The organism is Luteimonas terrae, from assembly GCF_031457535.1.
GTDB classification, from domain to species: Bacteria; Pseudomonadota; Gammaproteobacteria; order Xanthomonadales; family Xanthomonadaceae; genus Luteimonas; species Luteimonas terrae_A.
In genome coordinates this window covers 113,540-226,177 of sequence record NZ_JAVDWO010000007.1, presented here as the reverse complement: position 1 = coordinate 226,177, position 112,638 = coordinate 113,540, and the positions used below count along the sequence as shown (strand labels likewise).

The 112,638-nt window shown below is 65.4% G+C and carries 110 protein-coding genes, 3 tRNA genes and 1 pseudogene (1 of these 114 running past the window's edge); 41 read left to right on the top strand and 73 right to left on the bottom strand.

Going from position 1 to position 112,638, the window contains the following annotated elements; all coding sequences use genetic code 11:
* The 16 genes from J2W68_RS10380 to J2W68_RS10305 form a co-directional block, all read right to left on the bottom strand.
* Positions 1 to 949 carry the 5' end (the start) of a host specificity factor TipJ family phage tail protein gene (locus tag J2W68_RS10380; protein WP_310235468.1) on the bottom strand. It extends 5,132 nt beyond the left edge of the window, so 949 of the gene's 6,081 nt are visible here — the first part of the coding sequence; the start codon lies at positions 947 to 949; the stop codon falls past the left edge of the window.
* Entirely contained in the window at positions 940 to 1,326 is a 387-nt protein-coding gene (locus J2W68_RS10375; protein ID WP_310235465.1) for an NlpC/P60 family protein, read from the bottom strand. The genes J2W68_RS10380 and J2W68_RS10375 overlap by 10 nt, the downstream gene beginning before the upstream one ends.
* Positions 1,326 to 1,793 carry a DUF1833 family protein gene (locus tag J2W68_RS10370; RefSeq protein WP_310235462.1) on the bottom strand — a complete coding sequence of 156 codons (468 nt, stop codon included), beginning with the start codon at positions 1,791 to 1,793 and terminating at the stop codon, positions 1,326 to 1,328. The genes J2W68_RS10375 and J2W68_RS10370 overlap by 1 nt, the downstream gene beginning before the upstream one ends.
* Entirely contained in the window at positions 1,790 to 2,146 is a 357-nt protein-coding gene (locus J2W68_RS10365) for a hypothetical protein (RefSeq protein ID WP_310235459.1), read from the bottom strand. The genes J2W68_RS10370 and J2W68_RS10365 overlap by 4 nt, the downstream gene beginning before the upstream one ends.
* Positions 2,146 to 4,776 carry a phage tail length tape measure family protein gene (locus J2W68_RS10360; RefSeq protein ID WP_310235456.1) on the bottom strand — a complete coding sequence of 877 codons (2,631 nt, stop codon included), beginning with the start codon at positions 4,774 to 4,776 and terminating at the stop codon, positions 2,146 to 2,148. The genes J2W68_RS10365 and J2W68_RS10360 overlap by 1 nt, the downstream gene beginning before the upstream one ends.
* Positions 4,769 to 4,972 (bottom strand): hypothetical protein, encoded by a 204-nt coding sequence (locus tag J2W68_RS10355; RefSeq protein WP_430539708.1) that lies wholly within the window; start codon positions 4,970 to 4,972, stop codon positions 4,769 to 4,771. Before J2W68_RS10355 ends, J2W68_RS10360 begins: the two co-directional genes overlap by 8 nt.
* 152 nt (positions 4,973 to 5,124) lie before the next feature.
* Positions 5,125 to 5,640 carry a hypothetical protein gene (locus tag J2W68_RS10350; RefSeq protein ID WP_310235454.1) on the bottom strand — a complete coding sequence of 172 codons (516 nt, stop codon included), beginning with the start codon at positions 5,638 to 5,640 and terminating at the stop codon, positions 5,125 to 5,127.
* Positions 5,641 to 5,650: 10 nt separating this feature from the next.
* Entirely contained in the window at positions 5,651 to 6,649 is a 999-nt protein-coding gene (locus J2W68_RS10345; protein WP_310235451.1) for a phage tail tube protein, read from the bottom strand.
* 3 nt (positions 6,650 to 6,652) lie between these two features.
* Positions 6,653 to 6,964, bottom strand: coding sequence for a hypothetical protein (locus tag J2W68_RS10340; RefSeq protein ID WP_310235448.1), 312 nt, complete (start codon positions 6,962 to 6,964; stop codon positions 6,653 to 6,655).
* Complete coding sequence (locus J2W68_RS10335; protein WP_310235445.1) at positions 6,964 to 7,461, bottom strand: hypothetical protein; 498 nt, start codon at positions 7,459 to 7,461, stop codon at positions 6,964 to 6,966. Before J2W68_RS10335 ends, J2W68_RS10340 begins: the two co-directional genes overlap by 1 nt.
* On the bottom strand, positions 7,458 to 7,883 hold the full coding sequence (locus J2W68_RS10330) for a hypothetical protein (protein ID WP_310235442.1): 426 nt from the start codon (positions 7,881 to 7,883) through the stop codon (positions 7,458 to 7,460). The genes J2W68_RS10335 and J2W68_RS10330 overlap by 4 nt, the downstream gene beginning before the upstream one ends.
* Positions 7,874 to 8,344, bottom strand: a complete 471-nt coding sequence (locus J2W68_RS10325; RefSeq protein ID WP_310235439.1) for a hypothetical protein — start codon at positions 8,342 to 8,344, stop codon at positions 7,874 to 7,876. Before J2W68_RS10325 ends, J2W68_RS10330 begins: the two co-directional genes overlap by 10 nt.
* Before the next feature lie 35 nt (positions 8,345 to 8,379).
* Entirely contained in the window at positions 8,380 to 9,459 is a 1,080-nt protein-coding gene (locus J2W68_RS10320) for a hypothetical protein (protein ID WP_310235437.1), read from the bottom strand.
* Positions 9,460 to 9,496: 37 nt separating this feature from the next.
* Positions 9,497 to 9,856, bottom strand: coding sequence for a capsid cement protein (locus J2W68_RS10315; protein ID WP_310235434.1), 360 nt, complete (start codon positions 9,854 to 9,856; stop codon positions 9,497 to 9,499).
* Between the two features lie 36 nt (positions 9,857 to 9,892).
* Positions 9,893 to 10,915 (bottom strand): hypothetical protein, encoded by a 1,023-nt coding sequence (locus J2W68_RS10310; protein ID WP_310235430.1) that lies wholly within the window; start codon positions 10,913 to 10,915, stop codon positions 9,893 to 9,895.
* Positions 10,916 to 10,983: 68 nt separating this feature from the next.
* Complete coding sequence (locus J2W68_RS10305; RefSeq protein ID WP_310235428.1) at positions 10,984 to 11,442, bottom strand: hypothetical protein; 459 nt, start codon at positions 11,440 to 11,442, stop codon at positions 10,984 to 10,986.
* A 287-nt stretch (positions 11,443 to 11,729) separates the two neighbouring features.
* Between J2W68_RS10305 and J2W68_RS10300 the strand changes: the two genes are divergently transcribed.
* Both J2W68_RS10300 and J2W68_RS10295 read left to right on the top strand, forming a co-directional pair.
* Positions 11,730 to 12,044, top strand: coding sequence for a hypothetical protein (locus tag J2W68_RS10300; protein ID WP_310235426.1), 315 nt, complete (start codon positions 11,730 to 11,732; stop codon positions 12,042 to 12,044).
* The gene (locus tag J2W68_RS10295; RefSeq protein ID WP_310235423.1) at positions 12,041 to 12,247 is read left to right on the top strand and encodes a helix-turn-helix transcriptional regulator; all 207 of its coding nucleotides are present in this window, start codon (positions 12,041 to 12,043) and stop codon (positions 12,245 to 12,247) included. The genes J2W68_RS10300 and J2W68_RS10295 overlap by 4 nt, the downstream gene beginning before the upstream one ends.
* 41 nt (positions 12,248 to 12,288) lie before the next feature.
* Here the strand turns inward: J2W68_RS10295 and J2W68_RS10290 are convergent, their stop codons facing one another.
* From J2W68_RS10290 to ppsR, 18 genes are all read right to left on the bottom strand, one after another.
* Complete coding sequence (locus J2W68_RS10290) at positions 12,289 to 14,439, bottom strand: minor capsid protein (RefSeq protein ID WP_310235420.1); 2,151 nt, start codon at positions 14,437 to 14,439, stop codon at positions 12,289 to 12,291.
* Positions 14,436 to 14,654, bottom strand: coding sequence for a hypothetical protein (locus tag J2W68_RS10285; RefSeq protein ID WP_310235416.1), 219 nt, complete (start codon positions 14,652 to 14,654; stop codon positions 14,436 to 14,438). Before J2W68_RS10285 ends, J2W68_RS10290 begins: the two co-directional genes overlap by 4 nt.
* On the bottom strand, positions 14,651 to 14,797 hold the full coding sequence (locus J2W68_RS10280; protein ID WP_310235412.1) for a hypothetical protein: 147 nt from the start codon (positions 14,795 to 14,797) through the stop codon (positions 14,651 to 14,653). Before J2W68_RS10280 ends, J2W68_RS10285 begins: the two co-directional genes overlap by 4 nt.
* A 167-nt stretch (positions 14,798 to 14,964) precedes the next feature.
* Positions 14,965 to 16,845 (bottom strand): hypothetical protein, encoded by a 1,881-nt coding sequence (locus tag J2W68_RS10275; RefSeq protein ID WP_310235410.1) that lies wholly within the window; start codon positions 16,843 to 16,845, stop codon positions 14,965 to 14,967.
* The gene (locus tag J2W68_RS10270; RefSeq protein ID WP_310235408.1) at positions 16,842 to 16,973 is read right to left on the bottom strand and encodes a hypothetical protein; all 132 of its coding nucleotides are present in this window, start codon (positions 16,971 to 16,973) and stop codon (positions 16,842 to 16,844) included. The genes J2W68_RS10275 and J2W68_RS10270 overlap by 4 nt, the downstream gene beginning before the upstream one ends.
* Positions 16,974 to 17,080: 107 nt before the next feature.
* Positions 17,081 to 17,392: a hypothetical protein gene (locus J2W68_RS10265; protein WP_310235406.1), complete on the bottom strand. Its 312-nt coding sequence runs from the start codon at positions 17,390 to 17,392 to the stop codon at positions 17,081 to 17,083.
* Positions 17,392 to 18,135 (bottom strand): hypothetical protein, encoded by a 744-nt coding sequence (locus J2W68_RS10260; protein WP_310235403.1) that lies wholly within the window; start codon positions 18,133 to 18,135, stop codon positions 17,392 to 17,394. The genes J2W68_RS10265 and J2W68_RS10260 overlap by 1 nt, the downstream gene beginning before the upstream one ends.
* A gap of 4 nt (positions 18,136 to 18,139) precedes the next feature.
* Positions 18,140 to 18,514, bottom strand: coding sequence for a hypothetical protein (locus tag J2W68_RS10255; RefSeq protein ID WP_310235400.1), 375 nt, complete (start codon positions 18,512 to 18,514; stop codon positions 18,140 to 18,142).
* The gene (locus tag J2W68_RS10250) at positions 18,507 to 19,646 is read right to left on the bottom strand and encodes a tyrosine-type recombinase/integrase (protein ID WP_310235397.1); all 1,140 of its coding nucleotides are present in this window, start codon (positions 19,644 to 19,646) and stop codon (positions 18,507 to 18,509) included. Before J2W68_RS10250 ends, J2W68_RS10255 begins: the two co-directional genes overlap by 8 nt.
* Positions 19,647 to 19,986: 340 nt before the next feature.
* On the bottom strand, positions 19,987 to 20,877 hold the full coding sequence (locus J2W68_RS10245) for a YdaU family protein (RefSeq protein WP_310235394.1): 891 nt from the start codon (positions 20,875 to 20,877) through the stop codon (positions 19,987 to 19,989).
* Positions 20,874 to 21,476, bottom strand: a complete 603-nt coding sequence (locus J2W68_RS10240) for an SAM-dependent methyltransferase (protein WP_310235391.1) — start codon at positions 21,474 to 21,476, stop codon at positions 20,874 to 20,876. The genes J2W68_RS10245 and J2W68_RS10240 overlap by 4 nt, the downstream gene beginning before the upstream one ends.
* Positions 21,477 to 21,621: 145 nt before the next feature.
* Positions 21,622 to 22,419, bottom strand: coding sequence for a copper resistance protein B (locus J2W68_RS10235; RefSeq protein WP_310235388.1), 798 nt, complete (start codon positions 22,417 to 22,419; stop codon positions 21,622 to 21,624).
* 434 nt (positions 22,420 to 22,853) lie between these two features.
* Positions 22,854 to 24,695, bottom strand: a complete 1,842-nt coding sequence (locus J2W68_RS10230) for a copper resistance system multicopper oxidase (protein ID WP_310235385.1) — start codon at positions 24,693 to 24,695, stop codon at positions 22,854 to 22,856.
* Between the two features lie 70 nt (positions 24,696 to 24,765).
* Positions 24,766 to 25,149 carry a CopL family metal-binding regulatory protein gene (locus J2W68_RS10225; RefSeq protein ID WP_310235383.1) on the bottom strand — a complete coding sequence of 128 codons (384 nt, stop codon included), beginning with the start codon at positions 25,147 to 25,149 and terminating at the stop codon, positions 24,766 to 24,768.
* A 102-nt stretch (positions 25,150 to 25,251) separates the two neighbouring features.
* Positions 25,252 to 25,327, bottom strand: a tRNA-Glu gene (locus J2W68_RS10220).
* Between the two features lie 51 nt (positions 25,328 to 25,378).
* A tRNA-Ala gene (locus tag J2W68_RS10215) sits at positions 25,379 to 25,454 on the bottom strand.
* 95 nt (positions 25,455 to 25,549) lie between these two features.
* Complete coding sequence (locus tag J2W68_RS10210) at positions 25,550 to 26,059, bottom strand: DUF1249 domain-containing protein (protein ID WP_310235379.1); 510 nt, start codon at positions 26,057 to 26,059, stop codon at positions 25,550 to 25,552.
* A gap of 100 nt (positions 26,060 to 26,159) precedes the next feature.
* Entirely contained in the window at positions 26,160 to 26,981 is an 822-nt protein-coding gene (ppsR, locus tag J2W68_RS10205; protein WP_310235377.1) for a posphoenolpyruvate synthetase regulatory kinase/phosphorylase PpsR, read from the bottom strand.
* A gap of 114 nt (positions 26,982 to 27,095) precedes the next feature.
* On the opposite strand from ppsR, the gene ppsA reads away from it, so the two are divergent.
* Together ppsA and J2W68_RS10195 are read left to right on the top strand one after the other, a co-directional pair.
* Positions 27,096 to 29,480, top strand: coding sequence for a phosphoenolpyruvate synthase (ppsA, locus tag J2W68_RS10200; protein ID WP_310235374.1), 2,385 nt, complete (start codon positions 27,096 to 27,098; stop codon positions 29,478 to 29,480).
* 124 nt (positions 29,481 to 29,604) lie between these two features.
* The gene (locus J2W68_RS10195) at positions 29,605 to 30,477 is read left to right on the top strand and encodes a mechanosensitive ion channel family protein (RefSeq protein WP_310235371.1); all 873 of its coding nucleotides are present in this window, start codon (positions 29,605 to 29,607) and stop codon (positions 30,475 to 30,477) included.
* Positions 30,478 to 30,510: 33 nt separating this feature from the next.
* Here the strand turns inward: J2W68_RS10195 and orn are convergent, their stop codons facing one another.
* Entirely contained in the window at positions 30,511 to 31,080 is a 570-nt protein-coding gene (gene orn, locus J2W68_RS10190) for an oligoribonuclease (protein ID WP_310235368.1), read from the bottom strand.
* Between the two features lie 82 nt (positions 31,081 to 31,162).
* Between orn and J2W68_RS10185 the strand changes: the two genes are divergently transcribed.
* A complete protein-coding gene (locus J2W68_RS10185; protein WP_310235365.1) occupies positions 31,163 to 31,648 on the top strand; it encodes a DUF2721 domain-containing protein in 486 nt (161 codons plus the stop codon).
* A gap of 225 nt (positions 31,649 to 31,873) precedes the next feature.
* Here the strand turns inward: J2W68_RS10185 and tadA are convergent, their stop codons facing one another.
* The 5 genes from tadA to J2W68_RS10160 form a co-directional block, all read right to left on the bottom strand.
* Complete coding sequence (tadA, locus tag J2W68_RS10180; protein WP_310235362.1) at positions 31,874 to 32,371, bottom strand: tRNA adenosine(34) deaminase TadA; 498 nt, start codon at positions 32,369 to 32,371, stop codon at positions 31,874 to 31,876.
* A 7-nt stretch (positions 32,372 to 32,378) separates the two neighbouring features.
* Positions 32,379 to 32,936, bottom strand: a complete 558-nt coding sequence (locus tag J2W68_RS10175; RefSeq protein WP_310235360.1) for an NADPH-dependent FMN reductase — start codon at positions 32,934 to 32,936, stop codon at positions 32,379 to 32,381.
* 80 nt (positions 32,937 to 33,016) lie between these two features.
* Entirely contained in the window at positions 33,017 to 34,567 is a 1,551-nt protein-coding gene (locus J2W68_RS10170; protein ID WP_310235357.1) for a cryptochrome/photolyase family protein, read from the bottom strand.
* Complete coding sequence (locus tag J2W68_RS10165; protein WP_310235354.1) at positions 34,560 to 34,754, bottom strand: DUF2256 domain-containing protein; 195 nt, start codon at positions 34,752 to 34,754, stop codon at positions 34,560 to 34,562. Before J2W68_RS10165 ends, J2W68_RS10170 begins: the two co-directional genes overlap by 8 nt.
* A 124-nt stretch (positions 34,755 to 34,878) precedes the next feature.
* Positions 34,879 to 35,790 (bottom strand): LysR family transcriptional regulator, encoded by a 912-nt coding sequence (locus tag J2W68_RS10160; RefSeq protein ID WP_310235352.1) that lies wholly within the window; start codon positions 35,788 to 35,790, stop codon positions 34,879 to 34,881.
* Positions 35,791 to 36,117: 327 nt separating this feature from the next.
* On the opposite strand from J2W68_RS10160, the gene J2W68_RS10155 reads away from it, so the two are divergent.
* From J2W68_RS10155 to J2W68_RS10130, 6 genes are all read left to right on the top strand, one after another.
* The gene (locus J2W68_RS10155; protein WP_310235349.1) at positions 36,118 to 37,368 is read left to right on the top strand and encodes a thiamine pyrophosphate-dependent enzyme; all 1,251 of its coding nucleotides are present in this window, start codon (positions 36,118 to 36,120) and stop codon (positions 37,366 to 37,368) included.
* Positions 37,369 to 37,370: 2 nt separating this feature from the next.
* Positions 37,371 to 38,408, top strand: a complete 1,038-nt coding sequence (locus J2W68_RS10150) for an alpha-ketoacid dehydrogenase subunit beta (RefSeq protein ID WP_310235346.1) — start codon at positions 37,371 to 37,373, stop codon at positions 38,406 to 38,408.
* 3 nt (positions 38,409 to 38,411) lie between these two features.
* Positions 38,412 to 39,752, top strand: coding sequence for a dihydrolipoamide acetyltransferase family protein (locus tag J2W68_RS10145; protein ID WP_310235345.1), 1,341 nt, complete (start codon positions 38,412 to 38,414; stop codon positions 39,750 to 39,752).
* Between the two features lie 3 nt (positions 39,753 to 39,755).
* A complete protein-coding gene (gene lpdA / locus J2W68_RS10140) occupies positions 39,756 to 41,162 on the top strand; it encodes a dihydrolipoyl dehydrogenase (RefSeq protein ID WP_310235341.1) in 1,407 nt (468 codons plus the stop codon).
* Between the two features lie 11 nt (positions 41,163 to 41,173).
* Entirely contained in the window at positions 41,174 to 42,271 is a 1,098-nt protein-coding gene (locus J2W68_RS10135; RefSeq protein ID WP_310235339.1) for a branched-chain amino acid aminotransferase, read from the top strand.
* Positions 42,272 to 42,524: 253 nt separating this feature from the next.
* Positions 42,525 to 42,941: an H-NS histone family protein gene (locus J2W68_RS10130; protein WP_310235337.1), complete on the top strand. Its 417-nt coding sequence runs from the start codon at positions 42,525 to 42,527 to the stop codon at positions 42,939 to 42,941.
* Between the two features lie 33 nt (positions 42,942 to 42,974).
* Here J2W68_RS10130 and J2W68_RS10125 read toward each other — a convergent pair whose 3' ends face one another.
* From J2W68_RS10125 to J2W68_RS10105, 5 genes are read right to left on the bottom strand one after another with little or no spacing between them, the layout of a single operon-like run.
* The gene (locus J2W68_RS10125; RefSeq protein WP_310235334.1) at positions 42,975 to 43,877 is read right to left on the bottom strand and encodes a hydroxymethylglutaryl-CoA lyase; all 903 of its coding nucleotides are present in this window, start codon (positions 43,875 to 43,877) and stop codon (positions 42,975 to 42,977) included.
* Complete coding sequence (locus J2W68_RS10120; RefSeq protein WP_310235332.1) at positions 43,874 to 45,940, bottom strand: acetyl/propionyl/methylcrotonyl-CoA carboxylase subunit alpha; 2,067 nt, start codon at positions 45,938 to 45,940, stop codon at positions 43,874 to 43,876. The genes J2W68_RS10125 and J2W68_RS10120 overlap by 4 nt, the downstream gene beginning before the upstream one ends.
* The gene (locus J2W68_RS10115; protein WP_310235330.1) at positions 45,937 to 46,725 is read right to left on the bottom strand and encodes an enoyl-CoA hydratase/isomerase family protein; all 789 of its coding nucleotides are present in this window, start codon (positions 46,723 to 46,725) and stop codon (positions 45,937 to 45,939) included. Before J2W68_RS10115 ends, J2W68_RS10120 begins: the two co-directional genes overlap by 4 nt.
* A gap of 23 nt (positions 46,726 to 46,748) precedes the next feature.
* On the bottom strand, positions 46,749 to 48,356 hold the full coding sequence (locus J2W68_RS10110) for a carboxyl transferase domain-containing protein (protein ID WP_310235328.1): 1,608 nt from the start codon (positions 48,354 to 48,356) through the stop codon (positions 46,749 to 46,751).
* Positions 48,357 to 48,366: 10 nt separating this feature from the next.
* Positions 48,367 to 49,530 carry an isovaleryl-CoA dehydrogenase gene (locus J2W68_RS10105; protein ID WP_310235325.1) on the bottom strand — a complete coding sequence of 388 codons (1,164 nt, stop codon included), beginning with the start codon at positions 49,528 to 49,530 and terminating at the stop codon, positions 48,367 to 48,369.
* 131 nt (positions 49,531 to 49,661) lie between these two features.
* Between J2W68_RS10105 and J2W68_RS10100 the strand changes: the two genes are divergently transcribed.
* Positions 49,662 to 50,276, top strand: a complete 615-nt coding sequence (locus tag J2W68_RS10100; RefSeq protein WP_310235323.1) for a TetR/AcrR family transcriptional regulator — start codon at positions 49,662 to 49,664, stop codon at positions 50,274 to 50,276.
* Between the two features lie 235 nt (positions 50,277 to 50,511).
* On the opposite strand, the gene J2W68_RS10095 is transcribed toward J2W68_RS10100, so the two are convergent.
* From J2W68_RS10095 to J2W68_RS10085, 3 genes are read right to left on the bottom strand one after another with little or no spacing between them, the layout of a single operon-like run.
* Positions 50,512 to 50,988, bottom strand: a complete 477-nt coding sequence (locus tag J2W68_RS10095; protein ID WP_310149695.1) for a DUF2269 family protein — start codon at positions 50,986 to 50,988, stop codon at positions 50,512 to 50,514.
* A complete protein-coding gene (locus J2W68_RS10090) occupies positions 50,985 to 51,350 on the bottom strand; it encodes a DoxX-like family protein (protein WP_310235321.1) in 366 nt (121 codons plus the stop codon). Before J2W68_RS10090 ends, J2W68_RS10095 begins: the two co-directional genes overlap by 4 nt.
* Positions 51,347 to 52,504, bottom strand: coding sequence for a saccharopine dehydrogenase family protein (locus J2W68_RS10085; protein WP_310235319.1), 1,158 nt, complete (start codon positions 52,502 to 52,504; stop codon positions 51,347 to 51,349). The genes J2W68_RS10090 and J2W68_RS10085 overlap by 4 nt, the downstream gene beginning before the upstream one ends.
* Before the next feature lie 399 nt (positions 52,505 to 52,903).
* On the opposite strand from J2W68_RS10085, the gene J2W68_RS10080 reads away from it, so the two are divergent.
* The gene (locus J2W68_RS10080; protein WP_310235316.1) at positions 52,904 to 53,188 is read left to right on the top strand and encodes a hypothetical protein; all 285 of its coding nucleotides are present in this window, start codon (positions 52,904 to 52,906) and stop codon (positions 53,186 to 53,188) included.
* Between the two features lie 79 nt (positions 53,189 to 53,267).
* Here the strand turns inward: J2W68_RS10080 and J2W68_RS10075 are convergent, their stop codons facing one another.
* The 5 genes from J2W68_RS10075 to J2W68_RS10055 form a co-directional block, all read right to left on the bottom strand.
* Positions 53,268 to 54,152, bottom strand: coding sequence for a hypothetical protein (locus J2W68_RS10075; protein ID WP_310235314.1), 885 nt, complete (start codon positions 54,150 to 54,152; stop codon positions 53,268 to 53,270).
* A 159-nt stretch (positions 54,153 to 54,311) separates the two neighbouring features.
* Complete coding sequence (locus J2W68_RS10070) at positions 54,312 to 56,147, bottom strand: methyl-accepting chemotaxis protein (RefSeq protein WP_310235311.1); 1,836 nt, start codon at positions 56,145 to 56,147, stop codon at positions 54,312 to 54,314.
* A 268-nt stretch (positions 56,148 to 56,415) separates the two neighbouring features.
* Complete coding sequence (locus J2W68_RS10065; RefSeq protein ID WP_310235308.1) at positions 56,416 to 58,074, bottom strand: sensor domain-containing diguanylate cyclase; 1,659 nt, start codon at positions 58,072 to 58,074, stop codon at positions 56,416 to 56,418.
* A 451-nt stretch (positions 58,075 to 58,525) separates the two neighbouring features.
* Complete coding sequence (locus J2W68_RS10060) at positions 58,526 to 58,747, bottom strand: hypothetical protein (protein WP_310235305.1); 222 nt, start codon at positions 58,745 to 58,747, stop codon at positions 58,526 to 58,528.
* 150 nt (positions 58,748 to 58,897) lie between these two features.
* Complete coding sequence (locus J2W68_RS10055) at positions 58,898 to 59,353, bottom strand: VOC family protein (protein WP_310235303.1); 456 nt, start codon at positions 59,351 to 59,353, stop codon at positions 58,898 to 58,900.
* A gap of 108 nt (positions 59,354 to 59,461) precedes the next feature.
* Between J2W68_RS10055 and J2W68_RS10050 the strand changes: the two genes are divergently transcribed.
* Positions 59,462 to 60,469: a helix-turn-helix transcriptional regulator gene (locus J2W68_RS10050; RefSeq protein ID WP_310235302.1), complete on the top strand. Its 1,008-nt coding sequence runs from the start codon at positions 59,462 to 59,464 to the stop codon at positions 60,467 to 60,469.
* Positions 60,470 to 60,622: 153 nt separating this feature from the next.
* Here the strand turns inward: J2W68_RS10050 and J2W68_RS10045 are convergent, their stop codons facing one another.
* Both J2W68_RS10045 and J2W68_RS10040 read right to left on the bottom strand, forming a co-directional pair.
* Positions 60,623 to 61,921, bottom strand: coding sequence for a type II toxin-antitoxin system HipA family toxin (locus tag J2W68_RS10045; protein WP_310235299.1), 1,299 nt, complete (start codon positions 61,919 to 61,921; stop codon positions 60,623 to 60,625).
* Positions 61,918 to 62,277, bottom strand: coding sequence for a helix-turn-helix transcriptional regulator (locus J2W68_RS10040; RefSeq protein ID WP_310235296.1), 360 nt, complete (start codon positions 62,275 to 62,277; stop codon positions 61,918 to 61,920). Before J2W68_RS10040 ends, J2W68_RS10045 begins: the two co-directional genes overlap by 4 nt.
* Positions 62,278 to 62,410: 133 nt before the next feature.
* Between J2W68_RS10040 and J2W68_RS10035 the strand changes: the two genes are divergently transcribed.
* The gene (locus J2W68_RS10035) at positions 62,411 to 63,433 is read left to right on the top strand and encodes an SDR family oxidoreductase (protein WP_310235293.1); all 1,023 of its coding nucleotides are present in this window, start codon (positions 62,411 to 62,413) and stop codon (positions 63,431 to 63,433) included.
* 249 nt (positions 63,434 to 63,682) lie between these two features.
* Here the strand turns inward: J2W68_RS10035 and J2W68_RS10030 are convergent, their stop codons facing one another.
* Complete coding sequence (locus J2W68_RS10030) at positions 63,683 to 64,678, bottom strand: hypothetical protein (RefSeq protein ID WP_310235291.1); 996 nt, start codon at positions 64,676 to 64,678, stop codon at positions 63,683 to 63,685.
* 754 nt (positions 64,679 to 65,432) lie between these two features.
* On the opposite strand from J2W68_RS10030, the gene J2W68_RS10025 reads away from it, so the two are divergent.
* Complete coding sequence (locus J2W68_RS10025) at positions 65,433 to 66,836, top strand: serine hydrolase domain-containing protein (RefSeq protein ID WP_430539711.1); 1,404 nt, start codon at positions 65,433 to 65,435, stop codon at positions 66,834 to 66,836.
* 315 nt (positions 66,837 to 67,151) lie between these two features.
* On the opposite strand, the gene J2W68_RS10020 is transcribed toward J2W68_RS10025, so the two are convergent.
* Together J2W68_RS10020 and J2W68_RS10015 are read right to left on the bottom strand one after the other, a co-directional pair.
* A complete protein-coding gene (locus tag J2W68_RS10020) occupies positions 67,152 to 67,667 on the bottom strand; it encodes a hypothetical protein (RefSeq protein WP_310235285.1) in 516 nt (171 codons plus the stop codon).
* Positions 67,668 to 67,786: 119 nt separating this feature from the next.
* Positions 67,787 to 68,797 (bottom strand): L,D-transpeptidase, encoded by a 1,011-nt coding sequence (locus J2W68_RS10015; RefSeq protein ID WP_310235282.1) that lies wholly within the window; start codon positions 68,795 to 68,797, stop codon positions 67,787 to 67,789.
* 211 nt (positions 68,798 to 69,008) lie between these two features.
* Here J2W68_RS10015 and J2W68_RS10010 point away from each other — a divergent pair, with 211 nt between their 5' ends.
* Together J2W68_RS10010 and J2W68_RS10005 are read left to right on the top strand one after the other, a co-directional pair.
* The gene (locus J2W68_RS10010) at positions 69,009 to 69,695 is read left to right on the top strand and encodes a CPBP family intramembrane glutamic endopeptidase (protein WP_310235280.1); all 687 of its coding nucleotides are present in this window, start codon (positions 69,009 to 69,011) and stop codon (positions 69,693 to 69,695) included.
* A 146-nt stretch (positions 69,696 to 69,841) separates the two neighbouring features.
* A complete protein-coding gene (locus J2W68_RS10005; protein ID WP_310235276.1) occupies positions 69,842 to 72,220 on the top strand; it encodes a mechanosensitive ion channel family protein in 2,379 nt (792 codons plus the stop codon).
* 13 nt (positions 72,221 to 72,233) lie between these two features.
* On the opposite strand, the gene J2W68_RS10000 is transcribed toward J2W68_RS10005, so the two are convergent.
* Positions 72,234 to 73,025: a hypothetical protein gene (locus J2W68_RS10000; protein WP_310235271.1), complete on the bottom strand. Its 792-nt coding sequence runs from the start codon at positions 73,023 to 73,025 to the stop codon at positions 72,234 to 72,236.
* A 291-nt stretch (positions 73,026 to 73,316) separates the two neighbouring features.
* Between J2W68_RS10000 and J2W68_RS09995 the strand changes: the two genes are divergently transcribed.
* The 4 genes from J2W68_RS09995 to J2W68_RS09980 all read left to right on the top strand — a co-directional run bounded on the left by J2W68_RS09995 (position 73,317) and on the right by J2W68_RS09980 (position 76,710).
* A complete protein-coding gene (locus J2W68_RS09995; protein ID WP_310235267.1) occupies positions 73,317 to 73,937 on the top strand; it encodes a GntR family transcriptional regulator in 621 nt (206 codons plus the stop codon).
* Between the two features lie 156 nt (positions 73,938 to 74,093).
* On the top strand, positions 74,094 to 74,234 hold the full coding sequence (locus J2W68_RS09990; RefSeq protein WP_310235264.1) for a benenodin family lasso peptide: 141 nt from the start codon (positions 74,094 to 74,096) through the stop codon (positions 74,232 to 74,234).
* A gap of 53 nt (positions 74,235 to 74,287) precedes the next feature.
* Positions 74,288 to 74,965 (top strand): lasso peptide biosynthesis B2 protein, encoded by a 678-nt coding sequence (locus J2W68_RS09985; protein ID WP_310235261.1) that lies wholly within the window; start codon positions 74,288 to 74,290, stop codon positions 74,963 to 74,965.
* The gene (locus J2W68_RS09980; RefSeq protein ID WP_310235259.1) at positions 74,965 to 76,710 is read left to right on the top strand and encodes an asparagine synthase C-terminal domain-containing protein; all 1,746 of its coding nucleotides are present in this window, start codon (positions 74,965 to 74,967) and stop codon (positions 76,708 to 76,710) included. The genes J2W68_RS09985 and J2W68_RS09980 overlap by 1 nt, the downstream gene beginning before the upstream one ends.
* On the opposite strand, the gene J2W68_RS09975 is transcribed toward J2W68_RS09980, so the two are convergent.
* Entirely contained in the window at positions 76,707 to 78,791 is a 2,085-nt protein-coding gene (locus J2W68_RS09975) for an Atxe2 family lasso peptide isopeptidase (protein WP_310235257.1), read from the bottom strand. The two genes, J2W68_RS09980 and J2W68_RS09975, sit on opposite strands and share 4 nt — an antisense overlap.
* Positions 78,792 to 78,850: 59 nt before the next feature.
* Positions 78,851 to 81,226 carry a TonB-dependent receptor plug domain-containing protein gene (locus J2W68_RS09970; RefSeq protein WP_310235255.1) on the bottom strand — a complete coding sequence of 792 codons (2,376 nt, stop codon included), beginning with the start codon at positions 81,224 to 81,226 and terminating at the stop codon, positions 78,851 to 78,853.
* Between the two features lie 350 nt (positions 81,227 to 81,576).
* On the opposite strand from J2W68_RS09970, the gene J2W68_RS09965 reads away from it, so the two are divergent.
* On the top strand, positions 81,577 to 81,876 hold the full coding sequence (locus J2W68_RS09965; protein WP_310235252.1) for a helix-turn-helix domain-containing protein: 300 nt from the start codon (positions 81,577 to 81,579) through the stop codon (positions 81,874 to 81,876).
* 18 nt (positions 81,877 to 81,894) lie between these two features.
* Here the strand turns inward: J2W68_RS09965 and J2W68_RS09960 are convergent, their stop codons facing one another.
* Positions 81,895 to 82,200 (bottom strand): helix-turn-helix domain-containing protein, encoded by a 306-nt coding sequence (locus J2W68_RS09960; protein ID WP_310235578.1) that lies wholly within the window; start codon positions 82,198 to 82,200, stop codon positions 81,895 to 81,897.
* 788 nt (positions 82,201 to 82,988) lie between these two features.
* Between J2W68_RS09960 and J2W68_RS09955 the strand changes: the two genes are divergently transcribed.
* From J2W68_RS09955 to J2W68_RS09910, 11 genes are all read left to right on the top strand, one after another.
* Positions 82,989 to 83,294 (top strand): hypothetical protein, encoded by a 306-nt coding sequence (locus J2W68_RS09955; protein WP_310235250.1) that lies wholly within the window; start codon positions 82,989 to 82,991, stop codon positions 83,292 to 83,294.
* The gene (gene hxsB, locus J2W68_RS09950) at positions 83,291 to 84,796 is read left to right on the top strand and encodes a His-Xaa-Ser system radical SAM maturase HxsB (protein WP_310235247.1); all 1,506 of its coding nucleotides are present in this window, start codon (positions 83,291 to 83,293) and stop codon (positions 84,794 to 84,796) included. Before J2W68_RS09955 ends, hxsB begins: the two co-directional genes overlap by 4 nt.
* A complete protein-coding gene (gene hxsC / locus J2W68_RS09945; protein WP_310235244.1) occupies positions 84,783 to 86,000 on the top strand; it encodes a His-Xaa-Ser system radical SAM maturase HxsC in 1,218 nt (405 codons plus the stop codon). The genes hxsB and hxsC overlap by 14 nt, the downstream gene beginning before the upstream one ends.
* Positions 86,000 to 86,590, top strand: coding sequence for a His-Xaa-Ser repeat protein HxsA (gene hxsA / locus J2W68_RS18025; RefSeq protein ID WP_430539706.1), 591 nt, complete (start codon positions 86,000 to 86,002; stop codon positions 86,588 to 86,590). Before hxsC ends, hxsA begins: the two co-directional genes overlap by 1 nt.
* A gap of 148 nt (positions 86,591 to 86,738) precedes the next feature.
* Entirely contained in the window at positions 86,739 to 87,572 is an 834-nt protein-coding gene (locus tag J2W68_RS09940) for a DUF6216 family protein (RefSeq protein ID WP_310235242.1), read from the top strand.
* A gap of 147 nt (positions 87,573 to 87,719) precedes the next feature.
* On the top strand, positions 87,720 to 88,943 hold the full coding sequence (locus J2W68_RS09935) for an ABC-three component system protein (RefSeq protein WP_310235240.1): 1,224 nt from the start codon (positions 87,720 to 87,722) through the stop codon (positions 88,941 to 88,943).
* Complete coding sequence (locus J2W68_RS09930) at positions 88,940 to 89,428, top strand: three component ABC system middle component (protein WP_310235237.1); 489 nt, start codon at positions 88,940 to 88,942, stop codon at positions 89,426 to 89,428. Before J2W68_RS09935 ends, J2W68_RS09930 begins: the two co-directional genes overlap by 4 nt.
* Entirely contained in the window at positions 89,425 to 91,380 is a 1,956-nt protein-coding gene (locus tag J2W68_RS09925; RefSeq protein WP_310235235.1) for a DUF3732 domain-containing protein, read from the top strand. The genes J2W68_RS09930 and J2W68_RS09925 overlap by 4 nt, the downstream gene beginning before the upstream one ends.
* A gap of 130 nt (positions 91,381 to 91,510) precedes the next feature.
* Positions 91,511 to 92,887, top strand: a complete 1,377-nt coding sequence (locus J2W68_RS09920) for a hypothetical protein (protein ID WP_310235233.1) — start codon at positions 91,511 to 91,513, stop codon at positions 92,885 to 92,887.
* 190 nt (positions 92,888 to 93,077) lie between these two features.
* Complete coding sequence (locus J2W68_RS09915) at positions 93,078 to 93,581, top strand: GIY-YIG nuclease family protein (protein WP_310235231.1); 504 nt, start codon at positions 93,078 to 93,080, stop codon at positions 93,579 to 93,581.
* 4 nt (positions 93,582 to 93,585) lie between these two features.
* A complete protein-coding gene (locus tag J2W68_RS09910) occupies positions 93,586 to 94,104 on the top strand; it encodes a hypothetical protein (protein ID WP_310235227.1) in 519 nt (172 codons plus the stop codon).
* A gap of 66 nt (positions 94,105 to 94,170) precedes the next feature.
* Here J2W68_RS09910 and guaA (J2W68_RS09905) read toward each other — a convergent pair.
* From guaA (J2W68_RS09905) to folD, 6 genes and pseudogenes are all read right to left on the bottom strand, one after another.
* A pseudogene (gene guaA, locus J2W68_RS09905) lies at positions 94,171 to 94,869 on the bottom strand (glutamine-hydrolyzing GMP synthase); the annotation flags it as partial.
* A 201-nt stretch (positions 94,870 to 95,070) separates the two neighbouring features.
* On the bottom strand, positions 95,071 to 96,684 hold the full coding sequence (locus J2W68_RS09900) for a Fic family protein (RefSeq protein ID WP_310235225.1): 1,614 nt from the start codon (positions 96,682 to 96,684) through the stop codon (positions 95,071 to 95,073).
* A 563-nt stretch (positions 96,685 to 97,247) separates the two neighbouring features.
* Positions 97,248 to 98,828 carry a glutamine-hydrolyzing GMP synthase gene (gene guaA, locus J2W68_RS09895; protein WP_310235222.1) on the bottom strand — a complete coding sequence of 527 codons (1,581 nt, stop codon included), beginning with the start codon at positions 98,826 to 98,828 and terminating at the stop codon, positions 97,248 to 97,250.
* On the bottom strand, positions 98,825 to 99,478 hold the full coding sequence (locus J2W68_RS09890) for a hypothetical protein (protein WP_310235220.1): 654 nt from the start codon (positions 99,476 to 99,478) through the stop codon (positions 98,825 to 98,827). Before J2W68_RS09890 ends, guaA (J2W68_RS09895) begins: the two co-directional genes overlap by 4 nt.
* A gap of 36 nt (positions 99,479 to 99,514) precedes the next feature.
* Positions 99,515 to 100,972 carry an IMP dehydrogenase gene (gene guaB / locus J2W68_RS09885; protein WP_310235218.1) on the bottom strand — a complete coding sequence of 486 codons (1,458 nt, stop codon included), beginning with the start codon at positions 100,970 to 100,972 and terminating at the stop codon, positions 99,515 to 99,517.
* 117 nt (positions 100,973 to 101,089) lie between these two features.
* Complete coding sequence (gene folD / locus J2W68_RS09880) at positions 101,090 to 101,965, bottom strand: bifunctional methylenetetrahydrofolate dehydrogenase/methenyltetrahydrofolate cyclohydrolase FolD (RefSeq protein ID WP_310235217.1); 876 nt, start codon at positions 101,963 to 101,965, stop codon at positions 101,090 to 101,092.
* A gap of 227 nt (positions 101,966 to 102,192) precedes the next feature.
* Between folD and J2W68_RS09875 the strand changes: the two genes are divergently transcribed.
* Positions 102,193 to 102,519, top strand: coding sequence for a DUF1244 domain-containing protein (locus J2W68_RS09875; RefSeq protein ID WP_310235215.1), 327 nt, complete (start codon positions 102,193 to 102,195; stop codon positions 102,517 to 102,519).
* Between the two features lie 449 nt (positions 102,520 to 102,968).
* Here the strand turns inward: J2W68_RS09875 and htpX are convergent, their stop codons facing one another.
* A complete protein-coding gene (gene htpX, locus J2W68_RS09870; RefSeq protein ID WP_310235213.1) occupies positions 102,969 to 103,874 on the bottom strand; it encodes a protease HtpX in 906 nt (301 codons plus the stop codon).
* 119 nt (positions 103,875 to 103,993) lie between these two features.
* Here htpX and gluQRS point away from each other — a divergent pair, with 119 nt between their 5' ends.
* The 4 genes from gluQRS (at position 103,994) to J2W68_RS09850 (ending at position 107,411) form a co-directional block, all read left to right on the top strand.
* Complete coding sequence (gene gluQRS / locus J2W68_RS09865) at positions 103,994 to 104,929, top strand: tRNA glutamyl-Q(34) synthetase GluQRS (protein WP_310235212.1); 936 nt, start codon at positions 103,994 to 103,996, stop codon at positions 104,927 to 104,929.
* 52 nt (positions 104,930 to 104,981) lie between these two features.
* Positions 104,982 to 105,722 carry an acetoacetyl-CoA reductase gene (gene phbB, locus J2W68_RS09860; RefSeq protein WP_310235211.1) on the top strand — a complete coding sequence of 247 codons (741 nt, stop codon included), beginning with the start codon at positions 104,982 to 104,984 and terminating at the stop codon, positions 105,720 to 105,722.
* Positions 105,723 to 105,879: 157 nt separating this feature from the next.
* Positions 105,880 to 106,371 (top strand): polyhydroxyalkanoate synthesis repressor PhaR, encoded by a 492-nt coding sequence (phaR, locus tag J2W68_RS09855; RefSeq protein WP_310235209.1) that lies wholly within the window; start codon positions 105,880 to 105,882, stop codon positions 106,369 to 106,371.
* 293 nt (positions 106,372 to 106,664) lie between these two features.
* Positions 106,665 to 107,411: a beta-ketoacyl-ACP reductase gene (locus J2W68_RS09850; protein WP_310235207.1), complete on the top strand. Its 747-nt coding sequence runs from the start codon at positions 106,665 to 106,667 to the stop codon at positions 107,409 to 107,411.
* A gap of 73 nt (positions 107,412 to 107,484) precedes the next feature.
* On the opposite strand, the gene J2W68_RS09845 is transcribed toward J2W68_RS09850, so the two are convergent.
* From J2W68_RS09845 to J2W68_RS09835, 3 genes are read right to left on the bottom strand one after another with little or no spacing between them, the layout of a single operon-like run.
* Positions 107,485 to 107,913 carry a hypothetical protein gene (locus tag J2W68_RS09845; RefSeq protein WP_310235204.1) on the bottom strand — a complete coding sequence of 143 codons (429 nt, stop codon included), beginning with the start codon at positions 107,911 to 107,913 and terminating at the stop codon, positions 107,485 to 107,487.
* Positions 107,914 to 107,961: 48 nt separating this feature from the next.
* Complete coding sequence (locus tag J2W68_RS09840) at positions 107,962 to 108,885, bottom strand: M48 family metallopeptidase (RefSeq protein ID WP_430539704.1); 924 nt, start codon at positions 108,883 to 108,885, stop codon at positions 107,962 to 107,964.
* A gap of 33 nt (positions 108,886 to 108,918) precedes the next feature.
* Complete coding sequence (locus J2W68_RS09835) at positions 108,919 to 110,745, bottom strand: formylglycine-generating enzyme family protein (protein ID WP_310235203.1); 1,827 nt, start codon at positions 110,743 to 110,745, stop codon at positions 108,919 to 108,921.
* Positions 110,746 to 110,854: 109 nt separating this feature from the next.
* On the opposite strand from J2W68_RS09835, the gene rnd reads away from it, so the two are divergent.
* Together rnd and J2W68_RS09825 are read left to right on the top strand one after the other, a co-directional pair.
* Complete coding sequence (gene rnd, locus J2W68_RS09830) at positions 110,855 to 111,982, top strand: ribonuclease D (protein WP_310235202.1); 1,128 nt, start codon at positions 110,855 to 110,857, stop codon at positions 111,980 to 111,982.
* A gap of 16 nt (positions 111,983 to 111,998) precedes the next feature.
* Positions 111,999 to 112,074: transfer RNA gene (locus J2W68_RS09825), tRNA-Ala, on the top strand.
* A 70-nt stretch (positions 112,075 to 112,144) separates the two neighbouring features.
* On the opposite strand, the gene J2W68_RS09820 is transcribed toward J2W68_RS09825, so the two are convergent.
* Positions 112,145 to 112,531 carry a DUF6165 family protein gene (locus tag J2W68_RS09820; protein WP_310235201.1) on the bottom strand — a complete coding sequence of 129 codons (387 nt, stop codon included), beginning with the start codon at positions 112,529 to 112,531 and terminating at the stop codon, positions 112,145 to 112,147.
* Between the last annotated feature and the right edge of the window lie 107 nt (positions 112,532 to 112,638).

Here is a 112,638-nt window from a genome sequence, read left to right as displayed (position 1 = left end):
GCGAGATCAGCGGAAGCCAGTTCGTCGTGCCGACCGGGCGGAACTGCGACTCGACCGTCTCGACGTTGAGATACGGCTTCTGCTTGCTCGTCATGTCGCCGAGGATGTATTCGAGGTTGATCTGCACTCGAACGGTTCCTGCCGGCGTTGTCCGCTGCACCCACGTCTGGTTCTTGTTGAGCTCGCCACCCGTGATGGTGTCGGCATTGCTGTACAGCGGGATCTGCTGCTGCGCCAGGGCGGGGAAGCCGGACTGGAAGACTTGCACGCCCTGGAACGACGACAGCAGCGCGTCACCATTGAACAACGGTTCGAAGCTGTGCGCATTGATGCCCGGCGTCAGCACCATGCCCAGATATTGATCGTCGCCCTCGTACCAGTTGTACGGTGCGCTGACGATGTCGGGCGCGAACTTCACCGTGCCGAAGACCAGCGGCAGCGGTTGGTACTGGCGGGCCTGATTGCGACCGGCGCCGATGTTGTAGACCGTCTGCTGCTGCGCCTGTCCGCCGCTGCTCGCCGGCTTCGGCCCGAGCACCTTGTTGATCAGGATCGATCCAGCGACGAACGCCGCGGCGTAGACCGCAGTGGCGGCCATGCCGGTGGCACCGAGCGCGCCGGCCCAAGCCGCACCGGCGCCCATCGTGAAGTACGTCAGCGCAATCATCGCGACGATGTAGAGCGCCTGCTTGCGCACGACGCCGCGCACCTCGATGACGGTGCCGTCCTTCGGCCGCACGCGGTCCATCACCTCCACCGGCATCAGCACACCGTTGATGCGGACCTCCCACGCGTCGCCGGTCCAGTCCGGCACCGAGCGGCGCAGGAACGCGCCCAGCGTCTCGCCGGGGATCAACTCCGCCGCGATGTTGGTCTGCCCTTCCAGCGTCACCGGGTGCGGCGTGGTGATCAGCTGGCCGTGGCCAGCCGGGCATTCCATCAGGCCCATGTGTAGTAACCCTCGATTGGAGCGCCGAAGTCCGGCAGGTCGCGGACGCGGTGCAGCACGCTGCAGCCGTTGCGCTCGTTGCAATGCAGCACCCAGCCCTCATGGGCGAGATGGAAGTAGACGCCGACGTGTGCGGCGCGACCTCGCTCGAACATCAGCACCAGATCGCCATCGTTTGGTGCGTCTGTGCGCACGCCGTATGGCTTCGACAGTTCGCCCAAGGCGGCCTGCCCGCGCGCGCCGCGGGGGCGGCCGTTCGGTAGCGTGACCTCACGCCCGAACAGGTCGCGCTCCACCAGCACCACGCAGTCGGCGCAGTCGAACGTGTCTTCGCAGTAGGGGATTTCGGTGTACCGCTCCACCTCGGCCAGCCGCATCAGAACAGCCCCGGCGAATTGAACGGGTTGTAGCGAAGCCGCACGGCCTGCTGCCGCATGAGGAAGTCGACGCCCAACTGGGCCGTCACCTGGCCGGTTCCGGCAGACACGTTGGTCATCGGTAGGCGGTACGTGCGCTCGTAGACATCCGGGTTGGCGCGGTCGGTGAGGCGCAGCACGCACATCACCAACTCGTTGGGCTGTAGCGCTTCGAGGTCCTGTGTCATGCCCAGGCCCACGTTGTCGATCACCAACTGCGACCGCGGCGTCTGGCCTGGGGCATCGGTGGGCAACTTGAATCCGAATGGGCACGCGATGTACTCCAGCCCGTTGCTGGTGCAGTTCTGCGTGTCGTTGACCAACCGAAGTGTTTCGGGGATCGACGGCGCGCTGATTTCCAACAGCAGTATTGGCGCCGTGTCCTTCGGGTCGAAGTTGCGTTGGCGCCGTTCAGTGAACGTGCTCACCGCAGGTACTCCAGCACCACGTCCCGGGTCGAGCGGGTGTAGCGCGGGTTCCTCGGAACAAGCGTGCCGATGTTGCCGCCCCGGAACCGCCCACGATGCGTCGTGCCGGTTCGGGGATGTACGAAATCGAACTCGCCGATGCGCTTGATCGTGTCGAAATACCAGTCTTCGAAGCCAACTGCGGAAGCCTTGCTGCTGAACAACAGCGTCGCGTTCACCTGCATCAGGACCTGAGAGTTCAGCACGCGCTGTTTTGGCAGGCCGCGTTCCATTTCGGTTCGCTCGACCGACGGATCAAACGCCTCGCCGAAGCCCTGGAACAGGATGTGCACATCGGGCGGGAACACAGCCATCAGACGCGATCCCGCACATCGAACCGCTGCTTGATGTCGCCCGCCCACGCGCCGCCAGCCAGCTGCTCGCGGCCAATGTCGATGACGTACTTGCGCATCAGCTCCCCGTTGGCGCCCATGCTTGTCTGCTCCCGCGCTTCCACGCGATCGCTGCCGTAGTTGTTGATCTCGATGCGGGCTGGTGGCGCGCTGACCATGCCACCGCCACCGGAGGCGGCCGCGGTCGCTGGCACCACGACACCGTCGGCGCCTGGCAGGAGGAAGGTTTTGGTGCCCTGCCGCAGAAGTTCAGGCCGGCCTTGCTCGGTGACCTCGTAGATGCCCTGTCCGCGCACGCCGCCACCCGTGGCGCGCCCGCCACCGAAAGCACCCGCGACCGAGGACCACAGCGAACCCCAGAACCCTGTGCCACCGCCCGCCGCGCCCGCGCCGCCGGCACTGCCGAACCCTTCCATCAGTTTGCTGGCCACGAGGTCCGCGGCCATCTGCAGCAGCAGGCTCTTCCAGCGTTCCTGGATGCGATCGGCGTTGCCGCTGAAGACGTCGAACAAGTCGTCGCCCATGCGCATCTGCGTGCCTTCCGCAAAGTCCTCCATCAGCATCTTCATGCTGGGGAAGTTGCGGCGCGCGGACTCTTCGGCGGCGTCAAGCTCGGCGCGGGATTCGGAGATGAGGCGGTTCCACGTGTCCTGATCGATCGCACCGCGCGCCAGTGCGGCGGTGTATTCGTCCTGCAGGGCGCGCATGCGCTCGAGCGGGCTGTAGAGGGATTCGCTCAGCGCCAGGCCTTCGCGGCGCACGGCGTCCAGGCGCTGCTGGGCGTCTCGGGCTTCCGCCAGCTGCAGGATCTCGCGCTGCCGCGGTTCGGACATGGCGGCCAGTGCGCCGTTCGCGATCGAGTAGTGGATACGCGCGGCTTCGGTGGCGTCGTTCTGCAGCGCAATCTGTTCGCGGTACGAGGCGGTGGTGCGCTCGAACAGCTGGGTGAGCTGCTCTTCGGCGCGGCGCTGTTCGTCGCGGGCGCGCTTGGCGGTCTGCGCGCCCTTGGTCGCCGACTCATCGGCGCCGATGCGCTTGACCAGCGCGTCGTAGCTGCTGTTGATCGCCGCGCGTTCGGTGTCGTTGGTGGCGCTGGCCAGCGCCTTCTCGCGGTTGAGTTCGGCCAGTGCCGTGCGCGACAGGCCGTAGGCGGCGGCCTGCTGCTTGACTGCGTCGATCTCCTTCTGGATTTCCGGATTGACCAGATCACCGGTGCCGGTGCGCTGGCGGTTGGCGCCGCCGGTGACGGCGGAGAACTGCGGCGCCACCGTGGTGTTGAGCTCGGTGCGGTTGCGGTTGCGGATCTCCGTCATCAGGCCGGTGCGTTCGGCCTGCAGGCGGTTGAGCACGTCGCGGCGGCCGCTCGGCGTCACCGTGGAACCGGGCAGCGGCTGCCCGCGCGTGCTGTTACCGGCCTCGATATCGCGGATCAGCTGCCCGACCACGCCCAGGCGCTTGTTCAAGCTGTCCAGATCGGCGTCGGTACGCTGCAGCGCACCGCTGCCCAGGGCGCGCATCTTGTTCCACTCGCCCATGTACTGGCCGAGCAGTCCGATGCCCTGTAGCAATTCGGCACTGACCGATGCGACGCCCTGCACCATGGTGCCGAACGCCTGGCGCGTGGCCGGGTCTTCCAGCACGGACACCAGCGCTTCGATGCCCTGCCGCGCGCCTTCCAGACTGCCGTCGCCACCGGTGGTGACGTCGTTGAGCGCGTTGCGCAGCGCGGTGAGCGCGCCGCCGAACGTGTCGCGTGCCGCCTTCGCCGCGCCGCCGTAGGACTCCTCGAGGATGTCGAGGATCATGCGCTGCGCTTCGGCCTCGCGCCCGGCAGCCACCATCGCGTCGATGGTGTCGCGCACGTCCTTGGTGAACGCCGCACCGAAGCCCTGCTGCGCCAGCGCTGCGGCAGCCTTGGCCGGCGATTCGAGCGCGCGGCCGATTGTCTCGGCGGATTGCGTGACGCTGATGCCCAGGCGCGCGGACTGGTCGATGACCGCCTGCATTGCCCGGGGAATGTTTTCGCCCAGGATGCCGCTGTAGGACAGCAGGCGCGTCTGCGCTTCGACAATCTCGCCACCGCTGAAGGTGGACACCGCGGACAGGCCCTCGGCCATGCCGAGCAGCTGCTCGCGGTTGTAGCCGGCCGCGGCGCCCGTGCTCTGCAGAATGGCGTCGAGCTGCGCCAGCTCGCGCTGCGCCTGGATGGTGTTGCGGATGGTCAGTGCCAGCACGCCGACGAGCGCGGTACCGATCACCGCGCCCGCCGCCGCGGCGCCGGCCTGATAGCGCTTCCAGTCGGTGGCGGTGAGATCGTCCTTGACCTGTGCCAGCAGTTCGCCGTGCTGCTTCTGGGTGATCAGCCCGGCCTTCTGCGCGGCCTCCAGCACGGCCACGTCGCGGGCGTACTGTCGCGTGCGGCTGCCGGCCTTGTCGACGCGGTCGGCCACCTGCAGCAGTTCTTGCCCCACGCCTTCGGCGGCCTTGCGCGCCTGCTCGCCGCGCTGCGCAAGATTGCCGAACGCGGCGTTGACCTTGCCGTCGCCGTCGACCTCGAACTGCACGCGAAAGCTGGTGGTGCGGCTACTCATCCGGGCGCGCCTGCGCCTGCAACTCGATGTGCGCCGCTACGTAGGCCCGCTCGATCACCTGCACGCCTTCGAACACGGCGCGCATGTCGGCAGCGGAAATGCCATGGGTTCGGCCAAACTGCCGCAAAGGGATCTGACAGTCGGCATACCGCAGGCCAGTGGGAATGCCGCTGGCCGCATACGACCATTGCGTCATGCAGGTGGAGAACGCTGCGGCTGGCTGCACCGAGCGCGGCAACAAACGCGGCTGCGTGCAGTCGTCGCAGATGGCCGGACAGGACCGGCAGGCCTCCGACGTGAACGTATCGCCGTGCAGGTTCTCGAAATCCCACAGCCGCTCCCCGTTCTTCAGGCCTGGACCCGCGCCGGCAATCCAGCGGGCCCAGGCAATGAGTTTTTTGAGACACCGTCCCGGCTCGCCGTCAGCAGTGCATCGCGCACGGCCACGAAGAACGGCCGGTGCTGCAGCAGGGCTTCCAGCTTCCCGGGGGTAAAGGGTTCGGGCTGCTCGGCGTCGTCCACCACGTCGCGCCAGTCGGTCACGCGCTTGAGCAGGTCGGCGCGGCTTTCCAGCTTCGCGGCCTGCGTGGCGGCGAGCAGCTTGACCACCGCATCGGCCTGTTCGCGGATCTGCGTGGCTTCGTCGATCGGCGACGCATCGCCCTCGCCCGCCGGCGGCTTCGCCAGGTCACGCGTGATTTGTTCCACGGTGTGCGTCAGCGCCGCATGCTCACGCGCATCCAGCTCTTCGTCGGTCATCAGCTGGAACAGCAGGTGGATGGTGACGGGGTCGCCGCCATCCTCGTTGCCGTAGGGCAGTTCGACGGGCCACCACACGCGGCCGAGGTGTGCGAATCGGAACATGCAGGCGCCCTCAGATGACCGCGCGCGGCGACTTGAGCACGGCGGTCACGCCGACCTCGCCGTTCTCGGGGCGGTAGGCGCGGAAGCTGAAGGCCTGCTTCAACCCACGCGGGCCGGTGACGCCCGGTACCGGTGCGACCAGTGCGCTGAGCGGGACGTTGAGCGTCAGCTCCTCGTTGCCCACGGTGCCGGCGCCGCTGCCGCGACGCATGCGGATGCGCAGCGCCAGCGACTGGTCGGCCTGCGCCTTGAGCAGCAGCGCGGCGGTGTCGAACTGCGCCACGCCGTCGCCGCTGATCCGCACCTGGCCTTCGGGCAGATCGTGGCGCTGGCCGCCGTCGTTGAGGCAGAACAGATCCGTGTCGAGATCGTTGTCCCAGTTGATGTTCAGCGTTTCGACGCAGACTTCCGTGGCGCCTTCGTCCAGCACCAGCGTCAGGCCGGACAGCACGAACGCCTTGTGCCCGTAGTCCTCGGGCGTGTCGTCGAGCGGCAGTGCGGGCAGCGCGACCTTGCGGGCGCCCACCAGGTTGTAGTTCACCGTCTGGTGCGGGCCGCCGGTGGTGAACGCGAACGCGGCCGAGCCGATGCGCACGTCCTGGTCGCGGGCGATGCGGCCGGTGCCGGCGATGCGATCGCCAAAGTCACGTTCGATCAGCAGCGCGGGCGGGATGGCCTGCGCGCCGTTGCCCACCGCAAAGGTGTGCGTGTACGCGCCTGCGGCGCCGGTGGTGACCGGCGCACCGATCAGGTGCTTGAGCCAGAAGCCGATGCTGGTGCCGATGATGGCGGTGGCGGTACCGGTGGGATCGAAGCGGCCTTCGTCGCCCTTCTGTTCACCGCGGTAGCCGCTGCCCAGCGTGGGGTCCGGCTCGAGGTTGGGCTCACCTCCGAAGGCGAGCGTGCTGAGATACAGCACCTCGCCAGCCGCAGGATCGGGCACGGCGCCGAACGCCGACTGCGTGAAACCGGTGAAGCGCGTCAGCGCACCGGTGGCGTTCTTGCCCATGGCTCAGCTCTCCTGCGTGGTGGAGCCGCCGCCGGCACCGTCCGCTGTGGCGGAGTGAGCGGTGTCGGTGACGTCGGCGGCGATCTGGAAGCCGCGCGCGCGCAGGCGCTCGGCGGATGCGGGGGTGACGGCGTAGGTCACGCCGGGCACGTAGTCGCCCACGCGCAGCAGGCCCGGGCGTGCGCCGACGGGCAGCACCACGCGCACGGTGGGCTCGACGGGTGCTGCGGCGATCATCTTGTTGGCGTCAACAACTTGATCGGCCGGCGGCGTGGCGCGCGATGCGCGCGGCGGCTTTGTGGGTGTGCTGGTCATCAGTCGGGGTCCCGGTCGATAGTGGTGTGGGCGCGCAGCGTCAGCGTCTGCACGTGGGTCGGGTGGCGGTAGCTGCGGTCGTTGAGCACGCCGACGGCGTAGATCAGCGAGGCATCGCCCAGGCCGGGGTTGCGCAGCAGCAGGCGTACGACGGCGGGCACGATGCCCTTGCGCTGCGTGAGCGCGCGCGGGTAGTCCTGCTGGTGCCAGACCAGGCTGATGTCGATCTCGTCCAGCCAGTCCTGCTGCGTGCTGTTGAGCACCAGGCCATTGAGGTCGCCACCATCGTTGGACGCGCTGGCGCCCTGCGAATCGCCCGGCTCGATCAACCAGCACGGGTAGTGCTCTTGCCCCAGCTGGTCGAAGCGGCGGTTGCCTTCCAGCACCTTGGGCACCGCGGTCGGCGTGCGGCCAAGCGCAAGCGCCTGCATGTCCGCAATGAATTCGGAATCGGATTTCAGCGCCTCTGCAAGCGCGGCGAAGACGGCGGCGCTCATCGACGCGGCGCCTTCGTGGTGAAGCCGTTGGTGTTGATGAACTGCTGCTCCCACGTGTTGTGGGCTTCGTCCAGATCCAGCTTGTCGAACGCGTCACTGAAATACGGGCGCGCGGGAATCGGCCGGGCGTTTGGGTTGCCGTAGGGCTGGTAGCCCTCGTGGATGGCGCGGGCGTAGTTCGACTCGTTGAACACGGCCGCGCTGCGATCGCTCACGCGAATGCCGAACGCGCCGCGGAACTTGCCGCTGACCACGGGAATCGGGTAGTCGCCGGGCGCGCTGCCGCCTTTCGACAGATCCAGCGCATGCCCTTCCAGCCGCGTGGCGAGGATGCGCAGCAACGCCTTGCGGGCGGCCGGGATCTGCGTGCGGGCATCGCTGCCCCAGCGGCTCAGGCCGCCGTCGCTGATCGTCATCCGCATCGCGCACCTCGCGTAGACACGAACGGCCCGGTCACCACATGGGTCATCACGACGGCGCTGCCGGGGGAGCGGTCGCCCAGCGCGAGGCAGATGTAGGACTCGGCACACTCCATCGCGCGCTCGGCCTGCGCCTCGTACTCGCGACGGTTGAGGTAGGACATATCGTCGCGGCTGGTGGCCGCGTTGCTGTCGATGAAGCCGGCACGGCGGTTCCACAACTGCGCCGACACCCAGCACAACTCCGCCGCGCGCAGGTGTTCGAACAGCGCCGACGGCGCCACCACGTCCACGTAGCCGGCACCGAAGCGGCCGATCGCCCACGCAGATGCGCGGACCAGCAGGCGGTCGAGGTAACCGCCCTCTTCCGCCCAGCTGTCGTTCTCGCGTTCGTCAGGCGTGCCGAACTGCTCCTGGCGGAAGCCAGCGTCGGTGATGTCCTGAATGGTCGCCTTGGCCGCCATGGCTGCGGCGGCCCCTTGCGGGGCCGCCTGTCCCGTCAGCCGAACAGAACGCGGCGAACCTGCGACGTGTCGGCCACGATCGCGTTGTACTGCTCCGTGCCCACCATGTCGTCGGCCTGCTTGTAGATATCGCGGTTCTCTTCGACCTGCAGGTCCTGCCACACGCCGCGCGCGATCTTGCGGCCCGGCAGCACCAGGTAGTAACCGGCATCGTCGGCGGCCACGTGGCTGGTGGCGATGACGCCGGCGATCTGCGCGATCAGCGGCTCGCCACCGTGGTAACCGGCGATCAGGCTGCCGCGGGTGACTTCCAGCATGCGGCTGATGTAGCCCACCTTCTCCGGGCTGGTGACGATCCACAGCGGCGTGGAGGCGCTGACCGCCGTGCCCTTGCCCTGCTGCGCGCGGTAGATGGACGCCGCGGCGGCGTTGAGGGTTTCTGTGCCGAAGTCGTCGCCCGCGATGTGGGCGAAGTTGATGCCGCTGCCCAGGCCGGTGAACAGGCCGTAGTGGTTCGCGGCCTTCTGGTCCCACGCCTGCGTGCGGAAGCCCAGCGTGACGTCGGCGACGGTCCACCACTTGTTGTAGCGCAGCCAGTCGTCCTGGATGCCGATGCCGGCGCCGTACTTGACGTACTTCACCTGCAGCTCGGTCTCGGCCGGCACGCGGGCGATCTCGATCTTCTCGCCCGGGGCGCGCTGCTTGAACTGCACCGGGAACTCGCCGGTGTAGATCTCGAACGCGTCCTGGTTGCCGCCGCGCATGTCCACCAGGCGGAACAGGTTGGTCCACGCCAGATCGATCTCGGCCAGGCCGGTGTGGAACCACTGGTCGATGCGTGCCGCCACGTTGCTGCTCTGCGGCGTGTCAGTGGCCGTGGGGTACTTCACCCGCAGCGCGGACTTCACCGCGTCGAGGTTCGGCAGCGCCGGGCGTGCGCCGGCGGCACTGGTCACCGTGACGCGCGCATCGTTGGCGGCCTTGCCACCGGCCATGTCGAGGAACATGCCCGGCAGCGACAGCTCGAGGTTGACCGCCGCGGCCAGCGCCTTGCGCTGCTGTTCGGTCTGCATGGGAAGACTCGCGAGCGCGTGGAACTTGGCGACAGCGGACATATCGATCTCCGGAGAAAAGGGTGCGTGCGCGCGCCGGTCAGGCCGGCGGCGTGAAGTGGGTGTTGAAGGCGACCAGCGGGCTCACCAGCACGCCGGCCGCTTTGGGCTGCAGGGCGTAACCGAAGAACGCATTGCTGGCGGCGGTCTTGGTCAGCGCGCCGGCGCCGGCCGCGGCGTAGTAGATCGGGTCGTTGACGGCCCACACCTCGGTGGTGGCGGTGGCGTCGTTGACTTCCGTCTCGTAGACGAACGCGTTGTGCACGTTCGCCGCCGCAGTGTTGGCGGGGATCATCAGCTTCCCGTTGATGACGATCGGCGTGCGCGCGGTGGTGGCCGCGGTGTGCGCAAAGCCGATCGACTTGACGAGTTCGCTGGGGCTGGCGATGTTGAGGCGCATCTGCGTGACTCCGGAATGGGGAAAGGCGCGCGGCAATCAGCCGAACGCGGGGTTCTCGGCGAACTCGCCGGTGGGCGCCGGCTCCTGGCCGCGGTGCGCGCCGGAAGGCGGCATGCGCCCGCCCTTGGTGGCCTGCGCTTCGAGGCGCTTGGCGCGGCCCTGCAGGCGCGTGAGCGGGTCACCGGCGTAGATCGCCTTGGCGGCAGCCACCGACTCGTCGTCGTCGTCGCACAGGCCCAGCTGGCGCTCCTGCTTGACGATGGTGTCTATCAGCTCGTCGCGGTACACCGCGGCGGCCTTGACCGAGGCGGCCAGGTCGTCCGGCTTGTCGATCAGCGCGGCGTTGTCGCCCAGCGCCTTGCGCAGGCCCAGCACGATGTCGTGCGACGGCTTGGCCTGGTCCAGCTCGGCCTGCAGCGCGGTGGCCTTGGTCTCGGCGGTGGTGCGTGCCGACTTCTCGGCCTGGTACTGCTCTTCGGTCGGCATGGTGCGATCCTCGGTTCGGTTTGCGTGTTTGATGGCGCGTGCGCCGGGTTGTGCGCCCAGCCAGACGAGCGAGCCTTCGCTCGCTTCGCCGGGGCTGGTGAGCCGCCAGATGTTGAGTTCGATTCCGTTGACGTCGACGACGCGCTCGGAATCCTTGTAGGTGAAGCCGATGGAGACATCGCCGACCACACCAGCGTCGATCTCGTCCAGCAGATCGGCATTGCCGGTGGTACGCACGAGATAGGCATCGGCCATCAGCACCACGCCGGTCTCGACGCCTGGCGGGAACTTCAACCCCGGCTCGCGCAGCAACGCGCGCGCTTCGTCCAGGCTCATGCGTTCGAGCTTTGCACCGAACCAGCGGCCCTTGCCCGGGCCGCTATCGCCATCCCAGCCGGTCGGGTGCTTGATGAAAAGACCCTTGCCCGGAAGCGTGCGTGCGAAGTCCGCCAGTAGCGCTTCGTCGAAGCACTCGTTGTCGCGATCGATGCCGTTGTGCGCCAGTGCGAACGTGCGCACGTACAGCTTCTCCGCCGGAATCTCGGCGAGGGTGTACTGCGCGATCGCGGTCATCTGCACGTCAGTCGCCGTTCCCGACGACTTGACGCGGACAGACAGCGACTTGTGGCGCGTTGTGCCGCTCACTTCTCGCGCACCGCCTGGGCTGGCTTGATGTGGTGGCGGCGCCACTCGGCCTGCGGAATGGTGATCGGGCCGTCGTAGTCCGCGGCCTGCCACGCGGGGGTAGCGTCGGTCGCGGCGGCCGTGGCCGGCTGCGAGTCCGCGGCAGGCTGCTGTGCAGGGCTGCGTAGCTTGTCGGAGGCTTTGGCCGCAGCTGCGGCCTTCTCGGCCGCCTTGCGCTGCGCCGGGGTCTGCGCCTTCTGCGCGGCCGCCGCTTCGGTCTCGGTGCGCGCGCCGGTCTTCGGCAGCGCGTCGATGGCCTTGTCGATCGCGTCGATCACCGCCTGCCGCGGCTTCGCGTCAGCGGCTTCCGCCTCACGCAGTGCGGCCAGCTTCCCGGGCTCGACAGCGGGCAGCAGTTCGATCAGCTCCGCCGACGGCAGATTGCGGATCTCTTCGAGGTCGTGGTGTTCGGTCATGTCCTGCTCCGTTCGACGGCCCGGCAAGCGCGCGGGCGGGATCGTATGGAGGGACTTTGTCGGGCGACGCCGCTAGCGTCGCCCCCTGTACTGACGCATCGCGCTACACGCGTGCGCGCACCGAGCAGCGGCAGTTCGGATGCGAGTCGCGCAGTGGAGGCGGTCTCTTACGGCCGCGACGCTGACCCCACGAGTTCAACTCATGCCCGCTGGTTGACAATAGGCACTATGTGCCTATAATGGCGCCATGGCCAGCCACTCCGGCGGGGCGAAACAAAGAGATCGAAATGCTCCTCACCATCAGCGCCCAGCGATACATCGACGACGCCACCGTTGCAGCCAAGCTGGACGCCGAGGATTTCACCGTAAGCGTATCTCCTGAGTTCTTTGTCGTCGGTTGGGGCGCTGTGCGCGTCATCACAGACGGTCATCACTCGCTCGCCGCCGCTAAGGTTGCTGGCGTCGAGCCGGAGTGGATCACGCAGGACGCACGCGACAACGACACGATCGCCATGCTGGACAAGGGGCTGATTGAGGATTTCCTCCTCACCCACCGCATCGATAGCGACTACTACGACGTTGCAACCGGCGCCGACCTGTGACGCCCGACGCATCCAAGCACGACCCTCGCCCCGACTACCTGCGGGCGCTGCTGGAGCAGGCCGGCGTGACGCAACGCGAGGCCGCGCGCCGCATCGGGATATCCGAGAGGCTGATGCGCTATTACCTCGCGCCCGAAGCATCGACAGACCGGCGCAGCGCGCCCTACCCGGTCCAGTACGCGCTGGAGCGATTGCAGGCCTGAACCGCGAAGTGCAGCGCTTGCCAGCGCAACGGCTGCGGGCGTCACACCCTCGCGCGCACCGAGCAGCGGCAGTTCGGATGCGAGTCGCGCAGCGGAATCGGCGATGATGCGTCGTCGATGTCGTACGGGCCGAGTGCGGCGAGATCGAGGCAGATGCGCGACACCCGGCCGTCTTCGCTGGTCTCGTAGTCGTACTCGGTGACGCCGGCTTCGCGGTAGCCGTCCAGCTTGCCCTCCGCCTGCGCCCAGGTGACTTCGCTGCGCGCCAGGCGGCGCCAGTTGTCTTCGCCACCGCCGAAACGGCGCTGCAGATCGGCGGCGACGTGCGCGGGGTTCTGGCCGTCGTAGCCGCCCGACGTCAGCAGCCCGACGATGTTCTGCTCATAGCGCCGCGACAGGCCACCACGCACGAGCTCCAGCCCCTGCTCGGCGTAGTGCTGTTGCATCACCGCGCGGCGCTCGGCGATGGCGGCTTGCACTTCGGGCGAGTCGAATCCGGAAAGCAGTTCCAGCCCCGCGTTCGCGATGCCGCGGTTCCATGCGCCGAACTGCGCCGACAGCAGCGATCCGGACAGACTGGTCACCGCGCCGGCTTCCAGCGCCAGCAGTTGCGCAAGCGTGGCGCGGTCGAAGATGAATTCCAGCAGATCCTCGCCGGACTTGCGCGAGGCGCCCTTCGCGTAGCTGGAGAGGCCGACCGCGCGCAGCGTGGCATCGCGCAGGTCGCGCCAGGTGTCGATCATCTCGGTGATCGCGGTGGCTTCCAGTTCCGGCAGCGCGGGATCGGCTTCCGCTCGCGGTTCGCCGTCGTCGTCGCTGGCGGCCTTGCGCGCCTTCGATCGCGACGGCGCGCGGCTGGTGCGTAGGTTGTTGTCCAGGCCGCGCGGCGTGGCGTCGGTGGGGTCGCCGCTCTCGCCGCGCATCATGCGCGCCTGCTCGCGCAGGAACTCGGCCTGGGCGCGCTTCACTTCGTCGTGCAGGTTGGGCAGGTGCTGCACCAGCTTCCAGTCGCCCGGCTTCCAGGTGATGCCGCGCCCCCGCAGCATGGCCTCGACCGGGCGGCTCAGGCCCGGCAGGCGCCGGGCAAAGCGGGTCTTGGCGTCCTGGATGACCAGTTCGGCCTGCGGCTCGGCGATGCCAGCGGCCTGTGCCCAGCTGATGCCCAGCATCCACGCGGGAATGCCGAACGCGGCGACGATCTGCTCGATCATGTGCCGGGCCGGCATCTCGATCGCCATGGCCTCGCCGACGGCGCCGATGACGTCGATGGTGATCTCGTCGTCCTTGCCCACGCCGGTGGCGAGGTCGACGCTGTTGCCGTGCGCCTTGGCTGCCATGGAGCGGCCCAGCTCCATCGCGATGTTGCTGGCGCGCTTGTTGGCCTCGACGAAGTCGACGTTGCGGTTGGCGGTCTTGTAACCCACGTGGAACGACGGATCGCCGAAGCGCTCCCACAGCCGCGCGGTGGAGTTCTGCATGCGCAGCAGGATCTGCGCGACGAACGGCAGGCTGCGCAGCACGCTGGTGCCGTAGGGGTTGTCGGCCTCGGGCCGGTGCACGGCGAACATGCACTGCGACGCGTCCAGCTCCACGCATCCGATGCCGACCAGCGCCGCCATCATGTCGCGCGCGCAGGCATTGCCGCGCAGGATCTGCTCCACGTTGCCCAGGCCATCCGCGCGGCGGTCACCGCGGCGGCTGGGCGGCCGGTAGAACGTGTGCAGCTGCGATTCGCCGCGCACGAAGCCGATGCCCTTGCTGTCCGCCACGCGCAGGCCGATCACCTCGCGGCCCTTGCCGTCGAACACGAACTCGGCGACGCCGATGCCCTGCTCGTACAGTTCCTCGCCCTGCGAGGCGTACATCGCCTGGAAGCCGGTTTCCAGATCGTTGACCGGGACGTTCTGCATCCAGTCGTCGATGATCCCGGTGATGCGGTCGTTGCCGCCCTCCACGCCGATGATGCCGTCCAGCGTGACCAGGCGGCTGATGCCGCCGTCGAGCATGGGGATGGCCTCTTTCAGCGCTTCGTACAGGTGCGGGTTGACCGCCCGCGGCTCCCATGCGGCGAGCTCCTTGTGCCACACGCCCATCGACGTCGACTCGCGCGTGACGGCCGCGATCGCGCCGCCCTGGTTGTGGGTGGCGGCAGCGGACTTGCCGCGGAACCAGCTGGCGGGATTGAGGTTCATTTGGTCTTTTCCAGATGCATCGCAGCGCGAATCGCCGCGCGCATGTCGGTGAGGTTGGCTTCGACGCAGACGGTGGGCAGCAGCACCTGGCCGGTGGTGGTGTCCGTGTCTGCCAGCCAGTCGAGCAACACTTTGTCGGCCTGCCAAGCGTCGAATGCGGCGCGGGCGGCCTGCTCGCTGGATTGGAAGCTGATGCGCCAGGCTTCGAAGGTCATGCACGGCGTCTCTGCTGGTAGTAGAGCGCCGACCGAAGCGTGTTCTCGTTGATCTGAAGGCGCCGCGCAATCCAGCGCGGCCCGAACCCCTGGTCGTGCAACTGGCGGGCGTTCTCGATCGCGGACTCGGTGTAGCGCGTCATCGGATGCGCATCTCCAAACTTGGCGAGCGACAGCCCGAGTGCACGCGCGCGGTGCTTGACCGAATCCGGGGATCGCCCAATCTGCAGTGCGATATCAGCGCTAGAAAGGCGGGGCGCGAGATCGCGTAGGCGCCGGTCCTCGTCGCGCGTCCACGCTCGACCGGCCATCACGCCACCCGCCTCTGCACAGACCCCACCGCAAACACGTCGTGCGCGACGCCGTCATCGGTCAGCGAACGCAGCCGCCGCAGCATCTGCTGCCGGCGCGCGTCGGGAATGTGGTCGTCCTGCTTGCTGTAGATCGGCCACTTCGCACCCGGCCGCGCGGTCTGCGTGGCCATGGCGTTGAGCACCTCGTTGTCGTAGGCCATCGCGTAGCCGCCTGACTGCATGCGGGCGCTGATGCACTGGGTGGCCCAGTGCTTGGCGGGGGCGTGGGTGGTCTTGCGCTCGCCGGTGCGGGTGTCGTCTTCCTCCAGCGCCTCGCCGTCCTCGCCCACGCAGTCGACGTTCTGCTGGAAGTGGAATCCGATCATTCGGTCTTCGAACGCGCAGGCGGCGAAGCGGTCGACGTTGATCAGATTTTTGACCACCGTTGTGCCGGCGCTGCCGAGGTCGGCGCCCCAGAACGGCAGGTGGTTGAACAGCCCGTCGAGTGCCGCGATCAGTTCTTCCTGCAGGTGGTACGGGAAGCCCTTTGCGTGGATACGCACGCGGTCGTGCAGCACCGTGCCCACTTCCTCGCTGAGGATGATCTCGGTGGGATCGTTGCGCTCGCCGAGGTCGGCGCCGGCCCAGAACACACCCTGCCCCGCGCCCGGCACATGCGTGCGCAGGATGTCGCGGAACGCCTTGCGACGGCCGGCGTCATCGCCGCGCAGGATGTCGTGCAGCGGAATGCTCTTGTCCTGGTGCCATTCGTACTCGCCGACCTTGCGGCCTTCGTTGAGCACCAGCTTCACGCCGCGCACGTCGATGGTCAGGGTGTCGGCTTCGGCATCGGCGTGCAGCTTGATGACGCGGTAGCCGGGCATATCGACCACGTTGGGCAGCATCACTGCCCATGGCCACACGGGGTTCTCGGACTGGCCATGTTCGCCCAGCACGTTGCGCTGGAAGCCGGGGGTGTTGCGTCCGCCGAACCGGCGGATCATGTCAGCCTCGCGCTTCTCGTTCCAGAACGGCGCGGGCTTCATCGTCTGCTGCCAGCGGAACAGGCGGAAGCCGTCTTTCTCCGGCGGCAGGTTGAGCTGCGCCGTCTGCGTGAGACGGAAATACGGCGTGCTGCGATCGCCGTCCGGCACCGAGTACACGCGCGAGCGGCAGCCGGGTTTCAGCGCACGCCAGAATTCGCTGAAGATCACTTCCGTCTTGACCTTCGCGCCTTCGTCGAACAGCCCGAACCCGTTGACGTGCACGCCGCGGAACGCCTCGCCGTCGTGACCGCCCGGGCGGTAGTAGGTGCGCGCGATGCTGGGCCGGTCCGGGTTGATCGGATTGGGCGCCAGGAACCGGTGCATCGTGTGCGGGGTCTTCTTCGGCTTCATCCAGAAGTGCTGGATCAGCGTCTTGCTGCTGTGCCCGTCCGACGCGCCGAACTGCTCCTCGATCGCCATGATGATTTCGTCGAGGTGGGTCTGCTGCGGCGCGGCCACCAGCGACCACGGGTTGGCCACGCGCCCGCCCATCGACGTGCAGCCGGCCCACGCCACCAGCGCGATGATCTCGCGCGTCTTGCCGCACTCGGCCCCGTCCTGGTGCACCACGTCCTGGTCCCACGCCAGCATGCTCGGCCGCTGGTAGTCCCAGAACTTGTAGGGCTCGCCGCTGTCCGGCTCGAACAGATAGGTTTCGGCCCAGCGCAGCGGACACTCGAAGGTGAAGACCAGCAGCGCTTCGTCGATGGTGATGCCGTAATCGCCCCGCTCCAGCGCCCGCCAGCCCCAACCGCGCTCGGCCATCCACGCGTCGAACTGGTCGACGTCGTACACGCCGCGGTCGCGCATCTGCGCGCCGACGAGATCGACTTTGAGGACAGGGCGGGTCATGATTCTTGGTCCGGGTCAGGCTGGCTTTCGATCTGCGCTACCAACGCCTTCACCGCGGACACCACATCAGCAACCTCGAATTCTCGGCGCGAGTCCCCGACAGCCGATTTGATGGCGTGGATTGCCATCTCCCATCGGTCCTTTCGGACGATTGCACCGTCTGACCGGAACTCGTAGTCGGAAGGCTCTCCCTCCGCGAACTTAGGGTGCCGAAGGTCGCGCTCCGTGACTTCCCTCATGAGCCTTCCCCGTGCTCGGCTTGGAACGATCGCAGCAGCGCGGCGTCCGGATGGCGGTAGTTGCCCATCCAATCCGGCATCGGTGCGAAGCGTGTATCGATGCGCACGTTGACGCTGATCGAGTATTCGCGCGGCAGGTTTCGGTAGGTCTCGTCGAACTGTTCGAGCAGGCAGGCCATGTCGCGCTGCCAATCGTCCGGCATGGCGTGCATCAGCGATCGCGGTAGCGTGAGCCAGGCGGCGCGCGACAGGCCGAACCAGCCCCACAGGGCGTCGTATCCGCGACGCGTTGATCCGTTCGCGGCCATCAGCCCTCCCCGTGTTCGATGACGCGCCCGGGCCGCTTCGCGAGCCCGGCGCGCTGGAATATCCCGCCCAGTGCCTGCTGCATGGCGTCGGCGTTGTCGGTCTCGACCTTCGCGCGGCTCTGCGCCTGCGGCGTCGCCAGCGCTTCAGGCAGGCTGATGCCCAGCACCTCGAGCGTCTTGAGCACGATGGGCCAGCCGGGATTGGGCACGTACTTGCCCATGACCTCGCTGCCGTCGGCGCGCGTGACCACCACGCCCTCCGCGGTGACCATCGGGATTCCGATCATCGGGCCGAGGCTGGTGACCTGCGTTTTGAGGTCGTGGAGCATCTGCAACGTGCTCGCGATCTCGGACGCCATCATGGCGCCGACGCCGGTCATCGACTTGTTCTCGACGGCATCGATCACCGCGGCGAAGGCCTGCACGTAGACCTGCTTGTCGAGGCAGTTGCCGCCAGCCTGGGTGAGTCCGTCATCGACCAGACCGCAGGGAAACTTCGGGCAGGTGCTCAGACACGGCTTGCCGGTCGCGCCGATCAGCGCACCCATGCCGTTGTCGAAGTGCGCGCGATGCACAGCGCTGTTGAGCCCGTGCTTCCACGCGTTTTTGCTGCTGCGCGCCTTGCCTTCGTCGGTCTTCGGACCCGTGGAATGCTGGGCGGCATTGCGGCGTTGCGCCAGCTCACGGTCGGTGAGCGGGCGCTTGGGCGCAGGCGGGTTGGCGGGCGTGTCGGTCACGGGCACGGTTCTACCGACTCGCGGCGCCAGTCGCGCCCCCTGTTCTGACCACCGCGCTCACCGTGGCCCTGGAGACGCCCAGCAGCGCTGCGATGTCGACGATGGCCCAGTCGGGCCGGGTGCACAGCGTGAGGATCAGCTCGTCGCGCTCGCAGCGCCACAGGCGGCGGAAGAACCGGTGCCGCACGGGCAGCTTCGCCTTCTCGCCGCCCAGTTCGTCGAGCAGGATGGCGAAGGCCTGCGCGCCGGCCACGTCGCCGAGGTCGCGCATCAGCCGGTGGGCGACGTGGATGTACGGCGCCATCGGGTTGGCCTTGCGCAGCTGGTCCACCTCGAACGCGGTGGGCGCCTGGCCGCGGTCGCTGAAGTCGATGCCGTCAATCACTGGTGAGTTCCCCTGCTGCCATGCGCGCCCAGAGCGGGCGGCCGGTCGGTTTGGTGCCGAGCACGCTGTGCTGGCGGTCGGCGTTGAGCCGCGTCTTGCGGGCGCGCTCGGAGACGGCGAGGTAGCGGCGCGTGGTCTCGATGGACTCGTGGCCCATGAGCGCCCGGATGGTCTCGATGTCGGCGCCGTCGTCGTAGAGCTGCGTGGCGAAGGTCACGCGGAACCGGTGGATGCCCCACTCGCGCAGCTTCGCGGCCTTGGCGTACTTGCCCAGCAGCGCCTCGTGGCCGTCGACGGTGAGCTGGGCGCCGCGGTTCGGCCCGGCAAAGGCGACGAACAGCGCGTCGGGGTCGAAGTCGTACGGCAGGCCCTGGCGCTCCTCCAGCCAGTCCTGCAGCGTCTGCACGACCGGGCCTTCGAACGGCACGTCGCGTTCCTTGGCGCCCTTGCCGTTGACGCGCACCACGCCGCGGCGGCCGCTGAACTCGATGTCGCCCAGCCGCAGCGAGGCCAACTCCTCGCGGCGCAGGCCGGTGGTGAGCAGCAGCAGGACGATCGCGCGGTCACGGCGCTGGCTGCGTGGCACGCCTTGGTCGATGGCGCGGAACAGCGCCCGCAGGTGCTCGGTGGTGTATTTCTTCGGCGGCTTGGGCTTGCTGCGCGGGTGGCGCAGATCCGCGGTGGGGTTGTCCTCGGCCAGGCCGCGGCTACGGCGCCAGTCGTAGAAATTCCGCAGCGCCATGATCTGCTGCTTGCGCCAGCTGGCGCCGTTGCCGCAGCTGATCGCCAACCACCGCGCCCAGCGTTCGAAGTCCGCCAGCTTCGCCTGGCGGAAGTCGACGCCCTCGCCGGCCGCCCATTTCAGGAACCGGCCGATGGTCCGGGCGTAGGACTGGCCCGTTGTCGACGGCCTCGACCCGGTGTCGAAGACCAGGTGCGCCAGCCACAGCCACAGCTCGGCCAGCGAAGCCGGCGGCAGATGCATCGCCTCGACCCGCGTCATCACCTCGCGGAACCGCCGGTCGGTTGCGATCAGGTGCGCCCGGTGCTCGGGCAGCGCCAGCCCGTTGGGCAGCGGCGCCAGCGCCGCCAGCACCGCCGCCGGCAGCGGCGCAACGTCCGCGGCGTTCAAGCCGCACCCCCGATCCAGAACGGCCCCTTAGACCCCCTTCCATTTTTCGAGGGGGCAGTAGTTACGAACCTGAACAGATTTGTTAATTCTATGTGAAGGGGGGGTGTCGCCCCGGTCGGGGCGTCCTGCCACGGACCCTTATGGATCAATGACTTACGACGCCCCCCCACCCCTCCGCTGCCCGCTTCGTTCTGTCTCACTAGGTGGTGAGACTGGGCAGAGGCGCCAGCGGTTCGACCGGCCGCATCGCGGTCGTGGCGCGGCTTCGCGCCCTGTCGTTCCTGTTGCCACTGCACCAGTGCAACAACCGTGTTTGCGCGGCATTCGTTGATGCGGCGAATCACGAGACAGCCTCCGCGCTTGCGCCCTGGCGGAGTTCGCGCTGCTGATCACGCAGCGCGGCGATGCGCCTGTCGCGCTCATCGGCATCGATGTGGCCGAGCTTGTCGCACAGGTGACGGACGTCGTAGACCTGGTCTTCCAGCTTCGCGATCTGCTTCGCCCGTTCGGCCTCGGCGGGATCGACTGGCTTGATCGGTACGACCGTCGACGGCTGGCCGCGAATGATCTCGGCTGCATCCGTTCGTTTGCCCAGTGCACGCGTGACCAGGTAGCTGATCGGCTTCCCGATCTTGCCGGCCGCAGCGCCCTGCAGTTCTGCCACGGTGACGCCCTGCTCTGCTGCCAGCCTGACGTCAGGGCTTCCGCTGCTGCATTCGCTGTAACCCATTGCCTGCAGCGCGAGCGCCAAGGCGCTGGCCAGCTCAGAGTTCTTGGCGCTCGCAGGTGATGTATCTGGGGTAGGAGCTTTTCGTGTGGCGTGTGGCGTGTGGAGAGCTTCACCAGAGTGGGTATGCCGACGGGTGGACCCGCTGGGTGTACCCGTCGGGTCACCGGCTGGGTTCTTCTTGGGTTTGTTCTTCGCGCCGTTCACACGCGCCGTCTGGATGCGCTTCTGGGCCTTGGCGATCTCGGTGTCGGCCCGGCTGTTGTGCCGCAGGCCGTCCTCATCGTCGATCGGGAAGTAGCGGTCGGCGACCTTCACCACCGCCGCCTTGTCCGCAGCGCTGACCGCGCTGACGATCACGAACAGTTCGCCATGGGCCGCCGGCAGCGGCTCCTCTTCACCGTAGTACGCCATCAGCAGGCGCAGATAGGCGCCGTGCTCGAGCATCGTCAGGCGCGACGTGTCGCGCAGGTAGTCGCCGGGATAGAGCTCGAAGTAGTTCATGCGGCCGCCTTCAGGAAGGTCAGCCAATGAGTTCCGGCCCGCTTGCCGGACGTGTGCCCGAACAGCGGCAGCTCAGGCGTCAGCGCCAGAATTTCGCGCAGCGGGATCTGCACCTCTGCCCACTTGAAGATCAGCGTCCCTTCGGGCTTCAGTACACGGAAGCACTCCGCGAAGCCTGCACTCAGATCGTTCTGCCAATCAGCGCCCAGCTTCCCGTACTTGGCGGCCAGCCAACTGCGCGGACCTGCCCGTACCAAATGGGGCGGATCGAAGACAACAAGAGCGAATGCGCCATCAGCGAACGGGAGGCTGCGGAAGTCCAGCAGCGCGTCCGGGTGAATCGACAGTGCACGGGTGCCGTCTTCGCGATGCGTGCGGTCGGTGACAACCAAAGACTCATGCCGGCGGTCGCCGAACATGCAACGCTGGTCATCGCGGTTGAACCACATCATGCGGCTGCCGCAGCAGGGGTCCAGGACCGACGGCGTCGAGGCCGAGACCAGTGTTTCTGGCAGGTCCGCCCTGCCAGGCGCATGCTGCGATCGCGCCTCTGCACTCTGAGCAGACGGCCGGTGATGCGTGTGGATCGAGTCGTTCACCGATTATCCTTCAATCGGCGAAACGCTATTTGAATCAGTCAGTTAGCGCGGCTTTATGCCCGTAAACTAATGTACATTATGTAATTATTGGATCGACTGGGCCGGACCGATAGGTGGCGCCCTGACCGCGGGCGCCACCTCAAAGTCAGAACCAGGTCCGCAGCCCGAGCACGATCTTGGTGCCGTCTGGTGCCTCACCCATCGCGTCACGCAGGTCGCGCGTGTCGCCGTACGCACGTTCGTGCACGACGCCGATGTACGGGGCGAACTTGCGGGTGAACTCGTAGCGCAGGCGCAGGCCGGCCTCCGCCTTGGTGAGACCACTGCCGATGCCGCGCGTGGGATCATCGCGGCGCGCCAGTTCGAGTTCGACCACGGGCTGCAGGATCAGCCGGTTGGTCAGCAGCAGTTCGTACTCGAGTTCGAGTTCGCCGATGACCTGGCCGCCTTCACCGGCGTACGCCATCGCCGAGACCTCGAACATGTACGGCGCGAGGCCCTGGATGCCGACGGCTGCGAAGGTCTGCGATGGCCCCGGCCGGAACGATTGGCGAGCGCCGGCGACGACGTCCCACCATGGCGAGATGCTGCGCCCATAGAGCACGTCGAGATCTGCGGCGTGCGTCCGCCCTGCACTGCGTTCGCCGCTGGCTTTCAGCCACAGCCGATCGATGTCGCCGCCGATCCATGCGTCCGCTTCCCAGGCCTGGCCGCTGTCGTGGTCGCCATCGAACACTTCCAGCCGGTTGATCCGGACAAAGCTGTGAATCGCGTCGCCGTGCATCTCGTGGCCGTGCAGATGGTCGGGGAACGCGGCGGCGCGATCGGCGTCGGTGATCGGTGGCAGAGGTTCTCGCGGCGGATGGTCGGCTGGTAGATCGCCGGCGGGCTTTGCAGGTTCACCTCGATGGTGTGCGTGTGCGCCATCGGCTACGGGCGGCACAGGCGTCTTGGGGGAAGCAGGATGCCCTGTGTGCCCTGCGTGAGACGCGTTATCCCGGGCGGCGTCGGGTTCGGCTGCGGCTTGGTTGCGATGCTGCGCATGCGAGCCTTCCGCACGCCCGCCGGTCGCGCCTGCAGGTTCGCCATGCCCGCTGCCATGCGCCTGATGCGTGGCCGCCGGGGCTGTATCGAGGCGCGGCGTCGCCGCGGGTTCTGCTGGCCTGCGGTGATGCGCATGGGGATCCGCAGCCGGCGCTGTCGCAGGTTTCGAAGCGCGTGGCGGCGTCGATGTTGCGCGCGGTTGCGCTGGCTTTTCTACGGGCTTTGCAGGCGGCGCATGATGCCCATGCGCGCTGTGCTGTGCGTGCGCGCTGCCGATCGCGGCACACAATGCAGCGGCCAGCACGCCGATGGGTGCGAATGTCGACAAGGCGCTCATTCGACCACCTGCACTTCGCGGAACATGCCCGCTTCCATGTGGTACAGCAGATGGCAGTGATAGGCCCATCGTCCGAGCGCATCGGCGCGTACGCGGTAGCTGCGTTTTGAGCCCGGCGGCATGTCCACGGTGTGCTTGCGCAGCTGGAAGTTGCCCTGCGCGTCTTCGACGTCGCTCCACATGCCGTGCAGATGGATCGGGTGCGTCATCATCGTGTCGTTGACCAACACCACGCGCAGGCGTTCACCGTAGTTGAGCCGCAAGGGCTCGGCGTCGGCGAACTTGATGCCGTCGAACGACCACGCGAACTTTTCCATGTGGCCGGTCAGGTGCAGCTCGATCTCGCGCCCCGGCGCGCGGCCGTCCGGATCGTCGAACAGGCTGCGCATCATCCCGTAGGTCAGCACGGTGCGGCCGTTGTCGCGCAGGCCGATACCCGGATCGTCGAGCCTGTGCGTCGGCGCCATCGTCTGCATGTCGACCAGCGGATTGTTGCGCTCGCTGTCGGGATGCGCCTGCATCGCGCTGGCGCCGTGATTTTCGCCGTGCCCCCTCGCGGCATGCTGCATAGACGCATGATCCATCGCGGCGTGATCCACACCATGCCCCATCGCGGCATGATCGGGCGCACTCCCCTGCCCCGCGCCGTGCCCGGCATGACCACCACCATGCATCCCGCCGTGGCCCATGTCGTCCATGGTCAGGATCGGTCGCGCGTCCACATCCGGCACCGGCGTACGCAGACCTTCGCGCACGGCGAGCGTGCCGCTGACGAACCCGGTGCGGCCCATGTCCTGGGCGAAGATCGTGTAGGCGTCTTGGCCGGACGGCTCGACGATCACATCGAACGTCTCGGCCACCGCGATGCGGAACTCGTCGACGCTGACCGGATGCACGTACTGGCCGTCGGCTGCGACCACCGTCATCTTCAAGCCCGGAATGCGCACATCGAAGTACGTCATCGCCGAGCCGTTGATGAAGCGCAGGCGGACCTTTTCGCCACTGCGGAACAGCGCCGTCCAGTTGCCCGGCGAGGTCGTGCCGTTCATCAGATAGGTGTAGGTGTGCGCGTTGACGTCGGAAATGTCGGTCGGCGTCATGCGCATCTGGCCCCAACCACGGCGCTCGGCCAGCGTTGCCCGCAGGCCCTCCTCGCGCGCGTCGCGGACGAAGTCGCCGAGCGTGCGCTTGTAGTAGTTGTCGTGCTCAGCCATTTTCTTGAGCCGCGCGAACAATGCCTGCGGCGGCAGGTCGGTCCAGTCGGTCAACAGCACGACGTAGTCGCGGTCGAACGCGAACGGCTCCGGCTCGATCGGGTCGATGATCAGCGCGCCGTACATGCCGGCCTGTTCCTGGAAGCCGGAATGGCTGTGGTACCAGTAGGTGCCGCCCTGGCGCACGTCGAAGCGGTATTGGAACGTCTCGCCGCGGTGGATGCCATCGAAACTCAGGCCCGGCACGCCGTCCATGTTCGACGGCAGCAGGATGCCGTGCCAGTGGATCGAGGTCATGTCGCCGTAGATCGAACCGGCCGGCAATGCGTTGCGCACGCGCAGGTCGACCGTGGTGCCTTCGCGCCAGCGCAGGATCGGTGCCGGCAGCGAGCCGTTGATCGTGGCCGCTGGGCGCGTGCGGCCGGTGAAGTTGACGAGGGTCTCGCCGACGACGAGGTCGAAATCGGTGCCGGCGAGCACGCGGCTCGTCGGCGATTGCAGCGCCCAGCTGGCGCGCGGCCACAGGCCGGCACCTGCGGCGGCGATGCCGCCCAGCGCGAGGCCCTGCACGAAACGTCGGCGCGACGGCGCAACGCCATCGTCCGCGGGAATTCGGAATGTCATGTCTGCTCCAGATCGGATGTCGGGTCGCGAGGCGACCCATGCCCTGCCCCTATCGAGGCAGCGAGTGCGATCAGGCGCGGTGGATCGGAGGTCGGACGGGATCGTCGAGATGCGGCGCGGCGCGATCTTCGGCCACATGGGCGACGACGACCGTACGGCCACTGGATGCGGCGATGCGCGGCACCACCGGCAACACGCTGCCGCAGCCATGCAGACAGAGGCAGTCGCCGCCGTCGCAACAACTGTCGGGTGTGGGTTGTTCGTGCGTGTCCGCCGCCGCGGCGGCGGAATCCGACGCTATCGCATGGCAAGGCGGCGGCGTTTCGGAAGCCCCATGCGTGGCATGCGACGTCGATTGCGCAGGTTCCGCGGCTGCGAATACGGCGCCCATGCCGTCGAACGCCAGCAGGACGGCGAGCAACAGATGCAGCAGCACGAGCGCGGAAGAACGCATGCGGGGAGTATACGGCGACGGGCCTGCGCGCCACGTGGCGCATTGGCCGGCCGCACATAGCAGAACGTGCAACCCTTGCGAGCTGCCCGTCTGCTTGAAAAGTGGCGTCCCCACGGGGATTCGAACCCCGGTGTCCACCGTGAAAGGGTGGTGTCCTAGGCCTCTAGACGATGGGGACGCAGAAACCTGCATCATTCTATCGATCGGCCTTTAATCGACAGACAAATTGTGGTGGAGCCAGGCGGGATCGAACCGCCGACCTCCTGCATGCCATGCAGGCGCTCTCCCAGCTGAGCTATGGCCCCACGTTTGGGAGCGCGAAAGTGTAGTGTTCCGTGTCGGCAACGTCAACAGAATTTCGCACTTCCTTCGTTCGCATCGATTCGTTCCGGGGAACGTCTCAGCCGGTGGCGCCGGCCTCGCTGCGATCGAGCCGCGCATCATCCTGATTTGGACGCAGGCTTGCAAGCCCATGTCCCTGATCGTCGAGATACTGCAGCCATTTTCCGAGGAAGGTGTTCATGCGCAGGCGGTGATCGACCACTTCTTCCGGCGGCGGAAACATGCCGATCACGTCCTGCCAGCGGCGGCCGACATAGCAATGCGTCGCCTCGACCTGCCCTGCATCCCGGTACAGACGCAGATGCGCAGACGGATCCGGTTCGCCGGTCACCGGGTCGAGCATCGCGTAGCTCAGGCGCAGTTGCGTCGTGTACGGATGCTGCTCGATGACGTCGAGAAACACCGGCAACGCGCCTGGCACGTCGGACCGGAAGCGTCCGGGTGCGAGGCTCGCGGGATCGAACAGGCGCACCAGGCGCTCGTGGTTCTCCGCATACAGCGCCATCAGCCAGCCGAACCGGCCCATCGAAGGGACGCGTGGGCGGCGGCGGGTCAGGACTTTTTCCATGGATCGATGCTACATCCGCAGCGATGAATCCGTCAGGATCGAACACAGTCGCTTGGGATGGGATTCGGGGCCTGCAGGCCCCATCTCCGGCGCGACCGCTTCAATACATCACGCGCTCGATGCCCAGTGTCGACAGCACCTTGCTCGAGATCTCCTCGATCGACGTGTGCGTGGTGCTCAGCGACGGCATGCGCTCGGCGCGGAACAACGCCTCGGCCGCGCTCACTTCGTGCTTGCAGGTCTCCAGCTTCGCGTACCGCGAGTTCGGCCGGCGTTCCTGACGGATCTGCGCCAGGCGCACCGGGTCGATCGTCAGTCCGAACAGCTTGGCGCGGTGCGCGCGCAGTCGCGGCGGCAGGCGATCATGTTCGAGATCCTCTTCGGTCAACGGGTAGTTCGCTGCGCGCACTCCGTGATGGAGCGCGAGATACACGCAGGTCGGCGTCTTGCCTGCGCGCGATACCGCGACCAGGATCACATCGGCCTCGTCGTAGTTCGTCGCCATGCCGTCGTCGTGGGTCAGGGCGAAGTTCATCGCGTTGATGCGGCGGTGGTAGGTCTCGAAATCGACCATGCCATGCGCGCGACCGACGCGCGACTCGCGCGTCTCCAGCAGTTCGCGCTCCAGCGGTTCGATGAACGGCGCGAACACGTCGAGCACCAGCGCCCCGCTCTCCCCGAGGACCAGGGCCAGGCCGGTGTCGACGCAGGAGCTGATGACAATCGGGCGCACGCCCATCGCCTCGCCACGCGCACGGATCAATACCGCGACTTCGCGCGCGCGGGTCTCATTGTCGACGAACGGAATCCGATTGGTACTGAACTGCGTGCCGCTGAACTGGGTGAGCAGACTGTGGCCGATGGTTTCGGCGGTGATGCCCGTGCCGTCGGACACGTAGAACACCGGGCGGGGACTGGACATACGGGCTCCGGAAGTCACGTGACGAGCGCCGCGGCGCCCGGGAGGGCTAAAATAGCCGTTCGATGCCGGGCCTGCCCGACCTCCTTCTCGATCAACGCGACACGGAGTCTCACCTTGAGCGCCAACATCCTGTGGCTGCATGACCTGCGCCTGTCCGACCTCGCCCAGGTCGGCGGCAAGAACTCGTCCCTCGGCGAGATGATCGGCAACCTCGCCAAGCTCGGCGTGTCGGTCCCCGGCGGTTTCGCCACCACGGCGGATGCATTCAAGGCGTTCATCGCCCACAACGATCTGCACCAGCGCATCTTCGATCGCCTGGCGCCGCTGGACGTCGAAGACGTCGCCGCGCTGACCGCAGCCGGCAAGGAAATCCGCAGCTGGGTCATCGACGCGCCGCTGCAGCCCGATCTGGATGCCGACATCCGCGCCGCCTACGACAAGCTGGCAGCGGAAAACGGCGGCGGTGACATCGCCGTGGCGGTGCGCTCGTCGGCGACTGCCGAAGATCTGCCCGATGCCTCGTTCGCCGGCCAGCAGGAGACGTTTCTCAACGTCACCGGCGCCGACGACGTGGTGGTCAAGGTCAAGGAAGTCTTCGCCTCGCTCTACAACGACCGCGCAATCGCCTACCGCGTCCACCACGGCTTCAAGCACGAGGACGTGTTCCTGTCGTCGGGCGTGCAGCTGATGGTGCGTTCGGACATCGGCGCGTCCGGCGTGCTGTTCACGCTCGACACCGAATCCGGCTTCCGCGACGTGGTGTTCGTGACTTCGAGCTTCGGCCTGGGCGAGATGGTCGTCCAGGGCGCGGTGAACCCGGACGAGTTCTACGTCTACAAGCCCACGCTGCGCGCCGGCAAGCCGGCGATCCTGCGTCGCGGCATCGGCAGCAAGCAGCTGCGCATGGTCTATTCCGATGTACCCGGCGAGCGCGTGCGCATCGAAGACACGCCGGCCGACCTGCGCGACACCTTCTCGATCACCGACGAGGACGTGCAGGAACTCTCGCGCCAGGCGCTGATCATCGAGGAGCACTACAAGCGCCCGATGGACATCGAATGGGCGAAGGACGGTGCCAGCGGCAAGCTGTTCATCGTGCAGGCGCGCCCGGAGACGGTGAAGTCGCGCACCAAGAACACCCAGATCGAGCGTTTCTCGCTCGAGCAGCGTGGCGAGGTGGTCTGCGAAGGCCGCGCGATCGGCCAGAAGATCGGCGCCGGCGTCGCCCGCGTGGTGCGTTCGCTCGACGACATGAGCCGCGTGCAGCCCGGTGACGTACTGGTCGCCGACATGACCGATCCCGACTGGGAGCCGGTGATGAAGCGCGCCGCCGCGATCGTCACCAACCGCGGCGGCCGGACCTGCCACGCGGCGATCATCGCCCGCGAACTCGGCGTGCCCGCGGTCGTCGGCACCGGCAATGCGCTGGAGACGATCGAGGACGGCCAGGAAGTCACGATCAGCTGCGCCGAAGGCGACACCGGCTTCATCTACAGCGGCATCCTGCCATTCGAACGCATCACCACCGATCTGACCTCGATGCCCGAGGCGCCGCTGAAGATCATGATGAACGTCGCCAACCCCGAGCGCGCGTTCGACTTCGGCCAGTTGCCCAACGCCGGCATCGGCCTGGCGCGTCTGGAGATGATCATCGCCGCGCACATCGGCGTGCATCCCAATGCCCTGCTCGAGTACGACAAGCAGGACGCGGACACGAAGAAGAAGATCGACGCCAAGACCATCGGTTACGGCAGCCCGGTCGATTTCTACGTCAACCGTCTGGCTGAAGGCATCGCCACGCTGACCGCGTCGGTCGCGCCGAACCCGGTGATCGTGCGTCTGTCGGACTTCAAGTCCAACGAGTACGCGAACCTCATCGGCGGCAAGCGCTACGAGCCGGAAGAAGAGAACCCGATGATCGGCTTCCGCGGCGCCAGCCGCTATGTCGATCCGTCGTTCACCGAGGCCTTCGCGCTCGAATGCCGCGCGGTGCTCAAGGTCCGCAACGACATGGGCCTGGAGAACCTCTGGGTCATGATCCCGTTCGTGCGTACGCTCGACGAAGGCCGTCGGGTCATCGAGGTGCTGGAGAAGAACGGCATCAAGCGTGGCGAGAACGGCCTGAAGATCATCATGATGTGCGAGCTGCCGTCGAACGCGCTGATGGCCGACGAGTTCCTCGACATCTTCGACGGCTTCTCGATCGGCTCCAACGATCTGACCCAGCTCACCCTGGGTCTGGACCGCGATTCGTCGGTCGTCGCCCATCTGTTCGACGAGCGCGATCCTGCGGTCAAGAAGCTGCTGTCGATGGCGATCAAGGCCGCGCGCGCCAAGGGCAAGTACATCGGCATCTGCGGCCAGGGGCCGAGCGACCATCCGGATCTCGCCCAGTGGCTGATGGACGAAGGTATCGAGTCGGTGTCGCTCAATCCCGATACGGTCGTCGACACCTGGCTCAAGCTCGCGAAGTCGAAGGCGAAGCAGTCCGCTGCCTGAGATGACATGCACTTAATGCCGCATCGGCCAGTCTGATGCGGTCCACGAGCCCCGCTCCGGCGGGGCTCGTCTGTTTCAGGGCCGCGGTGTGCGGGCCCGCCCGACCCCGAATGGAGGGAAACGCGTGTTTCAATTCGAATCCGTGCACTGGAACCAGTTGCTGGTCCTGTGGGGCCCCACGCTGTTGAAGGCCGCCGCGGTGATGCTGGTCGGCATGTGGCTCGCGCGCCGGCTCAGCGGCATGGTGCCTGGCGCCCTCACCCGCTTCGGTTTCGATCCGATGCTGGGCAATTTCCTGCGCAACATCGCCTACATCGCCGCCGTGGTGGTCGTGGTCGTGGTCGCGCTCGGTACGCTGGGTGTGCAGACCGCGCCACTGCTCGCGGTCATCGGCACCGCCGGTCTCGCGATCGGCCTCGCGCTCAAGGACTCGCTGTCCAACATCGCCTCGGGCGTCATGCTGGTGACGCTGCGCCCGTTCCATGTCGGCGACGTCGTGACGATCGCAGGCCAGACCGGCACCGTGCGCGAAGTGCGCATTTTCCAGAGCGTGGTGGAAGGTGCGGACAAGCAGTTGCACACCATTCCCAACAACCTGATCACCTCCGACGTGATCACCAACCTGACGACACAGGGCATCCGCCGCGTCGAACTGGTGATCGGCATCGGCTATGGCGACGACATCGAGCAGGCGCGCAGCGTGGCGCTGGAACAGGTGCGCGCCGATGCGCGCGTGCTCGAGGAGCCGGGCGCCGATGCGGTGGTCTACGAACTCGGCGACAACGCCGTGAACCTGGGGATCCGCTGTTTCGTGAAGTCGTCGGACTGGTTCGGTACCAAGACCACGCTGCTCGAACGCATCAAGACCGCCTACGACGCGGCAGGCATCAGCATTCCGTACCCGCAGCGCGATACCCACCTGTATCTCTACGACGGCGAAGGCAAGCGGGCGTCGCTCCCGGCGCCTGCACCGCGCGAAGACACCGCCGTTCGCTGACGCCCTGTCCGGCTGATCCGGTGGCGCTGCCCGTCAGACCGTCGGCGACGCCAGCGCCGCCATGTGCCGGCGGTAGTGGCGGAGCTCATCGATCGAATCGCGCACATCGCTGAGCGCGGTGTGCGCCGAATGCTTGGTGAAGCCGGCCAGCACCTGCGGCGCCCAGCGGCGCGCGAGTTCCTTGATCGTGCTGACGTCGAGATTGCGGTAGTGGAAGAACTTCTCCAGCGCCGGCATCTGCCGGTGCAGGAAGCGGCGGTCCTGGCAGATCGAGTTGCCGCACATCGGCGACTTGCCCGGCGCGGCCCACTGCTGCAGGAATTCGAGTGTGCGCGCCTGTGCTTCCGCCAGGCCGACGCCCTGCTCCAGTGAACGCTGCCACAGGCCGGAGCGGCGATGCTGGCTGCGGTTCCAGTCGTCCATCGCTTCGAGCACATCGAGCGGCTGCACGATCGCCAGCTCCGGGCCTTCGGCGAGGACGTTGAGCTCGGCGTCGGTGACGATGGTGGCGATCTCGAGGATCCGGTCGTGGTCGGTATCCAGACCGGTCATTTCCAGGTCGATCCAGATCAGCCTGCCTTCGATGGCCTTGTCGGCATTCATGCGTGCATTCGCCTTACGCGGAGTGACGGCGCATGATATCGCAGCCGCCGCTGCCGCCAGGTCCGCAGTGTTCCCTTCCCAGATGTTGTCCAATCCCGCCTTGACGCACTACGCCATTCTCACCGCGATGCTCGCCCCGGCGTTCTTCCTGACCGCCACTGCCTCGCTGCTCGGATCCGCGAATGCGCGTCTCGCCCGTGTCATCGATCGCACCCGCTCGCTGCTGCGTGATCTGGCCGAAGACGAAGGCAACGATCCCGAAGACCGTCGCGTGCTCGAAGCGCGCATCGCGCTGCAGCGTCGTCGCAGCCGCATCATCCTGCGCGGCAGCCAGCTGCTGTACGTGGCGATCAGCTGCTTCGTCGGCACCAGCCTGACGGTCGCAGCTGATTCCCTGCTCGACCACCGCTTCGAACAGGCGCCGACCCTGCTCGCCTGCCTCGGCGTGCTGGCGATGTTCGCGGCCAGCCTGCTGCTGGCGCGCGAGGCTTCGATGGCCGTGCATGCGGTCAACGAGGAAATGGACGACGCGCATCGCCGGGCGAACCGGCGCAGTCCGTTGATCTGAGTTTTGGTGGTCCTTCTCCGTCTTGAACGGCGTGACGTCCGGGGTAGAAGGCGCACGACGGGCGGATGCGGGTTTCTTCTAGCTTTTGGCCCGAGATGCCCTGCCCTCACCCGAAGTGCTGCGCGCGTCGATCCCGGATCCAGTCCGGGGCAGGCTCTCTCCCGGAGGGAGAGGTGCTGATTGGCTGCGATCTGAAAAAAACGCGCGTTGATCTGGCGCGAGCGATCAGCGCGGCGGCAGGCCGCGCTTGCGGCGGAAATAGTTCGTCAGCATCGGTCCGGCGACATCGGCCAGGACGCCGCCGGTGACCTCGATGCGATGGTTGTGGCGCGTATCGCCGAGCACATCGAACACGCTGCCGGCGGCGCCTGTCTTCGGATCGAATGCGCCGAACACGACCCGCGCGACGCGTGCGTGGATCATCGCCATCGCGCACATCGCGCAGGGCTCCAGCGTCACGTACAGCGTGCAGCCGATCAGCCGGTGATTGCCGAGCGCAGTCCCCGCGCGCCGCATCGCGACGATCTCGGCATGCGCGCTCGGATCATGCTCGGCGATGTTGCGGTTCCAGCCTTCGCCGATGACCGTGCCATCGGCGCTCACAACCAGAGCGCCGACCGGAATCTCGTCGTCCTCGTGCATCGCGCGCTCGGCCAGGGCCAAGGCACGCGTCATCCACGCGACATCGCTGTTCTCGGCTTCGGGAATGGCAGGCGACGACATCGACACCTCAACGCGTCTCGCGGAGATGCGCGGCGAAGCCCTGCACGAAGGCGCCGAGCTGCGCACGCACCTTGTCGTCCTGCAGCGTGCCGTCTTCCCTGAAGGCCTGGCCCGCGCGCGAGACCAGCAGTCGACCGCCCGCCCACTGCCGGCATCCGAGCGTGCGCAGCACCGGCAGCCACGCGGTCTGCGCCAGAATCGTGCCGAAGCCGCCGAGCGATGCGCCGATGACGGCGACGGGGCGATCGCCGAACAACGCGGGAATGCCGCTGCCCGGGCGCGACAGCCAGTCGATCGCGTTCTTGAACACGCCGGGGATGCCGTTGTTGTACTCGGGCGTCACCAGCAACAGGCCATCGGCCGCGAGGATCTGCGCTTTCAGCGCGTCGACCGCCGCCGGGATGCCGTCGCGCGCTTCGACATCGCCGTCGTAGAGGGGAATGCCGTGCAGCGTGGCGGTCTCGATCGTCAGCTCGTCGGACGCGAATCCCTGCGCGGCGCGCAGCAGGCCGGTGTTGTAGGAGGCCGCGCGCAGGCTGCCGGAAATGCCGAGAATCCTGACCAATTCGCACCTCGCCGTCGCGTTGGCGGCGCTGTGCCGCAGTCGGCGGCGACTTTACCGCAGGCGCGATCGCACGGCGCGGCTCAACGCGAATCGCGTCGCCATTGCGCGGCCTCCTCGCGGATCAGCGCGCGCTCCGTCGCGTCGAGACGTTCCAGGCTGCGCACCTGCTGCGCGGTGCGCGGATTGGCGACCAGCAGCGCTTCGTGGCGCAGCATGAAATCCCAGTACAGGCGCGTGTACGGGCAGGCCTGCGGGCCGGTGCGCTGGCCCGGGTCGAACGGGCACCGGCGGCAATAACTGCCGGCACTCATGCGTTCGATGTAGCGGCCGCTGGCGATGTAGGGCTTGCTGGACATCAGCCCGCCGTCGGCGAACTGGCTCATGCCGAGCACGTTGGGCATCTCCACCCATTCCACCGCATCGACGTAGACGGCGAGAAACCAGTGGTGCACCTGCGCCGGCTCGACGCCCAGCAGTTGCGCGTACAGGCCGATGACCATCAGCCGCTGGATGTGGTGGGCGTAGCCGAGGTCGAGCGTCTGCCGCAGCGCGTCGGCCAGGCACGGCATCGGCGTGTCGCCCGTCCAGTAGAAGCCGGGCAGGTCGCCGCTCGCCTGCAGCGCGTTGGTGTCGGCGTAGCGCGGCATCTGCGTCCAGTACACACCGCGCACGTATTCGCGCCAGCCGAGGATCTGGCGGATGTAGCCCTCGGCCGCCGCCAGCGGCGCCCTGCCCGCCCGCCATGCGGCCTCCGCGGCGTCGACGACTTCCCTCGGATGCAGCAGCTTGAGATTCAGCGCCGATGCGATCTGCGAATGCCACAGCCACGGCGCGTCCGGCCACAGCGCGTCCTGCCAGCGGCCGAAGGCCGGCAGGCGCTCGTCGATGAAGCGCTCGAGCGCGTGCAGCGCCTGCGCCCGGGTGACCGGCCAGGCGAACGCATCCAGACTGCCGGGGTGATCGGTGAGGCGCGTGCGCACCAGATCGAGCACCTCGCGCGTGATCGCATCGGGTTCCACCTGCGGTGGTCCGGGCACGGCGCCCGGGCCCTGCGCCTCGAATGGCGCGCGGTTGTCGGTGTCGAAGTTCCAGCGGTCGCCTGCGGGCGCGTCGCCGTCCATCAGCACGCGATGCGTGTGGCGCATGTGCCGGTAGAAGGTTTCGAGCCGGAGTGCGGGCTGCCCACGCGCCCACGCGGCGAATGCGCGGACGTCGCAATAGAAGTGCCGGTCGGCTTCGATGACCAGTTGGACGCCCGCGGCCGAGGTCGCGTCGCGGATCGCCTGCAGCACGCGCCAGTCGCCCGGCGCGGTCATCCGCACCGTCTGCGGCCGCAGGCGGGCGATCGCCGCGGCCAGTTCCGCGCCGAGGGCGCCGCGATTCCCCGGATCGTCGAGCGTGCGGTAGTCGACCGTCCAGCCGTCGGCACGCCGGTCCTGCGCGAAGTGCCGCATCGCGCTCAGGAACAGCGCGGTCCGCATCTTCGTCGACCACACGTGCGTGGATTCTTCGGCGACCTCCGCCATCCAGACGACATCGCATGCCGGATCACAGCCGTCGAATGCGGCCGCGGACGGATCGAGCTGGTCGCCGAGCACGACGATGAGATGGCGCACCCGGAACTCAGACATCGCGGGATGTCTCCGGCGTGGTTGCAGCGTGCTTGTTGCGCCGGCAGCGTTCCGAGCAGTAACGCACCTCGTCCCAGGTCTTCGCCCAGGCACGGCGCCAGGTCATCGTGCGCCCGCAGACCGCGCAGGGCTTGCTGGGCAGATAGGCCTTGTTGCCGGCGAACTCGCCATTGCGCTTGCGTGGCATCGCTACCCTGCCCTGTCCGTGCAGCGACGCGATGATCCGGAGCCGCGTCGCTGCGCCTGCGATTGGCCGGGCGCCGAACGCGCGAACGCCGCGCCGCCGCTGCGGGCAGCGGCGCCATGCGTGCTCAGGCGCCGCATGCGAATACCAGGAACTGGTGCAACGCCTCCGCCGGCGTGGACAGGGCGTCGTCCGGCCGCCAGACCAGACCGACTTCCATCGGCGGGATCGCGTCGTCCAGCGTCCGCACGTCGATCCGCCGCCCTTCCAGAGACCACGGCCGATAGACCATGTCCGACAGGATGCTCACCCCGAAGCCGTAGGCCACCAGGCCGCGCAGCGCTTCCAGCGACGAGGTGCGGAAGGCGACGTTGGGCTCGCGCTGTATCGACTGCCAGTAGCGCAGCGCCGAGGCTTCGCCCTCGTCCACCTTCAGCATGATGTAGGGATGTTCCGCCACATCGGCCAGCCCGATCACCGGCAATGCGGCAAGCGGGTGCGACTCGGCCAGCCACAACTGCCGGCGCGAGCGGATCAGCAACTGCCGCTTCAGGGTGTAGGGTTCGACCATGTTGGAGATGATGCAGAGGCCAAAGTCGAGCGCGCCCTCGGCCACGCCGCGTTCGATCTCGACCCGGTCCATGTCGATCAGGTCGATCTCCACCAGCGGGTAGGAGCGCTTGAACCGGGCCAGCAGGCTGGGCAGGAAGTAGCCCAGCACGGTGTAGGACGCCCCCACCCGTACGGTGCCGGCCAGGGTGTTGGCCAGGAACATCGGCTCGCTGAGCGCGTCCTGCAGGGTGTCGAGGATGTGGCGCACGTGCTGGTGGAAGCGATGGCCTTCCGCCGTCAGCGCCACGCCGTGCGGCATCCGGTCGAACAGGCGGAGACCCAGCAGGGTCTCCAGCTGGGCGACCGCGGTGGTGATGACCGACTGCGAGACGTGCAGCTTGCGCGCGGCCTGCGAGAACTGCCCCAGCTCCGCCGCTTCGGCGAAGTAGCGGAGCTGGCGCAGCGACATGTTGGCGGGGATCTGCACGGCGCACCTCCATTGGACTTTCGGTATCTGATTAAACGATACCTCATAGTCAATTAAACAAATTTACGATATTCGTCCCCGCCTTTAGACTTCACCTCTGGCGGACTGCGTCACGCTCCACCCCGCCTCGAAGCCACGGGCCGACGCCCGTCAGACCGGGAGAAGCGTTCTTGCACTGTGCCCCGTCCAGTCCGCCCCCGCGCGCGCATGCCGCGCGTGCCGCCTCGACGCCGTCCGCTCCGGAACCCGTCCGTACCGCCATCGCCTGCGCCCCCCGCCGCCGGCATGCCTGCAGCTCCATGACCCATGCCCAGCGAGGCCCCTGACATGTCCACATCCCAGAATCCGGCCGCGACCGAACCCTTGCGGTTGCACGTGCCCGAGCCGAGTGCCCGTCCAGGCCAGGCCACCGACTTTTCCTATCTGCAGCTCACCCCGGCCGGCAGCGTCGACAAGCCCGCGCTGGACGTGACCGCCCAGCAGACCATGCCGATGACCCGGCAGCTGATCCGCGTGCTCGACGACAACGGCGACGCCGTCGGTCCGTGGGCCGCCGACATCGACGACGAGGTGCTGCTGCGCGCGATGCACGCGATGCTCAAGACCCGCGCGTTCGACGCGCGCATGCTGATCGCGCAACGCCAGAAGAAGACCTCGTTCTACATCCAGTGCACGGGCGAGGAAGCCATCGCGGTCGGCCAGACGCTGGCGCTGCGCGACGGCGACATGCAGTTCCCGACCTATCGCCAGCAGGGCATCCTGATCGTCAAGGACGTGCCGCTGGTCAGCATGATGTGCCAGATCCTGTCGAACGCCGCCGACCCGCTGAAGGGCCGCCAGCTGCCGATCATGTATTCGTACAAGGACGCCGGCTTCTTCTCGATCTCCGGCAACCTGACCACCCAGTACATCCAGGCCGTGGGCTGGGCGATGGCCTCGGCGATCAAGGGCGACACCAAGATCGCGACCGCGTGGGTCGGCGACGGCGCGACGGCCGAAGGCGATTTCCATGCCGCGCTCGTCTTCGCGCACGTCTATCGCGCGCCGGTGATCCTCAACGTGGTCAACAACCAGTGGGCGATCTCGACGTTCCAGGCGATCGCCGGTGGCGAGAACACCACCTTCGCCGCGCGCGGCGCCGCGTACGGCATTCCGTCGCTGCGCGTGGACGGCAACGACCTGCTCGCCGTCTATGCCGCCTCGCGCTGGGCGGCCGAGCGTGCGCGCAGCAACCTGGGCTCGACGATGATCGAATGGGTGACCTACCGCGCCGGTCCGCACTCGACCTCGGACGATCCGTCCAAGTACCGCCCGGCCGACGACGCCCAGCACTTCCCGCTCGGTGATCCGATCGACCGCCTCAAGGCCCATCTGGTCAAGCGCGGCCTGTGGAGCGACGAGCAGCACGAGACAGTGCGCGCCGAACTCGACGCCGAAGTCTCGCGTGCGTTGAAGGAAGCGGAAACCCACGGCCTGCTCGGCAGCGACAACCGTCCCGGTGCGGCCGACATGTTCAACGACGTCTACAAAGAGCTGCCCGACCATCTGCGTCGCCAGCGCCAGCAGTTGGGAGTCTGATCATGAGCGAAACCCAGAACAACGGCGGATCGCCGATGACGATGATCCAGGCGCTGCGCTCGGCGATGGACGTGATGCTCGAGCGCGACGACAACGTCGTCGTGTTCGGCGAGGACGTGGGCTACTTCGGCGGCGTGTTCCGCTGCACCGACGGCCTGCAGGCGAAGTACGGCAAGCAGCGCGTGTTCGACGCGCCGATCTCCGAAAGCGGCATCGCCGGCGCGGCGATCGGCATGGCCGCCTACGGCCTGCGCCCGGTCGCGGAAATCCAGTTCGCCGACTACATCTATCCGGCCTACGACCAGATCGTGTCCGAGGCCGCGCGCCTGCGTTATCGCTCGGGCGGCATGTTCACCTCGTCGCTGGTGTTCCGTACGCCCTGCGGCGGCGGCATCTACGGCGGCCAGACGCACAGCCAGAGCCCGGAGGCGATCTTCGCCCACGTGGCCGGCCTGCGCACGGTGATGCCGTCCAATCCCTATGACGCCAAGGGCCTGCTGATCGCCTCGATCGAGAACGACGATCCGGTGATCTTCCTCGAGCCCAAGCGCCTCTACAACGGCCCGTTCGACGGCCACCACGACCGTCCGGTCACGGCGTGGTCCAAGCACGCCGACAACCTCGTGCCCGAGGGGTACTACAGCGTGCCGCTGGACAAGGCGGCCATCGTCCGCGAAGGCAAGGCGGTCACGATCCTGACCTACGGCACCACCGTGTGGGTGGCGCAGGCCGCGGCCGAAGACGCCGGCATCGACGCTGAGGTCATCGACCTGCGCAGCCTGTGGCCGCTGGATCTCGACGCGATCACCGAGTCGGTCAAGAAGACCGGCCGCTGCATCGTGTTGCACGAGGCCACGCGCACCTGCGGCTTCGGCGCCGAGCTGGTCGCGCTGGTGCAGGAGCACTGCTTCTATCACCTGCAGGCACCGGTCGAACGCGTCACCGGCTGGGACACCCCCTACCCGCATGCGCAGGAATGGGACTACTTCCCGGGCCCGGCCCGGGTCATCGAAGCGTTGCAGCGCGTGCTGGAGGACTGAGCCATGGGACATCACGTCATCAAGATGCCGGACATCGGCGAAGGCATCGCCGAAGTCGAAGTGATCGCCTGGAAGGTCGAAGTCGGCGGTCAGGTCGCCGAGGACCAGATCGTGGCCGAGGTCATGACCGACAAGGCCATGGTCGAGATCCCCTCGCCCGTCGCAGGCACGGTCGTCTCGCTGGGCGGCAAGCCCGGCGAGATGATGGCCGTCGGTAGTGAACTGATCCGCCTCGAAGTCGAGGGCGCCGGCAATCTGAAGGCCGGTGCGGCCGAGCCGGAGCCGGCCGCCGCCAAGCCTGCCGAAGCGAAGACCGAACCGCCGAAGGTCGAGGCGTCTAAGCCTGCACCAGCGCCCGAGCCGAAGCCGGCTGCTGCACCTGCGAAAACCGCAGCACCTGCACCGGCGGCAAAGTCCGATACGCGCGGCGCAGTCACCAACAGCGTGCTCGCTGCCGGCGAACAGCCGCTGGCGTCGCCTGCCGTGCGTCGTCGTGCCTGGGATCTGGGCATCGAGCTGCGTTACGTGCCGGCGACCGGTCCGGGTGGTCGCATCCTGCACGCCGATCTCGATGCCTACGCCGAAGCCGGCGGCAAGGCGCAGCCGGTCGGCGGTGGCGCGGGCGGCAGCAGCTATGCGCGTCGCACCGGCGAAGAGCAGGTGCCGATCATGGGCCTGCGCCGCAAGATCGCGCAGAAGATGCAGCAGTCGTGGTCGAACATTCCGCACATCACCTACGTGGAAGAAATCGACGTCACCGAGGTCGAGGCGCTGCGCGCCAAGCTCAACGACCGCTGGGGCAAGACGCGCGGCAAGCTGACCCTGCTGCCCTTGCTGGCACGCGCGGTGGTGCTCGCGGCACGCGACTTCCCGCAGATGAACGCCCGCTTCGATGACGAAGCCAACATCGTCACCCGCTACGAGGGCGTGCAGCTCGGCATCGCGACGCAGAGCGCGGTGGGCCTGTCGGTACCGGTGATCGCGCATGCCGAATCGCTGGACCTGTGGCAGACCGCGGCCGAGATCGGCCGTCTCGCTGCCGCCGTGCGCGAAGGCAAGGCGACCCGCGATGAACTGTCCGGTTCGACCATCACCATCAGCAGCCTCGGCCCGGTCGGCGGCGTCGTGTCGACGCCGATCATCAACCACCCGGAAGTGGCGATCGTCGGCGTCAACCGCATCATCGAACGCCCGATGTTCCGCGAAGGCCAGGTCGTCGCGCGCAAGCTGATGAACCTCTCGTCCTCGTTCGACCATCGCATCGTCGACGGCATGGACGCGGCCGAATTCGTGCAGGCGATCCGTCAGCGCCTGGAAACCCCTGCACTGCTGTTCGTGGAGTAATCGATGTCCAACACCATTGAAACCCAGCTGCTGGTCATCGGCGGCGGCCCCGGCGGTTACATCGCCGGCATCCGCGCCGGCCAGCTCGGCGTCAAGACCATCGTCGTCGAAGGCGTCAATCCGGGCGGCACCTGCCTCAACATCGGCTGCATTCCGTCCAAGGCGCTGATCCATGCCGCCGAGGAATTCGCCAAGGTCGCGAGCTATGCGGCCGGCACGTCCCCGCTCGGCATCAGCGTGCAGGCGCCGGCGCTGGATCTGGCCAAGACCGTCGAGTGGAAGGCCGGCATCGTCAAGAAGCTCACCGGTGGCGTCAGCGCACTGCTGAAGAAAAACGGCGCGCAGCTGATCAAGGGCTGGGCGACGATCGTCGACGGCAAGACCGTCGAAGTCGCGGGCGCCGGTGAAGACGGCGGCGCGCTGCGCATCAAGTGCGAGCACCTGTTGCTGGCGACGGGTTCGGACGTCGTCGAGCTGCCGTTCCTGCCGTTCGGCGGCAAGGTGATCTCCTCGACCGAGGCGCTGTCGCCGACCGCGCTGCCGAAGCATCTGATCGTCGTCGGTGGCGGCTACATCGGCCTGGAACTCGGCACCGCCTACCGCAAGCTCGGCTGCGAAGTCACCGTGGTCGAAGCGCAGGACCGCATCCTGCCGGCCTACGACGCTGAGCTGACCAAGCCGGTCGCCACCCACCTGCAGAAAGCGGGCGTCAAGGTGCTGACCAGCCACAGCGTGCTCGGCCTGAGCGATGGCGGCGCGCTGCGCGTGCGCGATCCGGACGGCAACGAGCTGGCCCTCGATGCCGACCAGATCCTCGTCGCGGTGGGCCGTCGCCCGAAGACCGATGGCTTCAACCTCGAATCGCTGGGTCTCGATCTCGCCGGCAAGGCGATCAAGATCGACGACCAGTGCAAGACCTCGATGCGCAACGTCTGGGCGATCGGCGATGTCGCCGGCGAACCGATGCTCGCGCATCGCGCGATGGCGCAGGGCGAACTGGTGGCCGAAGTGGTCAGCGGCAAGAAGCGCCACTTCATGCCGGCAGCGATTCCGGCGGTGTGCTTCACTGATCCGGAAGTCGTCGTCGTCGGCCTGTCGCCGGACGAAGCCAAGGCACAGGGCATCGAGATCAAGACCTCGATGTTTCCGTTCGCGGCCAACGGCCGCGCGATGTCGCTGGAATCGACGGACGGCTTCGTGCGCGTGGTCGCGCGCGCGAACGATCACCGCATTCTCGGTTGGCAGGCGGTCGGCGTGCAGGTGTCGGAACTGTCGATTGCGTTCGTGCAGTCCATCGAGATGGGCGCGACGCTCGAAGACATCGCCGGTACCATCCACCCTCACCCGACGCTGGGCGAAGCCGTGCAGGAAGCCGCACTCCGCGCACTCGGCCACGCCTTGCACATCTGAGTGTCCCGCGCATGACTGACGCCACGTTCCCCACCTTCCGCCACGTCCCTTCTCAGCAGGCGCGCGCGCAGGCCGATCGCGAGAAGATCCTCGCCGATCCCGGTTTCGGCGTGCATTTCACCGACCACATGGTCGCCATCGACTGGACCGTCGAAGATGGCTGGCACGACGCGCATGTGCGGCCCTACGGCCCGCTGACGTTCTCGCCCGCCGCCGCGGTGCTGCATTACGGCCAGGAAATCTTCGAAGGTATGAAGGCGTTCCGGCATGCCGACGGTTCGGTGTGGACCTTCCGTCCGGAGTCCAACGGCCGTCGCCTGCAGCATTCGGCCCGCCGCATGGCGCTGCCGGAACTGCCGGTGGACCTGTTCGTCGAGTCGATCAAGCAGCTGGTCAAGACCGATGAAGCCTGGGTGCCGGGTGGCGGCGAGTCGAGCCTGTACATCCGGCCCTTCATGATCGCCAACGAGGATTTCCTCGGTGTGCGCCCCGCGCGCCGCGTGGCCTACTACGTGATCGCCAGCCCCGCTGGCGCCTACTTCAAGGGCGGCATCAAGCCGGTCTCGATCTGGCTCTCGCGCGACTACGCACGCGCAGGCCGCGGTGGTACCGGTTCGGCCAAGTGCGGCGGCAACTACGCGTCGTCGCTGCTGCCGCAGCGCGAGGCCGTCGAGAACGGCTGCGCGCAGGTGCTGTTCCTCGACGCGGAAACCAACACGTACGTCGAAGAACTCGGCGGCATGAACGTGTTCCTCGTGCAGAAGGACGGCAGCGTCATCACCCCGTCGCTGACCGGCAGCATCCTCGAGGGCATCACCCGCGACAGCGTGATCCAGCTGCTGCGCGATCGCGGCCACACCGTGACCGAGCGCCGCGTCGAGATCGCCGAGTGGATCGAAGGCGTGCGCTCGGGCGAGATCGCCGAGGTCTTCGCCTGCGGCACGGCGGCCAGCATCTCGCCGATCGGTGTACTCAAGGGCCACGATTTCAGCGTCGGCGATGCGGACGCGCAGCCGGGCGAGATCACGATGGCGATCCGCAAGGATCTGCTCGACATCCAGTACGGCCGCGCGCCGGACCGGCATGGCTGGCTGACGCGACTGGTCTGATCCATCGCGCACTGGTGTGACGAAAACGGCCCGCATTGCGGGCCGTCTTTCTGTGCGGTGCGGGCGCCACCCGGGCGCGCTCCCAAGCTGCCCACGCTGACCGGCGCGATCGCGACGCAGGGCTTCGGAGCGCGGTCGAAGCCCGGCTCGCGCAGGCAATCCAGCCGGGTACAGGATCGCGGATGTCGTGCATCGCCGCTTCCGCGCGAATCATGTGTTGACAGCGCGACGGGGCGGCCCGAGGCTCGCCGGCATGAAGATCGATGTCGATGCACTCACCCTTCGCGAACTCGATGCACTGCTGGCCGCTGCCGAGCGACGGAAAACGGTACTGGCCCGCCGTCGACCCGCCGCCGTCGTGCGCACCGCACTGATCGCGTACGCCGAGTCGCAGGGGTATGCGATCGACGAACTCATCGACGTCGCGTCGCCGGCGACCGCCACCCGCAGGCCCGCGAAGAAGCAGAAGCGCGCGAAAGCGACGGCGAAGTATCGCGATCCGCAGAACAGGCGGAACACCTGGTCCGGCCGTGGCCGGATGCCGCGCTGGCTCGCAGAGAAGACGAAGCGTGGCCAGAGCGCAGCGGACTTCCTCATCCCGGGCCTCGCCCGACCGACTGCGAAGAAAAGCAGTCCGATCGGACAGCGGACCGTCTACAAGCAGGGCTGACCCCCGGCGACGTGCCGCGGCAGGCCGATCGGATCAGGCCGCCGCGTTCGCCAACGCCACCGTCGCCAGCTTGCTGGCCGGCTTGCGCCCGAGCTCGCTGCTGATCCACACCGCGGTATCGGTCACGGCCGGCAGATCGATACCGGTCCGCAGCCCAAGGCCTTCGAGCATGTACAGCAGATCCTCGGTGGCGAGGTTGCCGCTTGCGCCCTTCGCGTACGGGCAGCCGCCGAGTCCGCCGACCGCGCTGTCGACCACGCGTACGCCGGCTTCGAGACAAGCCAGCACGTTCGCCAGCGCCTGACCGTAGGTGTCGTGGAAGTGCACGGCGAGCTGCGCCATCGACACGGTCTGCGCGCAGGCCAGCAGCATCTCGCGGGCGTTGGCCGGGGTGCCGACGCCGATGGTGTCGCCGAGCGAGATCTCGTCGCAGCCCATCGCATGCAGCGCGCTTGCAACGCGCACCACGTCGCCGAGTGGCACGTGACCTTGATAGGGGCAACCCAGCACGGTGGACACGTAACCGCGCACCGAGACACCCGCAGCGCGTGCCTGTTCGACGACGGGCTTCAGCCGTTCCAGCGAGCCGTCGACGTCGATATTGGTGTTCTTGAGATTGAACGCGTCCGAGGCCGCGGTGAACACCGCGATGTGGCGAACGCCGGCGGCCAGCGCCCGCTCCAGACCTTTCGCGTTCGGCACCAGCACCGGATAGGCGATGCCGTCACGGCGCTGGATGCCGGCGAGCACCTCTTCGGCATCGGCCAGCTGCGGCACCCACTTCGGGCTGACGAAGCTCGTGGCTTCGACGACCTGGAAACCGCAGGCGGACAGCCGGTCGATCAACGCGATCTTGGTCGCGGCCGGCACCAGCGTCTTCTCGTTCTGCAGGCCGTCGCGCGGGCCCACTTCGACGACGCGGACGAAATCGCTCATGTCGCGTCCTCCGCATCGCCATCGACGAAATCGACCAGCACGGCGCCATCGGCGACCAGATCGCCCTGCTTCGCGAGAAATGCCTTGACCACGCCGTCGTGCGGCGCCTGCAGCGTGTGTTCCATCTTCATGGCTTCCATCACCAGCAGCGGCGTGCCTTTGGTAATCGGCGTGCCGACCGGCGCCAGCAGTTCGACGATGCGGCCCGGCATCGGCGCGATCACGGCGCCGGCGTGCGCTTCCGCGCCCGCGTGTCGATGCAGTGGATCGACGTGTTCAAACACGAAGCGGTCTTCGCCGCGATACAGCACCACCTGACTGCCCTGCACCAGCACGTCGACGTTGCGACGCACGCCGTCGAGGGCGGCGGTCAGCGTCGGTGCGCGCCATTGGAAACTGACAGGGCTGGCCGCCTCGCCGTCGAAGCCGATGCGCAAGCCGTCGTGCTCCTGGCGCACGGCGACCCGGCGGGTCTGTCCGTTCGCCGACAACTCGATGAAGCGTGCGGCGTGGGTGTCCAGGCGCCAGCCGTCGGCGATGGTCCACGGAGAAGCGACCCTCACCCCTGCCCCTCTCACGGAGGGAGAGGGGTTGGAAGTCGCGTCGTCTTTTGCCGACTGGGACTGCGCCCAGAATCCGAGCGCGGCCAGCATCCACGCTGCATCGTCGGCCTCGGGCAACGGCGCCAGCAGCGTGTCGATCTCGCGGGCGACGAGCCCGGTATCCAGACGCGCCGCGGAGAAATCCGCTTGGCGCGCGAGGCGGCCGAGGAATACCGCATTGGTCGTGACGCCGACGACGCGCACCGCATCGATGGTCTGGCGCAACCGCTGCAGCGCACGCGGACGGTCCTCGTCCCAGACGATCAGCTTGGCGATCATCGGGTCGTACCACGGGCTGATCGCGTCGCCCTGCTCCACGCCGGTGTCGATGCGCACATGCGCGCTCGCTTCCGGAAACTGCATGACCTGCAGCGTGCCGGTCGAGGGCAGAAATCCTTTCAATGCGTCTTCGGCATACAGACGCGCTTCGATCGCGTGGCCGCGATGGTGGATCTGGTCCTGACGCAGCGGCAGCGCCTGACCGGCCGCTGCGCGCAACTGCCATTCGACGAGGTCGATACCGGTGACCAGTTCGGTGACCGGGTGTTCGACCTGCAGCCGGGTGTTCATTTCCATGAAATGGAAATCGCCGCCCTCGCCCACGATGAACTCGATCGTGCCGGCGCCGATGTAATCCACTGCGCGCGCGGCGGCGACGGCAGCCTGCGCCATCGCCTCGCGCTGCGCGTCGCTCAGTTCGGGCGCGGGCGCTTCTTCCAGCACTTTCTGATGACGACGCTGCACCGAGCAGTCGCGCTCGAACAGATGCACCACATTGCCGTGGCTGTCGCCGAAGACCTGCATCTCCACATGGCGCGGCCGCACGATGTAGCGCTCGATCAGCACGCGCGCATCGCCGAAGGAACTCTCGGCCTCGCGCTGGCACGACAGCAGCGCCGGGGCGAAGTCTTCGCTCTTCTCGACCAGACGCATGCCCTTGCCGCCACCGCCGGCGCTGGCCTTGATCAGTACCGGGTAGCGGATCTCGTCGGCCTGCTGCTGCAGGAACGCGGAATCCTGGTTGTCGCCGTGGTAGCCCGGCGTCACCGGCACACCGGCGGCCTGCATCAGCGCCTTGGCTTCGCGCTTGTCGCCCATCGCCTGGATCGAAGACGGCTTCGGGCCGATGAAGACCACGCCGGCATCGGCGCAGGCCTGCGCGAACGCCGCGTTCTCGGACAGGAAGCCGTAGCCGGGATGGATCGCCTGCGCACCGGTGCGGCGTGCGGCATCGAGCAGCTTGTCGGCGCGCAGATAGCTTTCGCGCGCCGCGGACGGGCCGATGTGCACGGCTTCATCCGCCAGACGCACATGGCGCGCATTGCGATCGGCGTCGGAGTACACCGCCACGGTGCGGATGCCGAGCCGGCGACAGGTCGCGATGATGCGGCACGCGATCTCGCCGCGATTGGCGATCAGCACCGTGTCGAACAGCGCGCCTTCGGAAATTCCAGTGGTCATCGGGCGTCCTTTGCGCGGCGCGCAGACAGGAACGCATCCAGGCGCGTGCGGGCTTCGTCGGTAGCGCGGATGTCGGCGATGCGCGCGGCGGTGTCGGCGATCAACGCATCGCCGATGGTCTGGCCATCGAGATCGCGGATCAGTCGCTTGGATTCGGCCTGTGCATTCGGTCCGCCCTGCGCCAGCGCCTGCACCAGAGTGTCGATCGTGGCGTCGAGTGCGTCTTCGGCGACGACCTCATGCACCAGTCCGATCTCGTACGCCTTTGCCGGCGAGATCAGTTCAGCGGTCAGGAAATAGCGCGCGGCCTGGCGCGGGCCGATCGCGCGCAGCACGTACGGGCCGATCGTCGCGGGAATCAGCCCGAACTTGACCTCGGACGTCGCGAACACCGCTTTCTCGCTTGCGACCGCGATGTCGCAGGCGGCGACCAGGCCCAGTCCGCCACCGATCGCCGCGCCATGCACGCGTGCGATCGTCGGCTTCGGCAGTTCCGCCAGGCGTCGCAGCATGCGCGCCAGTGCTTCGGCTTCGTCGCGGTTGCGGGCCACGTCGTAGTCGGCCGCGCGACGCATCCAGTCGAGATCGGCGCCGGCGGAAAAACTGCGGCCGCGACCGGCCAGAACGACGACGCGCACGGCGTCGTCGGCGCCGAGCGTCTGCAGGCCGCGATCGATCGCATCGATCAGGTGTTCGTCGAACGCGTTGTGCCGCTCGGGGCGATCCATCCACAAGGTCGCCACGGCGCCGTTGCGTTCGATCCCGATGTTCGGTGTGTCGGTCATTGCGTTGTCCTCGTCGCGCCCGGTCACATCCGGAAGATGCCGAACTTCGTTTCTTCGTTCGGTGCGTTCAATGCCGCCGACAGGGCCAGCCCCAATGCGCGACGGGTCTTGGCCGGATCGATGATGCCGTCGTCCCACAGCCGCGCACTGGCGTAGTACGGATGGCCCTGCTGCTCGAACTGCTCGCGGATCGGTGCCTTGAACGCGTCTTCGTCCTCTGCAGACCACGTACCGCCCTTGGCCTCGATGCCGTCGCGACGCACGGTGGCCAGCACGCCGGCCGCCTGTTCGCCGCCCATCACGCCGATGCGGGCGTTGGGCCACATCCACAGGAAACGCGGCGAGTACGCACGACCGTTCATGCCGTAATTGCCGGCGCCGAAACTGCCGCCGATGACGACGGTGAACTTCGGTACCTTCGCGCAGGCGACCGCGGTGACCAGCTTGGCGCCATCACGCGCGATACCGCCGTTCTCGTACTTCTTGCCGACCATGAAGCCGGTGATGTTCTGCAGGAACAGCAGCGGAATGCCGCGCTTGGCGCACAGCTCGACGAAGTGCGCGCCCTTGAGCGCGCTCTCGGAAAACAGGATGCCGTTATTGGCGACGATGCCGATCGGAAAGCCATGCAGATGCGCGAAGCCGGTGACCAGCGTGGTGCCGTAGCGCGCCTTGAATTCGTCGAAGCGCGAGCCATCGACCAGCCGCGCGATCACTTCGCGCACGTCGTAGGGCTTGCGGGTATCGGCCGGGATCACGCCGTAGAGTTCTTCGGCCGGATACAGCGGCTCTTCCGACGGCTGCGTCAGCAGCTCGCCCTGCTTGCGCCAGTTGAGCGAGGCCACGATGTCGCGCACGCGCGCCAGCGCATCGAGATCGTCTTCGGCGAAATGATCGGCCACGCCCGAGATGCGCGTATGCACGTCGGCGCCGCCGAGCGATTCGGCGTCCACTTCCTCGCCGGTCGCGGCCTTCACCAGCGGCGGACCGCCGAGGAAGATCGTGCCCTGCTCCTTGACGATCACCGTCTCGTCGCTCATCGCCGGCACGTAGGCGCCGCCGGCGGTGCACGAGCCCATCACGCAGGCGATCTGCGGAATGCCCTGCGCGGAGAGATTGGCCTGGTTGTAGAAGATCCGGCCGAAATGGTCGCGGTCCGGGAACACCTCGTCCTGCATCGGCAGGAAGGCGCCGCCGGAGTCGACCAGATAGATGCACGGCAGACGGTTCTGCTGCGCGATCTCCTGCGCCCGCAGATGCTTCTTTACCGTGATCGGGTAATACGTACCGCCCTTCACCGTCGCATCGTTGGCGACGATCATGCATTCCACGCCGCTGACCAGGCCGATGCCCGCGACGACACCCGCGCTGGGCACCTCGCCGCCATACATGCCGTGCGCTGCCATCGGCGCGACCTCGAGGAACGGCGCGCCGGGATCGATCAGGGCATCGATGCGATCGCGCACCAGCAGCTTGCCGCGCTTGCGGTGCTTCTCGCGCGCGGCCTCGCTGCCGCCCTGGGCGATGCGCGCGTGGGTGGCGCGCAGATCATCCAGCGCCGTTTGCATCGCAGCGGCATTGGTCTGGAAACTCTCACCGGCCGGATCGATCCGGCTCTGCAGGATGGCCATCGGTGCCCCTTCAGCTGGTCTGGCGGAACAGTTCGCGGCCGATCAGCATGCGCCGGATCTCCGACGTGCCCGCGCCGATCTCGTAGAGCTTGGCGTCGCGCCACAGCCGGCCCGCCGGGTACTCGTTGATGTAGCCGTTGCCGCCCAGCGCCTGGATCGCCTCACCGGCCAGCCATGTGGCCTTCTCGGCGGCGTAGAGGATCACGCCGGCCGCATCCTGGCGGGTGATCTTGCCGGCGTCGGCCGCCTTCGCCACCGCGTACACATAGGCGCGGCAGGCGTTGTAGGCAACGTACATGTCGGCGATCTTGCCCTGCATCAGCTGGAAGTTGCCGATCGCCTCGCCGAACTGGTGGCGCTCGTGCACATACGGCAGCACCGTATCCAGGCCCGCGGCCATCAGGCCCAGCGGACCGCCCGCCAGCACCAGGCGCTCGTAATCGAGGCCGGACATCAGCACCTTGACCCCGCCGCCGACCTCGCCGAGCACGTTCTCGACCGGCACTTCGCAATCCTCGAACACCAGCTCGCAGGTATCCGACGAACGCATGCCCAGCTTGTCGAGCTTCTGCGCAGTCGAGAAACCCTTGAAGCCCTTCTCAATGATGAAGGTGGTGATGCCCTTCGGGCCGGCGTCGGGATCGGTCTTGGCGTAGACCACCAGCACGTCGGCGGTCGGTCCGTTGGTGATCCACATCTTGTTGCCGTTGAGCACGTAACGATCGCCGCGCAGTTCGGCGCGCAGCTTCATGCCCACCACGTCCGAACCTGCGCCCGGCTCGCTCATCGCCAGCGCGCCCACGTGCTCGCCGCTGCAGAGCTTCGGCAGGTAGTGCTGCTTCTGCGCCTCGCTGGCGTTCTTGCGCAGCTGGTTGAGGCAGAGGTTCGAGTGCGCGCCGTAGGACAGGCCGATGCCGCCCGAGGCGCGCGAGATCTCTTCCATCGCGACCACGTGGGCCAGATAGCCGAGGCCCGTGCCCCCGTACTGCTCCTCGACGGTGATGCCCAGCAGGCCCTGCGCGCCGAGCTTGGTCCACAGCGCGTGCGGGAACTGGTTGTCTTCGTCGGCACGCGTGGCGAGAGGCGCGATCTCCTGCGCGGCGAAGTCCTGCACAGACTCGCGGATCATCTCGATCTCTTCGCCGAGTTGGAAATCGATGGACGGAATACGCATGCTGGACTCCAGGTTCCCGGGGACGACGACCCGCATGGCAGCACGCCTGCGCGGTGGTCCTGATGGCACAGGCTAGCGGGTTCCGGGCAAGAATTGAACTAATATTCAAGAATTGAACCGAGGATCACGTTTTGAGCTACCGGCGTTCAGACCTGATGGAAGAGCGGATGACCCGCAACCGCGAGCGGATCGTGCAGGCCGCGCGCACGCTGGTGTCCGTGGGCGGCTTCCGCGAGGCCCAGGTGGCGGCCGTCGCCGCCGAGGCCGGCGTATCCACCGGGCTGATCTACCGCTACTTCCCGTCCAAGACGGAACTGTTCGTCGAAGTGCTGACCGTCGCCATCGACGCCGAGATCGTGATCCTGCGCGGTGCAGCCGCTGCCCACACCGATGCCCGCGACCAGCTGGGCGCCGCCATCGAAGCCTTCGTGCGCCGCGCCCTCGCCGGCCCTGCCCTGGCCTACGCCTTCATCGCCGAGCCCGTGGACCCGGAAGTGGACGCCGAACGTATCCGCGGCCGCCGTCGCTTCGGCGAAGTCTTCCGCGACATCCTGCTGGCCGGCATCGAACGCAAGGAATTTCCCGCCCAGGACGCCGACGTCACTGCTGCGTGCATCGTCGGCGCGTTCACCGAAGCGCTGGTCGGGCCGGTGGCGCCGATCCTCAGAGAGAAGACGGCGGGACCGGCGCAGCTGGTGGAATCGATTCGGGAGGTGTGTTTGCGGGCGGCGGGCTCGGTGGGCTGAGCCTTCCCGCTGGCACCGAACGGTCCGGTCGTTGACGCGCTTCACGACGCACCGCTGAAATCCTCCGCAAGCGCCTTGACCTCCGGTACGGCTTCACGCTGCCAGACGGCTTCAAGGCGCCGAGCCATGCCTGTCACCCATCATTGCGCGCCCGCTGGCCCGCGGATTGAAACCGGGCGTACCGTTGCCTGCGTTTACGCAGCGCGACGCGGACCCGCGAACCCGACATCGGGCGTTACGCCCATAGCACCGGCTTGGCGACCATTAGATAGAAAACCACCAGCATCGCGACGAAGGCGGGATAGCCAAGTGCTTCCCACCAGCGGGCGTAGCGCCAGTACGCGGCAGGAAGTTCGCTCCGATCACGCCTGGATGCCGCGGCCATGGCGGCCATGCGCAGCTGCAGCCAGACCACAGGCAACCAGAAGGCGCCGGTCACGACGAACAGAATGATCGACAGCATCAGCCACGGCGTCGTCAGGGGCCAGCCTGCCCAATGCACCAGGTACAGCCCACTGGCGGGCTGGATCAACACCGCGGGCGTGGTGAACCACCAGTCAGCGCGGACCACCAGCCGGGAGACGACGGCCTGCGCATCCAGGCTGCCGCTGCGGTTGGCGAAGAACATGTAGAACGCGGTGCCGAACCCGGTACCAACGAGCACGACGCTCGAGAGCACGTGGATCCACTTGATGACGAGGTAGGTCGTCATGTCGATCTCCTGATCAGAATCCACAGCGCTGCGGCGATTGGCAGGTTCTTCGTCAGCGGGCCGAGCGGATGCAGCCACAGCGATGGATCCAGCACGCTGGCCACGACGGTCATCACGAGCATCAGGCCCAGCGCGATCGAAAAGACGCGGCGTGATGGCCAGCGTGCCATCGCGATGCCGATCACGAGGTCTGCGCCCGCGCCCGCAATGATCAGAAAGCTGACGAATTGCGGATCCTCGATGCCGGCCGCCATCAGCAGCGCGGTGCTCTGTCCATTGAATTCCAGAACGCTGGCGGCTGCGGTGGCCAACCACACGAAGACCACGCTCAGGCGCAACAGAGTCAAGTCGGACTTGCTCATGACACGCGTGAGCCAGTGTCCACGGGCAGATGCACATCCCCGGCGTCCACCGCGCCGTCAACCACATCGGTGACCATGCCCCACCTCGCGAACTCAGGTGCGAACGCCTCGAGCTGCAGCAGGCCTGCGGCCGTATGCGCGCCCGAGGGAATGTCTGCGCCCGATGCGAGTTGTCTTGCCAGCAGAATCGCCGCCATGCAGGGGATCTCGGGGCCATGATCGTGGTCGGCGGCGATGTGCCAGGCACGCTGCGCAGTGCGCCCGCCGGCACTCAGGCCTTCGATGCGCACCACCATGCCGCCGAGTCGCGTGCCCAGCGGATCCGCCAGGACACTGACGCGATCCAGCAGCCCCGCCAGCCGCTCCGGTCGCTTCAGCAAACCCTTGGCACGCAGAGCAGCCAGCGCAGCGAAGACGTGCTGCGTCGCGGTCACTTCGAGCGCGGCGCGGAACATCACGCGGTCGCGCACGTCATAGCGCACGGGAAAAAGTTCCAGGTCCGGAATGTCGCACAGCGCGCCGACCCGCGGCTTCAGCCGTTGGAACGTCACGCGTTCGGGTGCTGCCCAGCCGAGTCCCTGGGTCCAGCCTCCGTCTTGCCAGACATCGATCGGCTTGCCGCAGTAACTCAGCACCGCCGCCAGCGTCGCCTTGCCGCGTGGCGCGGTCTGAGCAGGCGCGATGCAGATGTCGATCGCATGCAGGCGCTGCCAGCCGGCAGACAGGTGCTCGACCACGGCTGACGACAAGGCGGGCACGGTGCTTGCCCCGCTGATGCCCACGCGCCCAGCCTGCTGGAATTCGTGCTGCAGCGCGGACGGAAAGTCGCAGACGAATCGGCGTCCATCGGCGAGGTCGATGTAGTGCGCACCAGCGCGGGCCGCAGCCTCCGCCACCGCATACGATTGCGCCTGGAATGGGCCTGCGGTGTGGATCACCAGTCCGATGCCGTGCGCGGCCAGCGCCTGCACGAAGTCGGGCGCCGCGCAATCGATCGCGAGGCTACTGGCAGAGTCGCCAAGCGCGTCGGCGAGATGGCGCGCCCGCGCGCCGTCGCGCCCTGCGACGACCAGATCGATTGCAGCATCGGCCGCGAGCGCCCGGCAGATGCGGGCACCGAAGTTGCCGTAACCGCCGAGGACGAGCACCTTCATTGTGATCAGAGATCCTTGCATTGCCGCGGTCAGTATCGCCGATGCAGGCGCGCCGATGCGTCTCGAATCGGATGACGTTTGCGCGGCCAGGGACGCAACGCACCTTGCCTGCACTGCGCGATTCCATGATGCGAGACGGACTACGCGCCGTGGCACGACTTGGCCCGAGCATGAGCAGCGGCGCGCCTCCTAGCTCAGAGCGGTGGGCGCGGCCTTTTCCATTCGAGCGTGGCCGAAACTTGCTATCGTCGATTTCTCTTGGATGGCGGCGAATGGTGCGCTGTGAGCCTGAAGTTGAACCTTCGATGGCGGGTGCCATGCACTGCACTCGCATTGCTCCTGCTCACGGGTCTGTCCGCATGCGCAGGCTCGATATCGAGCCCTGTCTATTCGCAGTCAATGGTGGAGCCGATCAGCGTCCAGAGACTTTCCGATGGCGAGATCGCACTCCGCTACCGGGTGCGGCCCGAAAGCCTCTATTACTCTGGCGGCGTCGACTTTGAGCGCGTCGGCGATGCGCTTCGTGTGGTCATCACGAAATGTGCGGTGGGTGCCACATGCGCGCCGATGGCGAAGTCGGTCATCGCGCTGGATAACAGCTGGCAGGCCGAGGTGCACCTTCCCTACAACGGCGCACGCGTGATCGTCGCGCATACCGACGGTGAAACGCAGGTCTATCCCTGACGCCTGACTTCGCAGTCGGGCCGCAGTTGCAGATCTTGTGTTTGTGAGCATGAGCGAAAAGGTTTCGCCGGCCCCAGCTCTACTGCACGTATCGCCCTGCCGCATCGTCATATGCGAAAACGCCTGCATCGGCTGGGCCAAGCGGTCTGACCTCGCCCGGACCTGACACCGTTTCGCCCGAAAATGCAACGCGCAACCGCGGCAGCCCGCCATCTGGACTTGGCTCGAAGGTCAGTGTGCCCACGCTTCTCGCACACGTCAGGACGGCGCCGTCGCCACATGCGGCATCGTTGTCGCTCCCGGCCGGTAGGGTGCCAGCGTAGGTCCACGTGCGAAACGGCTGGTTTTCCACGCCCTCTGGATTGAAGACGAACATGGCATAGGCGGCGTACGCCACGCCTCGATCGAACCCCCGCGTTGGAATCGCGAGCACAAGCCGCCCGTCTGGAGTCGTATGAGATGTCGCTTGCCTCGACGCGTCGATCGTCTCCGCCTGGTTGCGCAGGCCGAATTCACCGACGTAGCCATCCCTGGAGATGGTGGTCCAGGTGGCGGGGTCGCCACCCAGCACCATCGTCACCTGGCCGATCGCCACGTGGCCGGGTTCCATCGTGCTGCTGCTTTCCTCGGTTCCTTCGGCTTCGGCTGTCAACGAGGTAAAGCCGGTGAAATAAGGCTGCCCATCCAGTTCGAATGCGTGCCCGAACCAATAGGTCGCCATCGCGCCGTCATCGGCGGTCGCACGGGTGCCGTCTCCGCTCTCCAGCGCATAGAGCGATCGCAGAATCTCAGCGCCGGATGGCGGCTCCGGCGAGGCCGCAGCGATCGGCACTGCCGGATCCGGTACGGCAAGCGCATCCGACGGATCCGCAGCCTGCGCATCATCACGCGGGCCGCAGGCAGCCACCGACAGAAGGGCTACTGCAATCGCCAACATCTTCATGTGCTCCATCATGGTTTCCATCCGTCCTATTGCGGCAAGGGCGCCGCGCCGACGCCGGCGGGAGACATCACCACTTCAAAGAACTCTGCCTTCTCGGCATTCGGGACCCGGTCCGAGGACACATTCCTGGAGATCGGCGGTTTTTTACGAGTGGTTGGCATGAGGTCGATTACCGACGCCTCATGCCACCAAGGTGAGCACGGGCTCTGCCCCGTCCGGCGTTTCACGCACGCGATAACGCGACACCTGATCTACCAATGCATCGGCTTCGTGCTCGAGGCTGCGCGCACTCGCCATCGCTTCTTCGACCAGCGCCGCGTTCTGCTGCGTCGCTTCATCCATCGCGTTGATCGCGCCTTTGACCAGGTCGATCCCCGAACTCTGTTCGGCGGCCGCGACGGCAATGTCGGCCATCAACCGGTTGACCTGTCGAATACTTTCGACTGTTCGCGCAATGGTGGCGCCCGCATCGGCCGCGATCTTTGCGCCCGCATCGACATTCCTGCCCGACTCGGAGATCAGGCCCCGGATGTTCTTCGACGCCTCTGCGCAGCGTTGGGCAAGGGCGCGGATCTCGGTCGCCACGACTGCGAAGCCGCGTCCGTCCTCACCGGCACGCGCCGCCTCGACGGCCGCGTTGAGCGACAGGATGTTGGTCTGGAAGGCGATGCCTTCGATGACCGACGTGATCTCGGCAATCTGGGCGGCGCTGTGTTGGATCTCGCGCATCGTGCCAACCACCTGGCTCACCAGCTGATTGCCCTCTTCCGCCACTTGGGTCGCGTTCTGCGCCAGAGCTGTGCTCTGCCTGGCGTTCTCCGCCGTGGCGCGAACCGTTGCCGCGATTTCTTCCATCGAGGACGCCGTCTCCTCCAGCGATGACGCCTGACTTTCGGTGCGCAGCGACAGGTTCTCGTTGCCCCCCGCGATCTCGGTAGCCGCGGCATGCACTTCCGACGAAGCGGCCGACACATGGCGCACCATGCGTCCCATCGATTCGACCAGCGCATTGACGCCGCCGCACAGCTCGGCGATCGCGCCACTCCGGCCTGTCAGTGAGACGCGCCTGCGCAGATCGCCGTTGCCTGCATCCGCCACCACCGCGCCGACCTCGGCGACGGCCGTTGCAAGATCGCGCTCGCGCATGACTTCTTCGGTGATGTTGGTCGCGTACTTCACCACCTTCCACAGGCGCCCGTCGCCATCGAAGATCGGGTTGTAGGACGCCTGGATCCAGATCTCGCCGCCGTCCTTGCCCACGCGCCGGTAGCGCCCCGCATCGAAGTTGCCTGCCGCCAGGTTGGCCCAGAACGCACGGTAGACCTCCCCGCGCGGCTCTTCGGGATGCAGGAACATCGAGTGGTGCTTGCCCTGGATCTCCGCAAGCGTGTAGCCAGTGGTGGCCGAGAAGTTCTCGTTCGCCCAGAGCACACGGGCCTGCAGGTCGAATTCGATCACCGCCTGTACCTTGGAGATGGCGGCGATCTGCCCTGCAAAATCAGCCGCCTCGCGCATCTTGGCGGTGATATCGGTCGCGAACTTGACGATCCTGCAGGGCACCCCGGCGGCATCGAGCACGGGGTTGTAGGACGCCTCGATCCAGACCGGCTCGCCGGTGCTGGAAATCCGGCGGAAGCGCCCGGTCTGGAGTTCGCCGCTGCGGAGCGCCTGCCAGAACTGCGCGTACTCGCGCGAATTCGCGTATCCGCCTTCGACGAAGATCCGGTGATGCTTGCCCTGGATCTGTTCGAGGCTGTAGCCCACCGCCGCGAGAAAATTTGCATTGGCGGTGCGTATGGTGCCGTCGAGATCGAACTCGATGATGGCCTGGGCCCGATCGATGGCGGCAATGAGGCTCCGAGCTTCTGCCAAGGCGAGATCTGCACGGGCAGTTCGGGCTGTGGTGCCCCTGCCGGCGAACAACCTCGCAATGTTGTTGAGTCTCATGCGTCTCCGTGTGCGCCAGCACTCGATGTAAAGGGGTCCCTTGTTTCCACTATCGACCGGGTTGTGCATTCCTTGATGCCAAGCGCTGACGCATCCCGGTGCCGGATCGAGGCTTCCGCCGCATTCCCAGCTCAAGGGCCGGTCTTGTTCGAGGCCTCGTGCGAACCTGCGGATGGAACTCTGCAAACTCATTAGGTTCGCGATCGATATCACCGCCAACAAGTGCGATACGGTCGCCGCCCCGCCCGGCTTTGGCTCGCATTGCGCCGACGCTTCACGAAGAACACTGTTGCCTGCCGCATCACACGCACATGCACTGCGGAGATTCCGCTTGCCGCTATTCGGCGAACGCGACCCGATTCCTGCCCGACTGCTTTGCAAGATAGAGCTGCGCGTCGGCGCGCCTGATCAGTGCGGCCGCGTCGGGATCGGACGCATGTGCAAGCGCCACGCCGATGCTGACGGTGACGCGTCCGACAACGTCGAAATGCGTCGCGGCGATGCCGTCGCAGATCTTCTGGGCCAGCACCTGCGGGCCCTGCTCGCCCTCACTGTGCGGGACCACGACCGCGAACTCCTCACCGCCGTAGCGCGCCACGAAGTCCGTGGCGCGGGTCAGGCGCCGTAGCAGCTGTGCCAGTCGCACGAGCACCTCATCGCCGGTGGCATGCCCATGGGTGTCGTTGATGGATTTGAAGTGGTCTGCGTCGATCAACAACAAGGCGAAACCCTGTTGCGTGCGCTTGAGAAGCAGAGTGCACTCGACCAGCTTCTCGTCCAGACGGCCGCGGTTATGCACACCGGTGAGTGCGTCGTGCGTGGCGAGTTGCAGCAGTTCGGCATTGGCCTGTGTGAGCGCTGCGGTGCGTTGGGCAACGGTGGCTTCCAGCAAGGCGTTCGCATCTTCCAGTTCCCGCTCCTTGCCCAGCAGGGAGTCGGTCATGGTCTGCATGGACTGGCTCAGCTGGGCGATTTCCAGCACCGGCTGGTGCTGCGGGAACGACACGCCGGTGTGATGGATCTGGACCTGCTGGGCCGCGCGCGCCAGTTGCTCGATCGGCCGGCTGAGATTGCGCGCTAGGTAATACGCCACGGCGGTAAACAGACACGCGCCAAGGGCACCCAACGCCAGCAACTTGTAGAGCAGCACGCGCGCCGGCTGCAGGGCGCTCGCCAATGGCTGGCGCACCGCGATGTACCACGACAGGTCCGTGTCGGGAGGCGGCGGCACCAGTGCGAAGCTACTCAGATAATCATCATCCACCGACCAGCCCGGCCGGCTGTCGGCGTGCACCGGCAAGCGGGTCTGCTGCTGACCGGCAAGCCGCTCGGGATACAGAATCCGTCCGTCCTCATTGACGATGAGCACCTCGATGTCAGGGCTCGATCCGGATCGCACGACCGCAGATTCCACAATGCCGGTCACCCAGTTCCAGTGCGCATGCGCGCCCAGCACGCCGATGACCCGACCGTCGCCATCGACGATCGGCGCGGCGAAATCGATGAACCGCAAGGGTTCGCCGCCGGCATTGGCTGGCAGCATCTTGGCCAGCAACACGGCTTCATGCGGATCCGCCGTATAGGGGCCGCGCAGTCCCGCCTGGAACCAGGGGCGGGCCTGCACCGACTGGTTCCGCAGCAGCCCCCGCGCCGCCTGACGCACACGGCCGTCGAGATCGACCACACCCATCCACGCATACTCGGCGCGCGCCTGGCTGCGCAATTCCATCGAGTGCAGGATGTCGGGATCATCCAGCTCGCCCCGAACAAGATGGGACTCACGACTGAGCAGATGGATGTCCTGCTGACGTTCCCGCAACTGCAGGCCCAGCAGCGCCGCGGTGGATCTGGCAGCGTCGGACAGCGCGTTGCCGCTCGCTTGCCGGACCTGTTCGGTGGCGATATGGCCGACATAGGCACCCACGATCAGCAGCGTGAGCAGCGACAGTCCGCCGAACCACAAGGTCAGATGGCTGCGAAGGCTGGCTTTGAACATGGGACGCGACTGAAGGATTGGACTGTCGCCATGCTATGCGCAATGCATCCGCTGCGACGCATCGAGCCCGTGCGACCTGTACGCCGGCCGGCGCTGCGCGGACTCGCTCAGCTCAAACGCTTGAAGTGAAATTGGTTTGGCTGGTGTTGCTGCTGCGCCCTCACAACAACAATCGCAATGTGCCTGGCCCCTGTCAGCAGGTGGGCAGTATTGGGAAACCTGGCGTGGCTGATCAGGCGGCCGAGATCGGGAGATAGAGCGACAGTGCGGGTGACGATGTGCACCGAAAGCCGTAGCTGGCATACAAGCGCGCCGCAGCTTCGTCCTTGGCATCTACGATCAGCACCGAACGCCGAAAGTCTGCCGAGTCGGCAAGGCGATGTTCACCGCATGTCCGATCAGCAACTGGCTATATCCCGCCCTTGCACATCCGTACTGACAGCCAGACGCATCATTCGGATCGCGGGAACGGAATAACCGGGAAGCCGCGCGCGATCGAAGGCGCGTCCAGCGAAGCCGGGGGCTGCGCGATCAGCGTGTAGCCGTATTCGATAGCGCCGTAGCCTTGCGGGTCGAGCAGTTCCTTGTTGCCGAATACGCCATCGAACTCGAGCAGCCAGTGGCTGAAACCCGGATCGGCTTGCACCTGGCCCGAGCACACTTCGTTGGTCACTGCATTCCGGGCGATCAGCGCCTTCGCGCGCCGTCGGCCTATAGGCCCACGCGAGCGTCCGCAGACTCCGTCTTGGGCCTTGGACCGGCGTCATGTCTGGGGACAGCCTCGCCGCGGCGCGGGCTCAATGCCCCACCGCGACGGGGATCGTCAGGAAGCGGTGACGCTGACGGTCCAGGTCACGCCGAATCGATCCGTGAGCATGCCGAAGCCTGCGCTCCACGCCGAGGCGGCGAGTGGCTCCACGACCGTCGCATCGACGGCCAGCGCGTTCCAGTGGCGCTGTAGTTCGTCGAGGTCGTCGGCGCTGATCGAGACGAAGAGCGCCTGGTCAGTGATCGTGACGCCGTTCTCTCGACGGGTCGAACCGCCGGAGGCGATGCCGCCCGCGGTCTGACCAGGGATGTCGTAGCCCATCACACGGAAACCGTTCTCTGCGGCGACGAGACCGAACACCACCTTGTCGGCGCCGGGTACGTGGGCCGGCATGCCGAAGTCTGCGTAGGTCTTGATGACCAGATGGCCGCCGAAGACGGACTGGTAGAACGCCAGCGCCTGGCGCGCGTTGCCACGGAAATTGAGGTGCGTAGTGGTTTGGATGGACATCGTTGCTCCTTGGATGACGTCTGAAATCGGCCTGGGCGGCGCGATGCAATCAGTCTCCCAGCCGTATAGGTCTGGTTCTGTCCTGGACCCGCGCTACAGTGAACACCCATGACGACGACGGAACGACTGCTCAAGGTGTTGTCGCTGCTGCAGACCCGCCGCGACTGGCCCGGGTCGCAGCTGGCGTCTCGCCTCGACGTCAGTGAGCGCACGGTGCGCCGGGACATCGACCGTCTGCGCGCCATGGGTTACCGCATCCACGCCACCATGGGCCCCGAGGGCGGATACCGCCTCGACGCCGGTCATGCGTTGCCGCCGCTCCTCTTCGACGACGACCAGGCCGTGGCGGTGGCCATCGCACTGCGTGCGTCCACGAGCCTCGGCGCGGGAATCGAAGAGGCCGCCCTCCGTGCGCTCACCACCATCCGGCAGGTGATGCCGCCGCCGCTCAGGCACCGCCTCGACGCCCTGGAGATCACGGCCATCGGCCGTGCCGGTGAGGCTGCTCCCGTGACCGCGTCGCTCAACGTGCTGGTGACCCTTGCACAGGTCATCCGCGACCGTCAGACCCTGCGCTTCGACTACGCCCCCCGTGCAGGTGACAGCATCGACGACGGCGCGCCGCACCCACCGCGGCGCGTGGAACCCCACCACCTGGTCACCTCGCACGGCCGGTGGTACCTCGTCGCCTGGGATCTGGACCGTGAGGACTGGCGCCTCTTCAGAGTGGACCGCGTCCACCCACGCGTCCCCCTCGGTGCCCGGTTCATGCCGCGCACGGTGCCCGGCGACGACGTCGATGCATTCGTCTCCGCCCGGTTCAAGGGATCGGATGTCAACGCGTGGGCATGCCGAGGCACCGTCCGCCTTCATCTGCCGGCGCATGCGGTGCTTCCCTTCGTCGGCGACGGAACGGTCACCGCTATCGACGAGCACAGCTGCACGCTCGAATCGGGCGCGTGGTCCTGGGGCGCACTGGCCGCCGGCTTCGGGAGGTTCGAGGTGGCGATGGAGGTCATCGGCCCGCCCGAGCTGACAGCCGCCTTCGCGGCACTCGCGGAGCGCTATGCGCAGACCGGCAAGACAGGGCCGGTTGGAACGGACCTCCGCACCTGAACCTCAGCGCTCAGGCAATCATCGATGCGACAGCAACGCCTCGGGGAGTTCAAGGCCGAGGCTGTCAGGCTTACAGCGTCGGATCACGGGCACGAGGCTGCACGATGTCCCGGGGCGCCGGTGATCACCGGTCCAGCAGCTTCGATGCTGAAATCAGAACCGCAGCCTGTGCACCGCGCTGATCTGCCCGACCTGCCCGTCTTCGACCCCAGCTCTTCCGGCGAATGTGGGCCACTGCGCCACGGCAGCCACCACCTCCTCCAGCATCTTCTTCTCGCGCCCGCGCTTGAGCCCGGCGGCCAACGCGGCCGCCTTGAAATCCTCGAGCGTGAAGCCATCACGCTTGCCGTTGACGCGCATCTGGTGCGTGGCGGTCCAGTCGCCGCCCGGGTTGTAGCTGTAGCTGACGTCGAACGCCGGCGCCAATGACCACTGGCCCTGCTTGTCCATCAGGAACGCGATGTTCTTGACGTGGTCGTCCTGGTTGCGCGCCACCACGTTGAACAGCATGCGGCGGAACTGCTGCTCGATGGCCACCATGGGCAGGCCCAGTTGCCGGATGACGAGGAACGCCTGTTCGTAGGAATACGCGCCGGGCAGGTTGTAGTCGAAATGCGCCAGTGCGCCGAGCGACTGCATGTGCAGCTTGCTGCCGTCGTCGAGGCGATCGAAGCGGCGCGTCATGAAATGGCGGCGTCCGCCCTCCTCCAGTAGACGGCATTCGCTCATGTCGATGCCGGCCGCCCGCGCCATGAGCGCATAGGCGTATTCGATGGCGCCGTAGCCCTGTGGATCGAGCAGTTCCTTGTCCTTGTTGCCCGCCACGCCGTCGAACTTGAGCAGCCAGTGGCTGAAGCCCGGATCGGCCTGCACCTGGCCCGAACGCACTTCATGGGTCTCTGCATTCCAGGCGATCAGCGCTTTGGCGCGCGCGCCGCCGGCCGAGGTGCCCACGCGCAGGATGTCCTGCATGGCCTTCTGCCGCGCCGGGCGTTCAAGGCTGGCGTCGAGACCTTCGCGATGGGTGAGGATGTCGGAGGCCAGCCCGACCAGCGCCGCGACATCGAGCGTGTCGGAGCGGCTGGCCTTGGGCCCCTGCACCGGCTTGAACTCCAGCGCGCCCATGCCGCGCGCGCCGGTGTAGCAGAGACGTTCGACGGCGTTGAAGCTCTGCGGCGTGCGGCCCTGCATCGCCAGCCACTGGTCGATCAGCGCATTGCCGAAGCGATCCGGCAGGGAGTCGGCCAGCAGGCCGGGCAAGCCGTGGAACGTGGGCTGCGCGAGTTCCGGGAAGGTGTAGATGCGCGGCTGCAGCGGCATGTGCAGCGGCGAAAGCTCGATGCCGCTACCGAGGAACTCCGGCACGTATTCGAACGCGGCCGTCGTCGCGCCTGCCTGCACCGAGACGGCGCCGATCGTGCGGCCCCACAGCTGGACTTCGGCGATCGTCATGCCTCCCAGCTCCAGCCCTTGCCCGGCTTCGCCTTCGGTGCCGGCGCGTCCTTGCTTGCCCCCGATGCGCGCTGGCGTGTGCGGCGCTGCTGGCGCAGCTGGGCCACGGGGCTGTCGACCGGTTCGGGTACCAGTTGCGCAAGCCGGCCTTCCAGCCCGAGCACGCCGCAGACCCGCAGGAACGTGGACAGTTGCGTGGCCGTCGCCCCAGCTTCCAGGCGTTCGACCGTCCGCTTGGACACGCCTGCCTGCTCGGCCAGCTCCGCCTGGGTGAGGTTGCGCGCCACGCGCAGGGCCGCCAGCTGGCTGCCCAGCTGTGCGAGCGACGGGACGTGATGTCGGCCGGGAGTGTTCATATGTCGTCGAATATGACGACTAAACGCACTAAAGTCAAACAAATCGTCATTAAAGGCGATTTATATGGACTCTTGCTGATCCCAGAAGTCCGCATGCAAGTCGGCATCCAGCTCAGCAAGCACCGCGTCCAACGTGCCCGCTTACGCAGCGGATCGTAACGACGCCATCCACACGCCAGGCCCAAACGCGCTGGACGGATCGGCGAAGGTCGCCACTGCCTGGCTTGAAGTGCACCTGGAGATGCAGCGGGAGTCACCAACTGGGGGATCGGACGGAGTCGATAAGAACCGGATCCCGAACGGGGATGCCACGGCCGATTCCGGCGAGCATCGTGCCTGCACGTTTCCCCAGACTGTCTGCATCCACAGCACAGGAGTAGCAGGCATGACAAGACAGACGCTCGCCGGCAAGACGGCGATCATTACCGGCGCGAGTTCGGGCATCGGCCGTAGCGCGGCGTTGCTTTTCGCGCGCGAGGGCGCGCGACTGGTCGTCGGCGCCCGCAGCGCGGATGCGCTTGCGGAGCTGGTCGACGAGATCGAGCGCGCTGGGGGCGTGGCGATCGCCTGTCCCGGCGACGTGCGCGAGTCGTCCCACAACGACGCCCTGGTCGACACCACGCTGACACGCTTCGGCCGCCTCGATATCGCATTCAACAACGCCGGGGGCACCGGCACGATGGCCCCGACCGTCGACATGGAGGTGGCAGACTGGCGCGACGCCATCGACACCAACCTGACCGCGATGTTCCTCGGCGCACGGCGGCAGATGGCGGCGATGTTCGAAGCCGGCCGCGGCTCGATCGTCTTCACGTCCAGCTTCGTCGGCCACACCGTCGGCCTGCCTGGCATGGCCGCCTACGCTGCGGCCAAGGCCGGCGTGATCGGCCTGACTCAGGTACTCGCCGCCGAGGGCGGCTCGCGGGGCGTACGTGTCAATGCATTGTTGCCCGGCGGCACGGACACGCCCGGTGCTCACGATTTCACCGTGGACCCCGAATCGCGGGCGTTCGTGGAGGGCATGCACGCCCTCAAGCGCATCGCCGACCCGGCCGAGATCGCCGAAGCCGCCCTGTTCCTCGCCTCCGATGCCTCAAGCTTCGTCACCGGCAGTGCAATGCGAGTGGACGGCGGAGTGTCGATCAACCGGACCTGAGAATCGGCTTCCCTACCGGGCCACTGCCGACCCAGCCGGCCCCACCCTTTGCCCTCGCGGTGTTGGGGCTGCACGGAGCAATCGCATTGCTCAGGTTGCCGCGTTGTTACAACGCCAAACTTCATTGACGCTCCTGATGAGCTTGATTGTCCAAGGGCGTGATGTCATTACGATGCGTCCGCTCCCGGCCAAAAGCCGACATCGGTTACCTGATCGATAGTCGCGGTAATGCGGCCGCTCCAGTAGGAACTAGCCCAACTCCACAATTATCAGTGGGATGCCGGGCACACGTTCTTGCGCCCACATCAGAAGCACTTCGTCCAGCATGTCCTGATCCTCATCCCTTCCCATTGCCTCTGGATGCTTGAAGATCGTCAGTGTTTGTTTGGATGCGCAGTCTCGATCCTTGCAGTTGAAGCTGATCAGGGCTGCTCTGACCACCCGGCCTTCTGCGTCGGCAATCACAGCCCCTTTTTCACGGCAACTATGCTGGCGGCAGCCAATGCTCAATACATAGCCGCCATCCATGCGCCAGGAGCGATGCGCTCTACGGTCGGGACCATCGGGAATGCCCAACGCAGTCCAGATCTGTCTGCTGAGCAGATCGTGTCCTGTGATGTAGTTGCCACCGTGGGTACCAGTGAAAGCACTGAGCGCTTCGGCCTGAAACCCAAAGTCGCGACTGCTCACTTCCTCCCCGTGCGCGATATTAGATTTGTCTGACCGCTCATGGAACAGGATCCATGCCGAGCGTAGGCACGGTTTGGAAGCGCTGTCTGTGGAGACGAACACGCTCGAGTACTCACCGATGCGCCGGTCTTCCTGGTTGTATCCGATGCTCTCGATACCAGCAGGGATCGGAGCCGCTGGCACTGTGGCATCCAGACCCAGTGCAGCCCTCGCGTCATCGAACTGCGCACATGTTGACCGATCCGCCTTCTCGCCGGTGGCGAAAAAGAATTGGACACGACGAAGTCTCAGGTTCGTTCCATCGCGATCGGAGGCAACGGTGTAATGAACGTTCTGCAAGCCAATGGGGTTGGGCTTGGCATCTACCTCGTAGTACGCCAAGGGGATGTGCGCGACAGTACCCTTGAGTTCGGACTCGGGTAGATGCGCAACGCGATACATCAACTGCGGCTGAGTCTCCGCTGTGCTGTTCGAGATCTCGTTGAGTAGATCCGCGAAGGCTTGATTGCTTTGGATGCCAGCCTCCGGAATGTCATCGGCAGCGACGGCATTCACGCCAGTGAAAATTCCAACGGTGGCGATAAATACTGCGGCCCGAATTCGGTGTATGCGACGGTCCGTACGCCTTGCCATGACACAGCTCACCTTCTCATGCGTGGCGTTGTGCAGCCGGACCACACAACATGACAATCCGAACCGCAGTCCTTGATGGCGGCTCTGACAGCTTGGTCCACAGAGCTCGGACGGATTGCCCAGTTACTGCTACCAGGCCCAGACAAAACTGCTACGCAGCCTGGCTCTAGGGCAGGTGTGTCAGTGATCGAAGCTTGGCCCGAGCTAGGCTCCTGCGCAGAAATCAATACGGGGAATGCTGCCAAGACCGCAGCAATAACGCAGGGCATCAGAAGTCTTTGCCGACTCATCTCACCTCTCCCTGTGCTATCGAAAGTCCACGGGCGCAGTCTATCGCCGTCGATCAGATGTTCGCTGAGCTTTGATCTTCTGCGACGGAAGTCTGAAGCCATCTGCGCGTACCAACGTGAATGACGGGGATGACGTGATGTGACCGGCGAACGGTCCGCTTCTGGCCGAAAGCAGACACTATTGCGAAGCTGGCAGATTCCGCATCGCTTCCACATGATCAACAGGCCAAGCTATGACCCTCAGCCATTACTTTGATCAGCGCCCCCGTTTGCTATCGGGTGCGCTCGCCTCCGTGCTGCTTCTGTGCTCCGCGCCCGCGAACGCGGTCCCCGGACTGCTTGACGCCTCCACTCAAACAGCACTTGCCCGCGGATTGCGGCCAACGGTGATTCCATTGGATGAGCCGTTGCCGCAGTGGTCGTTGCAGGAACGCATGCTCCACCACCGTATACCCGGCGTCGCTATTGCAGTCCTCCGCGATGGCAAGGTGGTACACAGCGCGGGCTACGGCCTTCTAGAAGCTGGGACCAATGCTGCGGTGGACGCGGACACACTTTTCTCGGTGGGTTCGGTCAGTAAGGTGGTGGCTGCGGCCACCACCTTGGGTCTGGTGGAAAACGGCACCTTAGAACTAGATCGCGACGTCAACGACTATCTTTCGTCTTGGCAGGTACCCGCGTCGACCGAAGCGGCCGATTCGGTGGTGACTCTGCGTATGTTGATGTCGCACACCAGTGGACTGAACGTGCATGGCTTCGCCGACTACCTCCCCAAGGAGGACCTGCCGACATTAGTGCAGGTCTTGGAAGGCACAGCCCCAGCCAAAAACCAAGCTGTGAGGCTGATCCGGCCGCCCGGCGAACGCGGCGACTACTCTGGCGGCGGAGTCATGGTTGAGCAGTTGGTGCTCGAGAACGCGACAGGTGAGCCGCTGGAATCCGTCGCTCGCGAACTGGTGTTCGATCCGCTGGACATGCATCGCAGTACCTTTGCCAGTCCACTGCCAGCCGGCACCCCCAACGTGGCCAAGGCGCATGATGAGAACGGTGCGACAACAGCCCTTCCACGCGGCTGGGAGTCGTTCCCCGAACAGGCTGCATCGGGCTTGTGGACCACTGGCAACGACCTGGCTGCGTTTGTCGCGGGACTGATCGACAGCTATCGCGGCGATGGCCAGTTCCTGCACAAGTCGCTCGCGGTCCAGATGATGACGGAGGTGTCGCCGAGCTGGCACGGTCTGGGCCCTCGGCTGGATGGTGCCGGTGAGAGGCGCATCTTTCATCACGGTGGTTCCAACGACAGCTACCGCGCTTGGATAGAGGGCTATTTGGAGACAGGCGATGGCTTCGTCATCCTGACCAACGGTGCGAACGGTGGTGCTTTGACCACCGAGATTCGCAACGCGCTCTCCGACTCAATCGGAGTCGGTGTCAATCCGCCGATTCGGACTATAGCGCTGGACATGCGCGCTCCTTCATATGTCGACTACACGGGCATATTCGATGCCGATCCGATGGTGCCGATGGACCACCGCCGGGCCTTAGCTGACATCTTTGATGTCGAGGCGCTCGAAGTGCGGATCGCCAACGGTCGGCTCAGTGCTGGCGTACCCGGCCGGAATCGTGTCTCGCCACTACAGCCGGTGGCACCGAACCGCTTCGTATTGCCGGATCTCGATGCGCTCCAGGTCGAGTTTCATCGCAACGCGCTCGGCGAGGTCAGTTCCCTGAGTGTCGAGCACGGTGCAGCAAAGATGCGCTACAGACGGCGTCAACCCAGTGGGCCGTGATTTTCATCTTGCGGATGGCGCCTGTCAGGGCTCTACTTTTGCCAGGCATCTGATGTTCCAAGGATTGCAGAGCATGCCGATGCCAAGCCTGAGCTAATCGCCTCCGGCGATGTCGCGACGGCAGCTTTCGGCCAGAAGCAGACGTCGAAAGAGTAAGGCCTCCCACCACAGCAAGTCAGTCGTTTGAGATAACGATCTCTAGTTGCGAAGCCGAATTCTGAAGATTGATCACGCAATGCCCCACACAATTCAAGGTGGGTAGCGTGAGTCGGAACTGGAGCCGCGGCGCGTGTGACCGCCGCGGCGCCTGCCGGTTCAGAACCGGTTCTCGTCCGGGTTTACGGCCGTGCAGTTGCCTTCGAACGTCTCCGGCCCGCGCATGGTCATGAAGCCGCTGCGGCGGTTGATGTCGATCGTCGGCACGTTCATGCCGTTGAGGCGGAACGAGGCCTGGATGCGATCGGGTGACACATTGAGATCGCGCAGCGGATACCAGCCGCCGCCACTCCCGCTCGAGTGCAGCGGCGGCACCATGTTGCGCGGCGGACGTATGCGGCCCTCGCCGCCGTGGATCTCGACCTGCATGGTCGCCTGCGACTGTTCCTGGCTGTACTGCATACCGGTTTTGTCGACGTACTTGTGCTGCTTGTCGTCCCACTCGTAGCTGTAGGTGCTGTGGCCGGCCAGATGTTCGCCCATGCCGACGCAGATCAGATCGAAATCGGCGCGGTCGGCCTGCGCGGGCATCTGCGCAGCGACCTGCGCCGAGAGGGAGAGCATTGCGACCGCAATGCCAAGGGTCAAAAGATGTAGCGTCTGTTGCGTTCTCATCCGGGATCTCCTTGTCTATGGACACTCTGAAGAAACAACGCACCGCACATCCCCGCACGGGGCAGTGGATGTCATACGCCTGTCGCGGGACCGATGCGTGAAGAGCGTCCTGCCGCCACTCAAAGTGCGGGAGGATCCGCATTCAGCAGCTGGAGCGCTGGCCCCGTGCTGTCCGCGAGCAGATGCAGATCAGTCAAAAGCAGCACCACACCCGGCTGCAGGAGGGGCAACACCTGCGCCGTGAACTGGGGCGGCAATCCGACGCGCTTCATGTCCGCCGCCAACACCAGCTCGCCCGCCTCACGCTCCTGGCCGGGGATCCCGATCCGCCGCCAGGTCGGCATGGACCCGGGCGCGATGCTCGCCACCTGGTAGGCATGGGTGCCGGCTGGCGGAGCGCCCTCGAGGAAGTTGACCCGTGCACGACCGATTTCGATGCCATTACGCAGGACGACCAACCGCCGGTCGATCGTGCTCAAGACCAGCGAGAGCGGGCCCTGCGGCGATTTCTCCGGCTCCCATCGATATTGTGCCTCCGGTCCGAGGAGCAGCGCCCCACTCGGCGCACCAGTGGAGGGATCAATCGGACTGGCCACGAGCGGATGCACCAGGTCAGCGGGTGACGTCGCGTCCTTTGCGATAACCACCACCATGCCGAAGTGGCTGGCGTCGAAGAGCAGGCGTGCGAATTCCGTGGGCAAATGGACGCAACCGTGCGATTCGGGATAGCCGGGCAATCCGCCCGCATGCAGCGCCACGCCATCCCACGTCAGGCGCTCCTGATAGGGCATGGGCGCGTTGTTGTAGGTACTGGAGTGATGATCCTTGTCCTTCTGCAGGACCGTGAAAACCCCGGTAGGTGTCGCGTGTCCGGGTTTGCCACTACTGATCGAGGACACGGCGATGAGCAGCCCGTTGCGGTAGACGTAGGCGCGCTGCTCGGTGAGGCTGACGATCACCGCCATCGGCCCCATGTCCTTCGCGTCGCCACCCCACACCCACTCGCCCGGTTGCAATGCGGAAGGCGGCGTGCCTGCCGGGCTGGACGTTTGCGCGCCCCAATGCGGCGCCGCTGACGCGGCGCAGGACAACAGCAGCACAAACAGCAGACAAGGCAAGGTCCGGAACATCGCGTACTCCTTTCGCAGGTGAGCCCACTTCCGTCGGGCGCGCGGTCCTTCCCTTGGCAAGACGAACGCCGCCCCTCTGCACTCTACCTGCGCCCTGCACAACTTGCCCAAGCTGCGTGCTTAAATGCAGCCGGGATTTCCGCGGGAAAGGAAAGTGCATCCGCCAAGCGCGCCTGATCGGCCTGACTTTCCTTTCTACGCCGGTCGGCCGGTGGCATTGACGGGGCGACAATGGCTGCTCGTTCTCGGCAGTCTGGTTGTTGCGGTCTGGGTGCTCATGGTGCCTTGGGGCGAAGCACGCACCCCGGCGACGATTGGGATGCCGGCGGTGCTCTTCTGCGTGATGCCGCTAGGCGCTCTTGCGTTTGTGGCTGGCCGCGGCTGGACAGCGCTGTTCCACCGCGTCCGGAGCCGCGACGTACTGCTGATGCTGGCGATCGCGGCGTTGAATCTCGTCGTCACCCTGCTGATGGCGCTGGTGTTCACGAGCACACATCACGCCGCAGCCAATCCGTTGTTCGACTCTCTGACGACCGCGGGCGTGTTCGAACGTATCCTGACGTTCGCGCTCATGGTGCCGCAACTGCTGGGCGAGGAGCTACTCACGGTCCTGCCGTTTCTCGCCCTGCTCTGGTGGCTGCACACCTACGCAGAGTGCACGCGTCGCGTGTCGGTCGCCTGGGCCTGGTTGCTGTCGGCCATCCCGTTCGCTCTGGTGCATCTGCCCACTTACGATTGGAACCTGATGCAGTGCCTGCTCGTCATCGGCACCGCGCGTCTGGTGCTGACGCTCGCTTACGTGATCTCCGGAAACCTATGGGTATCTACCGGTGCGCATGTCCTCAACGACTGGAGCCTGTTTGGATTCGCGCTGATCGGAGGGCCCGTCGCGCAATGAAGGCGACGCCACACCGCAGCCCGGCGACAGGCGAGTTCCCGCTCGCGCCAAGAGTTTCCCTGCGTGGCACAAGTCTGCGCTTGGCGGCTTGGCTCCTGCTCGGGCTGCTGGCTTGGGGGCCGTCGCAAGCTGCCATGCCAGGCATCGTGTCCCCTGCCGACCCGTCGCCTGCGCAACCGGACGACGCGGCGCAGGCACGGGCGGATATCGCGATCGATGTCGCCGACATCCCCGCGCTCGCAGACGTGGACCAGCGGCTCGCGTCGCGCGTAAAGACCTCGGCCTTCGAAAGCAGTGCCCAGACAACGGCCGCAACATTTGCGCGACGCTTGGCGACCATCGAGGCTGCGGTCGAGGATCCGTTCTGGCGCTTCACGTCGACCGAAATGCGGACGCTTCCGATCCCGCGGCTCGAAAGCCTTTCGCGCCACTGGATCTTCCAGACTCACCGGCTAGCCCAGTGGCAGGAGGACCTCCGACGCGCCACCAGTCATCAGGCAGGTGATGCGGCGGGTCTCGCAGCACGGCGCGCGGCATGGGAAGCAACCGCGTCCGGTGCGACAGAGTTGCCTTTGGCGCTGCGTGAGCGCGTGGACGAATTGATCGCGGACCTGACGTCCGCCGAAGCCGCGCTGTCGGATCCGCTGGCGCGGCTGATCGCACTCGGCCGGCGCGGCAATGCGGTGGACGCAAGCATCCAGAGCGCGCAAAGGCGGGTCGCCGATGCGGTCGCCGCCTACGACGTCCGCCTGACGCGCATCGACGCGCCGCCGCTGTGGCGTCTGGACGCCGCGAGCGTGACGCCCACTGCCGGCACCGGCGATGTGATCCGCAGTGGCCTGGAGATCGAATCCCGCTTCGCCACCGAGTACACCCAGGGCGACGCGATCAGAGGTCTGCGCGCATTGCAGACGCTGCTGGTCTGCTCGCTGCCGCTGTTGCTGTGGCTGGCATGGCGCAGCCGCGCGCCGATCCGCGCCGGACAGGTCAGCCGCACCGAGGCAGCCGTGTTGTCGCGTCCGCTCTCGTGCTGGCTGCTGCTGGTGGTGATCGGTGTGTTCGCGTTCCAGCCCGACGCGCCGATGCTGACCCATCAGCTCGCATTGCTGGCCGCGGTGGTGCCGGTCCTGCGCCTGCTGCCTGCGTCGCGTCGACGCCTGCTGGGCATGGCGCCGTACGTCGCCAGCGCGCTGTTCCTGCTGCTGCGACTGGGCTTCGTGCTCCTGTCCAGCGCCGCCGCCTACCGCCTCTACATCCTGGCGCTGACCCTGCTCGGCCTGGCCGCGGCCGGCTGGCTGCTGTGGCGCGCGCGCCGGCATGACCATGCGGCCCATACCGGCCGCCTCGGCCAGGCGCTGCGGGTAGCGGTGCACGTGGGCGCAATGCTGCTGGCGGTTGCGCTGGTCGCCAACGCGCTCGGCAATGTGTCGCTGGCCGAAACCCTGACTGGCGGCGTCATCGACAGCCTGTATTTCGCGCTGCTGCTGGCTGCGGGGCTGACCGTCGTCGCCACCTGGATCCAGTTGCTGCTCAAGCGGCCGGGCGTCTCGCGCTTCCGGCTCGCGCGTGACCACGCCGGACCGGCCGTGCAGATGCTGCTCAACCTGATGGCGGTCGCCGCGGTAGTCGGCTGGATTGTCTACGCGCTCGACCGCTTCCGCGTGCTGGCGCCGGTGCATGCCTCGCTGTCGGCGCTGCTGGGCTACAGCTGGGCACTCGGCGACCTGCGGCTGAGCCTGGGCCATGTGCTGCTGTTCGTGCTGACGGTGGTCATCGCGTTCTGGCTGGCGAAGACCGTACGGCTGGTGCTCGACGGTGAGGTGCTGTCGCGGATGTCGCTGCCGCACGGCGTCGCCAACAGTGTGGCGTCGCTGAGCTACTACACGGTGCTGATGCTGGGCCTGGTGGGCGCGCTGTCGGCGGCCGGCTTCAAGGCCAGCCAGCTGACCTTCGTGCTCGGTGCACTGGGCGTCGGTGTCGGCCTTGGGCTGCAGAACGTGGTCAACAACTTCGTCTCCGGCCTGGTGCTGATCTTCGAGCGGCCGTTCCAGCCGGGCGATGTGGTCGAGGTGGGCGGCACCACCGGTCGCGTGGTCGACATCGGCATGCGGGCAACGCGCGTGTCGACCTTCGACGGTGCCAACGTGGTGGTGCCCAATGGTCAGCTGATCTCGCAGCAGCTGGTCAACTGGACCCTGCGGGACCGCAGCCGGCGGCTGGAAGTGCGCGTCGGCGTGGCCTACGGCAGCGCACCGGCCGAAGTGGAGGCAGTGCTGGCGGAGGTCGCCGCCGCCACCCCCGGCGTCGCGACCACGCCGGCGCCGGTGGTGCTGTTCGACGGGCTGGGCAGTGTGGCGATGGAATTCGTCGTGCGCGCCTGGACCCACGAGTACGAGGACGCTGGCGCGATTCGCAGCGCCCTTGTCGCCCGCCTGTACGACGCCCTGCTCGCGCGTGGCATCGGTCTGGCGCACGGCGCGGCGACTGTCTATCCGCCCCCGCCGCCGGCGCCCGCAGGCATCTGACCGCAGCGCCGCGTCAGCGGCAGTTGGACGCGTCCACCGCTCGGATCGATTCGACGCGGCCGTTGCCGGTCGCCACGTGCACGCACTCGCGTGAGCGCGCGTTCCACCAAGTCACGACCGAGCGACCATCGCGCTGCTGCGCATCGCGATCGACAAAGCCGCGGGCCTGCAGTTCGGTCTCCGCGCCGGCCGCACGCGCACCGACCAGATCGTCCAGCCGACCCGTGCCCGAGCCGCCAGTGCTGCCCGACTGCCACGGCACCTGCGCGGAGCGTTCGCGCATGCCCGCGCCGTAGCCGTCGCTGTAGGCGCCACTGTCGGCGTCGGCGCGGTAGCCGTGCAGCGCGTCGCGATAGCCACGTTCGTAATCGGCCTCGTGACGCGGATCGTCGGCGTGGTCGCCGTCGTCGTGGTGGTGCGAGCGGTGGGCGAGCGCGGCGATGCCCAGGATCGCCGCGGCCGCCACGGCGGCCTTGGCGCCGTCGCTCATGCCGTCCCGGCCACCGCCATCCTGCTGCCCGCAGTCGGGCGCCGGCGCGGTCACCGCCGACGCCACGCGCCCGCGATCGCTGCGCACCATCACGCAGCGCCGGTCGCGCGCGTTCCACCAGCTGCCGTAATCACCCGAGCCCGATTGCCGCACATATCCGCGCGCGCCCAGCGTGCGCGAGGCGGACCGGTCGTCGAGGCCCTGCAGATCGCCGAGCCCCGGCGCGGGATCCTGGCCGAACACCAGCGGCGTTGCGAACAGGGCGGACAGCGAAAGCGTGGCAGCGGCCAAAGCGCTGCGGCGGATGACGCACATGAGGCACCTCCGGTTGTGCCGGCCGGACTGGCAGGCCTTTTCCGCAGACTGCGCCTTGCTTACGACGGCTGCAAGACAGGGGAGAGCCATGGACCAAGGACCGCCCCTGGCAGGAAACAGACATCAGGCAGCGCAGTCCGAAGCTTTCGATTGGAGTGAAATCCGGACTCGCTGCCGCATGCTCGCGAGACGGGCGCGAGGCCGAGGCTCCGCCAGCGCGCATTGCAGCACCGTCACACAAATGTAATATCGGCTGCGGGACCTGGAGAAACACAGACATGGAGGGCCGCGATGATCGCGAGCCAGTCGAAAAGCACGCGCCTGTACGGACAGCTCAGACGTGCATTGCAGTGCGGACGTTTCGTACCCGGCCAGCGCCTTGAACCGGCCGCCCTGGCGGACGAATTCGACGCCAGTCTCACCCCGGTGCGGGCCGCGCTGCATCGCCTGCACGGCGAATGCCTCGTCAATGACAAAGGGCGCGACGGGTTCTACATGCCCTTGCCGACCGAGGCCGCACTGCGCGGCCATTACGAGTGCATGGAACTGCTGTTGCTCAATGCCTGCGACAAGGGCGCATCGCCCAACGGCCGCAGGCACGCCGTGCCCGAGCCGCCCGAGGGCACTGCCAAGGCGACCTGGCAACTGTTCGACACCATTGCGCGCCGTACGCCTTTGCGGGACCTGCAGCACATCGTGCAACTTGCCAATGACCGGCTCGCGCCCATCCGGATGGCCAAGCAGGCGATCGTGCGCGATGCGCACGCAGAACTTGCCGAACTGGCCAGCGCCTGGGAGCGCGCGGACATCGCACGTCTGAAGTCCGCGTTGCGTGCCTACCACGCGCGCCGCCGCCAGCTGGTACCGGCCATCGTGGAGCTGTTGAACGACGCACACGACGCCTTGCACTGAGCGCCCCGCCGGACTTGAACGTGGATGCGCGCAACGTGCATCACAGTTCCAGGGAATACCGGAAATACACAACAGAAATTATTTGAGAACACACATCTCGCGCTTCAAGACTGACTCCGTCATGGGACGTCCATGACACCACCTAAGGAGACAGCGATGAACACGAACGAAAACACCCGTGAAGGCACGGCGGAAGATGTGATCGTGCTGGGTATCGCCAGCGTCGAGACCAAGGGCATCGACCTTGGCTTCGAGCCGGTCGGCCGGACCCCGATGGCGGGGATCTCTGAAGAGTGAGCAATGGAGGCGTACCGGAAACGGTACGCCTCTTCGCTATGAGGGCACATGCGATGTCTCTTCATCTGCGCGATGACCTGTCCTTCTGCCAAGTCGACGGCAATCTGGTGTTTCTTGATGTGCGCAATGATCGCTACTTCCGTCTACCGGCAGCGGCCGAGCGACGCTTCCTTGCGTATCAGCGCGGCGACGGCACAGACTCCGACGCTGAAAAACTGATCGAATCCGGCCTCCTCACAACTTGTGAGACTTCGGCATCACGGACGCCCGCTATTTCAATTGCGCGGGCGAACCAGAGCGCGATCGAACGAGGACAGATCGCTCAGCACGCCACCCTTCTGGACCGATTGGACACAGTCCGCACCGTCGCGCTTTCCCAGCTTCAGCTGAAAACACGAAGCCTGTCGCACGTACTGACGACCTTGAAAGTCGATCGTCAGCGCAGGGCGCTCCCGATCAGCTATCCGCAGAGCTCGGGCGCTGATGGCAAGTTTCACGACGCGACTTCAGCCTTCCTCGCTGCACGGCCGTACGCCCCTATCGAAACCTGCTGTCTGGTCGATTCAATTTCACTCATCAGATTTCTGGCCAGGCGTGGGCTCTTCGCACATTTGGTGTTCGCAGTAACCGGCGCTCCGTTCTCCGCGCATTGCTGGGCCCAAGTCGGCGACTTGGTGCTCAACGAGACCGTCGGCAATACGCACGCCCACACACCGATCCGGGTGGTGTGATGAGTTTCCGATTCCTCCTTGTAGTCAATACCGCCGGTGGCCTTGTGGTCGACGCAGTCACGCAGTGGGACGCCGGTCTGCGCGATGCTGGGATGCGTCGCCAGCTTGCGTCCCGAGCGCTGGTCCTGTTCGTCGCCGAGCAAACGCCGACCATGTTGCTGCCGAATGGCGGAGCCCTTCTTGGACATGCGTTCTCGAAAGATGGATCACGTATCGACGATGCTCGTCGATTCCCATCATTCGAAGATGCTGCGCAGACGCGCGCGCACCTCATGAAGCACTGTTGGGGCCCGTATCTCCTTGTGCAGCCGGACGACGAACACGGCGGCATCACGGTTATGCGTGAGCCCTCGCCGCACAGTGATGTGGCGTGTTTCTACACATTGCGGGACGGCAAAGGCTTTGCAACCTCCGATATCTCCTTGCCCGAGCGCCTTGGCCTCTATCGTCGCCAAGTTGACTGGGATGCGATTCGTCACCGCTTGGCGTTCCCACAATTGAAGACCGCTCATACGGCCCTCGCCGGCGTGCACGAGCTCCTGCCGGGCAGCGCACTACATCTGAAGGAAGACCACGCAACGACGCGACTACTCTGGTCGCCGTGGGAGTTCGTGACACGTGAGGCGAGGCATCGCGATTCAGATGAAGCGGCCGCGGACGTACGTAGCGCCGTGTCGACCGCCACGAAAGCGTTGGCGGGCATTGATCGCTCCATTCTTCTTGAGCTGTCCGGCGGCCTCGACTCGTCAATCGTTGGCGTGTGCCTGCGAGGAGCGTCCACGCCAACCGTGTGCACCTCGCTGGTCACGACCGTGCCTGGCGCTGATGAGCGGACGTACGCGGTCCAGATTGCGGATCAGCTTGGCGTCGAGCTCCACACCGGGACGCTTCACCTCGACAGCGCACGTTTCGACTTCGGCGTACACCCACAGTGCATGACGCCTCGAGTCGGCGTTCTCCAACACGCCGTCGACGAGGTCATGCTGGCAGCCGCAGCGCGTCATGGCACCGAAAGCTTTTTCTCGGGCGGCGGGGGCGACACGATCTTCTGTGCCTTGGATACGGCTGCACCCGCAGCGGACGCGATACGGGAACGTGGTCCGTTCGCTGGGATGGCCGCTGTCCGGGATCTGGCCACGCTGCACCAGTGCACGTTGTTGAAGGCTGGCCGCCTGACCCTGCGAAAGATGAGACGCGCCCGGTACGTGGATCGCGCGCCGGACGGCCTGTTTCTCGCGCCAGGCATCAGCGTCCCGCCTACCGAAGCCCACCCTTGGTCGACCGCGCCACAGAACGCGTTGCCTGGAGACAGGGAACGGATTCGAAGCCTTGCCACGTGTCAGGCATATCGCGACAGCCTCGCACGCGGGGAATCGCTCACGATGCGGATGCCTTTGCTCGCCCAGCCGGCCGTAGAGGCTTGCCTTCGCACACCCAGCTGGATGTGGATCGCGGGAGGTCGGAACCGCGCGATCGCGCGGATGGCGTTCGCAGACCTCCTGCCCCCGGACATTCTCCACCGTCGTAGCAAAGGCACTTTCATGAGCTATCTGGGCGCGGTATACCGGCGCAACCGAGGTCCGATGCGCGACTTCCTGCTGCAGGGCAGACTGCAGCAGGAGGATTTGCTGGATACGAAAGCAATCGCCGAGTTCATGCGTCACGATATTCCCGAGGGCGGACATGCCTTCACCCGCGTGTTCGACCTGTGCATTGTCGAGAACTGGGTCAGGCACCAACCCTAGCCGCCATCGTCGCGCTTGGCCGTTATCGACAAGCCAGCCTTCATAGCGCGCCAGTGCGCATATTGCTCGCGCTTCGCTGGATCCGGATCCTCTACATCACGCAGCCAGAAGCGGAACCAGTCCAGATTGCGCTCGTACACCGCCAGTTTGTGTCGTGGCTGGAACTTCTGGTGCGGCTCGTGTGGAAAGACGTACATGTCTGCCCGCCCCTCGCGCATCAAGGGCACTGCGTAATCGAGCGAGTGGATGTACTCCTGCTCCGGCAGCTGCATCAGGATCGGCACCCGGATGCGGTCCAGATTGAACAGCGGTGAGAACTGACGCCACCGCTCCGGCGTTTCTTCGAGCGTGCCCAGCTGCCAGCCCGCCTGCAGACGATTCGGGAACGCATCGCCGAAGTTGCTGAGCAGCAGGTGGTACAGCGGGGACAGCCCAAGCGAACTCACCGAGGCGGCGGTCAGCACCTGCGAGTGCATGACCGTCCACATGGTGATCTCCGACCCCAGACTCAGCCCACCCATGCCAACTCGCCCGGGGTCGATCTCACCTTGTTCGGCCAGCAGCGCCACCACGCTTTCGACGGCAGAACGCCCCAGCTCGTACTGCTCTACACCGTCTTCCCTTGATGGCGCCAGCGTGATGCACAACGCAGCGATGCCGTCCTGTGCCAGCGATGCAAATGGCAGTTCCTCGCCCAGCCCGCCGCGCACGAAGCCTTTGCACCAGTAATAGCTGACGAACAGCGGCGGCCGTCCCGGCCCCTCGTGACGCGCAGGATAGAACTGCCCCGTGAACTGTTGGCCGCCGGCATCCGTCCAGCGAAGCAAGCGCACACGCGTGGCGGCCATATCGGCGGTCAGCGCCGGATTGGGGTCGAACAGCACCACACGGGCGCCGCTCTCGATGTCGATCCGCTCCAGGCGAGGCGGACGGTCGGCCTCGGCCACCACGCAAGCCAGCGTGCCGGCGGAAACACCGCAGTCGCTCGGCATCAGACGCACGCCGCCATTCGCCAGCCCACGGGTACGCATCACCGTGTGCACCACCCCTGTCTCGACATTCCATCGATGGATGGATTGGGTGTGCCCTTCGCTGGCGTCCTCCATGGTGAACAGCACCTCGTCCGTTCCCGGGCGCCACTGAACCGCGTTGATCGCTTTGCCTCTGCAGGCATCCGCATTGCAGATGACCGGTACGCGCGCCCGTCCGTGCGGAAGCACAGCCAGCGCCGCGCCCGGCCTGTCGCGCAGGCCGTTGCGTTCGCCCGTGCGTGTGATCAAGGCGATGCGGTGGCCTGCCGGCTCTGGCAGTACCGCATGGACGTCGCCATATCCCGCCGCAAGATCCACGCTAGCAAGCGGAGCAGGCGGCACTCGACGGGCATCGAGTTCGCGCCGCTCGCCGGTCGTTAGGTCCAGAGCCGTCCAACGATCCGGCACATCGGCGAGCAGCGGATATCGGAGGACTTCGTTGTCCCGCAGGCGTTGTGTGGCCAGGCGCCCATCCACATTGCCGGATCGGAACAACGCCTGGCCCAATGGCACAGTCCGGTCGATGCGGACGCCCTGGTCGTACTCCGCCTGCTCGGCCGCCAGCACGATGTCGCGTGCCGCGCCGACGCTGTAGTGCAGCTCGCTGCCATCCGTGCTCAGGGAGAACGCGCGGACATTAGCGGGATCGTGTGTCATGGCCTGAGCGCCCGAGCCGTCCGTAGCCGCGCGCCACACATCGACCCGGCCATCCAGCAACGCGCGGTAGTAAATCCAGCGCCCATCAGGCGACCACACCGCTGGTGCCGGAATCGATAGACCAGCCTGCTCACGCAGAGGCGTACCGCCGTCCGCAAGCCGCAACGGTGGCGAGGCTGCAACCATGTCCTGTACGTACCAGACCGAATCGTACGTGTTGCGTTCCACACTGGGCTGCTCGATCCGGTAGGCCACGTACCGGCCATCGGGCGAGAGTGTGACCCCGCTGAAATCCGCCACTTCCACCAGCCGACGCGGCGAGATCGCATCAGCCGGTTCAGCAGCTACCAAGAGAAGCAGCACCGCCGCCAGCGCCCACAGCCATCTGAGCACCGCCCGCCTCCGCCACGACATCGCGCGTGCCCAATTCACTCCCATCGTCACGCCCGCCATCACCATTGCCTCGACACGGAGACGTTGAAGTACCGGCCAATCGCCGAGTAGTTCGTCGCGTCGTAAGGCGGCACCAGATACGGCGTGAGCACCGAAGTGTCATGTAGCGGAGGCGCCCGGTCGAACACGTTCTGCACAGACAATGCCAGCGCCCAGTCACGAAGCACACTGCCCTCCCCATCCGGGGCGTAGCGCAACGTGGTGTCCACCGTCGTAAACGAAGCAGTCTTCTCGCTCGCCGCTACGTTCTCCACGCCTTGCCTGTAGTTGGCAAATGCCGAGGCAGAAAAGCCCCCGCGCGCCCATACCGTGCCTACCCTGCCCGTCAGCTTGGAGGGGTTGTGGATGGTGCCCGCCAGGTCGAACTCGGCGTCGGTAGTCTGTTGGGTACTGGCGAGCCAGCTGGCGGCGCCACGCACCGTCAGCCGCCCGCCGCCCAGGTCGAGTCCATAGGCCCCGGACATATCGAGACCGCGGATCCGCTGGCGGGCGACATTCGTGTAGTACGCATGCACCAGCGCCACCACGTCGCTCGGGTCGTACGGCACGCCGATGTAGTTCAGAAACGTAGTGCCCGCAATTGCCGCCGCCTGCTGTTCCGCACTCGGCGAAAAGGTGACGAACTCCGCGAACGCCGGATTGCGCAGGGCTTGGGAGGTTGGCGTGATGGGTGCCACCACGCGATCGCTGTAGTCGATATCGAACCAGGTCAGCTCGGCTTCCAGCCCCGGCACTGCCGTCGGGTGGAAGGCCACAGATGTCGTCCATGTGCGGGCGCGCTCCGGTGCGAGATCCGGATTTCCGCCGTCCAGCAACAACACCGTGGCGTCCGGCGCATAGCCGGTGCCGCCGTACGCAGCCGCGTAGTTGAAGCCCGTCATTTGCTGCCGGTTGAGCTGGAACAGCGTGGGCGCCTTGAACGAACGCCCCCACGACGCTTTAAGCGTCACATCCGCGATCGGGCTGTAGATCGCGCCAAGCTTGGGCGTCAGCACACTGCCAAAGCTGTCGTAATCCTCGTACCGCGCTGCGCCCGTCAGTGACAGGCGCTGGCCCGCCCCGCCTCCATCCAGCACCGGCACCTGTAGTTCCGCATACGCGAACTGTGCGGCCTCATCACCCTCGATCGCTGCGACATGCGTGATCTGGTTGTATTCGAGGAATGTGTTCTCGCGCCGCCCCGCGCCAACAGCGACGCGTACATCGCCGGCCGCCAACGCAAGCAGCGGCCCCTCAACGCCGGCCTCGTAACTGCTGCCTTCGTTGCAATAGCAAAGCTGCGTGCGTTGCAGCACCAAGCCAGAGGCCGGCAGGGTGATCGACTGCGTGTGGTCCAGCCGGCTCCTCGAACGGGTAGCCCCCAGCGACAACGTCCAGTCGTTCTGCAGAAAGATATCGAGCCTCGGCGACAGCAACGTAGTCGCGGACTCAGGCGTCGCCTGGATCGACACATCGCTGAGGTTGTCCTGCGCACCGTACGCCTGGCTGCGCTCGGTGCGGAACGCATCCAGGCGTAACTCCGCGTGCTCACCCACCGCTTGCGACAGACTGACCAGCCCGCTGCGCAGATCGCTGCCCGGGTATAGCGTGTACGGTTCGCGCAGCAACTGCGTGTAGGCACGCTGTCTTGCGTAGATCGGATCCGCAGTCACATCCTTGTAGGTGACGATCACTCCGCCGGTGGACCAGACGTGGCCGGCCGTCGCGCTGTACTCGCGTGTGGTGAGGCCACCATCGTCCGACGTGCCGTAGCCAGTCCCCAGGGTGACACCTTCAAAGTCCCGGCGGAGGATGACGTTGCCCACCCCGCCCACCGCATCAGACCCGTAGATGGCCGACGCGCCATCGGCAACGATCTCGATGCGCTCCACCGCTTCCACCGGAATCGCACTGATATCCACTGCCTGCGAGATGCCGTCATAGGCCATGCGGCGGCCATTGAGCAGCGTCAATGTGGCATCGGCTCCCAGCCCACGCAGATTCAGTGCCGACCCGCCACTGAGATTTGTGTTCTGCGCCCCCGCGCCCGAGACCGTAAACGGAATGACGCCCGGGTTCTGACCGCCGCCGAAGTTCTGCGGGATGCTGCGGATGACTTCGCCGAGATCCTTGAAGCCTTCTTCCCGGATGCTCTCGATGCCGATGGTCACGACTGGCGAAGGCGTCACGCCGCCACGGATACGGGTGCCGGTGACTTGGATCGTGTCAAGTTGAACAGCTTCGGGATCGCTGCCTGATCTCTCTGCAGATTGCTCAGAACTCTGCTTATCGCCCTCGCCGGAAGTCACCGCTCGCGCTGTAGAAAACGCCCCAGGCCCCGCCGCAGTAGCGAGTAGAACGACGGAAATCGCCTTGTTTAGCTTGCCTATCTTCATGTTGCGTGCCCTCTCTATAGGTCGCCGCTTAGCAGTCGCGGCTTAGCCTCCGCCACTAGCGCGGCATGGTTTTCATACGACATTGGTGGCCCCGCCGTTTCGTTTCGAATTCCCTTACAGCGATGCAAGGAAAGCTACATTTAATGTAGCTAAACAAGCGAACCTACGGCCCCCGTTTCATCGGCATACTTCCTCTCTAAGTTCTGATTTGGCCCTTTACAGCCACTGGCTTCGCGGAGTAGACAAAGCGATGCTACATATGTTGTAGCATACATGCGAGGGGCTAGAAAGCCATCCTGTGCGAATTACAGGATCGGTTTCGACGGCTCATGGCGCCTCGCATCAGCAGCATGTTCACCAAGCGGTTGAAAGAGGCGCGCTTGGCCCTGGACATCTCCCAGAGGGAGCTTGGACGAAGAATTGGCCTGTCGGAGGATGTCGTGTCTAGCAGAGTTACAAGGTATGAGCGCGGGACCTCCGAGCCGGACTTTGAAACCGCTAGCAAGTTGGCCAAGGAGCTCGGCGTTCCTTTGGCCTATCTCTTGGCAGACACCGATACGCTGGCGGACATCATCCTTGCAGCAGCAAGCTTGCCGCTAGGAGAGCAACGGAAGCTCGCTACCGAACTGAGATCGAAGAGCAGGCGCTGAGTCGCAGGAGATGCGGACTCAGTTTTTGTCGAACTTCTCATTGATCCAAACAATGAGGTCTTTCCGCTGCTTGGCTGAAAGCAAAGAGAGCGACAGGAGGATGTCGGCCGTGGCCTCATCTTCCGCAACCAGATAGGCCATAGGCACTTGCAGTGCGTCTGCAAGCTCGGCCAGTCCCTTCAAGTCAACCCCGCTCGACTCTCTCTCGTAGCGATTGACTCGACTGCTAGCGCGCTCTTTGTCCAGTCCCATCATCGCACCTAGTGCTCGCTGGCTATCGATGCCACGCAGCTTCCGCGCCTGCTTGATGCGGGCAGAAAAGATAGCGCGGGGCGAAGCCTTCGGCACGTGATCTGATACTTAGAACTGGGGGGTGTCAGCATGCCTTGCTCCGCTCCTACGCGGCAGTCTCTTCATGAAATGTAGCACCCTCATCCGGCAACTGAGTGGGGCATGCACCTAGGTACGGCACAAGACACTCTTGTCCGCCTCACTCTTAAATGCGGTCGCTACCCCTGCTTAGAAGCGAGCCGCCGCCGTCCAGCCGCCGCGCTTGCGTCACGAGGTCGGCAACCGCTATGAGCCGCGGTCTATAGGCTGAGCCTGCAAACCCTGCGGCCGCGCGCAGCGGTTCATGGCCTCCCGACCGCCTACTTCTATGCCGAAGAATATGACCTCGCGCAGTTGATCTCGGAGTTCAACAGCAAATGCAAGCGCAAGCGCTGAGAAGCCTTACAAAGCAAAGCCCCGCTGGCGGGGCTTTGGTCGTCGGCGCTTCGTTGAGGATTCTCGCCCTCGTCCCCTGCCAAATTGGTCAGGTGAAATGGCCCGGACGACAGCCTAATCCTCTTGCAACGAAGATGGATGTGACATTGGATTCGTCCCCGCCATCCTGTCGGATTTCGTCTACGACAAGATCAGAATTACGCGCCGCCACCTCCCAAGTGCAGCCATTCGCAGCGAATCCCCTTTGGATGAGCTCCAATGAACCGATGGGTTGCGCCCGCGAAGCCGCGCACGGCATCAGACCTGGGACCGACAAGTAGTTGCGTGGAAATCCGACCTGGCGCACAGTTCGCCTTGTCGCGGGGGGCGGCATAGGGGAACGGGCGATGGACGGCTCTACAATCTGGTTCGATCGCAGCTTTTTCAGCGATGAGGTCATTGCGCGAACCGCGCATCGGTATACGAATTTCTTCCAGGTCACCGTTCACGGAACTGTGGGCGAGATCGGCGTTGAGCTTGAGGCCCTACAAGGTGTCGAGCGCTCCGCAGATCTGGAAGCCCGCTTCCGGAACGACGCGCTCGACGAGCGGTTGCGTGAAACCGTCCGCAAAGAAACAAAGGATCTGCATGCCGAGCTCATCCGGGCGGCGCTGCGGGAGTCGCTGCCGCGGCGCACGGATGTAGCGCCTTGAAGTTCCGCCCGCCAGAGGCGTTCGCCGCCTCAAGCCAGGGCTACCGGCTGCTTCCCCTACGTTTCCGTCGGCTTCCGTGGAACCGGGACCGGGTGTTCGTCTCATCCTTGGCAGGGGATTGGCTGACGATGGAACGGGCCATGTTCGAGCGGTTTGTCCGCCACGAGCTTGACCCGACCGATCCTGTGTTAGCGGACTTGCAAGCACGCCACTTAGCGGTGGTGGATCTGCAGCGGAGCGCTCTGGCGCCGTTGCTCAGCCAGTATCGAACCCGAAAGGCCTACCTGCTGGGTGGTCCAGCGCTGCACATATTCGTGGTGTCGCTGCGATGCCACCACACTTGCAACTACTGCCAAGTATCCCGACAGCAAACTTCGAAAACGGCATTCGATCTTGGCGCGGACGCTGCACGCCTTGCGGTGGATCGGTTGTTCGAGTGGCCGTCGCAGGAGCTGACCATCGAGTTCCAAGGGGGTGAGCCGCTGCTCAACTTCGAACAGGTCCGCGCCATCACCGAGCGAGTCGTGGCGCGCAACGAAACCGAAAAGCGGTCGCTGCGCTTCGTACTCGCCTCCACGCTCCACGATCTCACCGACGAGCAACTCGCGTTCTTTCAGACACATCGGTTCAAGCTCTCGACGTCCTTGGACGGTCCGGAGTGGCTCCACAACGCCAATCGTCCCAGACCCGAACGCGACAGTTATCGGCGCACCGTCGAGGGGATCGAGCGTGGGCGCAAGGCACTAGGTGAAGACGCTATTTCCGCGCTCACCACCTTGACCAAGCGCAGCTTGGAGGCACCCGAGGCCATCATCGACGAGTACCGGAGACTCGGGCTGCACTCCATCTCGCTTCGGCCGCTGAGTCACTACGGTTTCGCGGCCAAGACTCGTGAGCGCAACGGTTACGACACTGCGGCATTCTTGGCCTTCTACGATCGGGCGCTTGAACACCTGCTAGCGGTCAACCGGTCCGGCTATAGCATGGATGAGACCTTCGCCAGCCTGCTGCTATCGCAGCTGCTGGGGCCCTTCGGACACGGTTACGTGGATCTGCGCTCGCCCACGGGCGCGGGCTTTGGCGCTGTCATCTATGACTACGACGGACAGGTGTACCCCTCTGACGAGGCGCGGATGCTCGCTGCCATGGGCGATAACTCTTTCTCGCTAGGTAACGTTGGCCAACCGGTAAGCGAATGGTTGGCCTCCCCCGCCATGCACCGCCTGATGGCAGCTGGTGTGGCTGAGTCTCTACCGACCTGCAGCGACTGTGCCTACGTGCCGATGTGTGGCGCAGACCCGATCGAGCATTACGCGCGACAGGGTGACGCCATCGGTCACCGCCCCACTAGCGATTTCTGCAGCCGTCAGATGGGTATGTTTGATCTGCTGCTCCAGCGGTACGAGACCGCCAGTGTGGCAGACCGTCAGATTCTTGAAAGCTGGGCGCTTGGCGCAGGCGCAGACGAAAGCCCGGAGGTCGCACTCGATGCTGCCGCTTGAGACCAAAGCTGTTGTCACCGGACTGAGCAGTCCACTTCTGGTCAAGCTGGCAGGTCTGCGAGAACTCGCCGAGGGCGGCTATCCACTCGAACGCATGGCGCTGGACCTGAGAGCCGTTCCGCATCATGCCGTGACACATGAGTTGCTTGCCCTGCCCTGGGCCGGGTTCATCGAGGCGCAAGCCGATTCAAATGCCCCCTCCCACGCCCAGCTGTCACACGCTGCGCCTCCGGGACGCCCGCTTGCCTCGCTTCAAGGCGAGCGCGGCATCGCCAAGCCCGGCGACGTACTCGAGCTCGATCCTTTCCGCCAACGCGTCGCAGTGCGTTACCGGCGCGGCGACAACGGCAACATCCTATTCGCGACAGAGCGGTGCAACAGCTACTGTCTGATGTGCTCGCAGCCACCGCGTCAGGTGGAAGACGACTGGCGAATCCAGCATCTTTGCGATTTGGTGGAGCTCGTCGATCGCGACGAGCCTTCGTTGGCGATCAGCGGTGGTGAGCCGACCTTGTTGGGCAGTGGGCTCGCAGCCATCGTGGCCAAGTGCGCGGAGTGGCTGCCGGATACCCATTTGCACATTCTGTCGAATGGGCGACTACTCAGCGATACCACGCTGGCTGCTCAGTTTGAAGACATCCATCCCAACCTCAGCTGGGGCATCCCGCTCTACGGTGATCACTACGCGCTACACGACTATGTGGTGCAGAGTGAAGATGCTTTCGCCCAGACGCTGCGAGGCCTTTACGCGCTGGAAGCAGCGAGGCAGCGAATCGAGATTCGCGTAGTGCTGGTGAAACCATCGCTGGAACGGCTGGAGGCATTGACCCGCTACATCCTGCGCAACCTGCCTTTCGTGGAGCACATCGCGCTGATGGGCATCGAGCCCATCGGTTTTGCCAAGGCGCATCATGCTGCGCTTTGGGCAGATCCGGCCGACTACGTCGAACAACTGCAGGGCGCAGTCGATTCCTTCAGTAGGCGCGGTGTGGCGGTATCGCTCTACAACCTGCCGCTGTGCACGATTCCCGAGTCGCTCTGGCCGTTCGCGCAACAGAGCATCTCCAACTGGAAGAACGACTATCTCGACGCGTGTGCCAGCTGCGCTGTCAAGGCGCGCTGTGGCGGCTTTTTCTCTTGGGTAACACCCAAGTGGACGAGTCGCAAGGTCAAACCCATTGAACTCAGCCTGGAGGCTGCCTGATGTCCACTGCTCTCATCCTGACCAGCGGAGCGCTCGGCGCGCTCGGGCCCGAGCCACCCAAGACTCCAACCAACCTGCTGGAACTTGCTGCGGCTGATGCGAAGTACTCGACAGTGTTGAGTTCTTCCCTTAACGACGGCCGCCACAATCTTTACGCTGGACATCGGTCGCACCGAAGCCACAGTTCACACCGGTCGCACAGCTCGCATCGCTCCGGTTCAGGCAGTTCCTATCGCTCCTACACCCCACCCGCTACCTACACTCCACCTCCACCGCGTCCCGCCCCAGAGCCCAGTCAGATCAGGCCGCTCGATGAGACAGGCGCCTCCTCTTCATCGAGGTCCGCATCTGGCCTGACGCCGTCGACCTACTCGAACCAAACGTTGCGTCGGGATGCCGATGAACTTCGGATGCTCATCATGCGTGTCCAAGCAGCTCTGTTCTCGCGTAACTACGATCCAGGTGCAATCGACGGAGTCATGGGTACCCAGACACAAGCCGCGCTGCGCGCCTTCCAAACCGCGCACGGACTCAGCGCCACCGGGACGATGACTACAGAAACGCTTACCGCACTCGGCATCAGAATTTAAGCCGCGAGTAAAGCACGACTTCGGCGAAGTCCTGAACGAGCAAATTGCTCACCACTTAACGATATTCGGCTGTAATTCGAACTATATCGCAAAAGCGATGCAATAGTGTTTCGCACTTATTTTACTTCATTTTATATAGATAAACGCTATGGATTGGCTAAACTTTCTTACTCGCGAAATAGCTGCGGGTTCGCTTATCGGTCTCTTTGTCGCATGCGCGTACGCATGCTGGCGCGCGGGCTCATTTCATCCGATAAATGTGAGAATTCTTCGTTTCTTCTTTAGCAAGGATGAGGTGCAAGATCTCGAAATCAAGAAGAGCTTGGCCGACGAGTCCGCTTTGGTGAGCTTTCGCGTCACATACGGTGTGCGCGCCGAAACGATAACTGACGCCCGAAGGGTTATATTCTTTAGCAACTTGAGAAATATTCCACTGAGCCTTATTGGTCGGTCAGGCTGGGCATTTGATATCAAGAGCTTGTCAATTAATGAGAAAAGAGTGCCCCACAAGTTTTGGCTTGCGGCTCCAGCAATTTTTCTAATTATCCTCTATGCGGCAGGCTCCTTGGCCGCAGGAATATCGGTTTCGGAGAGCCTCCTGGTTTCTCTAAAAGATACTGGAAAAGCAATCTGGCTCACCAAAGAAGACGCGCGGCCTGCTTTCAATTTTTTTGATAAGACAAAAATTCTAGATAAGACAGCCTGCCCACCTGGGCCTTCAGACGAAAGCGTAGAGAGTGGATTTACTGCGATAGAAATCCCTATCCTTTGCGAAATCTGGAACGATCCAGCTATCGAGGATCATCTTCGAAACGAGCTAAGTAAACAGAAGCGAATTTCGCTAGCAGCCTTGGCTGTTATCTTTATTTACGCTTTCATAGCGCTCGGAATTATTAGAGAATGGAGCGCTCAGATCGAACTGGCCAGGCGAATTGCAGCGTCGACTTCAGAAGAAGAAGATGCATCTACAGGGACTTCCTGATTTTCTGGTTGCACCCCGCGCTCAATTCCTTAAGAATCATTTATTTATTTGTGAGTACATAGATCAGAATCCATGAGTCATGGGTTTCTAGAAAGTTTCGGCCACTGCAACTTTTACCAGCTCCAGTAGCAGACGAAGGAATTTGGCATGACGGAGGCAACTACCGACAAGTTTTCAGCCGGCGAACAGGGGATTGGATACATCTACCAAGCGCGCCTCGCGCTTCTACACCTGCTTCAATTGCCGGAAGATACTGCCATCTTCCTAGAAAAGGACGATGACATTGACTTTATCGACAGCGGCGGTGGCAAGTCCCTAGCCTCACTTAAGCACAAGGCTGTTGGTGACAAGTTAACCGACCTTTCGACGGATTTCTGGAAGTCTGTGAATATATGGCTGGCACGCTATAAGCGGGATGGCCACGCTGCGTCTAACCTACGGTTCTTCTTGTTCACGACCGGCACAGTATCGACAACTTCGTTTCTGGCCCGTCTCCTCTCAGGGCAGCCGATTGCCTCTGACGATGCTATAACGTTGACCGAATTAGCCGGGTCCGTGCTCGTCAAATCAGAATCAAAACTCATCGCGCCAATCGCCGACGCATTCAACGAACTGAGCGATTCTGAGAAGCAGGATTTTCTAGAGCGAATTCTTATCTGTGATAGCAGCCCGCGAATCGGCGACATCCCGGCGCTCATCAGGGAAAAGTACATGCGAAGCATCCGGCGCGAACATCGGGAATTCGTACTTGAGCGGCTGGAGGGCTGGTGGACCGATGCTGTGATCAAGCAATTGACTGGCGCTAGATCGCAGGGAATCTTCGGCTATGAAGTCTCGGACAAACTCTCAAACTTCGCAGAGGAATACAAGGCAGACAGCCTACCTATTACATTCCGTGGAAAGGCGCCCACCCATGAGGTCGACACTGCTACCGATCCACGCATGTTCGTCGTCCAGCTGCGCGAGATCGGCATCTCATCAAATCGGATCAGAAGCGCGATCTTGGATTATTACCGAGCGTTTGAGCAGCGATCAGCTTGGGCGCGAGAGAATCTGCTGGTGCTGGGAGAGGTCGAGGACTACGAAGATCGACTTGCCGATGAATGGGGCCGCTACAAGGACGTCGCTTTCGAGAAGTTGAAGGACGATAGCGCGGAAGAAGCACTGCTCGAAGCCGGCTCGACTCTCTATAACTGGGCGGAATTTGAGACTGGGAAGATTGAATCCCTACGCATTCGCGCACGAGTGACAGAACCCTATGTCCTTCGCGGTAGCTTCCACATCCTGGCGGACGCCACGCCCCAGCCCAAGGTCTATTGGCATCCCAGATTCCTCGATCGGCTTGGTCAAGTGCTGGGGGTGGCCTCGTGAAGCGGTGGGATCAGCGCCCCTTTGAAATTCGGGCACTGTTTAACCCTGCATTCTGCGGGTTGATCCTATTCCGCGCCCTGCACGGCTACGAGGAAGAGGACGCTCGCGGGATGCCATTCTCGCTGTCGCTGCTCGTGCTGCCCCTCTGCCTGCATAAGGATTCACGCGATGTGATCTTAGGCAGCCCACGTAGCTACCTGCTCAAGACCGCGGAGAAGAATCAGCAACTCATGGTGGGCTTTACAGATCGGGTCACGCAGATGCTGCCGTATGCATTCGAGGGGTTCGGCTTGCTGATGGAGAGGGGGTGCATTGCCGTCGCCGATGACGGACGCATCCAGACCGTTGCTAAAAAGGTGCGAAAGACCGTCGATGGAACCACCGAAACCGTTTCTTGCCAAAAAGTGGCGAGGATCGTCGGAAAGGAATTTGCACGCATCGCCGACCGATCCACTGTTTACACAACTTTCGGGATTCGTCCATGAAGATCAGATCCATCCATATCTATAGCCATGACGGCCAGCGCCGTGACCTCCGGTTTAAGGTAGACGGACTCAACGTCATCACCGGCCGCTCCTCCACCGGCAAATCAGCTCTCTCCGAGGTAATCGAATACTGCATGGGACGTTCGTCGTTCAACGTCCCCGAAGGCATCATCCGCGACAAGGTGGCCTGGTTCGCCGTGATTTATCAGTTCGAGAAAGAGCAGGTTTTGGTTGCCAAGCCGACCCCTCCCCGCGGCGGCGCCAGTTGCAGCACCGCAATGCTGCGAAGGGGCACCGAAGTGCTGGTGCCGGAGTTCAAGGATCTGGTGATCAACACCGACGACGACGGCATCGTTGAATTGCTGTCTAGGCTGCTCGGCATTCCTGAGAATCGCACCGATGTAGCGATTGAGAACAGCCGAGATAGCTACGACGCCAACGTCAAGCACACGTTGTACTACCTGTTCCAGAAGCAGGGACTGGTCGCCAACAAGGATCAACTTTTTTATCGCCAGAATGAACAGTTCCAACCGCAGGCGATCCGCGACACGCTGCCAATACTGCTAGGCGTCTCGTCCCACGATCGTTACGAGCTGGAATCCAAGCTGCGCATAGCGCAGCGTGATTTGAGGATCGGTAACAAGAAGGTGGAGCAGGCGCGCGACGCCGTCGACACGTCGCTTGAACAAGCCATAGGGCTCTACTCGGAAGCGAAGGCGGTCGGGATCATCGGCAACACCGACTTGAACCCCAATGCTGACGGGATCATCGGCGAATTGAGGTTGGCGTTGTCATGGAAGCCCGAAACGGTGCCAGAGGATGACGGTAGCCGAGTTTCGGCTTTGGAAGACGAGCTCGCCCAACTGCGTCAGGATCGCCGTGATACGCAGACTCGGATTGACGCGGCACGACAGTTCGCTAATCGTGCAGGCGGCTACGAAAACGAGGCCGCCGAACAGATAGATCGTCTAACCTCAATCAAGGCCCTTCCGAAGAACCCCGACAGCGGAGAATGGCAATGGCCGTTCAGTGAACGAAATCTTGCACTAGAGTCGCCAGTTGCCGTAGTTCTGCTTAATGAATTGAAATCACTTGAGAAAGAATTGCGAATTGCGACAGGCCAGCGCCCCAAGCTCGAAGCATACCTCGCCGAACTAACTGGAAAGGCCGACAGCATCGCGGGCGATATCAAAAAGAAAGAATCGGAGCTGTCCGCGGCGATCTCGGCCAACGAAGTCATTGCCCAGATGGGCACCCGCAACAACGCGGCCGCTAGGGTCGTCGGCCGAATCAGCCTGTTTTTGGAAACCCTCCTCCCGAATGAGGAACTAGCCAAGCTGGAAGCAGATAATCGTCGCCTCAGCAACAAAGTAAAGCAGCTTGAGGAGCAGGTCGGCGCCGACGACAGCAATGAACGCCTGACTTCGATCCTCAACAACATCTCCGCACAGGTGTCTCGATACATCCAGAAGTTCAACGCCGAATTCGGTCCTTACCCAGCACGGCTCAACCTGCCGCAGTTGACGATCACCTTCGATCGCCCGGAACGCCCTGTGCCAATGGGCCGGACCGGCGGCGGCGAGAACCATTTGGCCTACCATCTTTCAGCATTACTCGCTTTACATCGGTTCGCGGCGCAGAACAACCGCCCGATTCCACGCTTCCTGCTAATCGACCAGCCAACCCAGGTCTACTTCCCTTCCGAGCAGGTTTACAGGGACGTTGATGGCTCGGTACAGAAGACGGAAGACGACGCCGACCTTGATGCGGTGCGGCGGCTGTTCGAATTGTTGCTGAAGTTCACTCAGGAGGATGTGCCAGGTTTTCAGATAATCGTCACTGAGCATGCGAACCTGCGTGAACAATGGTTCCAAGATTCGCTCGTCGAGGTGCCGTGGACCAAGCCGCCAGCGCTGGTTCCTGAGGAATGGCCTTCAGAGGCACCGAACTGATTTAAGGAATCGGTGTGTTAAGGCGCCTTCTCGAAAATACCGACATTGCTGAAACATTTTCTCCATAGCGTGCTTGAAGGAGTTCATAGATCTGTTTGCACCTGGATCGCTACGGAAAGGAAAGGTTGACTTGGAACTGCGATTTTCCGGCGATGGGAAAGAATTGATCATGCCGATCTCCAATCGGCAGTTCGAGTTGTATGCTCTGTCGCTAGAACGTGGACCCAACTTCCATCCGGCCCATATCTTCTCGAGCTATCAGACGGTACGCGGAAGCGCTAGCGGCTGCATTCTTTTAAACCCAGAGCGGAGAACCTTCAGCAGCGTAGCTCTCCGACGACGCATTGATCACTGTTGGGTCAAAGTAGGTGAGAGCGGCACTTATCCCACTCCAGAGGCTGCACTCGACCAGCTCAGCATCAATATGGGGAGCGGTGGACCGCCCGAACCACTTCCTCCAGGTGATCGGCGCCGGCGACCCTTGCTAAAAGCTGGCCAGCGCGAGGCAAGCCCGGATTTTGATCTACTGACGAGCACGACAAGTCATTTGCCAGCGCTCATGGCGATTGGCGAGTGCTATCTAGCGCTTCCAAATCCCGATGCAAATTTTGTAACAGATCTTCAGAGTGGAAACTTCGCTTCAAGACTGTTCGAGCTTTACCTTCTCGCCTGTTTTCGCGAACAAGGCCTCATCGTGCGACAAGACCATGTCTCGCCAGATTTTTGGATCGAGAAGGACGGGAAAGAGTGCTGGATCGAGGCCGTGACCGCGAACTCCGAAGATCCGCACAAAGGCGGAATTGGCGACTGGGTACATGCACCGGAAGATCGTATAGAGCGACTAACGGGCGGCCCCGCCGAACGGTTCGCCAAGACGCTTCGGAGCAAGCTTCAACGTAACTATCAGGAACTCGACCATGTTAAGGGGCGCTCGTTCGCCATCGCGATCGCTGATTTCCATGAATCAGGCTCGATGGTTTGGAGCCGCGAAGCACTGCCTACTTACCTCTACGGTATGCGAGCAGATGTTGAGGAGAACGAGGGTCAGCGCCGAGCGGTAGGCACGCCGATCACAAACTTAACGGGCAAGCACGCCATCCGGGCCGGACTTTTTCGTGACCCGGATTTTTCTCATCTTTCCGCGGTCATCTTCAGCAACGCGGCGACACTTGCGAAGTTCAACCGCATGGGTTTCCTCGCCGGCTGGCGGCCGGCAGGAATGACGATGATTCGGAACGGCATCCTTTTCGATCGAACCCCCGGCGCGTTGGAGCCGATCCCATTCGAGATGTCGGTCGAGAGCGCTGAATATGAGGCACTCTGGCCGTGGGGTGAGGCGTGGTGTCAAGAACTGGAGGTTTATCACAATCCCCTGGCCGCTCACCCGATCGCCTTCGACCTTATTCCGGGCGCCACCCACTGGTTCGAGCGCGATGGCGATATCGAATGCGACACTATCTGGGCGAACTCGGTGCTGGCATCGATCACTCATGTGCGCACGACTTAAATCCTGAGGATCCGAGCGGTGCGTGAGGCGTAATTCAAAAGCCGTAGCCGGCCGCCGCCTCGCAAGTCAGTGGCGTCCAGGACGACCAAACCATCTAACCGGCCGCCCACTCGAATTCGTTGCGCAATCAAGCCAAGAAATCGTCGACGTGTTACTCGACCCGCTTCGCTGAAATCGATAGGAGAACATCGTGCCGGTCTACTTCATTGGCGAGCATGAGAACCAATGCTCTCCTATCAAGATTGGGGTTGCGAAGAATATAGAAGTGCGAAAGCGCAACCTTCAGACTGGCAATCCTCTGGAGTTGCGGCTGCTTGGCTGGATAGAGGCGCACAACTCGTTTGAGCTTGAGCGGCGCCTCCACCAGCATTTTGAAGCGACCAAAGTGCGGGGGGAGTGGTTCGCCATCGAGCCGGCAGACATTCTGTCCATTCTCATGCGCGCTGGCAGCGATGGCTTCGTTGCAAAGAACGCTGACGCTTTCCAGATCGTCGGCTATGACCGCGATGCGGTGCCAGAGTATCTCGGCGTATGGGAATGGGGCGACCTTGAGATCGATGAATGTTGTCCGTTCTGCGGCTGTCTATGCGGCATGCATTTTCAGGAAGCATCTCAGATGTATCACTGCCTCAACTGCGACGCCTTAAGCGACTTTTCGGATGTCGATCCACGCGGAAAAGAACTGGACAATTAAGCCCATGAATGAAAAAGAACAGAGCGCAAGCATGCAGTGGCTCGAGGCGCGCGCGCCAGCGTTTTCGAATCTTCCTGATCCAGATCGCCAAGCCATATTTGAATTCACCTTTCTCTGGAGTCTTTTCGAGGCACAGATCATGGCCAATTTTGCCCATCCCGCACGTATTCGGGAACGAGTAGATCTATGGGCGAAGGAAGGTACGCTTGATGCTGGTCTTTACGACGTGGAGCTTGATTACTTTCGGAATCGTTACTACACGGATGGCAGATTGACGTATCACTTCCCTCATCTCCACCTGCGCCCCTCAGACCATCCCGATCTCGTGCAGGCGGTTGTCGAGGGCACTAATGACACCCCTCGAGACCGGATTCTGGCCCTTTTAATGATCGTCTGGCGACTACGCAACAACCTCTTCCACGGTGCGAAATGGGCTTATGGTCTGCGCGACCAGGTAGAAAATTTCACGAATGCGAACCGTATCTTGATGCGAATTCTCGACCGACACGGGCAGATTGGGTAACGAGCTATCCAGAGTTACAGCATCCGCCATTCTGTTCTGACTAGTTGCAGAAGCCCCCGAAGGATGTCACTCCCACTCAATCGTCGCCGGCGGCTTCCCGCTGATGTCGTACACCACGCGCGAGACGCCGCGGACTTCGTTGATGATCCGGTTCGAGACACGGCCGAGGAAGTCGTACGGCAGGTGTGCCCAGTGGGCGGTCATGAAGTCGATGGTCTCCACGGCGCGCAGCGAGATCACCCACTCGTAGGCGCGCGCGTCGCCGACGACGCCGACGGACTTGACCGGCAGGAACACGGCGAAGGCCTGGCTGGTCTTGTCGTAGAGGTCGGCGCGGCGCAGTTCTTCGATGAAGAAGATGTGGTCGGCCTTGGCCAGGATGTCGGCGTATTCGGCCTTGACCTCGCCGAGGATGCGCACGCCCAGGCCCGGGCCCGGGAACGGGTGGCGGTAGACCATCTCGCGCGGCAGGCCGAGTTCGACGCCGAGCCTGCGCACTTCGTCCTTGAACAGCTCGCGCAGCGGTTCGACCAGGCCCATCTTCATGTGCTCGGGCAGGCCGCCGACGTTGTGGTGGCTCTTGATGACGTGGGCCTTGCCGGTCTTGCTGCCGGCCGACTCGATGACGTCGGGGTAGATGGTGCCCTGGGCCAGCCACTTGGCGTTGATGAGCTTGTTCGATTCTTCGTCGAAGATCTCGACGAACAGGTTGCCGATGATCTTGCGCTTGGCTTCCGGGTCGCTCACGCCCGCTAGCGCGCTGAAGTCGCTGGGTTTAAACATCCAGGGCAACACTGAAGATGTCGTCATCTCCCGCGAAAGCGTGAGTCCATAGACGTTCAACCCATTGAAATCAAAGTCCTTGGATGACCAGCCGTTCGGCTGTTGAAAGCCCCGCCTGACCGGACATGCGTCCGTTGAAAGCCGCGGGAATGACGAGCAGTCACGGACTTGGTCAGCGTTGCCCTAGCGGCCCGCCGTCCGCTCCGGCCGGTAGCGCTCCACCACCGCCGCATCGGCCGGCTCGCCATCGCTGAACGCCAGCGTCACCGCCTCGACGATCCCGTCCCACACTCCGGGCGTTTTCAACACCGGCATTTCGTTGGCCAGGACGTTGCTCAGGACCCCGCGATTCTGCTCGATGGAGCGCAGCACGCGGTCGGCCTGATGGTCGGGCATCTCCACGACCTCCTTCAGCCCGGCGCGCGCGCGCGCATGGCTTCGCAGGTAGCGCGATTCCTCGCGCATCTGCTCGGTGAGCGTGCGGCCGATGACGTCCGACAGATAGACCACGTGCGGCCCAAGGTCGGGATAGCGCCAGACCGGCCCTGCCACTTCGGCGCCGTTGAACGCGAAATTCGACGCCACGCCATCCGGATAGGTGGTCAACGTGGCCTCGAACGCCACAAGCTCCCGTACCGTCTCCATCAACGGCCGCGAAACCCGGTCCAGGACGCGGTCGTAGCTGCGCCGCTCGCCGGCGTCGTCGGTGATGACGGCCGACACCGGCAGGATCACCGGGTCCGGCACCACCCCGTCGCGGCGCAGCGTGTCGTTGACGAGGAAGCGGTGCACTCGGCCATTGCCGTCGGCCAGCGGATGGATGTAGACGAAACCGAACGCCGCCACGGCACTGCGCATCACCGGCGACTGCCCCTGCGTTCTGTGCAGGAAGATGCGCAGGCCCTCCAGCATCGGCGCCACGTCCGCCGGCATCGGCGCCACGTAGTGCACGACTTCCTCGTAGCGCACCCGCTCGCCGACGAAGACGGGCGACTGGCGGACGCCGAAATGTACGAGCGTGGTCCTGTCGCCGAGGATCTCGCGCTGCAGCTCGGCGAGCGTCTCATTGGTGAGCGGGGGCCCGTCTTGGCCGGTGCGCCGGGCCATCACGTCGGCAAAGCGCTGGACGCGGCTGTCCTGGTCTGCCTCGCCCTCGATCGCGAAACTGGCCCGGCTCTCTCGCAGCGTCATCCAGGCCGCCGCGCGCATCAGCAGGTCTTCGCCGAACTCGCTCGCCAGCGCACCAAACAGTGCGCGCACGTCCAGCTCCGCGGCGCGGAGCACGGCGTCGGTCTTGACCACCGTCGGGCAGAACCACCGGGTGCCCGGCAAATTGTCGTTGACCCGCCAGCGCTGGACCTTGTCCACCTGGGCAGGCGAGGCGGCGACCAGCTTGGCGTCGTCGATCGCATCGACGTAGTTGCCGCCGAGCCGCGCCGGCACCTGCAAGGCATCGCCGGTCAGCCATTCGTACAGGAACGCCGCCCGCCGGGCGTACTGACCGGTGGGCTCTGTGTCCACCCAAGCCTGGACGAAGACCGGCCCGCTGCGCGCAAACAGCCGGGCCAGGAACTCCAGATGCGGGACCTCGTGGCGAAGATGAAACTGCAGGTGCGCGGCCGGCTCCGAAGACGGCCGCATCGCCTCCTGGTGGGTTTCCAGACGGAAGCCGTCCTCGACCGCCGTTGCCCGTCGCCCGCCTATCTGGCTGAGCACCGGCATCCGTCCGACGGGCAGCACATCGAAGCGCCGGGCGAGCCACGCGGCACCGATCGGATCGGCAGGCAGATCGTTCATGGCATGCCTCCTGGGCACCGGCTTTACCGGGCGCGAGCGCCGATGGTGGCGACCGCGCGCTCGTGCATCATTCCGATTACGGGCGGATAGGATCGATTAAGGTTTAATAAAATTGCATGGTTTTGATTAACATACAGCAATCTTAGCGCCGTATGCGCCTTCGAGCCGGCCGCTACAGGAAGCTTGCGGGCGAACCTAATGCCATGCCGGGCGCCCGGATCACCGAGCGGACTACCACATGGCTGCAGGTGCGGCGCGACAGTCCGACCACAGGAAAACCGAACCCGGCGCTTGCCGCCCCACTCGCCTCTCCCGGTCGTTATCCGAATCGCAATCGACCTGCTGCGCCGCCAGGAAGGTCTGAACAATTCCGCTTTTGGCCGTCATTCCCGCGAAGGCGGGAGTCCAGCGTCTTTGGTTTTCAAAGGCTTGAAGTCACTGGATCCCCGCCTTCGCGAGGATGACGGCAGTTATTCAGACCTTCCCTGGCACTAAACAAAGCAGGTCGCGCTCAAGCTGAGCCAACAGGAAGACAACAGCGATAGCCCCCGAAAGACGCTCCGTCACTCCCACTCAATCGTCGCCGGCGGCTTCCCACTGATGTCGTACACCACACGTGAGACGCCGCGGACTTCGTTGATGATCCGGTTCGAGACGCGGCCGAGGAAGTCGTACGGCAGGTGCGCCCAGTGGGCAGTCATGAAGTCGATGGTCTCGACGGCACGCAGCGAGATCACCCACTCATACGCGCGGGCGTCGCCGACGACGCCGACGGACTTGACCGGCAGGAATACGGCGAAGGCCTGGCTGGTCTTGTCGTAGAGGTCGGCGCGGCGCAGTTCTTCGATGAAGATGTGGTCGGCCTTGGCCAGGATTTCGGCGTACTCGGCCTTGACCTCGCCGAGGATGCGCACGCCCAGGCCCGGGCCCGGGAACGGGTGGCGGTAGACCATCTCGCGCGGCAGGCCGAGTTCGACGCCGAGCCTGCGCACTTCGTCCTTGAACAGCTCGCGCAGCGGTTCGACCAGGCCCATCTTCATGTGCTCGGGCAGGCCGCCGACGTTGTGGTGACTCTTGATGACGTGCGCCTTGCCGGTCTTGCTGCCGGCCGACTCGATGACGTCGGGATAAATGGTGCCCTGCGCCAGCCACTTGGCGTTGCTGAGCTTGTTGGACTCTTCGTCGAAGATCTCGACGAACAGGTTGCCGATGATCTTGCGCTTGGCTTCCGGATCGCTCACGCCTGCGAGCGCGCTGAAGTAGCGGTCGCGCGCGTCGACGCGGATCACGCGCACGCCCAGGCCATGCGAACTGGAGGCATCGGCGAAGGTCGTCATTACCTGGTCGCCCTCGCCCAGCCGCAGCAGGCCGGTGTCGACGAACACGCAGGTCAGCTGCTCACCGATCGCCTTGTGCAGCAGCGCGGCGACGACCGACGAATCCACGCCGCCCGACAGGCCGAGGATCACTTCATCGCTGCCCACCTGCTCGCGCACGCGGGCGATCTGGTCGTCGATGATGTTGGCCGCGGTCCACAGCGTGGCGCAGCCGCAGATGTCGACGACGAAGCGACGCAGCAGCGCGAGGCCCTGCTTGGTGTGGGTGACTTCGGGATGGAACTGCACGCCGTACCAGCGCTTGTCCTCATTCGCGAACGCGGCCACCGGCACGCGCTCGGTGCTGGCGGTGACGGTGAACTCCGGCGGCGCCGCGCTGACGTGGTCGCCGTGGCTCATCCACACGTCGAGACGCTGGCTGCCTGCGTGATCGCTCAGGCCTTCGAACAAGCTGTCCTTGGCGACGATGGCGACTTCGGCGTGGCCGTATTCGCGCGCGTCGGCGGCTTCGGTCTCGCCGCCCAGCTGCTTGGCCATCGTCTGCATGCCGTAGCAGATGCCCAGCAGCGGCAAGCCGGCGTCGAACACTTCTTGCGGCGCACGCGGCGAGCCGTGTTCGGTGGTCGATTCCGGACCGCCCGACAGGATGATGCCCTTGGGCGCGAACGCGGCGATCTCGGCCGGATCGTGGTCCCAGGCCCAGATTTCGCAGTAGACGCCCAGCTCGCGGATGCGGCGTGCGATCAGCTGCGTGTACTGCGCGCCGAAATCGAGGATGAGGATCTTGTCGCTGTGCAGGTCGGTCATGGGCTTCGGGTCCGGTCGTACCCGCTTTCGGGCAACGGCGCTGAGAAAGAGGACGTGATTTGTGTGCGGAGTGCTGTGTATTGCGCGACCTGCTGCGGGTCGTCGTCGGACCAGCGGATCTCGATCAGGCCCTGTGACTTCGAGGGCGGGTCGTCGGGGGAGCGCTTGTTCGGGTCTTCCCAGACCGCCACCTCGATGCGGCCGGGGCCGTGATCCTCGGCCTGGTGCAAGGCGATCACCCCGGGACGTTCGGGTAACCCATCCACCCATCCCCGGTATTCCGACGTGCCGAGGTAGAGGGTGTCGGGCCCGTAGCCGAGCACGTCGCGGACTGCGTCGATCTCGGTGAATTGGGTACCGGGTGCAATCACCTGGTCCGGCAGGCATCGCACGGCGGCTTTCAGGCCCCTGCCCGCCGCCATGCGCCTGTCGAGCAGCCAATGACCTGCGGCGCGCTGCTCGGGCACCCAATCGCCGGGGATGTCGAAGCTGGCACCGCAGCCACTGAAGCGGCGGTTGCCCGCTCGCGCTGGGGTGGCCACGTCGGCGTCGGTCGCCGCGGTCACATCCACGTTGGGCATGCCATCGTCCTGCAACACCAGTCCCTGCCCCGCGTCATGCTGGCACCCCGCCAGCAGCATCAAGGCCACGACGCCGCCCCCTGCCGTCGCTGCTCTCACGGAACCTCAGCCCGCCTGGTAATTCGGCGGCTGCTTGGTGATCGTGACGTCGTGCACGTGACTCTCGCGCTGGCCGGCGCCGGTGATCTTCACGAACTTGGGCTGGGTGCGCATGTCTTCGATCGTCGCGCAGCCCACGTAGCCCATGGTCGCGCGCAGGCCGCCGGCGAGCTGGTGGATGATGCCGCCCAGCGCGCCGCGGTACGGCACGCGGCCTTCGATGCCTTCGGGGACGAGCTTGTCGGCATCCGACGAATCCTGGAAGTAGCGGTCCTTGGAGCCCTGCTCCATCGCGCCCAGCGAGCCCATGCCGCGGTAGCTCTTGTAGCTGCGGCCCTGGAACAGTTCCACTTCGCCCGGGGCTTCTTCGGTGCCGGCGAACAGGCCGCCGATCATCACCGTCGATGCGCCGGCGACGAGCGCCTTGCCGATATCGCCCGAGTAGCGGATGCCGCCGTCGGCGATCAGCGGGATGCGGTCCTGCAGGGCCTCGGCGACCATGTCGATCGCGGTGACCTGCGGCACGCCCACGCCCGCGACGACGCGCGTGGTGCAGATCGAGCCCGGGCCGACGCCCACTTTCACCGCGTCGGCGCCGGCATCTTCGAGCGCCTTGGCCGCTTCGCCGGTGACGATGTTGCCGCCGATCACCTGCACCTGCGGGTAGGTCTTCTTGACCCAGTTCACGCGGTCCAGCACGCCCTGCGAATGGCCGTGCGCGGTGTCGACGATGATCACGTCCACGCCTGCCGCAACCAGCGCTTCGACGCGCTGCTCGGTATCACCGCCCACGCCCACTGCGGCGCCGACCAGCAGCTGCTCGTCGGCATCCTTGGCGGCGTTGGGGTTGTCGTGCGCTTTCTGAATGTCCTTGACCGTGATCAGGCCACGCAGCGCGAAGTCGTCGTTGACGACCAGGATCTTCTCGATGCGGTGCTTGTGCAGCAGCGCCAGCACTTCGGTATCGCTAGCGCCTTCGCGCACGGTGATCAGGCGGTCCTGCTTGGTCATCACGTTGCGGACCGGATCGTCGAGCTTGGTCTCGAAGCGCAGGTCGCGCCCGGTGACGATGCCGACCAGCTTGGTGCCATCGACGACCGGCACGCCGGAGATGTTGCGCGCGCGGGTCAGGCGCAGGACCTCGGCGATGGTGGTGTCCGGGCCGACGGTGAAGGGCTCGCGGATCACGCCGGCTTCGAAATTCTTGACCTTCGAGACCTCGGCGGCCTGGCGCTCGACGCTGAGGTTCTTGTGGACGATACCGATGCCGCCGAGCTGGGCCATCGCGATGGCGAGGCGGGCTTCGGTGACGGTGTCCATCGCCGCGGAGATGATCGGCAGGTTCAGGCGCAGGTCGCGCGTCAGGCGGGTGGCGAGCCGGACATCCTTGGGCAGGATCAAGGAGTGGGCTGGGACGAGCGATACGTCGTCGTACGTGAGTGCTTCGGCCTGGATGCGCAGCATGTGGGGCGCCGGGGAGGAGAAGCGCGCCATTCTAGCGCGTTTGGCCCGTTCACGCTGGCAACACAGCGGTTCGTCGACGTGCCTGTGCGTGGGTCGCCAGGTCCGGCTAGGCCGGGATCAGTGCGCGGCTTCGGCAGCTTCCAGCGTGTTCTGCATCAGTGTGGCGACGGTCATCGGCCCCACCCCGCCCGGCACCGGCGTGATCCAGCTGGCGCGCTGCGCGGCGGCGGCAAAGCCCACATCGCCGACCAGGCGGCCGTCGTCAGTGCGGTTGATGCCGACATCGATCACCACCGCGCCCTGCTTGACCCAGTCGCCCGGAATCAGCGACGGGCGCCCGACCGCGACCACCAGGATGTCGGCCTCGCCCACGTGCCGGCGCAGCACGTCCGGCGGGGTGAAGCGATGGCAGGTGGTCACCGTGCAGCCGGCGATCATCAGTTCCAGCGCCATCGGCCGCCCGACGTGATTGCTCACGCCGACGATCGTCGCGCTGGCGCCGCGCACCGGGCGATCGGTGTAGGCCAGCAGCGTGGTGATGCCACGCGGCGTGCACGGGCGCAGGCCGAACTGGCGCAGCGCCAGGCGGCCGACGTTCTCGGGATGGAACCCGTCGACGTCCTTGCGCGGATCGATGCGATGGATGATGTGGGTCGCATCCGGAATGCCCGGCAGCGGCAGCTGCACGAGGATGCCGTGCACGGCCGGATCGGCATTGAGGCGGTCGATCAGGGCGATCAGTTCGTCTTCGCTGGTGCCGACGGGCAGATCGAAATCGAAGGCCTGGATGCCCACCTTCTCCGCCGCCCGGCGCTTGTTGCGCACGTAGGACTGCGAGGCGGGATCGCCCCCCACCAGCACGACCGCCAGCCCCGGGCGCGAGCCGCCGGCCGCGACGCGCGCATCCACGCGCACGCGCAGCTGGTCGAGCAAAGTGTCGGCAATACGCTTGCCGTCGAGGATGCGGGCCGGGGTGGGATCAGCGGCGGTCATGCGGAGGTCGTGCGGCGTGAGGGCGGCCATTGTCGCCGATTCGGCTGTCCTTTGTAGGAGCGCGCTCGCGCGCGATGCGGTGCTGTCGGGAATGCCAATTGCGCGCGATGGGGCGCTATCGGGAATGCCATTCGCGCGCAAGCGCGCTCCTACAGGGGCGTGGTGTCGCTTGCGGGGGCGCCGGGACGCCCCGATGCTGTGGGGCTTCCCGCACTTGGAGTTCCGCCATGGGTTTTGCCGCCCCCGCCCTGCCCGAAGACGCCCGCACCCGCATCGAAGCCGCCGCATTCCGGCGCCTGCTGTCGCATCTCAACGAAGCACGCCCGGACGTGCAGAACATCGACCTGATGATCCTGGCCGGCTTCTGCCGGAACTGCCTGGCGGACTGGTACCGCGATGCGGCGACGGCAGAGGGCGTCGCGCTAGACAAGGACGCCGCGCGCGAGGCGGTCTACGGCATGCCATTCGCGCAGTGGAAGGCACAGCACCAGAAGGACGCGACGCCGGAGCAGCTGGCGGCGTTCAAGGCGGCGCAGGAGAAGCACGCGAGCTGATCTGACGGCCTCATACCGTCATTCCGGCGAAGGCCGGAATCCAGCGACTTGGGGATTGCCGCTGAAAGGCACTGGATTCCGGCTTTCGCCGGAATGACGGGTTCTGGGAGTGGCCTCGCTCGCCCGATCCACGCGTCAGTGCCGCGCAAACGTATCGTGCTCACCCCCCCGCCTGCGGGGGAGGGCTTCAAAACAAAAGCCTGCCGATTGGCGGGCTTTTGCGTTTGCTTCGCTCCTTCCCCCGTCTGCGGGGGAAGGCTGGGATGGGGGCAAACGGTCAGTGCACAGGACCGCCAAGGTCCTCCTTCAACTCGACGCCCGAGTCTTGGCTCTCGCGACCTGACGATTCGCCCCCTCCCAACCCTCCCCCGTGTACGGGGGAGGGCTCAAAAACAAAAGCCCGCCGATTGGCGGGCTTTTACGTACTGCATAGATCAGCGATCAGTGGATCAAGCCACAATCCCCTGACGCACCGAGTCGCGGCTCGGCGGGGCGTTGCGCAGGGCGGAGATGCGCTCGTCCAGCGGGGGGTGGCTCATCAGCAGCTTCTTCAGGCCGGTGCCGACGCCACCGCTGATGCCGAACGCGGCGATGGTCTTGGGCATCGTGCTCTGGCCGTAGGTCTGGGCCAGGCGCTCAAGCGCGGCGATCATCTTTTCGCGGCCAGCCAATGCGGCGCCGCCCTCGTCGGCGCGGAACTCGCGGTAGCGCGAGAACCACATCGCGATCATCGAGGCGAACAGGCCGAAGATCATGTCCAGCACGAACACGATCGCGAAGTACGCGATGCCGCCACCGCCGTTGTCGCGGCCGCCGTTGAGGTAGCCGTCGATCGCGCGGCCGACCACGCGGGCCAGGAAGATCACGAAGGTGTTGAGCACGCCCTGCAGCAACGTCATCGTCACCATGTCGCCGTTGGCGACGTGGGCGACTTCGTGACCCAGCACGGCTTCGGCTTCATCGCGGGTCATCGAGCGCAGCAGGCCCGTCGACACCGCGACCAGTGCGTTGTTGCGGTTGGCACCCGTGGCGAAGGCATTGATCTCGGGCGCATCGTAGATCGCGACCTCGGGCATGCCGATGCCGGCCTGCTCGGCCTGACGGCGCACGGTGTTGACCAGCCAGCGCTCGGACTCGTCGCGCGGCTCCTTGATGACGTAAGCGCCGGTGGCGCGCTTGGCCGACCATTTCGAAATCGCCAGGGTGAAGAACGCGCCGCCGAAGCCGAACAGGGCCGCGAACACGAACAGACCGCCATAGCTGGACGGATTGATACCGAAGATCGCCATGACGATGCTGACCAACGCGAGCACGGCGAGGTTGGTGGCGATGAGAAGACCGAAACGCTTGAACATTGGGTACCTTGAGTCCGGATGACGCCTGCGCCAGGCGGAGATGGGAACGTGAGGCCATTATCTGCGTACGCGCATGCAAGATTTCAATTCGGCAGCGTGCAAGGCACAGTGGCGACCCCATGACAGTTCATGCGCCAGACAGTTTGACGCACACACGCGACGCGCCTGCGTATCGCGGGCGTTATGCGCCCTCGCCCACCGGTCCATTGCATGCCGGCTCGCTGCTGGCCGCGCTCGGCAGCTGGGTGATGGCGCGACAGGCGCGTGGCAGCTGGGGGGTGCGTATCGAAGACGTCGATCGTCTGCGCGAAATCTCCGGCGCGGCGCAGTCGCAACTGGCGACGTTGCAGGCGTTCGGTTTGCATCACGATGGGCCGGTGCTGGTGCAGAGCACGCGCAATGCGCGCTATGCGGCGGTCGTCGACGAACTGCTCGCGCGCGGCGATGCCTTCGTCTGCCATTGCAGCCGCGCCGATCTCGCAGCGACCGGCGGCCGTCATCTCGGCGTCTGTCGTGCAAGCGGCACGCGACCGGATCCCGCGATCCGCTTGCGTGTGCCGCCCGGCACGACGATCGAGTTCGTCGATGCGATCCGCGGCCGGCAGGTGCAGCAGGTCGATGTCGACGTCGGTGATTTCGTGTTGCGGCGCGCCGATGGCTTCTGGGCGTATCAGCTCGCCGTCGTCGTCGACGATGGCGATCAGGGCATCACCGACGTGGTGCGCGGCGCCGATCTGCTCGACTCCACCGCGCGGCAGATCCTGCTGCAACGCATGCTTGGCGTGCCGACACCGCGTTACGCGCATCTGCCGCTGCTGCTGGATGGCGACGGCCGCAAGCTGTCGAAGTCGGAACAGGCGATTGCCGTCGATGCGCGCGATCCGATACCCGCATTGCGCTTCGCCTGGCACGCGCTGGGCCAGCAGCCGATCCGTGCGGATACACCCGCGGTGTTTCTCGCACACGCCGTCGACGCCTTCGACATCGCACGCGTACCGACACACGACATCACGATTGCTGCGTCGCACAACACTGCTGCAACGCGCGATGCATAGACTGCAAAACCCCGCTGCCGCACTGGCAGCGCACCCCACAGACGAGGATTGCATGAGCGCACGCGTGGCTTTGGTGACCGGTGGCACCGGCGGTATCGGAACGGCAATCGTGAAGCGACTGGCCGACAACGGCTATCGCCTGGCGACGAACTACCGCAACGCGGAGAAAGCGCAGGCATGGCAGGCGCAGATGCGCGACGCCGGTTACGACATCGCGATCGCCTCGGGCGACGTGTCCGATCACGAAGCGGCGGAAAAGATGGTGCGCGACGTCGAAGCGCAGCTCGGTCCGATCGACATCCTGATCAACAACGCCGGCATCACCCGCGACGGCACGTTCCACAAGATGCACGCGCTGCAGTGGCAGGACGTCATCAACACCAATCTCAATTCGGTCTACAACGTGACGCGCCCGGTGATCGAAGGCATGCGCGAGCGCAAGTGGGGCCGGATCATCCAGATCAGTTCGATCAACGGCCTCAAGGGCCAATACGGCCAGGCGAACTATGCCGCGGCCAAGGCCGGCATGCACGGCTTCACGATTTCGCTGGCGCGCGAGAACGCCAAGCTCGGCATCACCGTCAATACGGTGTCGCCCGGCTACGTCGCCACCGACATGGTGATGGCGGTGCCGGAAGAAGTCCGCGCGAAGATCGCGGCCGACATTCCGACCGGTCGCCTGGGACGTCCCGAGGAAATCGCGTATGCGGTGAATTTCCTGGTCTCCGACGAAGCCGCGTGGATCACCGGCTCGAACCTCGACATCAACGGCGGCCACCACATGGGGTGGTGAGCCGGTCCGCGCATCGCGCGCGGCCATCCCGCACCGTACGTGCGAGGACGGTCCGCGGCGCGACGCGGAGACGCCCTGTTCAGCCCCTGTGTGCAGTTGCGCACCCCATCACGCTACGCCATGCTGCGCGGCACCAAAGGATCAGAGTGTTGGCTTCATGAGCAATGCCGTGCGCATCATCAAGAAGTACCCGAACCGTCGCCTCTACGATACGGAAATCTCCAGCTACATCACCATCGAAGACGTCCGCCAGCTGATCGTCGACGGCGAGGACTTCGAAGTCCGCGACGCCAAGAGCGGCACCGATATCACCCGCTCCGTGCTGCTGCAGATCATTTCCGAGCACGAGTCCGACGGTGAGCCGGTGCTGTCGACCCAGTTGCTGAGCCAGATCATCCGTTTCTACGGCGATTCGATGCAGGGCTTCATGGGCAACTATCTCGAACGCTCGATGCAGACGTTCCTCGACCAGCAGCAGCAGTTCCGCCAGCAGATGGGCGGCCTGCTCGGCCAGACGCCGTGGACGATGATGAACCAGCTGACCGAGCGCAATCTCGAGCTGTGGAAGGAATTCCAGAAGACGATGGTCCCCGGCGCGGCGCCGAGCGCCAAGCCTGCCGATCGCGATCCGCCCAAGCGCGGCCGCTGATTTTTTTCGTCACTCTTCTCGTCATTCCGGCGAACGCCGGGCTTCCAACAGCCGAATGGCTGGTAATCCAGTGACTTGTGCTTTTTCTCTTACGCACGCCGCTTTCGCTCGCGCGCGTATTGAGTGGCGGCGAGTAGTCACTGGATATGTCTTTAACATGCACAGAAGTCGCTGGATTACCAGCCATTCGGCTGTTGGAAGCCCGGCTTCCGCCGGAATGACGGGACTTAATTTTCGCGCGAGCTGAAGGGCGAACGGTATTGCGTCCTGGTGGCTTCCGTTAGGACACACCCATGACCAATCCTCCACGCATCGCCATCGTCACCGGTGGCCTCGGCGGCATCGGCCGCGCCATCTGTCGTCAGCTCGCCGAACGCGGCGTACACGTCGTCGCCGCAGACCTGCCCGCCGACGCCGCGCGTCTCGATGCGTTCGCCGCCGACATGGCCGGCCTGCCGGTGACCACGCTCACTGTGGATGTCGGCGATGCCGAAGCCTGCGCTGCGGCAATCAAAGAGGTCGAGACGCGTCACGGCCGGATCGACATCCTGGTCAACGCCGCCGGCATCACCCGCGACGCGACGCTGCGCAAGATGGCGACCGAGCAGTGGGACGACGTGCTGCGCATCAACCTCGACAGCGCGTTCCATCTGTGCCGCGCCGCGGTCGAGGGCATGGTCGCGCGCGGCTTCGGCCGCATCGTCAACATCAGTTCGGTCAGTGGCCAGACCGGCAACTTCGGCCAGACCAACTACGCCGCGGCCAAGGCCGGCCTGCACGGGCTCACGATGTCGCTGGCCCGCGAAGTCGCGGCCAAGGGCATCACCGTCAACAGCCTCTCGCCGGGCTACGTCGAAACGCCGATGACCTCGAAGATGCCGCCCGAAGTGCTGGCCCGTACCATTGCCGGCGTGCCGGTCGGCCGCGTCGGTCAACCGGACGACATCGCGCGGGCGGTGGTGTTTCTGACCGCAGACGATGCCGGCTACATCACCGGCATCAACCTGCCGGTCAACGGCGGTCTGCTGATGGGGTTCTGAGCGCACACCCGGGACTGTCAAGCGGGATTCCCGAAGGGACGGGAGTGCGTCTCGCGTTACTCCGTGCTCCCCTCTAAAACGCGTTCTCGACGGCGCTTGGGTCATAGGGCGAGCAGTCGCCGTCAAATGTCCCACCAGGGCCGGACACCCTGATCTCACCATGCACGCGATCTATTCTCACGCGTGTAGAGCCCCACAAGCCTAGCCGGTAGCCTGCGCTTATCTCCGATCTATCGACTTTGACGTCACGCAGGGGAACCCAGGTGGCGACCGGGTTGAATCCACCTACCATCTGGCGGGGGATCTGGATTTCAGCGCCGCCTTCGTTGATGTGCACGTACAGATGGGCGTTGTACCCCACGTGGTCGCTGCGAAGGCCGCTTCCCTCACACGCCAGGTTGAGAGCAAAGGGCTGCTGGTTGCCCGACTCCTGCGCTTGTGAGAACTGGGGGATTGCGAGGGCTGTCACGAATGTCGAAGCGAGCAGATAAACGGTTCTCATAAACGTTCCTTGTTGGTTGAGGTCTGTACGCGTTTTACGTCGTTGAGTTCAAAGGGCAGACACCGCCCCGCCCTGCGCGTCTTCGCAGAACTTCGCGCGGTATTCCATCGCCTTGGGCATCAGCGATTCCAGCGTCTGGATGCGGGTGCCGGGGTTGGGATGCGTGGACGAGAATTCCGGCGGCGCCTGGCCGCCGCTGGCCGCGGACATGCGTTCCCACAGTGGGACGGCTTCGCGCGGATCGAAACATGCGGCGGCGGCGAGCATCAGGCCGATGTTGTCGGCCTCGGTCTCGTGCTTGCGCGCATACGGCAGCAGATAGCCGTAGCCCATTGCGGCCATCGCCATCTGTTGCTGCTGCGGATCCATGCCGCTCATCGCGCCGGCCATCTGGCCGACCTGGGTCAGCTTCTGCTGGGCCATGCGCTGCGCGCCGTGACGCAGCAGGGCGTGGGCGATCTCGTGGCCCATGACGACGGCCAGCGCGTCGGCGTTCTCCGCCACCGGGATCAGACCGGTGTAGACCGCCATCTTGCCGCCCGGCAGGCAGAACGCGTTGGCCTGGTCGGACTCCAGCACGTTGACCTCCCACTCGAAGCTCTCCGAGAACCGCGTGGGTTCCAGCCCGTGCTCACGGGCGAGCTCGGCCTCGACCACATCGACCTTGGCGATCAGGCGTTCGGCGATTAGGCGAACCTCTTTCGAGATCTCGCTGTCGGGATCGACCGGGCGCTCCTGGCCCAGGATTTCCTGATACGCCTCGAGGCCCAGCGCCTTCTCCTGGTCGACATCGAGCGCGCGGTCGATCAGCACGGTTTCGCCGGTGACCGGGTCGACGCTCTGGTTGGAGAAGTAGTAGTACGCGCCGTAGCCGGCGAACAGCAGCAGCACGATGAAGCGCATGCCGAAGCGGCGACGCGGTGCGCGGCCGGGCTGGCGACGGTCACCGCCGCCGAAAGGATTCTGTCGCATGCCATCTCCCCAGGCCGGTCGCCCGGCACACAGTCAAAGTTCGCGCACAACACGGAAACCGAGTCGCGCGTTTGTCGTATCCACCTGCGCCAGCGCCCGCCAGCTGGTGCGGGTCTGCGCCGGTGAACTGGCCCACGACCCGCCCCGGATCACCTGGTTGCGGCAGCCCGGATTCACCCAGGCTGACCCGTCCCCGGGCGCACGCCGGTAGTTCTCGTGCCAGCAATCGGCCATCCACTCGCTGACATTGCCGGCAAGATCGTGCACGCCCCAGGTATTCGGCGTGAAGCTGCCCACCGGTGCCGGTCCCCAGTAACCGTCCTCGTAACCGGGGAAGGCGTTGCCCCAGCTGCGGCCGCCGGGCGAGCGGTCCAGCGCGCCGGTCATGTTGCCGGCGCCGTCGGGTGGCGTGCCCTCGCCCCAGGGATAGCGTTCGGCGGTGCCGTTGCGAAAGGCGTACTCGAACTCCGCTTCGCTCGGCAACCGGTACCGGCGGCCGCTCTGGGTCGACAGCCAGTCGACATACGCCTGGGCGTCCTTGGCACTGACGTGCAGCACCGGCATCGTGTCGCCGGCGGGACGTCCGACGTAGTCGGAGCGCCAGTCGACGTTGCTGCGCCGGAGGAAGTTGCCGGTGCGTTCGTCGTAGGCCATCGAGAAACCGCGACGCACCGCGCGCGCCTGATAGCCGGTGGCGTCGACGAAGCGCCGGAACTCGCCGACCGACACTTCCCGCACGCCCATCGCGAAGCCGCGTTCGAAACGCACCGCATGCCGCGGCGTCTCGTTGTCCTCGGCGTCGGCGTCGCCGGGCAGCGCGCCCATCATGAAGCCGCCATGCGGCAGCACCACGACCTGCGGCCCACGCGCGCCGCCTTCCAGCGCATCGGTGAAGACCTGGCCGGGGCGGAAATCGCCGTAATGCACGGTGCGGTCGATACGCTCGCGCAGATCGTTGACGACCGGGTCGCCAGGTTCTGCGATGCCGATGATCTGCGCCAGCCGTTCGCGCGCGATCGCCACGCCGCCGATCGCCGGCAGGGCCTCGACGCCCTCGTCGCGCAGCCGGCGGATGTGCGCCGCGCGCATGCGTTCGAGACGTTGTTCGGCATCGCCGACAGTCGGAAAGCCGGGCCGGATGGTGGTGGCATAGCCCAGCCAGCGCGTCGCGCCACGATAGTCCGCCGCGTCCGCGGCGACCTCGGCGCGGCGGATCATCGCGCTCTCGACCGCGGCCATGCCCTGCAAGGCGCGCGGCTGGCCGGGGCGCAGCGCCGCAGCCTCGCGGAACAGGGCGAGCGCACCGCCACCCGCCTCGCCGAGTTCGCCGGCCTGCAGCGCACGCTCGGCGGCGCGGTTGAGCTCCCACAGCCGGTCGCTTTCGTCGACGCGCTCGAGATAGCGCACCACCGGCTCGTCGCCGGCCGCCAGATAGCGCGCCACCGCGGCGAAGTCGTGCGCGGCGCGCATGCCGGCGATCGAGTCCAGTTCATCGGCTTCCAGCAGCGCCTGCGCGCCGAGCGCAAGCAGCCGGGTCTGCGCACGGCGTAGACCCGCGCGCGCGGCGCGTTCGCTGTCGGGACGCTGGGCCAGGGCCAGATACAGCGGGATCGCCGAGTCCGCTGTCGCGTACAGGTCGTCGGCCTCGAGCGCCGCACGCGCCTGCGCGAGCGCGTCAGCCTCGCCGTCTTCGGCGATGACCACCGTCGGCGGCGTCCAGTTGAGTTCGGGCACCACGGCGTCGTCGCCGCTGATGGTCACGGTGCCGTCGCCAGGCGCGGCCTCGCTGTCGGAGCGGTCGCCCTTGCAGCCCGCCAGCACGAGCACGCCCAACAGGCCGACGACGAAGATACTGCGCAAACCGGGCTCCCTGGACCGCATCGCGCCAGATTAAGCCATCGCGGCCGTGGCGGCGATGCGACAGTCCCGGCGATTGCCGCCACCGGCCCGCGCCGCTAGGCTTTCGCGCATGTCATCTCTCATTTCTTCCTGGATCGACGATCCGGCGATTCTGCGGGCCCGCCTGCCCGACGCCCCGGCCCGCCTCGGTCTGGATACCGAGTTCATCCGCGAACGCACCTTCTGGCCCCAGCTCGCGCTGGTGCAGATCGCATTCGAAGGCGCTGACGGCATCGAAGTGCTGCTGGTCGACCCGCTGGCACCGGGGATCGCCGAGGCGCTGCGCCCGCTGCTTGCCGATCCGGCCATCCTCAAGATCATGCACAGCGCAAGCGAGGACCTCGTCGCCTTCGGCCATGCCTGCGGCGCGGTACCGGCGCCGCTGTTCGATACCCAGATCGCCGCAGCGCTGTCGGGGACAGGCGCGGGCATGGGCTATCAGCGCCTGGTGCAGGAAACGCTGGGCGTTGCCCTGGCCAAGGGCGAGACGCGTTCGGACTGGTTGCGGCGTCCGCTGTCGGCGACCCAGCTGGAATACGCGGTCGACGATGTCGCGCATCTGTTTGCGCTGCACGACGTGCTCGCCGGCAAGCTCGATGCGCTCGACCGCGCGGACTGGCTGGTCGAAGACTGCGCGCGACTCGTCGCGACCGCCGGCAACATGGACGGCGACCGCTGGCCGCAACTCGGCGGCCGCGCCGGGCTGTTTCTCGATGCCGACGCGCAGCGTCGTCTGGCCCGTCTGCTGCGCTGGCGCGAAACGTATGCGCGCGCGACCGACCGGCCGCGCAGCTGGATCCTCGACAACGAACTGGCCACCCTGCTCGCCCGCGACCCGCCTGCGGACACGACGGCGCTGCAGCAGCGGCTCGATGCGCATCCCAAGGCGCCGCGCAAACTCACCCAGGTGATCTGGCAGGCCCTGACCACCGAGCTCCCGGACGAAGCCGAGATGCCGCTGTCGAGCGGTGAAGAACCCGACCGCAAGCAGCTCAAGCGTCTGCAGCAGGCGGTCGCGGTGCGCAGCGCGGAGATCGGCCTGCCCGATGGCGTACTCGCGTCACGCAAGTGGCTCGAAGCGCTGGTCGAAGGTGCCGACTGGCCGGGTGCGTTGTCGGGCTGGCGTCGCGGTCAGCTGGAACCGGCGCTGGCGCCGTTGCTCGACAGGGCTGGCGAGCCTGCAGCGGGGACCGTATAATCGCCACGCATCATGTGGGGCCATAGCTCAGCTGGGAGAGCGCGTCGTTCGCATCGACGAGGTCAGGAGTTCGATCCTCCTTGGCTCCACCACTCGATACCGCCGGAAAGCCAGGACCCAGGTCCTGGCTTTTCTGCTTTCAGGGCGCGGCGGTCGCGTCTCTCAGGCGCGGTACTGCTTTTCTTCGACGAAGCGCGAGCCGGCCAGCCGGTTGATCGTGTTCTTGATCTGCACGCGATCGCCGTTGTGCCGCGCGACGGCGCGTGCAAGCTCGACGAACTCGTCGCCAAAATCCTGCGCGGCTTCTTTCGCGCGCAGCGCGTCCTGCACGTCCCACATGCGGGTATTGGCTTCGCGCAGCGCGGTCTTGAGCTCGGCCATCTCCGGCTGCGTCTGCGCCAGCGGCGCCCATAGCGGCAGCAGGTCGTCGAGTTCGGTGCGGACGTTCGCCAGCTTCTGCGCGTCGCCGATGCGTTCGGACTTGATCTCGAGAATGGTGATCTTGTCGGCGAGTTCGCCGATCGACACCGGAACCAGAAGCGTGCTCACGGGATGTCCTCTTCGCGCAGGTCGGGTGGCCGGACATGGTAACGCGGCGCTGAAGGCGCTTCAGCCAGAGCGCATGCGGCGCAGGCCGGACCGCAGCGCGTGCTGCG

Excerpts from the sequence above, each read along its gene's own strand:
- J2W68_RS10375 (WP_310235465.1), bottom strand. The coding sequence starts at position 1,326 with ATGCGGCTGGCCGAGGTGGAGCGGTACACCGAAATCCCCTACTGCGAA.
- J2W68_RS10365 (WP_310235459.1), bottom strand. The coding sequence starts at position 2,146 with ATGGCTGTGTTCCCGCCCGATGTGCACATCCTGTTCCAGGGCTTCGGC.
- J2W68_RS10360 (WP_310235456.1), bottom strand. The coding sequence starts at position 4,776 with ATGAGTAGCCGCACCACCAGCTTTCGCGTGCAGTTCGAGGTCGACGGC.
- J2W68_RS10355 (WP_430539708.1), bottom strand. The coding sequence starts at position 4,972 with ATGACGCAATGGTCGTATGCGGCCAGCGGCATTCCCACTGGCCTGCGG.
- J2W68_RS10350 (WP_310235454.1), bottom strand. The coding sequence starts at position 5,640 with ATGTTCCGATTCGCACACCTCGGCCGCGTGTGGTGGCCCGTCGAACTG.
- J2W68_RS10345 (WP_310235451.1), bottom strand. The coding sequence starts at position 6,649 with ATGGGCAAGAACGCCACCGGTGCGCTGACGCGCTTCACCGGTTTCACG.
- J2W68_RS10340 (WP_310235448.1), bottom strand. The coding sequence starts at position 6,964 with ATGACCAGCACACCCACAAAGCCGCCGCGCGCATCGCGCGCCACGCCG.
- J2W68_RS10335 (WP_310235445.1), bottom strand. The coding sequence starts at position 7,461 with ATGAGCGCCGCCGTCTTCGCCGCGCTTGCAGAGGCGCTGAAATCCGAT.
- J2W68_RS10330 (WP_310235442.1), bottom strand. The coding sequence starts at position 7,883 with ATGCGGATGACGATCAGCGACGGCGGCCTGAGCCGCTGGGGCAGCGAT.
- J2W68_RS10325 (WP_310235439.1), bottom strand. The coding sequence starts at position 8,344 with ATGGCGGCCAAGGCGACCATTCAGGACATCACCGACGCTGGCTTCCGC.
- J2W68_RS10320 (WP_310235437.1), bottom strand. The coding sequence starts at position 9,459 with ATGTCCGCTGTCGCCAAGTTCCACGCGCTCGCGAGTCTTCCCATGCAG.
- J2W68_RS10315 (WP_310235434.1), bottom strand. The coding sequence starts at position 9,856 with ATGCGCCTCAACATCGCCAGCCCCAGCGAACTCGTCAAGTCGATCGGC.
- J2W68_RS10310 (WP_310235430.1), bottom strand. The coding sequence starts at position 10,915 with ATGACCGCGATCGCGCAGTACACCCTCGCCGAGATTCCGGCGGAGAAG.
- J2W68_RS10305 (WP_310235428.1), bottom strand. The coding sequence starts at position 11,442 with ATGACCGAACACCACGACCTCGAAGAGATCCGCAATCTGCCGTCGGCG.
- J2W68_RS10300 (WP_310235426.1), top strand. The coding sequence starts at position 11,730 with ATGCTCCTCACCATCAGCGCCCAGCGATACATCGACGACGCCACCGTT.
- J2W68_RS10290 (WP_310235420.1), bottom strand. The coding sequence starts at position 14,439 with ATGAACCTCAATCCCGCCAGCTGGTTCCGCGGCAAGTCCGCTGCCGCC.
- J2W68_RS10285 (WP_310235416.1), bottom strand. The coding sequence starts at position 14,654 with ATGACCTTCGAAGCCTGGCGCATCAGCTTCCAATCCAGCGAGCAGGCC.
- J2W68_RS10280 (WP_310235412.1), bottom strand. The coding sequence starts at position 14,797 with ATGACGCGCTACACCGAGTCCGCGATCGAGAACGCCCGCCAGTTGCAC.
- J2W68_RS10275 (WP_310235410.1), bottom strand. The coding sequence starts at position 16,845 with ATGACCCGCCCTGTCCTCAAAGTCGATCTCGTCGGCGCGCAGATGCGC.
- J2W68_RS10270 (WP_310235408.1), bottom strand. The coding sequence starts at position 16,973 with ATGGCAATCCACGCCATCAAATCGGCTGTCGGGGACTCGCGCCGAGAA.
- J2W68_RS10265 (WP_310235406.1), bottom strand. The coding sequence starts at position 17,392 with ATGGCCGCGAACGGATCAACGCGTCGCGGATACGACGCCCTGTGGGGC.
- J2W68_RS10245 (WP_310235394.1), bottom strand. The coding sequence starts at position 20,877 with ATGAACTACTTCGAGCTCTATCCCGGCGACTACCTGCGCGACACGTCG.
- J2W68_RS10230 (WP_310235385.1), bottom strand. The coding sequence starts at position 24,695 with ATGACATTCCGAATTCCCGCGGACGATGGCGTTGCGCCGTCGCGCCGA.
- J2W68_RS10225 (WP_310235383.1), bottom strand. The coding sequence starts at position 25,149 with ATGCGTTCTTCCGCGCTCGTGCTGCTGCATCTGTTGCTCGCCGTCCTG.
- J2W68_RS10210 (WP_310235379.1), bottom strand. The coding sequence starts at position 26,059 with ATGGAAAAAGTCCTGACCCGCCGCCGCCCACGCGTCCCTTCGATGGGC.
- ppsR (WP_310235377.1), bottom strand. The coding sequence starts at position 26,981 with ATGTCCAGTCCCCGCCCGGTGTTCTACGTGTCCGACGGCACGGGCATC.
- orn (WP_310235368.1), bottom strand. The coding sequence starts at position 31,080 with ATGAATGCCGACAAGGCCATCGAAGGCAGGCTGATCTGGATCGACCTG.
- J2W68_RS10185 (WP_310235365.1), top strand. The coding sequence starts at position 31,163 with ATGTTGTCCAATCCCGCCTTGACGCACTACGCCATTCTCACCGCGATG.
- tadA (WP_310235362.1), bottom strand. The coding sequence starts at position 32,371 with ATGTCGTCGCCTGCCATTCCCGAAGCCGAGAACAGCGATGTCGCGTGG.
- J2W68_RS10170 (WP_310235357.1), bottom strand. The coding sequence starts at position 34,567 with ATGTCTGAGTTCCGGGTGCGCCATCTCATCGTCGTGCTCGGCGACCAG.
- J2W68_RS10165 (WP_310235354.1), bottom strand. The coding sequence starts at position 34,754 with ATGCCACGCAAGCGCAATGGCGAGTTCGCCGGCAACAAGGCCTATCTG.
- J2W68_RS10155 (WP_310235349.1), top strand. The coding sequence starts at position 36,118 with ATGTCCACATCCCAGAATCCGGCCGCGACCGAACCCTTGCGGTTGCAC.
- J2W68_RS10150 (WP_310235346.1), top strand. The coding sequence starts at position 37,371 with ATGAGCGAAACCCAGAACAACGGCGGATCGCCGATGACGATGATCCAG.
- J2W68_RS10145 (WP_310235345.1), top strand. The coding sequence starts at position 38,412 with ATGGGACATCACGTCATCAAGATGCCGGACATCGGCGAAGGCATCGCC.
- lpdA (WP_310235341.1), top strand. The coding sequence starts at position 39,756 with ATGTCCAACACCATTGAAACCCAGCTGCTGGTCATCGGCGGCGGCCCC.
- J2W68_RS10135 (WP_310235339.1), top strand. The coding sequence starts at position 41,174 with ATGACTGACGCCACGTTCCCCACCTTCCGCCACGTCCCTTCTCAGCAG.
- J2W68_RS10130 (WP_310235337.1), top strand. The coding sequence starts at position 42,525 with ATGAAGATCGATGTCGATGCACTCACCCTTCGCGAACTCGATGCACTG.
- J2W68_RS10125 (WP_310235334.1), bottom strand. The coding sequence starts at position 43,877 with ATGAGCGATTTCGTCCGCGTCGTCGAAGTGGGCCCGCGCGACGGCCTG.
- J2W68_RS10120 (WP_310235332.1), bottom strand. The coding sequence starts at position 45,940 with ATGACCACTGGAATTTCCGAAGGCGCGCTGTTCGACACGGTGCTGATC.
- J2W68_RS10115 (WP_310235330.1), bottom strand. The coding sequence starts at position 46,725 with ATGACCGACACACCGAACATCGGGATCGAACGCAACGGCGCCGTGGCG.
- J2W68_RS10110 (WP_310235328.1), bottom strand. The coding sequence starts at position 48,356 with ATGGCCATCCTGCAGAGCCGGATCGATCCGGCCGGTGAGAGTTTCCAG.
- J2W68_RS10105 (WP_310235325.1), bottom strand. The coding sequence starts at position 49,530 with ATGCGTATTCCGTCCATCGATTTCCAACTCGGCGAAGAGATCGAGATG.
- J2W68_RS10095 (WP_310149695.1), bottom strand. The coding sequence starts at position 50,988 with ATGACGACCTACCTCGTCATCAAGTGGATCCACGTGCTCTCGAGCGTC.
- J2W68_RS10090 (WP_310235321.1), bottom strand. The coding sequence starts at position 51,350 with ATGAGCAAGTCCGACTTGACTCTGTTGCGCCTGAGCGTGGTCTTCGTG.
- J2W68_RS10085 (WP_310235319.1), bottom strand. The coding sequence starts at position 52,504 with ATGAAGGTGCTCGTCCTCGGCGGTTACGGCAACTTCGGTGCCCGCATC.
- J2W68_RS10080 (WP_310235316.1), top strand. The coding sequence starts at position 52,904 with ATGGTGGAGCCGATCAGCGTCCAGAGACTTTCCGATGGCGAGATCGCA.
- J2W68_RS10075 (WP_310235314.1), bottom strand. The coding sequence starts at position 54,152 with ATGGAAACCATGATGGAGCACATGAAGATGTTGGCGATTGCAGTAGCC.
- J2W68_RS10070 (WP_310235311.1), bottom strand. The coding sequence starts at position 56,147 with ATGCACAACCCGGTCGATAGTGGAAACAAGGGACCCCTTTACATCGAG.
- J2W68_RS10065 (WP_310235308.1), bottom strand. The coding sequence starts at position 58,074 with ATGTTCAAAGCCAGCCTTCGCAGCCATCTGACCTTGTGGTTCGGCGGA.
- J2W68_RS10055 (WP_310235303.1), bottom strand. The coding sequence starts at position 59,353 with ATGTCCATCCAAACCACTACGCACCTCAATTTCCGTGGCAACGCGCGC.
- J2W68_RS10050 (WP_310235302.1), top strand. The coding sequence starts at position 59,462 with ATGACGACGACGGAACGACTGCTCAAGGTGTTGTCGCTGCTGCAGACC.
- J2W68_RS10045 (WP_310235299.1), bottom strand. The coding sequence starts at position 61,921 with ATGACGATCGCCGAAGTCCAGCTGTGGGGCCGCACGATCGGCGCCGTC.
- J2W68_RS10040 (WP_310235296.1), bottom strand. The coding sequence starts at position 62,277 with ATGAACACTCCCGGCCGACATCACGTCCCGTCGCTCGCACAGCTGGGC.
- J2W68_RS10020 (WP_310235285.1), bottom strand. The coding sequence starts at position 67,667 with ATGAGAACGCAACAGACGCTACATCTTTTGACCCTTGGCATTGCGGTC.
- J2W68_RS10015 (WP_310235282.1), bottom strand. The coding sequence starts at position 68,797 with ATGTTCCGGACCTTGCCTTGTCTGCTGTTTGTGCTGCTGTTGTCCTGC.
- J2W68_RS10000 (WP_310235271.1), bottom strand. The coding sequence starts at position 73,025 with ATGTGCGTCATCCGCCGCAGCGCTTTGGCCGCTGCCACGCTTTCGCTG.
- J2W68_RS09995 (WP_310235267.1), top strand. The coding sequence starts at position 73,317 with ATGATCGCGAGCCAGTCGAAAAGCACGCGCCTGTACGGACAGCTCAGA.
- J2W68_RS09990 (WP_310235264.1), top strand. The coding sequence starts at position 74,094 with ATGAACACGAACGAAAACACCCGTGAAGGCACGGCGGAAGATGTGATC.
- J2W68_RS09985 (WP_310235261.1), top strand. The coding sequence starts at position 74,288 with ATGTCTCTTCATCTGCGCGATGACCTGTCCTTCTGCCAAGTCGACGGC.
- J2W68_RS09980 (WP_310235259.1), top strand. The coding sequence starts at position 74,965 with ATGAGTTTCCGATTCCTCCTTGTAGTCAATACCGCCGGTGGCCTTGTG.
- J2W68_RS09970 (WP_310235255.1), bottom strand. The coding sequence starts at position 81,226 with ATGAAGATAGGCAAGCTAAACAAGGCGATTTCCGTCGTTCTACTCGCT.
- J2W68_RS09965 (WP_310235252.1), top strand. The coding sequence starts at position 81,577 with ATGTTCACCAAGCGGTTGAAAGAGGCGCGCTTGGCCCTGGACATCTCC.
- J2W68_RS09955 (WP_310235250.1), top strand. The coding sequence starts at position 82,989 with ATGGACGGCTCTACAATCTGGTTCGATCGCAGCTTTTTCAGCGATGAG.
- hxsC (WP_310235244.1), top strand. The coding sequence starts at position 84,783 with ATGCTGCCGCTTGAGACCAAAGCTGTTGTCACCGGACTGAGCAGTCCA.
- hxsA (WP_430539706.1), top strand. The coding sequence starts at position 86,000 with ATGTCCACTGCTCTCATCCTGACCAGCGGAGCGCTCGGCGCGCTCGGG.
- J2W68_RS09940 (WP_310235242.1), top strand. The coding sequence starts at position 86,739 with ATGGATTGGCTAAACTTTCTTACTCGCGAAATAGCTGCGGGTTCGCTT.
- J2W68_RS09935 (WP_310235240.1), top strand. The coding sequence starts at position 87,720 with ATGACGGAGGCAACTACCGACAAGTTTTCAGCCGGCGAACAGGGGATT.
- J2W68_RS09925 (WP_310235235.1), top strand. The coding sequence starts at position 89,425 with ATGAAGATCAGATCCATCCATATCTATAGCCATGACGGCCAGCGCCGT.
- J2W68_RS09910 (WP_310235227.1), top strand. The coding sequence starts at position 93,586 with ATGAATGAAAAAGAACAGAGCGCAAGCATGCAGTGGCTCGAGGCGCGC.
- J2W68_RS09900 (WP_310235225.1), bottom strand. The coding sequence starts at position 96,684 with ATGAACGATCTGCCTGCCGATCCGATCGGTGCCGCGTGGCTCGCCCGG.
- guaA (WP_310235222.1), bottom strand. The coding sequence starts at position 98,828 with ATGACCGACCTGCACAGCGACAAGATCCTCATCCTCGATTTCGGCGCG.
- guaB (WP_310235218.1), bottom strand. The coding sequence starts at position 100,972 with ATGCTGCGCATCCAGGCCGAAGCACTCACGTACGACGACGTATCGCTC.
- folD (WP_310235217.1), bottom strand. The coding sequence starts at position 101,965 with ATGACCGCCGCTGATCCCACCCCGGCCCGCATCCTCGACGGCAAGCGT.
- J2W68_RS09875 (WP_310235215.1), top strand. The coding sequence starts at position 102,193 with ATGGGTTTTGCCGCCCCCGCCCTGCCCGAAGACGCCCGCACCCGCATC.
- htpX (WP_310235213.1), bottom strand. The coding sequence starts at position 103,874 with ATGTTCAAGCGTTTCGGTCTTCTCATCGCCACCAACCTCGCCGTGCTC.
- gluQRS (WP_310235212.1), top strand. The coding sequence starts at position 103,994 with ATGACAGTTCATGCGCCAGACAGTTTGACGCACACACGCGACGCGCCT.
- phbB (WP_310235211.1), top strand. The coding sequence starts at position 104,982 with ATGAGCGCACGCGTGGCTTTGGTGACCGGTGGCACCGGCGGTATCGGA.
- phaR (WP_310235209.1), top strand. The coding sequence starts at position 105,880 with ATGAGCAATGCCGTGCGCATCATCAAGAAGTACCCGAACCGTCGCCTC.
- J2W68_RS09850 (WP_310235207.1), top strand. The coding sequence starts at position 106,665 with ATGACCAATCCTCCACGCATCGCCATCGTCACCGGTGGCCTCGGCGGC.
- J2W68_RS09845 (WP_310235204.1), bottom strand. The coding sequence starts at position 107,913 with ATGAGAACCGTTTATCTGCTCGCTTCGACATTCGTGACAGCCCTCGCA.
- J2W68_RS09840 (WP_430539704.1), bottom strand. The coding sequence starts at position 108,885 with ATGCGACAGAATCCTTTCGGCGGCGGTGACCGTCGCCAGCCCGGCCGC.
- rnd (WP_310235202.1), top strand. The coding sequence starts at position 110,855 with ATGTCATCTCTCATTTCTTCCTGGATCGACGATCCGGCGATTCTGCGG.